General features: G+C 70.7%; 100 protein-coding genes and 2 pseudogenes (2 of these 102 cut by a window edge). 39 read left to right on the top strand and 63 right to left on the bottom strand.

Annotation, left to right across the window (positions count from 1 at the left end; all coding sequences use genetic code 11):
• Positions 1-60, bottom strand: partial view of a helix-turn-helix transcriptional regulator gene (locus OG792_RS11385; RefSeq protein WP_329109334.1) — the start only. The gene continues 939 nt to the left of window position 1, outside the view; the window shows 60 of its 999 coding nt (coding positions 1-60); its start codon is at positions 58-60; the stop codon falls past the left edge of the window.
• A gap of 105 nt (positions 61-165) precedes the next feature.
• On the opposite strand from OG792_RS11385, the gene OG792_RS11380 reads away from it, so the two are divergent.
• Positions 166-891 carry an alpha/beta fold hydrolase gene (locus tag OG792_RS11380; RefSeq protein WP_329109333.1) on the top strand — a complete coding sequence of 242 codons (726 nt, stop codon included), beginning with the start codon at positions 166-168 and terminating at the stop codon, positions 889-891.
• Positions 892-900: 9 nt separating this feature from the next.
• On the opposite strand, the gene OG792_RS11375 is transcribed toward OG792_RS11380, so the two are convergent.
• The 13 genes from OG792_RS11375 to OG792_RS11315 all read right to left on the bottom strand — a co-directional run bounded on the left by OG792_RS11375 (position 901) and on the right by OG792_RS11315 (position 21,639).
• Positions 901-1,404 (bottom strand): shikimate kinase, encoded by a 504-nt coding sequence (locus OG792_RS11375; protein ID WP_329109332.1) that lies wholly within the window; start codon positions 1,402-1,404, stop codon positions 901-903.
• The gene (gene aroC / locus OG792_RS11370) at positions 1,404-2,582 is read right to left on the bottom strand and encodes a chorismate synthase (RefSeq protein WP_329109330.1); all 1,179 of its coding nucleotides are present in this window, start codon (positions 2,580-2,582) and stop codon (positions 1,404-1,406) included. The genes OG792_RS11375 and aroC overlap by 1 nt, the downstream gene beginning before the upstream one ends.
• 553 nt (positions 2,583-3,135) lie before the next feature.
• On the bottom strand, positions 3,136-3,300 hold the full coding sequence (locus OG792_RS11365; RefSeq protein ID WP_329109328.1) for a hypothetical protein: 165 nt from the start codon (positions 3,298-3,300) through the stop codon (positions 3,136-3,138).
• Between the two features lie 76 nt (positions 3,301-3,376).
• The gene (locus OG792_RS11360; protein ID WP_329109327.1) at positions 3,377-9,901 is read right to left on the bottom strand and encodes an RHS repeat-associated core domain-containing protein; all 6,525 of its coding nucleotides are present in this window, start codon (positions 9,899-9,901) and stop codon (positions 3,377-3,379) included.
• A gap of 446 nt (positions 9,902-10,347) precedes the next feature.
• Positions 10,348-11,166, bottom strand: a complete 819-nt coding sequence (locus OG792_RS11355) for a shikimate dehydrogenase (protein WP_442932399.1) — start codon at positions 11,164-11,166, stop codon at positions 10,348-10,350.
• A 6-nt stretch (positions 11,167-11,172) separates the two neighbouring features.
• Positions 11,173-12,375 carry an endolytic transglycosylase MltG gene (gene mltG / locus OG792_RS11350; RefSeq protein WP_329109324.1) on the bottom strand — a complete coding sequence of 401 codons (1,203 nt, stop codon included), beginning with the start codon at positions 12,373-12,375 and terminating at the stop codon, positions 11,173-11,175.
• Complete coding sequence (gene ruvX, locus OG792_RS11345; protein WP_329111206.1) at positions 12,372-12,833, bottom strand: Holliday junction resolvase RuvX; 462 nt, start codon at positions 12,831-12,833, stop codon at positions 12,372-12,374. Before ruvX ends, mltG begins: the two co-directional genes overlap by 4 nt.
• Positions 12,834-12,919: 86 nt before the next feature.
• Positions 12,920-15,604 carry an alanine--tRNA ligase gene (alaS, locus tag OG792_RS11340; RefSeq protein ID WP_329109323.1) on the bottom strand — a complete coding sequence of 895 codons (2,685 nt, stop codon included), beginning with the start codon at positions 15,602-15,604 and terminating at the stop codon, positions 12,920-12,922.
• On the bottom strand, positions 15,601-15,906 hold the full coding sequence (locus OG792_RS11335) for a hypothetical protein (protein ID WP_329109320.1): 306 nt from the start codon (positions 15,904-15,906) through the stop codon (positions 15,601-15,603). The genes alaS and OG792_RS11335 overlap by 4 nt, the downstream gene beginning before the upstream one ends.
• A gap of 42 nt (positions 15,907-15,948) precedes the next feature.
• On the bottom strand, positions 15,949-16,413 hold the full coding sequence (locus tag OG792_RS11330; RefSeq protein ID WP_329109319.1) for a DUF948 domain-containing protein: 465 nt from the start codon (positions 16,411-16,413) through the stop codon (positions 15,949-15,951).
• Positions 16,414-16,558: 145 nt separating this feature from the next.
• Entirely contained in the window at positions 16,559-17,434 is an 876-nt protein-coding gene (locus tag OG792_RS34665; RefSeq protein WP_442932462.1) for a hypothetical protein, read from the bottom strand.
• A gap of 2,423 nt (positions 17,435-19,857) precedes the next feature.
• Positions 19,858-21,354 carry a replication-associated recombination protein A gene (locus OG792_RS11320; RefSeq protein WP_329109316.1) on the bottom strand — a complete coding sequence of 499 codons (1,497 nt, stop codon included), beginning with the start codon at positions 21,352-21,354 and terminating at the stop codon, positions 19,858-19,860.
• 75 nt (positions 21,355-21,429) lie between these two features.
• Entirely contained in the window at positions 21,430-21,639 is a 210-nt protein-coding gene (locus OG792_RS11315; RefSeq protein ID WP_329109315.1) for a hypothetical protein, read from the bottom strand.
• 38 nt (positions 21,640-21,677) lie between these two features.
• On the opposite strand from OG792_RS11315, the pseudogene OG792_RS11310 reads away from it, so the two are divergent.
• Positions 21,678-22,388, top strand: a pseudogene (locus OG792_RS11310) (GNAT family N-acetyltransferase); the annotation flags it as partial.
• Between the two features lie 38 nt (positions 22,389-22,426).
• Here OG792_RS11310 and OG792_RS11305 read toward each other — a convergent pair.
• The 4 genes from OG792_RS11305 to aspS all read right to left on the bottom strand — a co-directional run bounded on the left by OG792_RS11305 (position 22,427) and on the right by aspS (position 27,236).
• The gene (locus OG792_RS11305; RefSeq protein WP_329109313.1) at positions 22,427-23,902 is read right to left on the bottom strand and encodes an MFS transporter; all 1,476 of its coding nucleotides are present in this window, start codon (positions 23,900-23,902) and stop codon (positions 22,427-22,429) included.
• A complete protein-coding gene (locus tag OG792_RS11300; protein ID WP_329109312.1) occupies positions 23,899-24,519 on the bottom strand; it encodes an ArsR/SmtB family transcription factor in 621 nt (206 codons plus the stop codon). Before OG792_RS11300 ends, OG792_RS11305 begins: the two co-directional genes overlap by 4 nt.
• A gap of 82 nt (positions 24,520-24,601) precedes the next feature.
• Positions 24,602-25,423 (bottom strand): SDR family oxidoreductase, encoded by an 822-nt coding sequence (locus OG792_RS11295; protein ID WP_329109310.1) that lies wholly within the window; start codon positions 25,421-25,423, stop codon positions 24,602-24,604.
• Positions 25,424-25,427: 4 nt separating this feature from the next.
• Positions 25,428-27,236: an aspartate--tRNA ligase gene (gene aspS, locus OG792_RS11290; protein WP_329111204.1), complete on the bottom strand. Its 1,809-nt coding sequence runs from the start codon at positions 27,234-27,236 to the stop codon at positions 25,428-25,430.
• 368 nt (positions 27,237-27,604) lie between these two features.
• Between aspS and OG792_RS11285 the strand changes: the two genes are divergently transcribed.
• The 6 genes from OG792_RS11285 to OG792_RS11260 all read left to right on the top strand — a co-directional run bounded on the left by OG792_RS11285 (position 27,605) and on the right by OG792_RS11260 (position 33,540).
• Entirely contained in the window at positions 27,605-29,212 is a 1,608-nt protein-coding gene (locus OG792_RS11285) for an ABC transporter substrate-binding protein (RefSeq protein ID WP_329109309.1), read from the top strand.
• Between the two features lie 96 nt (positions 29,213-29,308).
• Entirely contained in the window at positions 29,309-30,259 is a 951-nt protein-coding gene (locus OG792_RS11280) for an ABC transporter permease (protein WP_329111202.1), read from the top strand.
• The gene (locus OG792_RS11275) at positions 30,256-31,158 is read left to right on the top strand and encodes an ABC transporter permease (RefSeq protein ID WP_329109308.1); all 903 of its coding nucleotides are present in this window, start codon (positions 30,256-30,258) and stop codon (positions 31,156-31,158) included. The genes OG792_RS11280 and OG792_RS11275 overlap by 4 nt, the downstream gene beginning before the upstream one ends.
• Entirely contained in the window at positions 31,155-31,955 is an 801-nt protein-coding gene (locus OG792_RS11270; RefSeq protein WP_329109307.1) for an ABC transporter ATP-binding protein, read from the top strand. The genes OG792_RS11275 and OG792_RS11270 overlap by 4 nt, the downstream gene beginning before the upstream one ends.
• The gene (locus tag OG792_RS11265; RefSeq protein WP_329109306.1) at positions 31,952-32,755 is read left to right on the top strand and encodes an ABC transporter ATP-binding protein; all 804 of its coding nucleotides are present in this window, start codon (positions 31,952-31,954) and stop codon (positions 32,753-32,755) included. The genes OG792_RS11270 and OG792_RS11265 overlap by 4 nt, the downstream gene beginning before the upstream one ends.
• A complete protein-coding gene (locus OG792_RS11260; RefSeq protein WP_329109305.1) occupies positions 32,752-33,540 on the top strand; it encodes a DUF1684 domain-containing protein in 789 nt (262 codons plus the stop codon). Before OG792_RS11265 ends, OG792_RS11260 begins: the two co-directional genes overlap by 4 nt.
• An 89-nt stretch (positions 33,541-33,629) precedes the next feature.
• On the opposite strand, the gene OG792_RS11255 is transcribed toward OG792_RS11260, so the two are convergent.
• Positions 33,630-34,289, bottom strand: a complete 660-nt coding sequence (locus OG792_RS11255) for a hypothetical protein (protein WP_329109304.1) — start codon at positions 34,287-34,289, stop codon at positions 33,630-33,632.
• A 453-nt stretch (positions 34,290-34,742) separates the two neighbouring features.
• On the opposite strand from OG792_RS11255, the gene OG792_RS11250 reads away from it, so the two are divergent.
• The 10 genes from OG792_RS11250 (at position 34,743) to OG792_RS11205 (ending at position 42,650) form a co-directional block, all read left to right on the top strand.
• Positions 34,743-35,435: a hypothetical protein gene (locus tag OG792_RS11250; protein WP_329109302.1), complete on the top strand. Its 693-nt coding sequence runs from the start codon at positions 34,743-34,745 to the stop codon at positions 35,433-35,435.
• A 417-nt stretch (positions 35,436-35,852) separates the two neighbouring features.
• On the top strand, positions 35,853-36,155 hold the full coding sequence (locus OG792_RS11245) for an urease subunit gamma (protein WP_329109300.1): 303 nt from the start codon (positions 35,853-35,855) through the stop codon (positions 36,153-36,155).
• Between the two features lie 41 nt (positions 36,156-36,196).
• Positions 36,197-36,661 (top strand): urease subunit beta, encoded by a 465-nt coding sequence (locus tag OG792_RS11240; RefSeq protein ID WP_329109298.1) that lies wholly within the window; start codon positions 36,197-36,199, stop codon positions 36,659-36,661.
• Positions 36,658-38,367, top strand: a complete 1,710-nt coding sequence (locus tag OG792_RS11235; RefSeq protein ID WP_329109296.1) for an urease subunit alpha — start codon at positions 36,658-36,660, stop codon at positions 38,365-38,367. The genes OG792_RS11240 and OG792_RS11235 overlap by 4 nt, the downstream gene beginning before the upstream one ends.
• A gap of 5 nt (positions 38,368-38,372) precedes the next feature.
• Complete coding sequence (locus OG792_RS11230) at positions 38,373-39,035, top strand: urease accessory protein UreF (protein ID WP_329109294.1); 663 nt, start codon at positions 38,373-38,375, stop codon at positions 39,033-39,035.
• A 28-nt stretch (positions 39,036-39,063) separates the two neighbouring features.
• Positions 39,064-39,774 (top strand): urease accessory protein UreG, encoded by a 711-nt coding sequence (gene ureG, locus OG792_RS11225; protein ID WP_442932398.1) that lies wholly within the window; start codon positions 39,064-39,066, stop codon positions 39,772-39,774.
• A 20-nt stretch (positions 39,775-39,794) separates the two neighbouring features.
• Positions 39,795-40,529, top strand: coding sequence for an urease accessory protein UreD (locus tag OG792_RS11220; RefSeq protein WP_329109293.1), 735 nt, complete (start codon positions 39,795-39,797; stop codon positions 40,527-40,529).
• A gap of 88 nt (positions 40,530-40,617) precedes the next feature.
• On the top strand, positions 40,618-40,929 hold the full coding sequence (locus tag OG792_RS11215) for a DMT family transporter (RefSeq protein ID WP_329109292.1): 312 nt from the start codon (positions 40,618-40,620) through the stop codon (positions 40,927-40,929).
• A gap of 76 nt (positions 40,930-41,005) precedes the next feature.
• Complete coding sequence (locus OG792_RS11210) at positions 41,006-41,683, top strand: DUF998 domain-containing protein (RefSeq protein WP_329109291.1); 678 nt, start codon at positions 41,006-41,008, stop codon at positions 41,681-41,683.
• Positions 41,684-41,810: 127 nt separating this feature from the next.
• Positions 41,811-42,650, top strand: a complete 840-nt coding sequence (locus OG792_RS11205; RefSeq protein ID WP_329109290.1) for an SGNH/GDSL hydrolase family protein — start codon at positions 41,811-41,813, stop codon at positions 42,648-42,650.
• Positions 42,651-42,704: 54 nt separating this feature from the next.
• Here the strand turns inward: OG792_RS11205 and urtE are convergent, their stop codons facing one another.
• From urtE to urtA, 5 genes are read right to left on the bottom strand one after another with little or no spacing between them, the layout of a single operon-like run.
• Positions 42,705-43,394, bottom strand: coding sequence for an urea ABC transporter ATP-binding subunit UrtE (gene urtE, locus OG792_RS11200; protein WP_329111200.1), 690 nt, complete (start codon positions 43,392-43,394; stop codon positions 42,705-42,707).
• A gap of 9 nt (positions 43,395-43,403) precedes the next feature.
• Positions 43,404-44,171: an urea ABC transporter ATP-binding protein UrtD gene (gene urtD / locus OG792_RS11195; protein WP_329109289.1), complete on the bottom strand. Its 768-nt coding sequence runs from the start codon at positions 44,169-44,171 to the stop codon at positions 43,404-43,406.
• Complete coding sequence (urtC, locus tag OG792_RS11190; RefSeq protein WP_329109287.1) at positions 44,168-45,343, bottom strand: urea ABC transporter permease subunit UrtC; 1,176 nt, start codon at positions 45,341-45,343, stop codon at positions 44,168-44,170. Before urtC ends, urtD begins: the two co-directional genes overlap by 4 nt.
• Positions 45,340-46,221 carry an urea ABC transporter permease subunit UrtB gene (urtB, locus tag OG792_RS11185; protein WP_329109285.1) on the bottom strand — a complete coding sequence of 294 codons (882 nt, stop codon included), beginning with the start codon at positions 46,219-46,221 and terminating at the stop codon, positions 45,340-45,342. Before urtB ends, urtC begins: the two co-directional genes overlap by 4 nt.
• Before the next feature lie 28 nt (positions 46,222-46,249).
• Complete coding sequence (gene urtA / locus OG792_RS11180; protein ID WP_329109284.1) at positions 46,250-47,425, bottom strand: urea ABC transporter substrate-binding protein; 1,176 nt, start codon at positions 47,423-47,425, stop codon at positions 46,250-46,252.
• A gap of 231 nt (positions 47,426-47,656) precedes the next feature.
• On the opposite strand from urtA, the gene OG792_RS11175 reads away from it, so the two are divergent.
• Genes OG792_RS11175 through OG792_RS11165 form a run of 3 tightly spaced genes read left to right on the top strand, consistent with a single transcriptional unit; the run spans position 47,657 to position 51,251 of the window.
• Positions 47,657-48,181 (top strand): PadR family transcriptional regulator, encoded by a 525-nt coding sequence (locus tag OG792_RS11175; protein WP_329109283.1) that lies wholly within the window; start codon positions 47,657-47,659, stop codon positions 48,179-48,181.
• On the top strand, positions 48,178-48,900 hold the full coding sequence (locus tag OG792_RS11170) for an ABC transporter ATP-binding protein (protein ID WP_329109282.1): 723 nt from the start codon (positions 48,178-48,180) through the stop codon (positions 48,898-48,900). The genes OG792_RS11175 and OG792_RS11170 overlap by 4 nt, the downstream gene beginning before the upstream one ends.
• On the top strand, positions 48,897-51,251 hold the full coding sequence (locus OG792_RS11165; protein ID WP_329109281.1) for an FtsX-like permease family protein: 2,355 nt from the start codon (positions 48,897-48,899) through the stop codon (positions 51,249-51,251). The genes OG792_RS11170 and OG792_RS11165 overlap by 4 nt, the downstream gene beginning before the upstream one ends.
• 65 nt (positions 51,252-51,316) lie before the next feature.
• Here OG792_RS11165 and OG792_RS11160 read toward each other — a convergent pair whose 3' ends face one another.
• From OG792_RS11160 to OG792_RS11150, 3 genes are all read right to left on the bottom strand, one after another.
• A complete protein-coding gene (locus OG792_RS11160; RefSeq protein WP_329109280.1) occupies positions 51,317-52,261 on the bottom strand; it encodes an acyl-ACP desaturase in 945 nt (314 codons plus the stop codon).
• 96 nt (positions 52,262-52,357) lie between these two features.
• Positions 52,358-53,686: a histidine--tRNA ligase gene (gene hisS, locus OG792_RS11155; protein WP_329109279.1), complete on the bottom strand. Its 1,329-nt coding sequence runs from the start codon at positions 53,684-53,686 to the stop codon at positions 52,358-52,360.
• 65 nt (positions 53,687-53,751) lie between these two features.
• Positions 53,752-54,471 (bottom strand): MBL fold metallo-hydrolase, encoded by a 720-nt coding sequence (locus OG792_RS11150; protein ID WP_329109278.1) that lies wholly within the window; start codon positions 54,469-54,471, stop codon positions 53,752-53,754.
• Between the two features lie 373 nt (positions 54,472-54,844).
• On the opposite strand from OG792_RS11150, the gene OG792_RS11145 reads away from it, so the two are divergent.
• Both OG792_RS11145 and OG792_RS11140 read left to right on the top strand, forming a co-directional pair.
• The gene (locus OG792_RS11145) at positions 54,845-55,744 is read left to right on the top strand and encodes a peptidylprolyl isomerase (RefSeq protein WP_329109277.1); all 900 of its coding nucleotides are present in this window, start codon (positions 54,845-54,847) and stop codon (positions 55,742-55,744) included.
• A gap of 64 nt (positions 55,745-55,808) precedes the next feature.
• On the top strand, positions 55,809-56,648 hold the full coding sequence (locus OG792_RS11140) for a peptidylprolyl isomerase (RefSeq protein WP_329109276.1): 840 nt from the start codon (positions 55,809-55,811) through the stop codon (positions 56,646-56,648).
• Between the two features lie 130 nt (positions 56,649-56,778).
• Here the strand turns inward: OG792_RS11140 and OG792_RS11135 are convergent, their stop codons facing one another.
• The 8 genes from OG792_RS11135 to ruvC form a co-directional block, all read right to left on the bottom strand.
• Positions 56,779-59,535 carry a RelA/SpoT family protein gene (locus OG792_RS11135; protein ID WP_329109274.1) on the bottom strand — a complete coding sequence of 919 codons (2,757 nt, stop codon included), beginning with the start codon at positions 59,533-59,535 and terminating at the stop codon, positions 56,779-56,781.
• Positions 59,536-59,742: 207 nt separating this feature from the next.
• Entirely contained in the window at positions 59,743-60,306 is a 564-nt protein-coding gene (locus OG792_RS11130; RefSeq protein WP_329109273.1) for an adenine phosphoribosyltransferase, read from the bottom strand.
• Between the two features lie 103 nt (positions 60,307-60,409).
• Complete coding sequence (gene secF, locus OG792_RS11125) at positions 60,410-61,639, bottom strand: protein translocase subunit SecF (protein WP_329109271.1); 1,230 nt, start codon at positions 61,637-61,639, stop codon at positions 60,410-60,412.
• A 72-nt stretch (positions 61,640-61,711) separates the two neighbouring features.
• Entirely contained in the window at positions 61,712-63,601 is a 1,890-nt protein-coding gene (gene secD, locus OG792_RS11120) for a protein translocase subunit SecD (RefSeq protein ID WP_329109269.1), read from the bottom strand.
• 158 nt (positions 63,602-63,759) lie between these two features.
• On the bottom strand, positions 63,760-64,092 hold the full coding sequence (gene yajC / locus OG792_RS11115; protein ID WP_329111198.1) for a preprotein translocase subunit YajC: 333 nt from the start codon (positions 64,090-64,092) through the stop codon (positions 63,760-63,762).
• Positions 64,093-64,245: 153 nt separating this feature from the next.
• Positions 64,246-65,304, bottom strand: a complete 1,059-nt coding sequence (ruvB, locus tag OG792_RS11110) for a Holliday junction branch migration DNA helicase RuvB (protein WP_329109267.1) — start codon at positions 65,302-65,304, stop codon at positions 64,246-64,248.
• On the bottom strand, positions 65,301-65,903 hold the full coding sequence (ruvA, locus tag OG792_RS11105) for a Holliday junction branch migration protein RuvA (protein WP_329109266.1): 603 nt from the start codon (positions 65,901-65,903) through the stop codon (positions 65,301-65,303). The genes ruvB and ruvA overlap by 4 nt, the downstream gene beginning before the upstream one ends.
• Positions 65,900-66,481 (bottom strand): crossover junction endodeoxyribonuclease RuvC, encoded by a 582-nt coding sequence (gene ruvC, locus OG792_RS11100; RefSeq protein WP_329109265.1) that lies wholly within the window; start codon positions 66,479-66,481, stop codon positions 65,900-65,902. Before ruvC ends, ruvA begins: the two co-directional genes overlap by 4 nt.
• Before the next feature lie 230 nt (positions 66,482-66,711).
• On the opposite strand from ruvC, the gene OG792_RS11095 reads away from it, so the two are divergent.
• Together OG792_RS11095 and OG792_RS11090 are read left to right on the top strand one after the other, a co-directional pair.
• Positions 66,712-67,494, top strand: coding sequence for a 3-hydroxybutyrate dehydrogenase (locus OG792_RS11095; protein WP_329109264.1), 783 nt, complete (start codon positions 66,712-66,714; stop codon positions 67,492-67,494).
• Between the two features lie 17 nt (positions 67,495-67,511).
• Positions 67,512-69,431 (top strand): helix-turn-helix domain-containing protein, encoded by a 1,920-nt coding sequence (locus OG792_RS11090; protein ID WP_329109263.1) that lies wholly within the window; start codon positions 67,512-67,514, stop codon positions 69,429-69,431.
• A 27-nt stretch (positions 69,432-69,458) separates the two neighbouring features.
• Here the strand turns inward: OG792_RS11090 and OG792_RS11085 are convergent, their stop codons facing one another.
• From OG792_RS11085 to OG792_RS11065, 5 genes are all read right to left on the bottom strand, one after another.
• Positions 69,459-69,986: a TetR/AcrR family transcriptional regulator gene (locus tag OG792_RS11085; protein ID WP_329109261.1), complete on the bottom strand. Its 528-nt coding sequence runs from the start codon at positions 69,984-69,986 to the stop codon at positions 69,459-69,461.
• Positions 69,987-70,074: 88 nt separating this feature from the next.
• A complete protein-coding gene (locus OG792_RS11080; RefSeq protein ID WP_329109260.1) occupies positions 70,075-71,655 on the bottom strand; it encodes an MFS transporter in 1,581 nt (526 codons plus the stop codon).
• 289 nt (positions 71,656-71,944) lie between these two features.
• The gene (locus OG792_RS11075; RefSeq protein WP_329109258.1) at positions 71,945-72,979 is read right to left on the bottom strand and encodes an aminotransferase class V-fold PLP-dependent enzyme; all 1,035 of its coding nucleotides are present in this window, start codon (positions 72,977-72,979) and stop codon (positions 71,945-71,947) included.
• A gap of 80 nt (positions 72,980-73,059) precedes the next feature.
• Positions 73,060-74,250 carry a YncE family protein gene (locus OG792_RS11070; protein ID WP_329109256.1) on the bottom strand — a complete coding sequence of 397 codons (1,191 nt, stop codon included), beginning with the start codon at positions 74,248-74,250 and terminating at the stop codon, positions 73,060-73,062.
• Positions 74,251-74,354: 104 nt separating this feature from the next.
• Complete coding sequence (locus OG792_RS11065) at positions 74,355-75,749, bottom strand: cation:dicarboxylate symporter family transporter (RefSeq protein ID WP_329109255.1); 1,395 nt, start codon at positions 75,747-75,749, stop codon at positions 74,355-74,357.
• 140 nt (positions 75,750-75,889) lie between these two features.
• On the opposite strand from OG792_RS11065, the gene OG792_RS11060 reads away from it, so the two are divergent.
• The 8 genes from OG792_RS11060 (at position 75,890) to OG792_RS11025 (ending at position 84,105) form a co-directional block, all read left to right on the top strand.
• Entirely contained in the window at positions 75,890-77,497 is a 1,608-nt protein-coding gene (locus OG792_RS11060; RefSeq protein WP_329109254.1) for a sensor histidine kinase, read from the top strand.
• A complete protein-coding gene (locus OG792_RS11055; protein ID WP_329109252.1) occupies positions 77,494-78,177 on the top strand; it encodes a response regulator in 684 nt (227 codons plus the stop codon). The genes OG792_RS11060 and OG792_RS11055 overlap by 4 nt, the downstream gene beginning before the upstream one ends.
• A 224-nt stretch (positions 78,178-78,401) precedes the next feature.
• On the top strand, positions 78,402-79,283 hold the full coding sequence (locus OG792_RS11050) for an STAS domain-containing protein (protein ID WP_329109250.1): 882 nt from the start codon (positions 78,402-78,404) through the stop codon (positions 79,281-79,283).
• Positions 79,283-79,732, top strand: a complete 450-nt coding sequence (locus OG792_RS11045) for an STAS domain-containing protein (protein WP_329109248.1) — start codon at positions 79,283-79,285, stop codon at positions 79,730-79,732. Before OG792_RS11050 ends, OG792_RS11045 begins: the two co-directional genes overlap by 1 nt.
• A gap of 32 nt (positions 79,733-79,764) precedes the next feature.
• Complete coding sequence (locus OG792_RS11040) at positions 79,765-80,154, top strand: anti-sigma regulatory factor (protein ID WP_329109246.1); 390 nt, start codon at positions 79,765-79,767, stop codon at positions 80,152-80,154.
• Complete coding sequence (locus OG792_RS11035) at positions 80,136-81,164, top strand: SpoIIE family protein phosphatase (protein WP_329109244.1); 1,029 nt, start codon at positions 80,136-80,138, stop codon at positions 81,162-81,164. The genes OG792_RS11040 and OG792_RS11035 overlap by 19 nt, the downstream gene beginning before the upstream one ends.
• 41 nt (positions 81,165-81,205) lie before the next feature.
• Positions 81,206-82,537, top strand: coding sequence for a sensor histidine kinase (locus OG792_RS11030; RefSeq protein WP_329111196.1), 1,332 nt, complete (start codon positions 81,206-81,208; stop codon positions 82,535-82,537).
• Positions 82,534-84,105, top strand: a complete 1,572-nt coding sequence (locus OG792_RS11025; RefSeq protein WP_329109243.1) for a fused response regulator/phosphatase — start codon at positions 82,534-82,536, stop codon at positions 84,103-84,105. Before OG792_RS11030 ends, OG792_RS11025 begins: the two co-directional genes overlap by 4 nt.
• Positions 84,106-84,230: 125 nt before the next feature.
• Here the strand turns inward: OG792_RS11025 and OG792_RS11020 are convergent, their stop codons facing one another.
• Entirely contained in the window at positions 84,231-84,578 is a 348-nt protein-coding gene (locus OG792_RS11020) for an SgcJ/EcaC family oxidoreductase (RefSeq protein WP_329109241.1), read from the bottom strand.
• A gap of 321 nt (positions 84,579-84,899) precedes the next feature.
• On the opposite strand from OG792_RS11020, the gene OG792_RS11015 reads away from it, so the two are divergent.
• Positions 84,900-86,798, top strand: coding sequence for a LamG-like jellyroll fold domain-containing protein (locus OG792_RS11015; RefSeq protein ID WP_329109240.1), 1,899 nt, complete (start codon positions 84,900-84,902; stop codon positions 86,796-86,798).
• A gap of 123 nt (positions 86,799-86,921) precedes the next feature.
• Here OG792_RS11015 and OG792_RS11010 read toward each other — a convergent pair whose 3' ends face one another.
• The 8 genes from OG792_RS11010 to pgsA all read right to left on the bottom strand — a co-directional run bounded on the left by OG792_RS11010 (position 86,922) and on the right by pgsA (position 93,611).
• Positions 86,922-87,080: a hypothetical protein gene (locus OG792_RS11010; protein ID WP_329109239.1), complete on the bottom strand. Its 159-nt coding sequence runs from the start codon at positions 87,078-87,080 to the stop codon at positions 86,922-86,924.
• A gap of 402 nt (positions 87,081-87,482) precedes the next feature.
• Complete coding sequence (locus OG792_RS11005) at positions 87,483-88,232, bottom strand: YebC/PmpR family DNA-binding transcriptional regulator (RefSeq protein ID WP_329109237.1); 750 nt, start codon at positions 88,230-88,232, stop codon at positions 87,483-87,485.
• A 192-nt stretch (positions 88,233-88,424) separates the two neighbouring features.
• On the bottom strand, positions 88,425-89,030 hold the full coding sequence (gene pdxT, locus OG792_RS11000; RefSeq protein WP_329109236.1) for a pyridoxal 5'-phosphate synthase glutaminase subunit PdxT: 606 nt from the start codon (positions 89,028-89,030) through the stop codon (positions 88,425-88,427).
• Positions 89,031-89,055: 25 nt separating this feature from the next.
• Positions 89,056-89,973: a pyridoxal 5'-phosphate synthase lyase subunit PdxS gene (pdxS, locus tag OG792_RS10995; protein WP_329109235.1), complete on the bottom strand. Its 918-nt coding sequence runs from the start codon at positions 89,971-89,973 to the stop codon at positions 89,056-89,058.
• Between the two features lie 191 nt (positions 89,974-90,164).
• The gene (locus OG792_RS10990) at positions 90,165-90,707 is read right to left on the bottom strand and encodes a hypothetical protein (protein WP_329109234.1); all 543 of its coding nucleotides are present in this window, start codon (positions 90,705-90,707) and stop codon (positions 90,165-90,167) included.
• Between the two features lie 82 nt (positions 90,708-90,789).
• Positions 90,790-91,950, bottom strand: coding sequence for a glycosyltransferase family 4 protein (locus tag OG792_RS10985; protein WP_329109233.1), 1,161 nt, complete (start codon positions 91,948-91,950; stop codon positions 90,790-90,792).
• Between the two features lie 13 nt (positions 91,951-91,963).
• The gene (locus OG792_RS10980) at positions 91,964-92,896 is read right to left on the bottom strand and encodes a phosphatidylinositol mannoside acyltransferase (RefSeq protein ID WP_329109232.1); all 933 of its coding nucleotides are present in this window, start codon (positions 92,894-92,896) and stop codon (positions 91,964-91,966) included.
• Positions 92,897-92,960: 64 nt separating this feature from the next.
• A complete protein-coding gene (gene pgsA / locus OG792_RS10975; protein ID WP_329109231.1) occupies positions 92,961-93,611 on the bottom strand; it encodes a phosphatidylinositol phosphate synthase in 651 nt (216 codons plus the stop codon).
• 327 nt (positions 93,612-93,938) lie between these two features.
• Between pgsA and OG792_RS10970 the strand changes: the two genes are divergently transcribed.
• On the top strand, positions 93,939-96,104 hold the full coding sequence (locus OG792_RS10970) for an elongation factor G-like protein EF-G2 (RefSeq protein WP_329109230.1): 2,166 nt from the start codon (positions 93,939-93,941) through the stop codon (positions 96,102-96,104).
• A gap of 97 nt (positions 96,105-96,201) precedes the next feature.
• On the opposite strand, the gene OG792_RS10965 is transcribed toward OG792_RS10970, so the two are convergent.
• The 7 genes from OG792_RS10965 to thrS all read right to left on the bottom strand — a co-directional run bounded on the left by OG792_RS10965 (position 96,202) and on the right by thrS (position 106,367).
• Positions 96,202-97,437 (bottom strand): DegT/DnrJ/EryC1/StrS family aminotransferase, encoded by a 1,236-nt coding sequence (locus OG792_RS10965; protein ID WP_329109229.1) that lies wholly within the window; start codon positions 97,435-97,437, stop codon positions 96,202-96,204.
• Positions 97,434-99,029, bottom strand: a complete 1,596-nt coding sequence (locus OG792_RS10960) for an MFS transporter (protein ID WP_329109227.1) — start codon at positions 99,027-99,029, stop codon at positions 97,434-97,436. The genes OG792_RS10965 and OG792_RS10960 overlap by 4 nt, the downstream gene beginning before the upstream one ends.
• Before the next feature lie 102 nt (positions 99,030-99,131).
• A complete protein-coding gene (locus tag OG792_RS10955; protein WP_329109226.1) occupies positions 99,132-100,148 on the bottom strand; it encodes a Gfo/Idh/MocA family protein in 1,017 nt (338 codons plus the stop codon).
• A gap of 631 nt (positions 100,149-100,779) precedes the next feature.
• On the bottom strand, positions 100,780-101,790 hold the full coding sequence (locus OG792_RS10950) for an aldo/keto reductase (RefSeq protein ID WP_329109224.1): 1,011 nt from the start codon (positions 101,788-101,790) through the stop codon (positions 100,780-100,782).
• Between the two features lie 153 nt (positions 101,791-101,943).
• Entirely contained in the window at positions 101,944-103,302 is a 1,359-nt protein-coding gene (locus OG792_RS10945; protein ID WP_329104950.1) for an IS4 family transposase, read from the bottom strand.
• A 125-nt stretch (positions 103,303-103,427) separates the two neighbouring features.
• Positions 103,428-103,937: an HIT family protein gene (locus tag OG792_RS10940; RefSeq protein WP_329111195.1), complete on the bottom strand. Its 510-nt coding sequence runs from the start codon at positions 103,935-103,937 to the stop codon at positions 103,428-103,430.
• A gap of 366 nt (positions 103,938-104,303) precedes the next feature.
• Complete coding sequence (gene thrS / locus OG792_RS10935; protein ID WP_329109222.1) at positions 104,304-106,367, bottom strand: threonine--tRNA ligase; 2,064 nt, start codon at positions 106,365-106,367, stop codon at positions 104,304-104,306.
• A gap of 114 nt (positions 106,368-106,481) precedes the next feature.
• On the opposite strand from thrS, the gene OG792_RS10930 reads away from it, so the two are divergent.
• Positions 106,482-107,624, top strand: a complete 1,143-nt coding sequence (locus OG792_RS10930; protein WP_329109221.1) for a class I SAM-dependent methyltransferase — start codon at positions 106,482-106,484, stop codon at positions 107,622-107,624.
• 68 nt (positions 107,625-107,692) lie between these two features.
• Here OG792_RS10930 and OG792_RS10925 read toward each other — a convergent pair whose 3' ends face one another.
• Positions 107,693-108,613 carry an ADP-ribosylglycohydrolase family protein gene (locus tag OG792_RS10925; RefSeq protein WP_329109220.1) on the bottom strand — a complete coding sequence of 307 codons (921 nt, stop codon included), beginning with the start codon at positions 108,611-108,613 and terminating at the stop codon, positions 107,693-107,695.
• A 74-nt stretch (positions 108,614-108,687) separates the two neighbouring features.
• Here OG792_RS10925 and OG792_RS10920 point away from each other — a divergent pair, with 74 nt between their 5' ends.
• Positions 108,688-109,377, top strand: coding sequence for a response regulator transcription factor (locus OG792_RS10920; RefSeq protein ID WP_326559552.1), 690 nt, complete (start codon positions 108,688-108,690; stop codon positions 109,375-109,377).
• A gap of 29 nt (positions 109,378-109,406) precedes the next feature.
• A complete protein-coding gene (locus OG792_RS10915) occupies positions 109,407-110,798 on the top strand; it encodes a HAMP domain-containing sensor histidine kinase (protein ID WP_329111194.1) in 1,392 nt (463 codons plus the stop codon).
• A 439-nt stretch (positions 110,799-111,237) separates the two neighbouring features.
• Here the strand turns inward: OG792_RS10915 and OG792_RS10910 are convergent, their stop codons facing one another.
• Positions 111,238-112,263 carry an adenosine deaminase gene (locus tag OG792_RS10910; RefSeq protein WP_329109219.1) on the bottom strand — a complete coding sequence of 342 codons (1,026 nt, stop codon included), beginning with the start codon at positions 112,261-112,263 and terminating at the stop codon, positions 111,238-111,240.
• Positions 112,260-112,679: pseudogene (locus OG792_RS10905) on the bottom strand (hypothetical protein); the annotation flags it as partial. The gene OG792_RS10910 and the pseudogene OG792_RS10905, both read right to left, overlap by 4 nt.
• Here OG792_RS10905 and OG792_RS10900 point away from each other — a divergent pair.
• Positions 112,680-113,663, top strand: coding sequence for an aldo/keto reductase (locus OG792_RS10900; protein WP_329109217.1), 984 nt, complete (start codon positions 112,680-112,682; stop codon positions 113,661-113,663).
• A gap of 176 nt (positions 113,664-113,839) precedes the next feature.
• Here OG792_RS10900 and OG792_RS10895 read toward each other — a convergent pair whose 3' ends face one another.
• From OG792_RS10895 to OG792_RS10880, 4 genes are all read right to left on the bottom strand, one after another.
• Positions 113,840-114,043: a cold-shock protein gene (locus OG792_RS10895; protein ID WP_013732668.1), complete on the bottom strand. Its 204-nt coding sequence runs from the start codon at positions 114,041-114,043 to the stop codon at positions 113,840-113,842.
• Positions 114,044-114,606: 563 nt separating this feature from the next.
• Complete coding sequence (locus OG792_RS10890) at positions 114,607-114,879, bottom strand: DUF4235 domain-containing protein (RefSeq protein WP_329109212.1); 273 nt, start codon at positions 114,877-114,879, stop codon at positions 114,607-114,609.
• Complete coding sequence (locus OG792_RS10885; RefSeq protein ID WP_329109211.1) at positions 114,876-115,226, bottom strand: DUF3618 domain-containing protein; 351 nt, start codon at positions 115,224-115,226, stop codon at positions 114,876-114,878. The genes OG792_RS10890 and OG792_RS10885 overlap by 4 nt, the downstream gene beginning before the upstream one ends.
• Positions 115,223-115,343, bottom strand: partial view of a phage holin family protein gene (locus tag OG792_RS10880; protein WP_329109210.1) — the final stretch only. It continues 314 nt past the right edge of the window; the window shows 121 of its 435 coding nt (coding positions 315-435); its start codon lies off the right edge, out of view; the stop codon is at positions 115,223-115,225. The genes OG792_RS10885 and OG792_RS10880 overlap by 4 nt, the downstream gene beginning before the upstream one ends.

The following is a 115,343-nucleotide window of genomic DNA, read 5'->3' as shown; positions in this document are numbered from 1 at the left end:
CCGGTGCTGGCTCTGGAGCAGTTCGAGCAGCCCCAGCACCCGGGCGGCGGGATGTGACACGGGCCACCCTCCAATACCGGGCGGATCCTGCCCGGATTCGATCGTACGGTCTCCCGGAGAACGTCAAGCGACGCGGACGACACCGAGCGACAAAGGAGTACGGGGATGAGCACGTTCGTACTGGTTCCGGGGTTCTGGCTGGGCGCATGGGCCTGGCAGGACGTGACCGCCGCGCTGCGGGCGGCCGGGCACGAGGTCCACCCGGTGACCCTGACCGGTCTCGCCGACCGCGCCCACGAGTTGGATGACGAGGTCAGCCTGGAGACCCACACGGTAGACATCGTCGGGCTGATCGAGGCGGCGGACCTGCGGGACGTGGTGCTGGTCGGCCACTCCGGCGGCGGCCTGCCGGTCACCCAGGCCGCAGACCGGATCCCGGACCGGATCGCCCGGGTGGTCTACGTCGACAGCGCCCCGCTACCCGACGGCGTCTCCCAGTTCGACACCAACCCACCCGAGGAACAGGACCACGTCCGCGACCTGGTCCGGGACGGACAGCTACCGCCGCCGGCCTGGGACCCGACCGCCGATCCGGACAACCTGGCCGGGCTGGACGAGCCGGCGTTGGCGCTGCTGCGGGAGCGGTCCACGCCGCAACCGCTGCGCACCGCCACCGACCCGGTCCGGCGTACGGGTGGTCGGGCGGTGCCGACCACGCTGGTGGCCTGCATCTTCCCGGTGGAGGTGGTCCGCACGATGATCGAACAGGGCGTGCCGATGTTCGCCGAGCTGGCCGGGGCGGACATCCACGGGTTGCCGACCGGGCACTGGCCGATGCTCAGCGAGCCGAAACGCCTGGCCGACCTGCTCGACTCGATCGCCGCCGGGTGAGCGAGCCGGCTACGGCTTGAGCAGGTGCAGGATCTCGTCGGCCACCTGCTCCGGCGTACGCCCGTCGGTGATCACCGTGTGCGCGGCGACCTCCAAGTAGAGCGGTCGCCGCTGGTCGAGCAGGTACTTGAGGGTGGCGCGCGGGTTGATCGCGAGCAGCGGTCGACCCGCGCCGAGCCCGACCCGCCGGATCGCGTCGGTCAGCTCCACCGACAGGTAGACCACGGTGTGCCCGGCCAGCGCCGCGCGGGTCGACTCGGCCAGGATCGCACCGCCGCCGAGGGCGAGCACCCCGTCGAACTCACCCAACGCGGCCAGCACGGCGTCGCGTTCGAGCGTACGGAAGCGCTCCTCGCCCTCGTCCACGAAGATCTCCGGGATCAGCCTGCCGGCGGCGGCCTCGATGTCGTGGTCGGTGTCCCGGAAGCCGACGCCGAGCGCGGTGGCGAGCGCCTGCCCGGTGCTGGTCTTGCCGGAGCCGGGCGCCCCGACCAGGATGCAGACCGGGGCCATCAGCGGATCACCAGGTTGTCCAGGTAGCCGGCGAGGTTCCGTTTGATCTCGGCGATCGAGTCGCCACCGAACTTCTCTGTCGCCGCCTCGGCCAGCACCAGCGCCACCATCGCCTCGGCGACCACGGCCGCGGCGGGAACGGCGCACACGTCGGAGCGCTGGTTGATCGCGGTGGCGGGTTCGCCGGTGGTCACGTCGACCGTGGCCAGCGCCCGGTTCAGTGACGAGATCGGCTTCATCGCGGCGCGTACCCGAAGGGGTTCTCCGGTCGTCATGCCACCCTCCAGGCCGCCGGCCCGGTCGGTGACCCGGCGCACCCCGGTCGCGGTCGGCACGATCTCGTCGTGCGCGACCGAGCCGCGAGAGCGGGCCTGGAGCCAGGCGTCGCCGATCTCCACGCCCTTGATCGCCTGGATCGACATCAGCGCGGTGGCGAGCCGGGCGTCGATCTTGCGATCCCACTGCACGTGGCTGCCCAGACCAGGCGGAAGATTGTATGCCAGCACCTCGACGATGCCACCGAGGGTGTCGGCGTCCTTCTTCGCGGCGTCGACCTCGGCCACCATCCGGGCGCTCGCCTCCGGGTCGAGGCAGCGCAGCGGGTCGGCGTCGACCCGCTCGGCGTCCTCCGGAAGGGGCTGAAGGCCGGGCTTGGCCGAGACCGACCCGAGCTCGACCACGTGCGAGACGATCTCGATGCCGAGGCCCTGCCGGAGCAGCGCCTTGGCGACGGTGCCGACGGCGACCCGGGCGGCGGTCTCCCGCGCACTGGCCCGCTCCAGGATCGGGCGGGCGTCGGTGTGGCCGTACTTCTGCATGCCGGCGAGGTCGGCGTGACCGGGGCGGGGGCGGGTCAGCGGGGCGTTGCGCGCCTGGCTGGCCAGCTCCTCCGGGTCGACCGGGTCGGCGGACATCACGGTCTGCCACTTGGGCCACTCGGAGTTGCCCACCCGTACGGCGAACGGGCTGCCCAGGGTGACCCCGTGCCGTACGCCACCGATGATCTCGATCTCGTCCCGCTCGAACGCCATCCGAGCACCCCGACCGTAGCCGAGCCGGCGGCGGGCCAGCTCGGCGATGATCTCCTCGCTGGTCACCTCGATTCCGGCGGGCACCCCTTCGAGGAGCGCGACGAGGGCGGGGCCGTGCGATTCACCCGCGGTCAACCAGCGCAACAAGGCGTGAACCTTCCTTCCGTATGGGTGCCTGCCAGCGGGTTCGTCCTCGTCCCACCCGGACGCCACCCACCTGCCAGTTGCCCAGTCTGGCACGTACGGGTGAACCCGTACGTGCCGCATCGCCCTGTCCTGCCCTACGGACGTCAGCAGGTCTTGGAGCCGCTATTGGTGTTGCGCACGAGAACCGGATTAACGCCGGCGACCAGGTAGTAGGTATGCGTCACATCGACCGTGTGGTCGACAGATTAGGAGAATCCACGGGTACCTACCCCGACCGTTGACCGGTGCCCCGGTCTGCGGGCGGTTCTCAACGCCGTGCGCATGGAAACAACACCATCCGCGACAAACAGGCGGTCGCCCTACCGACTATTGGCCGAACGACGGATCAATCTGGGCACGACCACGCAATACCCACCGCAGCGAGCAACCGAGCCAGCGCAAAGCGGACTTGCCCGGCGGATGATGACCCGCCGGGCAAGCTGTCGAAACGCCGACCAGGGTGGTCGATTACTCGGGCTTTATACGGACGCCCGGACGTGTCGGCGACCCTTGATCAAGGTAGCCGATGCAGTTCACCTCCATCAGCGTCCCGCGTAATGACCGGCCCGGACGGCACGATCGAAATGCCACCATCCCAATGAACAATTTCCATCTCTGCCGATTCCACATCGGCCACATCGGCAAACATCACACTCGCCGGCGCCAGATCGTACGCCATACCACTAGGCTCGAACATGACTCTGAAGGAGGAGCTTCCTTCGGCCGTAATCTTTATCCTCAAACCTCAAACCTCCTCATGATCGATCCCACGCCTCAAGCACCTGCTGGACCAGCTCCACGCGGGGCTTAGCGGTCGGATTGCTGGGAATGCCACGCGCCGCCTCCTTATACATCTCCAGCAGGTCGGCCGCATCTTGCCTTGAGGCCATGGCGCGTAGCTCTGCATCGGATTTACCGGCGTTCCTGGTGACCGAGGGCGTACCAGCGCCCCAGATACGACGACCGACGGTGACTACCGTTTCCCCGCTACTAAGCACTGTACCGGCATTCCAGGTCCCCCAAGGAAAGCGAGAGGGGGCGGCAGCAAGATCGATTGCCGTGCCGTCGGCAGCGACCGAGAAGCGGGCAGCATCGGCAACCTCAGCAGCATCGTCGAGCGCTTTAAGGGCGTACAGACCCTTGCCTGCCTTGCCCGCGTACGGGATCAGGCCGACCGCAGTCCAGACGCAACCGCTGGCGCTACCCTCGATGCACCGCATGGCGTCTGCGGCACCGCTCAATTCGAGCAGGACCTTTCCAAACTGCCGATCGGACTCGGCCCTCATCTCGGAGCAGATGTCGGCGTTGTAGTGGCAGTAGCGGGTCATCATGCCGTTCTTGATCTCCAGGGAACCAAGATTGGCGACTGCGGTGTTGTACTGCATCTCAAGCCACTGGGCGGGAGTCAGGGTTGGCTCGTTGATCGGAATTTCCGGGGTGGGGTCACAGCTCCGAGCGTGCTTGCACCGGCCGTCGGGCTTCTTCGGCGTGGGCTTGTCGCTGGATTTGCGACCACCACCGGGCTTACCGCCGCCGGCCGGTCCGCTGGCTGCCGTCCCCCCGTTGTCGTGGCCGCCCATGCCACAGCTCGCGAAGTCGCAGTCGATCAGACCGGACGGGTCGCTGTAGGTCACCGGGCTGTTGTGGGAGTAGGCGTAGCCGTGCCACTGCTGCGGGTCGGTGAGGTCCTGGATCGGGTCAACGGAGATGAATCGGCCGAGTGCGGGGTCGTACTCGCGGGCGCCGAGGTGCGTCAGGCCGGTGGGGTCGTTGTCGCCGCCGACGAAGCCCTTGGGAGTCGGCCATACGGGTTGGGTGCCGCGTGGTCCGCCGTACGGGGTCTGCCGCCGAACCGTGACAGCTTGGCTGTTGGCGTCAACTGTGGTGTGTTGGGTGCCCTGATGATCGGCGTAGAGCCAGGTCAGGGCGGTGGGCGTACGGGAGGCGACCTGCTTGCCGCCGAAGTCGTAGTAGCGGGTGGCGGTGGCCGTGGTCGCGGTTCCCTCCCGACGAATCTCCTGACCCGGCAGGTAGAGAGTGGTGCCGCCCGAGTCACGGCGGATGAGCCGGGAACCGTCGGCGTCGTAGACGTTGACCTGGCTGTTGGTGGAGTTAGTGGCGAGTCGCCCCTCCGAGTCCCAGGTCAGGGCCTGGGAGTTGGTGCCGGGTGGGCAGGTGTTCGCGGTCGCACCGGTGGGCCGGCAGGTCATGTTGCCGGCGCTGTCGTACGCGTACCTGGTGGTCACCGCCGTCTGGCCCGGTGCCGCCGTCGTGACCGCGGTGGCCGCGTGCGGCCGGGCGACGTTCGCCCCGCCGGTCGGCACCGTGTAGGTGCGGGTGGTGTTGCCGGCGGTGGCGTGCGAGACCTCGGTCAGCCGGTTGCCGACCTTGTCGAAGGTCCAGTCCAGCCAGTACGGCGCCGGCCCACCGAGACTGCCCACCGTCGGCGCGGTGCCGCAGGCGTTGGCGGCGTTCGGCGTCCAGGCCGACGTCAGGCGGCGCAGGACGTCGTAGGTGAAGCACTGGTGGTCGGTCTGCCCCACCTGCGGGGTGTCGGAGATCGCGGTGATGTTGCCGGCGTTGTCGTACCGGTAACCCCGCTGCGACACCGTGCCGGTGGCGGTCTCCGGCTTCACCTTACTGGTCGTGATCCGACGGGTGGTCAGGTCGTATTCCGTGGAGTCCTCGACGTAGACCCCACCGTCGATCTTGCGAGTGGTGATGGTCGGCTCACCGAACACCGTGTACTGCTGACCGGCGACATAGGTCCCGGCATCGGACAGGTTCGTCGTCAGGCTCGTCGGCAGACCCGTGGTGGCGTCGTAGTTCGTGGTGACCTTCTCGGTGGTCAGACCACCGATCGCCGGGTACGTGACCGACGTCGGTGACCCGTCGAAGGCCGAGTAGCCGTAGCCGTACTGCCAGGCCGGGGAGATCAGTCCGGTGCCCTCGACCGCCGGGATGACATACCCGATCCCGGTCGGCTGATAACGGATGCTGAAACCCACCACCCGAGTCACATAGGCATTCGCCGAACCGGCCGGCTCGTACCGGATCGCCTGCGTCTGCTGACCGCGTACCTTCGGCCCACCGTAGACCTGGTCGTACACCCACTCCGCGCGCTTCGTCGCCGCCGAGATCGTAGTGTCGTACAGACCGATCTTCCGACCGATGCTGTCGTACTGGTACACCAGGGTCTTATTAGTGGCATCGGTGGTGCTGGTCAGGTCGTCGTAGTCGTTGTACTGGTTGGTGGTCAGCCCCCGGTCGGGGTCCTTGGCCTGGATCTGGCGGCCCTTGATGTCGAACGTATAGGTCCACTCGTTGCCGTCGGGGTCGGTGACCTTCGTCAGCTGACCCTTACGGTCGTGGGTGTAGGTCGTCGCCTGGTAGGCGCCGTTCACACCCTGCGCCGTGGTGTGCTGGCGCAGTTCGGTGACCCGGCCGTCGGCGTCGGTCAGCGTCGTCGTCGGTACCGCTCCGGCCGGCGGAGTGGCGGTGGTCGCGTTGCCGAGGTACCTGGTGCTGGTCCGCCACTTCTCGACCAGGTTCGTCACCCCGTCGGTGCCGTAGAAGACCTGCTCGGTCGGACGCGACGCGTTGTCGAACACGGTCTTCGTCAGGGCCGGTACCGACCACTCGGGTTCCCACCACAGCGCGCCCGACGGTGTGCCCGGCTCGCTGTGCGGGGCGTAGCTGACGTCCGCGCGACCGGCCTTGTCGTAGAGCGTGTCCGTGACCACCCGGCCGCCGCCGACACCTGCGGCCTGGACCTGCCTGGGCCGAAGGAAGGCGTCGAGGATCTGGTACGACGTCAGATAGTTCCCGGCGGCGTTCAGCGTCTTCGTCACGATGTGCGGGTAGCTGTCCCGAGCCGCCGCGTACTGGTAGCTGTACTCGGTCGAGGGTTTGGTCGGGTTCGTGGCTTTGGACCAGCCGACCTCCCAGACCTTCGACACCCGACCGAGCGGATCGTAGTCGACCTCACTGACCCGGCTGTTCATGTCGGTCGTCTTGACCGGCGCACCCCAGTACGGCTTCGTGTCGACCGAGCCGGTCCACGCCGTTCCACCGTTCGGGTCCGGGGTGCTGGTCGCGGCCCTCGTCAACGGTCCACCCGACGCCGGCGTGTACGTCGTCGTGGTGGTGTGCCCACGCACATCGGTCGAGGTCAGGGTGCGGCCGAAGTTGTCGAACGTCCGCTGCTGACCGGTCAGCCAGACCGTCCCGCCCGCGGGAGTCCAGTCCTTGAGTTCGTCGACGCGGGTGACCGCACCGACCGTCGGGGCGGTGTCCGGGCTGGTCGCACCGTCGTAGTAGTTCCGGGCATCAGACACCATCTCACCGGTGCTGGTTGGCGCCACCCCGCAGGCCAGGGCGGTGGTGGTCACCTGCTTCACCGTCTGGATCAGGTTCTTCACCGTGTTCCGGTTGTACGCGTACGTGATGCACTGCTCGTCACCGGTCACGGCGATGTCGCCGTCGTCCTGGGTCCAGTCCGGCGTGCCGTAGGTGTCGCTGAACTTCGACTCCGACCGGGTGGTCCGCCAGCCGCCCTGCCCGTCGACGCCGAGCGCGGTCGCGTTGTAGCTGACCCGGGTGTTGCTGAACCGGGCGGTGACCGTGTCCCCGTTGATCGTCCGCGACGCCGTCGCCGGTGACATCCACGGCACGTTCACCGTCTTCGACACCGGCTTCGTGTCGACCCCGTTGAACGTCACCTGCTCCCGAACCAGACCGGCGAACTGATCCTCGTCGTACACCGTCTCGCTGCCCACCGACGCCGCGACCGTCACCGTGCGGGTGCCGCCTGCCGGCGCCGTACGGTCCCCGTGCATACCCCGCAGGAACACGGTGCGGGTCAACGTCTGACTCGGCACATCACCCTGACGCACCTCGACCGTGCCGAAGCCCCGGAACTGAGACCACGTCTTGCGGCTCGGCTTGACCAGGCCGTCGTCGTCGGCGTAGTGCCAGGCCGGGCTGCCACCGTAGGTGTAGAACGTGTTCTGGACGGGGGCGCCGTGGTCGGTGCCGTCGACCATCACCTGAAGGTCGGACTCGGAGACCTGCCGCACCACATACTTGTGCCACCACTCGGTGACCTCCGGACCCTCCGGATCCGTCGCGTCCGGCCCGATCACCGGATAACACAGCCTCGTGTTCGTGTGCGCCGCCGACGGAAGATTCCCCGACGCGCAGTCCGGCAGGCTGTACGTGACCTGGATCTTGCCCCCGGTCTCGGTCACGACGTTCGCGATCCGCATCCGGTTGTTCGACGTGTTGTGCACCGACAACACCCGGTTCGGCTTCGACACCGGCTCGAACGTCACCGGCGGCATCGTCACCGGCCCACCCACAAGCCCCGCCTGCGTGATCGAGTTCAGCCACAGGCCCGCGTGGTCGCTGCCGTCACCGACCGCCGGGTACGAATGACCCAACGTCCACGAGTCGACCGGCTGCCACGCCACCGGGGTCACCGTCGTGTCCCACACCCGGGTCGTCACCTTCGACAACCGCTTCGTCGACCAGAACGTCGGCGAGAAATCGTCACAGGACGTCGCGGACGCCGCGCACTCCTGATCCCACGGCACATCCGGCCACCGGGTCGCGTCATGCGTCGCACACGACGACGCACACCGGTCGGCCGACTCGAACAACACCTGCGCCAACGGCGAGACCGACCGGTCACCCACACCCCGGTCCCAGGTGCCGTAGTCGATCCGGGTCAACACACTCGCCCGCGTGTACGACAACGTCTCCGAGGTCGTCATCCGGGTCGCGTACTTGTTCGATTCCTTCTCGTACCAGTACGACATCGTGTTCCCGCGCGGGTCCACCACGTAGTCCAGGTTCCACCGCCACGCCTGCACACAGTCCGAATCAGCGAACGCCGTCGCCCGACACGGCTCGTTCGGGTGGTTGCCGTACACCGGCACCGTGTTCGTCGAGTTCGTCGGCGACCCCTGACCCGGCAGATCATCCAACCCAAAGAAGTACTGCGTACCGTCAGCCGTCGTGACCTTCCAGTGCTCACCGTCCAGGTCGCCGTTGCCCGCACCGGTCAGCTTCTCGATCTTCGAACCGTCCTCGGACCGGGAATGCCAACCCTTCCCCGCCTCGAACACCAGCTCCGAGCCGCCACCGTTCAACGACATCGTCGCGTTGTCCGACCGCCAGCACTGATCCGTGGTCTTCACCAAGTTGTTCGGGGCGCTGCTCTCGGAACCCGCCATGTCCTCACCGCACGTCACGTACCGACGCTCGATGTAACCCGGAGCGAAGTCGAACCCCTCACCGATCCACGATGGCTGGTTGTTCGTCGCGTCCGACATCCCGTCCACCCGCGACGACGAATACGACAACGACAGCGCCGGCGCCGGGCCGCCCACCGCCGGCGGCACCCGCATCGGGTACGACCACGTGAAATCACCCGTCGAACCACCCGACGACCAGGTCGCCGACGGAGACAACGACGTCGCCGCGAAATCACCCTCATCCCCGGAACCACCAGCGGCCAACGCCACCAACGTCCCCGCCGCCGACACCGGCACCCGAGCCGACACCGACGACGACTTCGCATCGTTCACCGATGGCAACGGGGTAGCCGCACAACCCGCCCGCTCCGGAGTCAGCTCCGCACACGCCGGCAACTGCCACAACCGCAGCCGCGACGCCCAGTCACCACCATGCGCGTACCGAAAAGCGTCGTAGCTCACCGACACCTCCGCCGCGCCCGCGACACCCCCGCCTGCCGCGTTCGCCGCCGCCAACGACCGCACCCCGGCCACCCGGACCAGCAGACCGTCCCGCCACAACGGCGACACCTTCGCCCGGTCCAACACCTCGACGGCGACCTCGCCGACCCGGTCACCGGCCGCGCCCGCGGCCGGAGCCACCGACACCGGCGTCGCACCCGCCCGCACCGGCGCCGAAGCGGTGCCAGAACGTTGCACCGACGCCCCGGCAAGCGACACCCTCGCGCTGCCCGCCTTCGGCCACACCGGAGCCGGACGCTCGACGCTCTCCGCCGCCTTCACCGGCCACGCGACACCCTTGGCCGGGGCGCCCACCGCGTCCAGGGGTTCCACCTGACCGGTCAGACGCTGACCGGCTGGGGCGTCCGGCGCGGGCGCGGCCTGCGCCGGTGTCACGGTGAGCATCGAGGAGATCAGGACGCCGCTCAGCACCGCGGCACAGGTTGCCCTGGCACGTCGGCGGGTCGAGCGCCGTCCGGCGGCCAGCAGGGCGGCCACCTTCGGATAGGGATTGCCGTTCACAAGCGCCTCCGATACACGTCGTTTTGCGACGAGGAACAGGTGAGGGGTCGATCGACCCCGAAATGACATGGTGGTTGGGTGCGGCGGGATCCGGGTCGCGCCCGCCGTACGGGCGACCAACAGCCGGGCTAGCTCGTGGACTCAGAGCCGGGGGGTCGCTGCACCGGCCGGAGCGGCGTCGCCTGTGCCGACACCGCGATCGGATAGCACCAGCGCGGTGAGGGTCATCGACGTCAACCAGGCCGACGAAGGTCCTAACAGGACAATTTTGGCGCGCACGGACAGACGACGCTCAGCCACCACGACCCCCGTGATCAATGGACGGTGCGCCGGAACGTTAGATCAACTGCAAGGCTGCTGTAAAGGGTTGACTACAATCAGCAACCACGAAGCGCGCGTATGCGGGCAAGGTGCGCGATCTTGCGGCGGAGAGTCACGTCGTCCGGTCAGCCGGCGCGGGCGGCGAAGAGTGCGGCGCGCATCGCGTCGATCGGCGCGGCCACCCCGGTAAACTGCTCGAACTGGCCGACCGCCTGGGCCAGCAGCAGGTCGAGTCCGGAGACGATCCGGCAGCCGGCGTCCCGGGCGTCGGCGGCCAGCGGCGTCGGCCACGGGTCGTAGAGCGCGTCGAAAAGCACCGTCGACGGCACCCAGGAGACCCGCCCGGCCAGTGCATCCGCGACACCCTTCGGCACCGTGGAGATCACCACGTCGGCGGTGGCGTGTCCGGGCGCCTGCGTCCAGTCGGCCGGCACCAGTGTCAGCCCGAGCCTGCCCGCCACCGGCCGCAGCTCGTCGACCGCCGCCGGCCGCCGGGCGACCACGGTCACCCGGTCCGCCTCAAGCTGGGCAGCCGCGGCCAGCGCCGCCCGCGCGGTGCCGCCCGCGCCCAGTACGGTCACCGTCACCCCGGCCGGGACTCCGGCTGCCCGGAGCACCGCCACCATGCCCCGCACATCGGTGTTGTCCGCGTACCAGGAGCGGTCGCTTCGGCGTACCAGGGTGTTGGCGGCACCGACGGCGGCGGCGACCGGCGAGACCTCCCCGGCCACCGCGAGCCCGACCTCCTTGAGCGGCATGGTCAGCGACAGCCCGGCCCACTCGGCGCCGAGGCCGGCCACCAGATCGGGTAGCTCGGCCTCGGCGCACTCGATCGCGCTGTACGACCAACCGGTCAGGCCGGCCGCCCGGTAACCCGCGTTGTGGATCACGGGCGAGAGGGAGTGCGAGATCGGCTTGCCCAGCACCGCCGCGCGTCGGGGCACGACCACTCAGAGCACGCCGTTCTCTCGGGCTTTCTGCTGGTTACGCAGGTGCTCGGCGTTGGTCTTGGCGAACTCGGAGTGCCCCTCCTTGTCGACCGCCACGAAGAAGTACCAGTCGCCCTTCGGCGGATCCATCGCGCCCTGCAACGCCAGCTTGCCCGGGTTGTCGATCGGGGTCGGGATGAATCCCTTGAGCTTGCGGTTGTACGGATTCTTCGGGTCGTCCAGGTCCCTCGCGGTCATGTCCTTCGACGCCTTGGTCGGCAGGCCCCTGACGTCGAACCAGTAGTTGACCGTCACGTCCATCTCGAAGCACTCGCACGGCACCTCGGAGTTCGGCTTGAACAGCCGGTTGTACGCGACCCGGGCGACCTTGCCGAGATCGTCGGGATTACCCGCCTCGGCCTGCGCGAGCGAGGCCACGATCAGCGCCTCGTACGGGGTGATCCCGCCCAACTTCTCCTGCACCACGTCGGCGAACTTGAGCTGGCCGGCGACGGTGAGGAATCCCTGCACCATTTCCTTCAGGATGCCCTCGGCGGTGGCATTCGGCGGCAGGTCGTACGTCTCCGGGAAGAGGAAACCCTCGATCGACGGGGCGACCTTCTTGCCGTCGCTGCGCTTGAACCAGAAGTCCGGAATCCCGAGCCCGATCGGATCCTTCGCCGCCGCCTCGAACTCCGCGGCCGGGATCTTGGTGGTCTCCTCAAGCTTCTTGTAAACCTGCTTGGCGGTCAGACCCTCGCGGATGGTGACCTTGTTGGTCACCCTGGTCTTCGGGTCCAGCAGCAGAATCAGCGCGGCCTCGCCCGACATCTGCTTGCGCACCTGGTAGAAGCCCGGCTGGATACCGGTGCTCGCCGAATTCTTCTCGGCGGCGGTGACAAACGCCTTGGGGCTCTTGACCACTCCCTGGCTGACCAGGGTGTTGCCGATGTCGGCGAGGAAGTCGCCGTCCTTGATCTCGATCACGACCTGTCCGGTGCCGGCGCCCTCGTAGTCGGGCGCGCCGAACAGGCCCTGGATCCGGTCGCCGGCGTACCAGACGCCACCACCGAGTACGGCGAGCAGGACGAGAGGCAGCAGCAGGGCGAGCACCGTCTTACCCCGGCCGCCCCGGCCCTTGCGCTTCCGGTCGCGTACGCCACCGCGCCGGTGTTGTCCCTTCTCGGTTCGCTCGTCGAACGCGAGCTCCAAGTCGTCGATCATCTGGTCCGCCTCCGCTGCCCGTCTAGCCAGCTCTGCAGGATCTCCACCGCGGCCGCCTGATCGACCACAGCGCGTTGACGCCTTCCCCGGACGCCCCGCTCGGACAGCCTACGGGTAGCCACCACCGTCGACATCCTCTCGTCCGTCAGAGTCACCGGAACGGGGGCAATGACCTCGGCCAACCGGGTCGCGTACGCCTTGGTGTGAATCGCCGCCGGTCCGTGCGTACCGGCCAGTGTCACCGGCAACCCGACCACCACTTCGACACCTCGATGCTGTTCGACGAGGTGCGCCAGTTCCGAGATATCCGACGGAACCGCATTCCCCTCCGTGGTGAGGTCACGGGCCAGGGTGACCAGTGGCGTGGCCAGAATGGCGTCCGGATCGCAGACCGCGACGCCGACCCGCACCTTGCCGACGTCCACACCGAGTCGTACACCGGGCGAGAAATGCCCCATACCGATTGACCTCCCCTCGTTGCATACGGAAGGCAGACCGCCGTGGTTCACGATCTGACCACGACGATCTGCCTCCGGGCAATCCATCACGCCTCGGCGATTGCCTTTTCCACCGCGCCGAGCAGGTTCGGTGCCTGGTCCGCCGGCACGCCGCCACCCTGGGCCAGGTCGGCGTTGCCGCCGCCCCGGCCGGACAGCGCCGCCTTGACCAGGTCACCCGCGGCCAGGCCGCGTCCCTTGGCCGCCGCGTTGAGCGCCACCACCAGCGACGCCTTGCCGCCGGACCGGGCCGCCACCGCGACCACCGCCGGGCGCGCGGCATCGATCCTGCCACGAATCTCCTGGGCCAGCGTGCGTACGTCGTTGCCGGCCGCGCCCTCCGGCGCCTCCACCCCGACGTAGGCGACCCCGTGGATGTCGCGGGCATCGGCCGCGAACGCCGCCGCCCCGCCCAGCACCATCTGCGCCCGGAGCTTCTCCAGCTCCCTCTCCGCGTCCCGCAACTGGGAAACGGTCTGCTCGACCCGGTCGGCGACCTGGTCGCCCGGCACCCGGTAGAGGTCGGCCAGCCGGGACACCAGCAGGTGCTCCTTGGCCAGGAAGCGGAACGCGTCGATGCCGACCAGCGCCTCGACCCGGCGTACGCCGGCACCGATCGACGACTCGGAGAGGATCTTCACCAGGCCGAGCTGTCCGGACCGGGCCACGTGCGTACCGCCGCAGAGTTCACGGGCGTAGTCACCGACCTCGACCACCCGCACCTCCTCGCCGTACTTCTCGCCGAACAGCGCCATCGCACCGAGCCGACGCGCCTCGGCCTGCGAGGTGATGAACGCGTGCACCTCCAGGTCGGCCAGCAGCACCTCGTTGACCTGCTGCTCGACGTCGGCGAGCACGCTCGGCGAAACCCCGGTCGGGGTGTTGAAGTCGAACCGCAGCCGGCCCGGCGCATTCAGCGAACCGGCCTGGGTCGCCGACTCGCCGAGGAAGTGCCGCATGGTCTGGTGCACCAGGTGGGTGGCGGTGTGCGACCGGGAGATCGCCTTACGGCGGGTCACGTCGATCTCGGCCAGACCGGCCTCACCCGTACGCACCTCGCCACGGACCACCCGGGCCCGGTGCACGATCAGGCCGGGGACCGGCTGCTGCACGTCGAGCACCTCGACCTGGCCGCCGCCGACCGTGATCAGCCCCAGGTCGGGCTGCTGGCCACCGCCCTCGGCGTAGAACGGGGTGGTGTCGAGCACCAGCTCGACGGTCTCCCCCTCGCCCGCGACCTCGACCGGCACGCCGGCCCCGCCGAGCAGGGCCCGGACCTTGGACTCGCGACTGACCTCGGTGTAGCCGGTGAAGGTGACCGGTCCGCCGTTGTCCAACACCCCGCGGTACGCGGACAGGTCCACGTGTCCGGTCTTACGCGCCTGCGCATCGGCCTTGGCCCGCGAGCGCTGGTCGGCCATCAGTCGACGGAAGCCGTCCTCGTCGACACTCAGCCCCTGCTCGGCGGCGATCTCCAGGGTCAGGTCGATCGGGAAACCGTACGTGTCGTGCAGCTGGAACGCCCGCTCACCGGTCAACGCCGGCCTACCCGCCGACTTCGACTCCGCGATGGCGGTGTCCAGGATCGTGGTGCCCGCCCGCAGGGTGGACAGGAACGCGTCCTCCTCGGCGTACGCGTACTGCGAGATCCGGTCGAAGTCGCTGGCCAGCTCCGGGTACGACGGCGACATGCAGTCCCGGGCCACCGGCAGCAGCTCGGGCAGCGCCCGCTCCTGCCAGCCGAGCAGCCGGACCGCCCGGATCGCCCGCCGCATGATCCGCCGCAGCACGTAGCCGCGACCCTCGTTCGACGGGGTCACCCCGTCACCGATCAGCATCAACGCGGTCCGCACGTGGTCGGCGACCACCCGCAGCCGTACGTCGTCCGGGTGCGACTGGTTGGCCGCGTGACCCGAGTGGGCGCCGTACCGTTTGCCGGTCAGCTCCGCCGCCCGGTCCAGGATCGGCCGCACCTCGTCGATCTCGTACAGGTTGTCCACGCCCTGGAGGATGGACGCCATCCGCTCCAGGCCCATGCCGGTGTCGATGTTCTTCGCCGGCAGGTCACCCAGGATCGGGAAGTTCTCCTTGTCGGTGCCCGGACCCCGCTCGAACTGCATGAAGACGAGGTTCCAGAACTCCATGTAGCGGTCCTCGTCAACCTCCGGACCGCCCTGCGCGCCGAACTCCGGCCCCCGGTCGTAGAAGATCTCCGAGCACGGCCCGCACGGGCCGGGGATGCCCATGGACCAGAAGTTGTCCTTCTTGCCCCGCCGCACGATCCGTTCCGCCGGCACCCCGATCTGCCGGTGCCACAGGTCGAACGCCTCGTCGTCGTCGAGGTAGACGGTCGGCCAGATCCGCTCCGGGTCCAGCCCGAACCCGCCGTCGGCCTGCGACTTGGTGATCAGGTCCCAGGCCAGCGTGATCGCCCCGGACTTGAAGTAGTCGCCGAACGAGAAGTTCCCGTTCATCTGGAAGAACGTGCCGTGCCGGCTGGTCTTGCCGACCTCGTCGATGTCCGGCGTACGGATGCACTTCTGCACCGACACCGCCCGCGAGTACGGCGCCGACTGCTGCCCCAGGAAGTACGGCACGAACTGCACCATGCCCGCGTTCACGAACAACAGGTTCGGATCGTTGATGGCGGGCAGCGGAGCGGACGGCACCACGGCATGGCCATTCGCCTCGAAATGCGCCAGGTACCGCCGCTTGATCTCCGCCGTTTTCATCGGGAGCCATCCTCCGGGAAAATCTCGTGGTCGCCGATCCGCGGGTCCCCGCGCAGGTCGGCGAATTGGTCGTCGAACGCCACGCCCTCGGCGAAGGCGTTGTGGATCTCCTGCTCGCGCTCGGCCATCCCGGCCCGAACGTCGTCGATGAAGCCGCGCAGCGACTCGACCGCACCACCAGCGGACTCCGACAGCGACGTGGCGATGCCGCCCGGTGTGTAGGACTGCGCAGTCCGGGTCACCTTGCGGACGACCAGCGCCCCGACGGCGAGCCCGATGCCCAGCCAGAGCAATCGCCTCATGGCCTTATCCTCTCTCGCCGCCGCGTTGACGCCGGCACCAGGTCAGCGGTTGTCGCCGCGCTTGGCGGCCCGGCGCTGAGACTTGAGCGTCGCCCGTACCTCACGGTCCTCGTCGGCGTGCCGGCGGGCGGATGCCGCCTTGCGTACGCCGTAGCCGAACGCGGCCACCTTGACCAGCGGGTTCGCCGCGGCGGCGGAGACCACGGTGGCGAGGTTGGCGACGTTGGCCGTGACGTTCTGCGCGTGCCCGGTCATCGTATCGATCTTGGCGAGCTGGATGTTCACCCCGTCCAGCGAGGTGTGCACCTGCGTGAGCGCGACGTTCACGTTCTCGATCGTCGCGTTCGCGTTACCCAACAGCGGCGCCGTACGGTCGTTCAGGTCGTTGATCGCCCGGGTCGCGGCGTCGACCGTGTGTCGCAGCCGCAGAATGGGCACGGCCAGTACGAGCACCAGCATCAGGAACGCCCCCGCCGCGACGAGCGCGGCGATCTGTCCAGGGTTCACCCGTGTTCTCCTCTACCGAACCGTCTCGACAGCGCGGTTACGCCATCCGGGCGCACCGCACCAGCAGCGGGCAAAGCGGCACCGGATACGTAACGCCGCACTCCGTACCAACAGCCAGACCCTACCGTCCGTGACGAAACTCGGCTCACGACGGTGGGGCGGTCAGTTCACTGAGCGGATCGTCGGTGAAGACCGGTTCCGGATCCACACCGGTGAGCGACGGGTCCGTACTCGGCTGCGGCTTGGTCCGTTCGTCGTCGATCGCGTTCCGTACCTTGATCGACACCACCGCGCCGTCGCACGGCGGCGGCTCGGCGCCGGGGGACGCGGGTGCCGCCTCCGGCTCGACCGGCTCGACCGTCGGGCGGCCCTCCAGCGGGCCGGTCGCGCAGCTCGGCGGACGCACCCACAGGTCGAGCGTCAGCTCGTCCCGCCGCCAGCAGGTGTAGTGCCCCTCGACCGGCTGCTCCGGGCAGGGTGTCACCTGCCACGTCCGCCAGCCGTCCTCGGTCAGCGCCTGCTGGTACGCCTGCGCGGTCGGTTCCGCCCCCTGCGCGGATTCCACCGTCCGTTCCCGGAACCGGCACTCGATCAGGCACCACCGGCTGCCGTAGACGTCGTCCTCGACCTGCGTGGCGGCCCACGTCGGCACGGCCAGCCCGTCCAGGGCGCTGAACACCGGGTCGCGGGTCGCGGCCCGGATGCCGAAGAAGAGCGGCAGCGCGCCGAGCACCAGCAACGTGGCCAGGATCAGGGCGGCCACCTTGAGCCGGCGCTTCTCCCGCAGTTGGCGGCGGATCTCGGAACGGGGTTCCCGAATCTCGCCGGTGCCGGTGGGGTCGTCGTGCGGGCGGTCGTCCGGAGCCGGGCCGGCCGGTAGCGCGCCGGTCAGAGCGGCAGGCCGGACACTCGCCGACGCACTCGCCGAGCCGACCGGGGCGACTGCCGCCTTTGCCACGGCCACCGGCTTGGACGCGGACGTGCCGGGCGGAACCGGCCCGCCCTGGTGCGGACCGCCCATCGGATGGGGCCCACCCTGGTTCGGCGCACCCATCGGGATCGGCCCGCTCTGATTCGGGCCACCCATCGGGTGCGGACCACCCTGGTTCGGCGCACCCATCGGGATCGGCCCGCTCTGATTCGGGCCACCCATCGGGTGCGGACCACCCTGGTTCGGGCCACCCATCGGGTGCGGCCCGCCGGGCCGGGGCGCGGCCGTCGGGCTGCCGGGCACGGCCACCGAGGCCGAGGCGGATACCGGCACGGAGGCGGCGCCACGGCCGACCCCGGTGGGGCCGGTGTCCCGCTCCGGCGGACCCGAGGGCGGCATCGGCCCACCGGACGGGGCCGGACCGCCGGGGGCCATCGGGCCCCCAGGAGCCATCGGGCCACCGGCGGGCGGCATCGGGCCGGCACCGGCCGGGCGCGGCGGTGCGCCGGGACCGGACGCCGGGGGGAACGCCGGGGGTACCGGCCGGGCGGCGGCCCGGCCGCCGCGCCGGTCCATCGGCTCCGTGGGTGGCGGGACCGTGGCCGCGCCGCGCGGACCGGCGGGATTGCCGACCGGGGGAACCGGACCATGTGATCCCGGTACGGCGGGGGGTCCCGCCGGAACGGCACGGCCGACGCCACGGCCCTCCGCACCGCCGTCACCCCGGTCCGGTACGGGACCGGACGGCGGGCCGGACGGGAGTCGACCCGGCGGGTAGCCGGGGCCGGGTTGTCCCCGGTCGGGTGCCGGCGGGCCGTCGACCGGGGCGGAGCGGCGGGGACGAAGTTCGGGGCCGACCGGGGGACGGATACCGTCGCGGGCCGGCGGTGCGGGATCGCCGGTCGGGCGTTGTTCACCGGGTCCCCGGGGATCGTGGACCCGTCCGCCCGGTGCCGGTTGACCGGGGGCCGACGGTCCGGCGGGTGCCGGCCCGAAGCGGTCCGGGCCGGACGGGCCACCGGAGACGGACGGGCCACCGGGTGCACCGGCCGGGCCGCCCGGAACCGGTGCGGCACCGCCGGTCGGACCGCCACGGGTGGCTCGGCGTACCCAGTCGACCGGACGGTGGCTGCCGGTCGTCTCCTCCGGTCCGGTGGGCGGGGGCAGCGGGGGCGCGTTCCCCGTCCTCGGCACCCGCGGATCGGAAAGATCGCCGGTCCTGGTCGATCGCGAATCTGTCGGATCACCGGGTCGCGGCCCACGCGGATCGGCCGGATCGCCGAGCCGCGCACCTCGTGGATCAGTCGGGTCGGCGATCCGGGCACCACGCGGGTCGGTCGGGTCGGCAAGCCGGGCACCACGCGGGTCGGTCGGGTCGCCGACCCTCGGTGCCCGCGGGTCGGTGGCATCCCGGGGCGGACCGTACCGGCCGTCCGGCTGCGGCACGCCCGCTCGGCCGGTCGGCTCGCCGCCCGGGGCTCCGGGCCGGCTCGTTGCGGGTCCGCCCGGCACCGGCGGGGTCGCGACGGCGCTGCGCCGTCCGGGCGGGGTGTCCTCGTGCCGGCGGCCCGCAGGCGGCTCCTCGACACGCGGCTCGGTCGGCCGTCGGGCCGGGTCGAGCGCGCCATGCCTGGCCTGCGGATCGCGCTGGTCCGGCGCCGGCGCACCGGCGTGCCGCCCCGGCTGGCCGGGGTCGCTGCCGGGCAGATCCGGCCGTCGGAAGCCCTCGCTCTCGCCCTGGCTCGGCTCCCCGTGCCGACCCGCTGCCGGTGGCATCGCCGGATGGGGGTCCGGCGTCCGCCGGTCGACCGGCGGCCCGGCCCAGGCGCCGGCACCGTCCGGTTCGGCGGCGGCCCGCCGGCCCGGCCGGTCGGTGGCAGGGCGGGAGGTGTCGGGTTCGAAGCTCCGCGAATGCCGGGACGGGCCGGTCTCGTCCTGCGCGCCCCAGGGCTCCGGCTGCACGGGCGGGGCGGGACGCTCGGCGCGGGGCGGCTCGGGACGGGAGGGCTCGGGGCGGGGCGGCTCGGGTGCCGGTCTGGGTTGACCGACCGGGGGAACGACCGCGGCGCGGCGCACCGGGGCGGGCCCGCCGTCAAGAGCCTGGTCGCCGGGCCCCGGACCGCCAGGCCCGAAGTCGGCGCCACCGGCGAGGCCGCGCTCGCCGCCACCGCCGGGGCCGCGGTCGGCACGGCCGGCAGGGCCGAAGTCGGCACCGCCCGCCGGGCCGAAGTCGGGGCGACCAGAAGGCCCGAGGTCGGGGCGACCAGAAGGCCCGAGGTCGGGGCGACCGGCGGGCGCGCCACGTCCGGGCGCGGCTTCGGCGCCGCCGGGACCGAGGTCGGTCTGCTGCCGCTTGGCCGTACGGAGGTCGGCGATCCAGCCGAGTTCCTCGCCGCTGACCTCCGGCTCCTCGACGGGGGTGTCGGACTTGCCCCGTCCCCAGCGGCGTCGCAGGGATCGAGGTTCCCGTTGCTCCTCGGTGCCGTCTTCGGGCAGGTCGGAACCGCGCGATTTCACTGGTGATCCTCCCCGGCAGGCGCGCTGCCGTCTTCGTCCGCCGGCCGCTCCGGCCTGGTGCCGGCGCCGGTCGACGCCGGTGTCGGTGTCGGTGTCGGGGCGGGCGGTGTCGGGGCGGGTGTGCCCCGGACGATGCCGCGTAACAGCGGGAGCCGGGCGGCGACCGCCCGCTCCCCACCGTGTCCGCTCGGCCGGTAGTAGTCGACCCCGACGAGGTCGTCGGGTGCGTACTGCTGGGTGACGACGCCCCGCTGGTCGTCGTGCGGGTAGCGGTAGCCGGTGCCGTGCCCGAGACCACGCGAACCGGAGTAGTGGGCGTCGCGCAGCGCGCGGGGCACCGAGCCGCCACGGCCGGCCCGGATGTCGCCGGTGGCGGCACCGATCGCGGTGGTGACCGCGTTCGACTTGGGCGCGGTGGCCATGTGGATCACCGCTTGGGCCAGGTTGAGTTGGACCTCGGGCAGGCCGACGTACTCGACGGCGTGGGCGGCGGCGGTGGCCACACCCAGCGCGGTCGGGTCGGCCATGCCGATGTCCTCGCTGGCGAAGATGACTATCCGCCGGGCGATGAACCGGGCGTCCTCACCGGCGACCAGCATCCGGGCCAGCCAGTGCAGCGCCGCGTCCACGTCCGAGCCGCGCATGCTCTTGATGAAGGCACTGGCGACGTCGTAGTGGGCGTCGCCGTCGCGGTCGTAGCGGACCGCCGCCACGTCCACCGCCTGCTCGGCGGTGGCAAGATCGATCTCGGTGCCACCCAGGGCCGCGGCCGAGCCGGCCGCCGCTTCGAGCGCGGTCAGTGCCTTGCGTACGTCGCCGCCGGCCAGGCGTACGAGATGGTCCTCGGCGTCCGGTGCGAGGGTGAGCGCCCCGCCCAGCCCGCGCTCGTCGGTCATCGCGCGGCGCAGCAACCCGCGCACCGCCTGCTCGTCCAGCGGTTGCAGGGTGAGCAGTACGCACCGCGACAGCAGCGGCGAGATGACCGAGAAGTACGGATTCTCGGTGGTCGCCGCGAGCAGCGTGACCGTCCGGTCCTCGACGGCGGCGAGCAGCGAGTCCTGCTGGGTCTTGCTGAACCGGTGCACCTCGTCGATGAAGAGTACGGTCGGCCGGCCGCCGGACCGGCGCTCCCGGCGGGCGGTTTCGATCACCGCCCGAACGTCCTTGACCCCGGCGCTCAGCGCCGACATCGCCACGAACCGTCGGTCGGTGGCCCCAGCGACCAGGTGGGCGATGGTGGTCTTGCCACTGCCCGGCGGACCCCAGAGAATCACCGACATCGGTGTCGTACCGGTGACCAGCTGACGCAGCGGCGCTCCCGGCGCCAGCAGGTGGTCCTGACCGATCAGTTCGTCGAGGCTCGCCGGGCGCATCCGGACCGGCAGCGGGGCGTCCGCGCCGGGGGTGGTGAAGCCATCGGCGACGCCCGATATCGTGGGTGCGGAGCGCGCCCCACCGGCACCGGTGAGGGAGAACAGACCGTCGGGCTCCATCACGAAGACATTACCGGCCCGGTGCCGGACGCTCGAAATGCGCCGATCCCGGGCCGGTTCACGTCGGCGAACGGGTCAGCCCCGACCGGGCCGCCGTCCGCGCCAGCGTCCGCCGCCACCGCTGCCGGGTGCGCGGCCGACACCGGCCAGGTAGAGGGCCAGACAGAGCAGACCGGCAAGGCTCAGGGTGCCCGGACTGAACAGGTCCGGCGCGCCGAGATCGGTGTCGAACAGGTCGAGCAGCAACGCAAAGCCGAAAATGCCGGCGGCGATGTAGGCGAACATAATCGGGTCCTCCGAGGGGGTGGGGTGGGTCGACCCTGATGTACCCCGCGACGGCAGCCGTCAATCTCCAGGATGGAACCCGCGCCGCCGGCGCTAGAGTTTCCTCCATGATCACCGAAGCGACGCTGGTCAGAGGGCGTGCCGGCATCCTCGCCGCGGCCGGCGACCACCCGTACGTGCGGCTGAACGCCGGTGCCGGCGGCGAGTTGACCGGCTATCTGCTCGACGGTGCCGTGTTCTGGACCGGGAGCGGCCCGCACGGGGTGACCGGCTGGGCCACCGGCGACCCCGGACCGGCCGCCCGGTTGGCCGGTGAACTGCGTGCCGCCGGCACCCTCGATCTGCGCTGGCTGCACCTGCCCCGGCTGGATGCCGGCATCCCGGCCGGACACCTCGCCGTGACCCACCGCGACGACTGGGACTTCCGCTGGGCGGTCACCCCGCCGCCGGCCCAGCCGGGCGAGGACCGGGTGGTACGACTCACCGGGGCCGACCACGACGCGATCACCGCCCTGGTCGACGACTCGTTCCCGACCAGCACCACCCGCCCCGGCGACCCCCGGGTCCGCCACTGGTACGGCATCCGCTCCGGCAACCGTCTGGTGGCGGCCGGTGCCGACCGCAGTCGGGGCGGCACCGGCTTCCTCGCCGGGATCACGGTCGCGACCGACGCCCGTGGGCAGGGCTTCGGTGCGGCGCTCACCGCGGCGATGACCCGTACGCTGCTGGACGAGGTCGAGGAGGTGACGCTCGGCGTACTGGTCGACAACACGGCCGCGATCCGGCTCTACGAGCGGCTGGGTTTCGCCGGCTCGATTCCGCGTACGTCGGTGGGGTTGGCCCCGCTGCCCGACCCGGGCGCCGACACCCCCGACCGCGCCCCGTCAACGGCCGCCGGCACCGGCGCACCCGTCGACACCGACCCGTCCGGCGCCACCAACCTGTCCGGCGCCACCGACCTGTCCGGCGCCACCGACCTGTCCGACGGCACCAACCTGTCCGACGGCGCCTGTGGGAGCACCGCTGGCGAGCGGCGGGTGGCTCGCCACGCGGGCAGGTAGAGCGGGGCGGCGACGGCCAGCACGACCGCGCCGACCAGCATCGCCGTGCTGACCGAGGTGGCGCCGGCCACGCCGGTCAGCACCACCCCGCCGAGCGCGCCGGCCGGCTGCGAGACCATCGAGTTGAGCGAGATGACGCTGGTCCGGTACGGGCCGTCGACCTGTCGGTGCAGCAGTCCCAGGTGCAGCGGGTTCGACGCGCCGTGCACCAGATAGCAGGCGAGGTACGCGGCGACCACCCCGACCGGCCCGGCCAGCAGCCCCATCCCGACCACCGTGCCGCCCTGCACGATCCGCAGCAGTGCGGCGGCGGGCGCCACCCCGATCCGACGGGACAGCATCGGGGCGAGTCCGGCACCGGCGGCCGAGGCGAGCCAGGCCACCGAGCCGGCGGGGCCGAGCAGCGCCGCCGCCCGCTCCGGGTCACCGAGCACCTCGGAGAGGCGTACCGGCAGCAGCGTCTCGAAGGTGACCATGCCGAAGCCCCAGAAGAGTTCGACGGCGACCAGGGCGACCAGGATCCGGGACCGGCGCAGCAGGCCGAACGCGCCGCCGATCGCGGTCGGCACCCCGCGCAGCGATTCCCGCAACGCGACGACGCCCCGGGCCGAACGTACCTCCGGCAGCAGCACGACCAGGGCGACCAGCGCGACGACCTGGAGCACGAACGCGATCAGCACCGGTACGGTCAGCGCGCTGATCCCGCCGATCGGGCCGAGCGCGACCAGGCCACCACTGATCAGTGCCCCGGCCCCGACCGCCAGGCCGAGCACCGCTCCCCCGCCGCCGAGTCCGCGTTCCAGGTCGGCGTCGGGGTCGGCGGCGAGCACCGCGTCGACGTACCAGGAGTCGAGCGGGCCGCTGTCCAGCGCCCGGAAGATGCCCTGCAACACGAAGACGACGAGGAACAACCCGATCGAGTCGGCAACGGCGAGCAGGGCGATCGAACCGAGACTGAGCAGGCTGGCGGCGACCAGCACCGGTTTGCGGCCGATCGCGTCGGCGAGCCCGCCGGTGGGCAGTTCCAGCAGCAGTACGACCAGCCCCTGCGCCGCCACCACCAGGCCGATCTGCGGCAGGCTGAGCCCCCGTTCCAGCATGAGCAGGGTGAGGACCGGGATCATCAGGCCGACCGGGAACCAGCGCAGCCCGAGCAGAACCAGGTAGCGGCCCCGGGCCTGGCGCAGAGTCAGCGTCGTCACGGCTTCTCCCGGGGGTGTGCGGCGGGCGGGGTGTCGACCCGGGGGAAGGTGTTCAGGTAGAGCAGGACCTGTTCGGTCCGGTCCCCGGCGGGTGACGGGTCGGCCATATAGCGCTTGACCACCGCGATCAGTTCTTCGTTGAGCTGGCCCAGCCGTTCCGGGGTGAGGCTGAGCAGGGAGTCGTTGTAGCCGCCGACCGATCGCCAGGCGGCCGGATAGCGCCGCTTGGCGGCGTTCCAGTTGCGGGCCTGCTCGACGTAGCTGTGCAGGAGGTGGTCGTCGAACCAGTCGGCGGCCGCCCGCGCGTCGGGGTCGTCGTCGAAGTCGCTGCTGAACCAGGTGGTGCTCCGGTGTACGGATCGCCACCAGCGCTCTCGGCCGGTGCCCCGACCGGCCTCCTCGGCCACCAGTCCCACCTCGGCGAGTTGGCGCAGGTGGTAGCTGGTGTTGCCGGTGTTGGTGCCGAGCGCGTTGGCCAGTCCGGTCGCGGTGGCCGGGCCGTCCGTCCGCAACGCGGAGAGCAGCCGGGCACGCACGGGGTGGGCCAGGGCGCGGATCTGTCGGCCGTCGAGCCGGACGTTCGACTCCGGTTCGACGGCTTCCTCGGTTGCGGACATGCTTTGCAGAATAGTTCTGCACAGAATCTCTGCACAATGCCTATGCAAAAGTTTTCTGCAAGGCAGGTGGCGGGAAGCTGTGTCAGACCGCGAGCAGTTCGCGGGCGCCGCGCAGGCGGGTCCGCAGCAGCGCCGCCGCACGCGAGCTGTCCAGGCGTACGTTGTCCGGGCGGGGCTGACCCACCGCCGCGATGGTGGTCACGGCGAGCTTCGCCGGGTCCAGCCCGTACCGCCCGGCGACCAGTCGACCGAGGTCGGCCCGGCTCACCGGGTCCGCACCGGCCACGTTGAGCGGGCCGGCGTAGTCCGAGTCGACCAGCTCCAGCACCGCCGAGGCCAGATCCGTCACATCCACCGGGCAGCGGAACTCGTCGCTGAACAGGCGTACTCCCGGTGCGCCGGTGAGCGCGTCGAGGCAGAGCCGGATCTGCCTGCTCCGCTCGTCGCCGATGATCAGCGACGTACGCACCACCGCCGCCTCCGGCGCGACCAGCCGTACGGCGGTCTCCGCCGCCGCCTTCGCCGCCCCGTACGGGTAGACCGGGGTGGGCGGCTCGTCGTCGGCGTACGGCCTCGGCCGCCCGGCGTGCAGCGCGTCGCTGGACAGGTGCACCAGTCGGGCGCCCGCCTCGGCGGCGGCAGCCGCGACATGACCGGCCCCGTCGGCGCAGACCGCCCAGCCCCCGTAGACGGCGGCGGCATTGATGACGGCCCGTGGGCGTACCCGGGTGACCAGCGCGCGCACGGCGGCCCGGTCGGTGATGTCCAGTGGCCGCCAGTCGACACCGTCGAGGGCACCGGGCGCCCGGTGGTACGTCCCGACGAGCCGGGAGCCAGCGGTCACCGCCCGGCGGCACAACTCGCCGCCGAGGTAACCGCTGGCTCCGACGACCAGCAGGGTCAACGGATCAGACCGGCTCGACCGGTGCGGCCACCCCGGCGGTGCCGGCCTGGGCCGGGGTCGGCGGCTTCGGCTTGGCGTCGATGCCGGCTTCGAGGCGCTGCTGGGCGGTGACCGGGGTCGGCGCCCCGGTGAGCGGGTCGAAGCCGCCACGGGTCTTCGGGAAGGCGATCACCTCGCGGATCGACTCCGCCCCGGCGAGCAGCATGCAGACCCGGTCCCAGCCGAACGCGATGCCGGCGTGCGGCGGCGGCCCGTACTTGAACGCCTCCAGCAGGAAGCCGAACTTGTCGGTCGCCTCCTCGGGGCTGATGCCGAGCAGGTCGAAGACCCGACTCTGTACGTCGCCCCGGTGGATACGGACCGAGCCGCCACCGATCTCGTTGCCGTTGCAGACAATGTCGTACGCGTACGCCAGGGCCCGGTCGGGTGCCTCCTCGAAGCGCCCCTCCCAGTCCGCGTTCGGCGAGGTGAACGGGTGGTGCACGGCGGTCCAGCCGCCGTCGTCCGTGCGCTCGAACATCGGCGCGTCCACCACCCAGCAGAACGCCCAGGCCGACTCGTCGATCAGGTTCACGCGCTTGGCGATCTCGATCCGGGCCGCGCCGAGCAGCTCCTGCGCCTCGCGCTGGTTGGCGGAGGCGGCAAAGAAGACCGCGTCGCCGGGCTTGGCACCGACGGCGTCGGCGAGCCCGCCGAGGTGCGCCTCGGAGAGGTTCTTCGCCACCGGGCCCCGGGCCTCGCCGGTCTCCGCGTCGAGCACCACGTACGCCAGGCCGCGCGCGCCGCGCGACTTGGCCCAGTCCTGCCAGCCGTCGAGTTCCTTGCGGGTCTGTCCGGCACCGCCGGGCATCACCACCGCGCCGACGTAGCCGCCGGCGTCGATCGCCCCGGCGAACACCCGGAACTCGGTGCCGCGCAGGTACTCGGTCAGCTCGGTCAACTCGACGCCGTAGCGCAGGTCGGGCTTGTCGGAGCCGTACCGGCTCATGGCGTCGTGCCAGGTGATGCGCGGGATCGGGGAGCTGATCTCGTGTCCGGCCAGTTCGCGCCAGAGGGTGGTGACGATCGCCTCGCCGAGGTCGATCACGTCGTCCTCGGTGACGAACGACATCTCGATGTCGAGCTGGGTGAACTCCGGCTGCCGGTCGGCACGGAAGTCCTCGTCCCGGTAGCAGCGGGCGATCTGGTAGTAGCGCTCCATCCCGCCGACCATCAGCAGCTGCTTGAACAGCTGCGGGGACTGCGGCAGCGCGTACCAGGAGCCGGGCTGGAGCCGGACGGGGACCAGGAAGTCGCGGGCACCCTCGGGCGTCGACCGGGTCAGGGTCGGCGTCTCGATCTCCAGGAAGTCGCGGTCGTGCAGCACGCCCCGGGCGAGCTGGTTGGCCCGCGAGCGCAGCTTGAGCGCGTTGGCCGGGCCGCTGCGGCGCAGGTCGAGGTAGCGGTAGCGCAGGCGGATGTCGTCGCCGGCGGCCACCTGGTCGTCGACCGGCAGCGGCAGCGGGGCGGCCTCGGAGAGCACGACCAGGTCGGTGGCGGTGACCTCGATCTCGCCGGTGGGCAGCTCGGGGTTGTCGTTGCCCTCGGGGCGGCGGGTCACCTCGCCGGTGACCAGGACACAGAACTCGTTGCGCAGCGCGTGCGCCGATTCCATGCCCTCGCGGAAGACCACCTGCACCACACCGGAGGAGTCGCGCAGGTCGACGAAGATCACGCCGCCGTGGTCGCGTCGGCGGGCCACCCAGCCGGCGAGCTTCACCGTGCTGCCGGCGTGCGTCGCGCGCAGGCTTCCGGCGTCATGGGTACGGATCACGGCAGGGCTCTCCTCAGGTTCCACGATTTGGCTCCTGCATTCTGTCAGGGTGGCCGTGCGGGTCCGGTGCCCTCCCCCGGACAGCTCCGGCCCGCTGCCCCGACCACCCGCCCCACCCTGGCAAAACGTGGCCAAGATTACTCCGATCGGATTGATAGGGAATCCAAGATCGGGAGTAAGGTCCCTGACATGAGCGTCGCGTATCCGTCCCAGTGTGCTGGGCCGATGGCCGGCGTCGCGCCGGTACGCGGCTGTTGTTGTCGCTGACCGTCCCGTCGTCAGCACCCGAACTTTTCCCGGCCGCCGGCTGCCCAGCGCCGCGCACCGGCCGGCGCGTACGGCCTTCCTCCGCTAATCCCTCGCACCCGATGCCGATCCTCGTCGTCGCGGTCCGCCCCACCTGGAGCCAGCACATGTCGTCCAGCCCTTCCGGGGGACGCTCCCCCGCCCGCCACTTCCGCCGCCGACTCGGCCTGCTGACGGCGGGTGCCGCGATCGGCGCCCTGCTGCTCAGCGCCTGCTCGAACTCGGCCGACAGCCCGGCGGGCAGCGCCGGTGGCGCCGACCCGGACGCGACGATCACTATCGGGTCGCTGAACGAGCCGACCACGCTCAACACCGTCAAGGGCGGTAACACCGGGCACGCCCAGGTGCTGCTGCGCAACGTGGTCGAGGGCCTGACCGTGCTGACCGACGACGGCAAGGTCGACCCGCTGCTGGCGAAGTCGTGGGACATCTCGCCGGACGGTACGACGTACACGTTCCACCTCCAGTCCGGGGTGACCTTCTCCGACGGCACCCCGCTGAAGGCGGCCGACGTGGTGGCCGCGCTCAAGCGGGTGACCTCGGACGAGTCGACCAGCGCCCGCAAGAAGGACCTCTCGATCATGAAGACGATCGAGGCGCCGGACGACAACACGGTGACGGTCGCGCTCAGCCAGCGGTCGCAGTCGTTCCTGTTCTACCTGGCCTCGACCGGGGCCGCGGTGACCAAGGCCGGCGCCGGCAACCCGGAGACGACGGTGGTCGGGACCGGGCCGTACACGGTCGGCACCTGGAAGCAGGGCGACTCGATCAACCTGGTCCGCAACGACAAGTACTGGGGAGACGCGGCGAAGAACAAGGAGGTGGTGTACCGCTTCTTCAAGGACACCACCGCCGAGAACAACGCCCTGCTCGCCGGCCAGCTCGACCTGGTGACCCAGGTGACCAGCCCGGACGTGCTCGCCCAGTTCGAGAACCGGCCCGAGTTCACCATCGTCGAGGGCACCTCGACCACCAAGGAACTGTTCAACTTCAACGACTCGGTGGCCCCGTTCGACAACGTCGACGTACGCAAGGCGATCCGGCAGGCAACCGACCGCAAGGCGCTGCTGACCGCCGTCTGGGCCGAACGCGGTCAGATCCTCGGCTCGATGGTCCCGCCGACCGACCCCTGGTACGAGGACCTGACCAGCATCGACGACCACAACGTCGAGGGCGCCAAGGCGCTGCTGGCCAGGGCCGGCTTCGCGGGCGGGCTGTCGTTCACCGTCGACTACGTGCCGTCGGACTCGATCAACATCGTGGCGCAGGGGCTGAAGAGCCAGCTCGCCCAGGCCGGCATCACCATCACGCTGAACCCGATCGACGACGCCACCTGGACCGACAAGGTCTACAAGAACCACAACTTCCAGGCCACGATCATGACCCACGTCAACCAGCGTGACCTGGTCTGGTACGGCAACCCGGACTTCTACTGGCAGTACAAGAACCCGCAGGTCCAGGAGTGGGTGAAGCAGTCCGAGACGGCCGCCACCCCGGCCGAGCAGACCGAGCTGTTGAAGAAGGTCGCCCGGCAGATCTCCGAGGACGCGGCGAGCGACTGGCTCTACCTCGACCCGGCAATCAAGATCGCGTCCAGCGCGGTCAGCGGCTACCAGAAGAACCTCACCACGGACAGCTTCTATGTCGCCCCGATCAGCAAGCAGCGCTGATTCCCCCGTCAGCGCGCCCTGGCCGGCCGGTACCCGCTCCCCCGGGTCACCGGCCGGCCCTCGGTCGCTGAAGCGTTCACACGGACGGCGGTGACGATGCTCGGCTACCTGCTGCGCCGGCTCGGCTGGCTGGTCGGCTCGCTGTTCCTGGCCGGCTCGGCGGTCTTCTTCCTGCTCCGGGTGCTGCCCGGCGATCCGGCCGTGACCCTGCTCGCGGTCGGCTCGCCACCGGAGCAGATCGAGGCGATCCGCCACCAGCTCGGCACCGACCGCCCCCTGCTCACCCAGTACGGCGACTGGTTCGGCGGGCTGTTCACCGGCAACCTCGGCGACAGCCTGTTCACCCGTACGCCGGTGCTGGAACAGATCGTCGGACGGTTGCCGGTGACGCTGCCGCTGGCGCTGAGCGCCTTCGTGGCCTCGATCCTGATCGCCGTACCGGTGGGGGTGTTCGCGGCCCTGCGCCGCCGCAACGCCGCCGGGGTGGTCGTCTCGGGCCTGGCGCAGCTCGGCATCGCGTTGCCGATCTTCTGGGTCGGCATCGTGATTGTCTGGCTGGTCGCCGTGCAGTGGCGCTGGCTGCCGCCCGGCGGCTTCCCGCGCGACGGCTGGCAGGATCCGGGCGCGGCGGTGCAGTCGTTGGTGCTGCCGGTGGTGACGCTGACCATCGCCCAGGCGTCACTGCTGGTCCGGTACGTCCGCTCGGCCACCCTCGACGTGCTCAACCAGGACTACATCCGGACCGCCCGCTCGCTCGGTTACAGCCTGCCGGGGGCGTTGTGGCGGCACGGGCTGCGCAACGGCGCCGCCCCGGTGGTGAACGTGCTCGGGGTGCTGCTCGCCGGTTCGCTGATCGGCACGGTGGTGATCGAGAGCGTCTTCGCGCTGCCGGGGCTGGGCAGCCTGCTGCTGACCAGTGTCAAGGCCCGGGACCTGCCGGTGGTGCAGGGCGCGGTCTTCCTGATGACCGGAACCGTGCTGCTGCTCGGTCTCGCCGTGGACCTGATCCAGCGGCTCATCGACCCCCGACTGCGAGGTCAGGCGTGACCGTACCGTTGTTGGAACCGACCGTCGCTCGGCCGGAAGCCCCGGTCGTCGCCGGTCGTCGCGCGCGCCGGGGTTGGTCGCCGTCGCTGGTCGCCGGGGCCGTGCTGCTCGGCCTGATCCTGGCGCTCGCCCTGGTCAGCCTCTTCTGGACACCGTACGCGCTGGACCAGGCCACCCCCGGCGGTCGGCTCGCCGGCCCGTCGGCGGACCACTGGGCCGGCACCGACCGGCTCGGTCGGGACCAGTTCACCCAGCTCATGCTCGGCGCCCGAACCGCCGTCTGGGTCGGTACGGCAGCGGTCGCGGTGGCGTTCGCGCTGGGCCTGCCGCTCGGCCTGCTCGCCGCCTCCGGTGGCCGGATCGCCGACGACGCGGTGATCGGCGTGGTCGACATCCTGATCGCCTTCCCGACCCTGCTGCTGGCGATGCTGCTGGTCACCGTCTACGGCGCGTCGACCCTGGTGGCGATCATCGCGATCGGGGTGGGAGTCTGTGCCGAGGTGGCCCGGCTGACCCGGATCTCGGCCAGCCGGATCTTCACCCAGGACTACGTGCTCGCGGCCAGAACCTCCGGCACCGGGCCGATCATGATCCTGGTCCGGCACGTGCTGCCGAACATCTGGCACACCCTGCTGGTCCAGGCCACCCTGGCGTTCGGCATCGCGGTCATCGCCGAGGCGTCACTGTCGTACCTCGGTCTCGGCACCCCGCCGCCGGCACCGTCATGGGGTCGGATGCTCCAGGAGGCTCAGCCGACGGTGAGCGTCGCACCCTGGAACGTGCTGCTGCCCGGCATCGCGGTCGCGATCGCGGTGATCGGCGTCAACCTGCTCGGCGACGGCCTGCGCGAAACCCTCGACCCGCAACTGCGCCGCAGCCGACGGGCGGTGAAACCATGACCACGATCCTCGCCGCCGAGCAGCTCACCGTGACTCTCGACGACCGCACCCTGGTCAAGAACCTGAACGTCGAACTCGCCGCCCGCGACCGGGTCGGCCTGATCGGCGAGTCAGGGTCCGGCAAGTCGCTGACCGCGCTCGCCCTGCTCGGCCTGCTGCCGGAGGGCATGCGGGTCAGCGGCACAATCACCGTCGATGGCCGCGACCTGATCGCCGCACCGGACCGCGACTGGCGACGCGTACGCGGAAACACCGTCAGCATGGTCTTCCAGGAACCGCTGACCGCGCTCGACCCACTGATGCCGATCGGCCGACAGATAGCCGGCCCGCTGCGGTTGCACCGGGGCCTGAACCGGACCGACGCACAGGCTCGGGCGGTCGAGTGGGTAACCCGCGTCGGGCTGCCGGACCCGAAGCAACTGGTCCGGGCCCTGCCGCACGAGATCTCCGGCGGTCAGCGGCAACGGGTCGCGCTGGCGATGGCCCTGGCCTGCCGGCCGAGGGTGCTGATCGCCGACGAGCCGACCACCGCGCTGGACGTGACCGTGCAGGCGCAGATCCTCAGCCTGCTCGACGAACTGATCGAGGAGACCTCGGTGGCGCTGCTGTTCATCAGCCACGACCTGCCGGTGGTGGCGAAACTGGCACAGCGGCTGATCGTGATGCGCGACGGTCGGGTGGAGGAAACCGGCGCCACCGACGACGTCCTGCGCCGCCCCCGGTCGGCGTACGCCCGGCAGTTGGTCACCAGTGCGGCGTCAGTGACCCGCCTGGCGGTTGGGACGGTTGAACAATGAGCACCGAACTGCTCGCCGGTCGGGCGTTGACCCGCCAGTACCCACATCGTCCCCGGCCCGCGCTGGATCAGGTTGATGTCACGATCGACAGTGGAGTCAGCCTCGGGATCGTCGGTGAGTCCGGGGCGGGCAAGAGCACGCTGCTGCGGCTGTTGCTCGGGGTCGACCGGCCGTCGTCGGGATCGGTGGTGTTCGGCGGAGAGCCGTTGGGGAAGGTGCCTCGGCGGGAGTTCCGGAGCCAGGTGCAGGTGGTCTTCCAGGATCCGCGCTCGTCGCTGAACCCCCGGATGTCGGTCGGTGCGATCGTCGCGGAGCCGTTGCGGTCGCTGAAAATCGGCAAGGACCGGGCGGAACGGGCTGATCGGGTGGCCGAGGTGCTGACCGCGGTGGGCCTGCACCCCGACGACGGGCGCCGGTACCCGCACGAGTTCTCCGGCGGTCAACGGCAGCGCATCGCCATCGCCCGCGCGCTTGCCCCGTCCCCCCGACTGCTGCTCGCCGACGAGCCGGTCAGCGCCCTCGACGTTTCCGTACGTCTCCAGATCGTGGACCTGCTGCGGGAGCTGGTCGACACGCTGGGGCTGACGCTGGTGCTGGTGTCGCACGATCTGGCGATCGTCAGCCAACTCTGCCAGCGGGTGCTGGTGATGCGGCACGGCCGAGTGGTCGAGTCCGGCCCGACCGCGACCGTGCTGGAACGGCCGACCCAGGACTACACCCGTGCGCTACTGGCCGCGATCCCGCAACTCCCCACCGACCTGGGCGCGTTGTCAGATGAACGAAACGAGGAGACGACATGAGCGTCGAGACCGAGCTGACCAGCGACAACTTCGCCGACGAGTGGCGCAAGTGGCACGACCAGCGGGAAACGAAGGTCTCTTCCCCCGGCGGTGACCTGACCCTGACCGGCACCAACTGGATCTCCGATGAGACGGTCATCGAGGGTGTGCCGGGGCGCTGGTCGGTCGAGAACGGTGTCGTGCGGGTCAGCGACGCGGCCGGTCTCACCGTCGACGGCGAGCCGGTGACCGAGGCGGTGCTGCGCGACGGGCAGTGGCTCGCCGTGGGCGACGTCGCGCTGGTCATCATCCGCCGGGGGAACGACACCGCCGTACGGACCTACGACCCGAACTCGGAGGGCGTACGGAGCTTCGCCGGCATCGACGCGTTCGCGCCTGATCCGGCCTGGGTGGTGACCGCCGAATTCCGCCCGGCGAAGGTGAACACCACCGAGCACATCGTGCACACCAACTCGGGCCGTGAGGTCGACTACCGGGTGATCGGTACGTTCTCGTTCGCCGTGGACGGTCACGAGGTGGAGATGGTGGGGCTGGACACCGGTCACGTGGGCGAGGCGCACCTGACCTTCCGCGACGCGACGAGCGGGAAGCAGTCGTACGCGGCTTCGCGCTTCCTGTTCGTACCGCTGCCGACGGCGGCCGGTCCGGTGACCCTGGACTTCAACCGGGTGGAGTTGCCCCCGTGCGCCTTCTCCGACGCCTTCATCTGCCCCCTCCCGCCCCGCCAGAACATCCTCCCCTTCCCCGTCGAGGCCGGCGAACAACAGGTACGCGACCAGGCGTGAGTGGCGGATCCGGATCTGAACGGCTCGACCGACCGCTCAGATCCGGATCATGGATAGCGACCACTCGGTCGCTCGACCGGGTGCGCCGGTCAAAGGGGAATGTTCCAGGCCTGGAGCGCAATGGTCACCGCCCCGTTGCCGGCGATGCCGGTAACCTCCACCGCCACCATACGCCAGTCGTCGCCACGTTCGAGAGCTGACTGACGCGAGGTTCGAATGCAGAAGATCGCGCCGTCTCGGACCGGTATGGTCGCGGTCCCCAACGGCGCGGACAGAATCTTCTTGTTGCACTCCTGCGGGGTCATTCCCGGGAGGACTGAGGCGCTGCCTCCGACGCCGTCGCCCAGGCTGAAGGAAGAGGTATCACCTCCGCAGCGTTGGGTGAATCTGAGATCGTGTCCGGTCTGGGGAACGTTGGCCTGGGGCAGGTCGAGGTCGGCATACATCGAGAAGTCACAGGCCGCCGTCAGGGTGAGTTCCTCGTGCTCGTACCGCACCCCGTACACCGTGTTCTCGTCCAACTTGGGCGCTTGTCCGGACGCCGTCGGCCTGACCGACTCCACAGCCGTAACGGTTGGAGCCGGCGCCCCCCGATTCGTCACGGACGGCGCTGGCGGCGGTCCCGGCTGGCCGGTCACCGGCTCGGTCGGGACCCGACCGGCAAGCGCGATGTCCCTCGCATCGTTCGCCTGGTCGATCGCCCGCCAGGCGACCAGTGCCGAGCCGAGTGCCACCAGCAGTGCCAGCACGGACACCGTGATCGCGAACAGGCTGCCCGGTGTGCGCTTACGACCCGAGGATTGATGCTCCTGGTACGGCGGTCCGACCAGCGGCGGCTGGCCGGTTGGACCGGGCCCACCGGGAAAGGTCGACGCGGACGGACCCGACTCCGACGCGGACGGCGGGCCGATGACCAGTGGACCGGTCGGTTGACCGGTCGACGCAGTTGGTGGCGGGCCGGCGGGTGACGGCGGGGGTGAGGGAAGGTTGGGGTTAGGGTCTGGCGCGGTCACCGCGCGCACCTCCTTGTTTGGCATGATGGCCCCGGCGGCATGCACCATTGTGGAGGCCGACTCGTATTCTCCACAGAGCTTTCTTCTCGCCGTTGTCGTCAATCTGTCAGTGATCGAGCAACGTGATCATCGGATGGAACTCCATGATCACAGACCCAAAGTTCCCGAAGCCGAGCTATCAGGTGACCTGTGTCCGAGACCGAAAACCGTACCCCAACCACGGACAACGACGGCGTGCGAGAGCGTCGCGGCTCAAAGCGACGCGAGATAGTGACCATATCGCTCACCGCGATCGGAGTGATCATCGGCGTGCTGGCCTGGCAACTTCCACAATCGGGACCGTCGGGTTCCCCACCCGGCGGCGCGGTCTCGCCGCCCGCGTCGACGGCCACTGGCACCGGCACACCCCCGACCCCCCCGGGACCGACCACCGGGCCACCGGCGATCACCCACTTCGACGGCCTGGAATTGCTGACCGGCAACGCCAACCTCGTCGACCTGCCACGAGGGCTGGAGAATCAGCCTGGGTACGAGCACCGAATCGTCATTCAGTGTCCCAGCAACCGGCCCAGCGACAAGACCCGAGAGGTCGGTTACCAACTCAGTGGCAGATACCTGGACCTGTCCACGACAGTCCGCCCCCACTTCCCCACGGGCCGCGCTGACGCTCGGGTGGAAGTGATAGCCCTGGCCGTGACCAAGAATCGCGACCAGACCCTCACCTCGGTGACGAAGGGGCAGGTCGTGGTGGCGAATGGCGCCACCGCGCCCTTGACCGCGGCGGTCGACGGCGCCGATCAGTTGACGATTCAGGTGAAATGCGAATGGCCCGAGGGCGTCGTCATTCTCACCGACGCCGGCCTTAGCCGGGCGCCCGCCTGACCCGTACCGACCCTGTCTCGGGTGCGCCGGCAGGGGTTCCGGCGTGGGATTCGATCACCGTCAGCGAACGCCGAACCGGTGACGGTGATCGTCTTCACCCGCTGGCGGCCGCACTCGGCAGGGCCGCCGCCGCTTCCTCACCGCGCATCCGGGCACCGTCGGCGCGAGCGGAGCCAGCACGGTCATGCCGACCGTACGGGCCGGTGCCGGCCGTTCACGCTCCGCAACAGACAGCCCATCCCATCCTCCGTGTTCGCGACCCCGTGACGGCGCAAAGCTGCGTACATTGGCGAGGCTACCGGGAGTGACCGAGCTACATGGCCTTCGAACAGTGGTCGCGGTAGCGAGGCGTAACACCTGCGCAACCTGCGACTGGCACGATCCACATTGTTCGCTCCCCTGTCCGGAGGTACTGCGTTGTTCCTCACCCGACACGAGCAGGACCGGTTGCTCATCCACGTCGCCGCCGACGTCGCCTGGCGTCGGCGCGAGCGCGGGCTACGGCTGAACCACCCGGAAGCGACGGCGGTGATCACCGCGTTCCTCCTGGAGGGGGCGCGCGATGGTCGCAGCGTTTCTGACCTGATGGACGCCGGCCGGCGGGTGCTCGGCCGCGAGGACGTACTCGACGGCGTGCCCGAGATGTTGCCCGAGGTGCAGGTCGAGGCGACTTTCCCGGACGGTACGAAGCTGGTGACCGTACACGACCCGATCTCGTAGGCCAGGAGCCCCGCAGCGGCTCCGTTGGGAAGGTGGACCACATGATCCCGGGCGAGGTGTTTCCTGGTGCGGGCGACATAGAGATCAACGCCGGACGACCCGTGCTGACCCTGCCGGTCGCCAACACGGGTGACCGGCCGGTGCAGGTCGGCTCGCACTACCACTTCGCCGAGGCGAATCCCGCACTGGAGTTCGACCGATCCGCCGCCTGGGGACACCGTCTCGCCGTACCGGCCGGCACCGCTGTCCGCTTCGAACCCGGCATCAACCGCGAGGTAGACCTGATCCCCCTGGCCGGCGCCCGCATAGTCCCCGGCCTCCGCGCCGCCTCCGCCGGCCCCCTCGACCCCGTCGACCCCCTCGACCCAGTCGTTGATCATGAAGTTAGCGCAGAATTCGGGCCCAAAAACCGCGCTAACTTCATGATCAACGGGGCGAGCGAGGCAGGCGGCGGCGGGGCGGGCGGCGGGGGCGGCGGGACAGCAGGCGGGGAGGGGGCGTTGTGAGCAGGTTGGATCGGCGGCGGTATGCCTCGCTGTACGGGCCCACCACGGGGGACCGGATCAGGCTCGCGGATACGAATCTGCTCGTTGAGATCGAGCGGGATTACTGCGGGTACGGGGACGAGGCAGTCTTCGGCGGCGGCAAGGTGATCCGGGAGTCGATGGGGCAGTCGATGGCCACCCGGGCCGAGGGTGCGCCGGACACGGTCATCACGGGTGTGGTGGTGCTGGATCACTGGGGCGTCGTGAAGGCGGATGTCGGGATCCGGGATGGGCGGATCGTCGCGCTCGGGAAGGCCGGTAACCCGGACACAATGGACGGTGTGCACCCTGATCTGGTGATCGGGCCGGGTACGGAGATCATCGCCGGCAACGGGAAGATCCTGACCGCCGGTGGCATCGACAGTCACGTACACCTGATCTGTCCGCAGATTCTGGAGACGGCGCTGGCCAGCGGGATCACCACGATCATGGGTGGTGGCACCGGCCCGGCCGAGGGGACCAAGGCGACCACCGTCACGCCGAACGCCTGGTACCTGGCCCGGATGTTGGCCTCGATCGACCCGTGGCCGGTGAACGTACTGCTGCTGGGCAAGGGCAACACGGTCCGCGAAGAGTCGATGTGGGAGCAGTTGCGCGGCGGCGTGGGCGGCTTCAAGCTGCACGAGGACTGGGGCACCACGCCGGCCGCCATCGACGCCTGTCTGCGGGTCGCCGACGCGTCCGGGGTGCAGGTGGCGATCCACACCGACACCCTGAACGAGGCGGGTTTTGTCGCCGACACGCTGCGCGCGATCGGCGGCCGGTCGATCCATGCCTATCACACCGAAGGGGCCGGCGGCGGGCACGCGCCGGACATCATCACCGTCGCCGCCGAACCGAACGTGCTGCCGTCGTCGACGAACCCGACCCGGCCGTACACGCGTAACACGCTGGACGAACACCTCGACATGCTGATGGTGTGCCATCACCTGAATCCGACCGTTCCGGAGGACCTGGCGTTCGCGGAGAGTCGGATCCGGCCGAGCACGATGGCGGCCGAGGACGTGCTGCACGACCTCGGGGCGATCTCGATGATCGGGTCGGACGCGCAGGCGATGGGCCGGGCCGGCGAGGTCATCCTGCGTACCTGGCAGACCGCGCACGTGATGAAGGCCAGGCGCGGCTCGCTGCCCGGTGACGGGGCCGCGGACAACCAGCGGGCCCGACGGTACGTGGCCAAGTACACGATCTGCCCCGCCATCGCGCACGGTATCGAGTCCGAGGTCGGCTCGGTCGAGTCGGGCAAGCTCGCCGACCTGGTGCTCTGGGATCCGGTGTTCTTCGGCGTACGCCCACACCTGGTGATCAAGGGCGGCATGATCGCGTGGGCGCAGATGGGTGACGCCAACGCCTCGATCCCGACCCCGCAACCGGTGCTGCCCCGCCCGATGTTCGGCGCGTACGGCACCGTGCCGGCACAGACCAGCCTGGCGTTTGTCGCGCCGGCCGCGATCGAGGACAACCTCGCCGAGCGGATCGGGTTGGGTCGACGGCTCGCCCCGGTGGCCGATGTCCGGTCGCGCGGCAAGGCGGACATGCCGCTCAACGACGCGCTGCCCCGGATCGAGGTGGAGCCGGACACCTTCACCGTCCGGATCGACGGCGACGTGATCGAGCCCGAACCGGCGATGGAGTTGCCCATGGCCCAGCGCTACTTTCTCTTCTAGCCACCATGTCGTCCCTGGCCACGCTGCTGGTGCTCGCCGACGGGCGGCTGCCCGCAGGCTCGCACGCCCACTCCGGTGGGCTGGAGTCGGCGGTCGCCACCGGACGGTTGCGGGACCTGGCCGGGCTGGCCGAGTTCCTGCGCGGTCGGCTCGCCACCACGGGCCGGGTCGGCGCGGCGTTCGCGGCATCGGCCTGCGCCGGCCGGGTGCCGGCCGGTGACCTGGACGACGGCCTGGACGCGCGTACGCCCTCACCCGCGCTGCGGCGCACGTCCAGGGCCCAGGGCAGGGCACTGGTACGCGCCGGACGGGCGATCTTCGGCCCGGTGGCGGTGCCGGTCGGGGCGTCCCCGACCGGTCTGCATCAGCCGGTGGCTCTCGGCCTGGTGGCGGCCGCCGCCGGGCTGGGCCCGACCGAGGCGGCGGTGGCCAGCGCGTACGGGTCGGTCAGTGGTCCGGCCAGTGCCGCCGTACGGCTGCTCGGTCTTGATCCGTACGCGGTCCATGCTCTGCTCGCCGGCCTGGCCGGCGAGTGCGACCGGTTGGCGGCTGACGCGGCCGACCGGGTCGGTGATCCGGTCGACAACCTGCCCGCCGACTCCGCTGTCCTGCTGGAGATCGGCGCCGAACTGCACGCGAGCCAGGAGGTGCGTCTCTTTGCATCCTGATAGTTCTCACCCGGTCGGGACGCCGCACGTGCACGATCCGGACGAGCCGCCGCACACCCATCCCGATCCGGGAGTGGATCCGCATCCACCGCTGGCCGACGGTGGTCGGGCGGTGCGGATCGGGATCGGCGGGCCGGTCGGTTCCGGCAAGACCGCGCTGGTCGCGGCGTTGTGTCGGACGTTGTCGGCGGAGCTGCGGCTGGCGGTGGTGACCAACGACATCTATACCACCGAGGACGCGGACTTCCTGCTCCGGCACGGGGTGCTGCCGGCCGAGCGGATCCGGGCGGTGGAGACCGGTTGCTGCCCGCACACCGCTATCCGGGACGACATCTCGGCCAACCTCGACGCGGTCGAGGAGTTGGAGGCGACGCTCGGGCCGCTGGACCTGGTGCTGGTGGAGAGCGGCGGGGACAACCTGACGGCGACGTTCAGCAAGGGGCTGATCGACCAGCAGATCTTCGTGGTCGACGTGGCCGGCGGCGACAAGGTTCCGCGCAAGGGCGGGCCGGGTGTGACCGGCGCCGACCTGCTCGTGATCAACAAGACGGATCTGGCGCCGCTGGTCGGGGCGGACCTGTCGGTGATGGCGCGGGACGCGGCGGCCCGCCGGGGCGACCTGCCGACGGTGTTCCTCTCCCTGGTCCAGGACCGGGCGGCGACACCCGTCGCGGACTGGGTACGCGCCCTCGTCGCCAACCCGGAGCGGCGCGGCGTACGGCAGCCGGCTCCGTACTGATGCGGGCGGTTGCCCGGATCGTGGCAGGGGTGGACGGCTCGGGCAGAACCAGGCTGACCGAGCTGCGCGGGGAGGCCCCGCTGCTGCTGCGGCGTACCGTGCCCGACGGCGAACCGGGTGAGGTGCAGGTGCACCTGGTCGGCGGCGCGGCCGGACCGCTGGGCGGGGACCGGTTGCGGATCGAGATCGAGGTCGGTGCCGGGGCGCTGCTGTGCGTACGGACGGTGGCGGCGTCGCTGGCGTTGCCGGGGGCGACCGGCGGGCAGTCCCGGCTGGACGTGGCCGCCCGGGTCGGCGCGGGCGGGCGGCTGCGCTGGCTGCCCGAGCCGCTGATCGGGGCGGCCCGCTGTGATCACCTGTCCCGTTCGATGGTGACGCTGGCGGACGGCGCGGCCCTGGTCTGGCGCGAGGAACTGGTCTGTGGGCGGCACGGCGAGCGGGTCGGTGACGTACGGATCGACACCAGCGTCTGGTACGCCGGCCGTACGCTGCTGCGCAACGCCCTGGCGGTGGGGCAGGGTTCGCCGGGCTGGGCGGGGTCGGCCGTGCTCGGCGGTGCGTCGGTCGTCGGGACACTGCTGCGGGTCGAGCCGGAGTGGGCGGTGAGCGGGGTGCCGGCGGCGGCGCCGGTCGGGGCGTACGCGGCTCGGATGCCGTTGGCCGGCGGGCCGGGGGTGCAGGTCAGCGCGGCCGGCACCGACCTCGCCGTGATCCGTCGCGCCCTGCACGAGCAGGCGATGTCGGCGCAGCGGTGAATCGGGGGGCTTCCCGTCGGCGGGTACGCGAACGCGCATAGGGTTCGCGTTCGAGGCCGGAACCGGGGGGACGCGGATGATGTGGATCTTGTTGGGCATCGCGATCCTCAGTGAGGTGACCGCGACGATCGCGCTGCGGATCTCCGAGGGGTTCTCGAAGCTGGTGCCGTCGATCATCGTCGTGGTCGGCTACGTCATCGCGTTCGCGCTGCTCGCCGAGGTGCTCAAGCGCGGCATGCCGGTCGGTGTGGCGTACGGGGTCTGGTCGGCGATCGGGGTGGCCCTGGTCGCGGTGATCGGCGCCGCGTTCCTCGGTGACAGCCTCACCTGGATCCAGGTCGGCGGACTGGTGCTGGTGATCGCCGGAGTCGCGGCACTGGAGCTGGGCGCGCGTCACTGATGGTGCCTACCGGTGGGGCTCGCCGACCGTCCGCAATCGCCGGACCTGCACCGATGCTCCGCAGTACGGTGACCGAATGCGACCGGTGCCGTGGTGGGCCCTACTCTCCGCCATCGGTGCCCCGTTCTTTCTGATCGGCGGTTGGACCGCCGGGGCGGCGCGCCAACCCGATCACTACGACCCGGTGTTCGACACCATCAGCGTGCTGGCCGGGCCCGGCGCGACCGACCCGTGGATCATGCAGCTCGGCCTGGCCGCCGCCGGGGCGTGTTACCTGGTCACCGCGGCCGGGTTGGTGGTGGTCGGGGTGCTGGGCCGGATCCTGCTCTCCCTCGGCGGGATCGCCACCGGCCTGGTGGCCCTGTTTCCGCAGCCGGAGAACGGCGGGTCGGGTGAGCACGCCTTCGTCGCCGGGACCGCCTTCGTCGCGCTCGCCCTCTGGCCGGTGGCGTCCGCGGTGGCGCTGCGCAACCGGTTCTGGCCGACCTGGGCCGACCCCGGATCGCCGGGCTCCCGCCGCCCCTGGGTGGTACGCCGACCGGCGGCGATCCTCGCCAGCCTGATCCCGATCGGGCTCTGCGTCTGGTTCGGCGTGGAGATGTTCAGCCGTGGTCCGTGGATCGGGCTGACCGAGCGGTTCGCCGCCGGGACCGAGTCGATCTGGCCGTTGGTGGTGGCGATCAGCGCCCGGCTCGCCCCGACGCGACTGCCGTCCGGCGACGGCGCGGCGGCCGAGCCCAGCCGGGTGGACTGAGCTGCCGGATCACCACCCGGGCGGGCCCTCACGGGTGCCGCCAGCACATTGTGTACAACGATCTCGGTCTATATGCTCGCGGCACCCGTATCCGCCACCACCAGGCAACCGTGATCCGGAGGCCCCCATGTCCCTGTCCCGACGCACCCTGTCCCTGCTCACCGCCCTCGCCGTACTGGTCGGCTCGGTCGTCGTCGGCGCCGTCCCCGCCGCCGCCGACCCCGGCCCCCCGCCGGCCTCGATGTCCAGTCTCGGCGATTCGATCACCCGCGGCTTCAACGCCTGCGGCTGGTACGTCGACTGCACCTCGCGCTCGTTCAGCACCGGCGACGACTCGTCGGTGAACTCCCACTACCTGCGCCTGCGGGCCACCAACCCGGCCATCAACGGACGCAACTACAACGAGTCCGCGACCGGGGCCGACTCCTCGGACCTGCTCGGTCAGGCCAACAGCGCGGTCGCCCGTGGCGTCCAGTACGTCACCGTGCTGATCGGCGCCAACGACATCTGCACCGGCTCCGAGTCGACCATGACGCCGGTCGGCACCTACCGGGCGAACGTCGACGCGGCGCTCAACCGGCTGAAGTCGGGTCTGCCCGGTGCGCGGGTGTTCGTGATCAGCGTGCCGGACATCCAGCGGCTCTGGTCGGTCGGCCGGGGCAGTGCGAGTGCCCGTACGGCCTGGTCGCTGTTTGGCATCTGCCAGTCGATGTTGGCCAACCCGACCTCGAACGCCCAGGCCGACGTGGACCGGCGCAGTCGGGTACGGCAGCGCGTGGTCGACTACAACACCCAGCTCGCCCAGGCGTGTGCCGCGTACGGGGGCAACTGCACGTTCGACAACAACGTGGTGTTCAACTATCCGTTCGCGTTGAACCAGATCTCCGGCTGGGACTACTTCCACCCGAACGCCGCCGGTCAGCAGGTGCTGGCCAACGTCACGTACGCCGCCGGCTTCGGCTGGTAGCACGTTGCGGATCGGGGCGGCCGTCCCGTACGGCGCGACCGCCCCGATCCGCCGCTAGACGGCGAGCAGCCGGTGCACGGACTCGTCCCGGAGGTCTGCGCGCTCGCCCGCACGGGCCACCTCGCCGGCGTCGAGGATGACGAACCGGTCGGCGATCCGCAGGGCCAGTTCGAGGTACTGCTCGACCAGCAGGATCGCCAGTCCCAACTCGTTGTGCAGCCGCTCGATGGCGGCCTCGATCTCCAGGATGATCGACGGTTGGATGCCCTCGGTCGGCTCGTCCAGCAGCAGCATCTTCGGGCGGGTGACCAGGGCCCGCGCGATCGCGAGTTGCTGTTGCTGCCCGCCGGAGAGGAAACCGGCCCGGCGGCGCAGCAGCGGTGGCAGGGCCGGGAAGAGGTCCAGTGCCTCGTCCACCGCGCTCTTGTCGCCGCCCTTGGGCGACGCCTCCAGCGCCACCTGGAGGTTCTCCCAGACGGTGAGCTGGGGGAAGGTCTCGTGCCCCTGCGGCACGTAGCCGAGGCCGAGGCGTACCCGCTCGTGGGTCTTGAGCCGGGTGATGTCCCGGTCGCCGAACTCGATCTTGCCGTTCTTCGCCGGCAGCACCCCCATGATCGCCTTGAGCAGGGTGGTCTTGCCGACCCCGTTGCGCCCCATCACGCAGACCAGCGAGCCGCCGGGCGCCCACAGGTCCACCCCGAACAGGGCCTGCGCCCGACCGTACGCGACGTCCAGTCCCGACACCCGCAGCAACTAACCCGCCTCCTTGATCAGCTCGGTGCTCTCCTTACGGGTACGGCCGAGGTAGACCTCCTGCACCCGGGGATCGGCCTGCACCTGCGCCACCGTCCCCTCGCAGAGCAGCCGGCCCTCGTGCAGCACGCTGACGGTGCTGGCGAACCGGCGCAGGAACTCCATGTCGTGCTCGATCACGATCACGGTGTGTTCCCGGGCCACCTCCTGCAACAGCTCCCCGGTACGTTCCCGTTCCGGCCGGCTCATCCCGGCCACCGGCTCGTCCAGCAGCAGCAGGCTCGGCCGCTGGACGACCAGCATGCCGATCTCCAGCCACTGCCGTTGGCCGTGCGAGAGCACGCCGGCCGGCCGGTGCGCGAGATCGGCCAGCCCGGTCGTCTCCAGGGCCGCGGCGACCTCGTCGGAGGTGCCCCGGCGGCGGCGCAGCAGGGCGCCGAGTGGGCGCCGGAAGCTGGCCGCGAGGTCGAGGTTCTCCAGCACCGACAGTTCCTCGAAGACAACCGAGGTCTGGAAGGTGCGCCCGACCCCGAGCCGGACGATCCGGTGCTCGCGCCGGCCGACGAGTTCGGTGCCGTCGAAGGTGACCGAGCCGGACGCCGGCCTGGTCAGCCCGGTGATCACATCGATCAGGGTGGTCTTGCCGGCGCCGTTGGGCCCGATCAGGAAACGCAGCTCACCGGCGGCGACGGTGAAGTCGAGATCGGTGATGGCCCGGAAGCCGGAGAAGGTGACGTTCAGCCCGCGTACCCGGAGCAGTTCGGTCATCTCGCCACCTCGCTCGGTTCGGGCGCCGAGGCGGGCGGCGTGGTCGCCACCGGCGGGTCCGCGGCCCCCGCCGGCTGGTCGTCCGCCACCGGAGATCGGGTACGCCTCCGTCGGTTCACCGCCGCCCGCCCGTCGGCGAGCAGTCCGGCGAGTCCGCGCGGGGCCCAGATCATCACCGCGATGAACATGGCGCCCTGTAGGTAGATCCAGTTGTCGGCCGACTCCTCGCTGAAGACGGTCTTGGCGTAGTTCACCAGCAGCGCCCCGCCGACCGCCCCGGCCAGCGAGTAGCGACCGCCGATGGCCACCCCGACGAGCAGTTCGAGGGAGGCGACGATGCCCAGGTTGGCCGGGCTGAGCAGACCGACCATGGGCACGAACAGGGCGCCGGCGAGCCCGGCCATGCCGGCCGAGATGGCGAACGTGATGGTCTTGACCACGGCCGGGTCGTAGCCGAGGAAACGTACCCGGTCCTCGCCGTCGCGGATCGCGACCAGCAGTTTGCCGAACCGGCTGTGGCTCAGTTGCCAGGCGACCAGGAACGTCACCCCGAGCACCAGCACCACCACCAGGTAGAGCAGCCGTTTGTCGGCCGGGTCGTAGAGGTCGAGGCCGAAGAAGAACTGGAAGTTGGTCAGCCCGTTGGTGCCACCGGTCAGGCCCTGTTGACCGACCAGCAGGATGACGAACGCCGCCGCCAGGGCCTGGGACAGTACGGCGAAGTAGGCGCCCCGGACCCGCTGGCGGAAGACCAGCAGGCCGAGCAGGACCGCCACGGTCACCGGCAGCAGCACCGCCATGGCGATCGCGAAGACCGGGTTGGCGAACGGCCGCCAGATCGCCGGCAGGCTCTCCACCCCGCTCCAGATCATGAAGTCGGGCAGCCCGCCCGGCCCGGCCTCGCGCAGTTTGAGGTGCATGCCCATGGCGTAGCCGCCGAGGCCGAAGAAGACGCCCTGGCCGAGGGTGAGCATGCCGCCGCGCCCCCAGGCCAGGGCGATGCCGACGGCGACGATGGCGAAGCAGAGGTACTTGCCGAGCAGGTCCAGCCGGAACGGCGAGAGCAGGTTCGGCGCGGCCAGGAACAGCAGGGCCACCACGAGGAAGAGCAGCGGTCCGCCGAGCCGGCCCCGCCACCCGTTGCCGGTGCCGGGGACCGTCGGGGCGCTCATGCCAGCCCCCTGGTCCGGACCACGAACATGCCCTGCGGCCGGAACTGGAGAAAGGCGATGATCACCGCGAACAGCACCACCTTGGCGAAGCTGGCGCCGTTGTCGACCCAGAACTCGACGAAGCTGTTCAGAATGCCGAGCGCGAACGCGGCGATCACCGCCCCGCGCAGTTGGCCGAGCCCGCCGGCCACCACCACCAGGAACGCGTCCACGATGTAGTTGGTGCCCAGGGTCGGGCCGACCGGGCCGATCAGCGTCAGCGCCACCCCGGCGACCCCGGCCAGGCCCGAGCCGATGAAGAAGGTGAGCTGGTCGACCCGTCCGGTGGCGACGCCGCTGACCTCGGCGAGCTGCCGGTTCTGCATCACCGCGCGCATCCGCCGGCCGTGTCGCAGCCGGGTCAGGTAGGCCCAGATGCCGACCACGCAGGCGGCGGCGAGCAGCATGATGAAGATCCGGTTGTACGGCAGCCGTACGCCGCCGAGGTCCAGTCCGCCGGTGAGCCAGCCGGGTGCGCGTACCTGGACGTTGGGGGCGCCGAAGATGTCCCGGGCCACCTGTTGCAGGACCAGGCTGACGCCCCAGGTGAGCAGCAGGGTATCCAGTGGGCGGCCGTAGAAGTGCCGGATGGCCAGCCGTTCGAGGACCAGCCCGAGCAGCCCGCCGACCAGGAACGCGACCGGGATGGCGGCCGGCACCGCCTGTGCCCCGAACACCGGTTGCAGCAGGTACGCGGTGTACGCGCCGGCCATGATGAACTCGCCGTGGGCCATGTTGATGACGCCCATCTGGCCGAACGTGAAGGTCAGCCCGAGCGCGATCAGCAGCAGCACCGCGCCGATGCTGGCGCCGATGACCAGTTGGTTGAGTGTCGCCACCGGTGACTCCTCCTCCCGTCGCCGCCGGTCAGGACAGCCCGCTGGCCCAGGGATAGCCCTTGAGGTACGGGTCTGGCTTGATCGGCTTGCCGGAGTTCCAGACCTCCTTGATCTGCCCGTCCGGCTGGACCAGCCCGATCCTGGCGGTCTTGAAGACGTGCTGGTTCTCGCCGTCGATGGTGACGGTGCCCTCGGGCGCGTCGAGGGTGATGCCGCCGGCCGCCGCCTTGACCGCCGCGACGTCGACACTGCCGGCCTTCTTGACCGCCTCGGCCCAGAGGTGGACGGCGTTGTAGCCGGCCTCCATCGGGTCGGAGGTGACCTTCGCGGCGCCGTACTTGGCCTTGAACGCCTTGACGAAGGTGTCGTTACGGGCGCCGGTGGTGGTCTGGTAGTAGTTCCAGGCGACCAGGTGACCGGCGACGTTGTCCGCGCCGATGCCGACGACCTCCTCCTCGGCGACGCTGACCGAGACCGTGGGCATGGTCTGCGCGGTGATGCCGGCGCTGCGCAGCTGCTTGAAGAAGGCGACGTTGCTGTCCCCGTTGAGGGTGTTGAAAACGGCGTCCGGCTTGGCCTGCTGGAGCTTGTTGACCACGGTGCTGTACTCGGTGTGGCCGAGCGGGGTGTACTCCTCGCCGAGGATCTCCATCCCGTTCGCGGCCGCGTACGCCTTGATGATCTTGTTTGCGGTGCGCGGGAAGACGTAGTCGCTGCCGACCAGGAAGATTTTCTTCTTGCCCTGTTCGGCGAGGTAGTCCAGGCCGGGCACGATCTGCTGGTTGGTGGTCGCCCCGGTGTAGAAGATGTACGGGGAGCTTTCGAGCCCCTCGTACTGCACCGGGTACCAGAGCAGCGCCTTGTTGCGCTCGAACACCGGCAGCATCGCCTTGCGACTGGCCGAGGTCCAGCCGCCGAAGACGGTGGCGACCTTGTCCTGCGAGATCAGCTTCTGCGCCTTCTCGGCAAAGGTGGGCCAGTCCGAGGCGCCGTCCTCGACCACCGGCTCGATCTTCTTGCCGAGTACGCCCCCGGCCGCGTTGATCTCCTCGATCGCGAGCAGCTCCGCGTCCCGTACGGTCACCTCGCTGATCGCCATCGTGCCGCTGAGCGAGTGCAGGATGCCGACCTTGATGGTGGCCGAGTCACCGGCCGAGCTGCCGGGATCCTCGACACAGCCCGCGGTCAGTAGAAATGTCGACAATATACAAAGAGCGGCTAGCCGGTCGCGCAACCCTCGTGCCATCCGGGTCCCCTTCGAGTCGGTGTCGGAGTGCCGCCACCGTAGGAACCAGGGATTTCATGAATCTGAGTACATCGATGTCGTAAATGTTAACGACTGCTCACTTCCACCAAAAGCAGCGGGTGAGCACAAGCATCACCCCAGGTCAGACGCTATACATGCCAGGTATACACGTGGTGTAGAGTGCTCCGCATGTCAATCGGGCAGACCTTCCTCGGGCTCCTGGAGTCCCGCCCCCGCCACGGCTACGACCTCAAGCGGGCCTACGACGAACGGTTCGGACACGGCCGTCCGCTGCACTACGGCCAGGTCTACTCGACCCTGGCCCGGCTACTGAAAAGCGGCCTGGTCGAGGTCGACGGCGTCGAACCGGGCGAGGGCCCCGAACGCAAGCGGTACGCGGTCACCGCGTCCGGCGTGACCGACGTGCAGACCTGGCTGGCCAGCCCGGAGAAGCCCGACCTGTACCTGCAAAGCACCCTCTACACCAAGGTCCTGCTCGCCCTGCTGACCGAACGCAACGCGGCCGAGATCCTCGACGTGCAGCGGGCCGAACACCTGCGCCTGATGCGCGAACTCACCCAGCGCAAACTCGGCGGCGACCTGTCCGACCAGCTCATCTGCGACCACGCCCTGTTCCACCTGGAAGCCGACCTGCGCTGGCTGGAGCTGACCACCGCCCGCCTCGACCAACTCGCCGCGACGGTGCGCACATGACCGCCGGAACAGGCCCCGACCGGCGGGCCGCCGACCCCACCGAGCCACTGCTGGTCGGCCTCGACCTGCACAAGACGTACGGGCCGACGCCGGCCCTGGACGGAGCGTCGATCACCGTACGGGCCGGCGAGACGGTGGCCGTGATGGGTGCGTCCGGATCCGGCAAGTCCACCCTGCTGCACTGCCTGGCCGGGATCGTCCGCCCCGACTCCGGGCAGGTCCGCTACCGGGACCGGGAGCTGTCCGCGATGTCCGACGGCGAGCGCAGCGCGCTGCGCCGGGGCGAGTTCGGCTTCGTCTTCCAGTTCGGCCAACTGGTGCCCGAGCTGACCTGCCTGGAAAACGTGGCCCTGCCGCTGCGCCTGGACGGGGTCCGGCGCCGCGAGGCCGAACGGCGGGCGACGCAGTGGTTGGAGCGGCTTGAGGTGACCGACGTGGCCGGCAAGCGGCCGGGTGAGATCTCCGGCGGCCAGGGCCAGCGGGTGGCGGTCGGCCGGGCACTGGTCACCGCACCCCGGGTGATCTTCGCCGACGAGCCGACCGGTGCGCTGGACTCGCTCAACGGCGAACGGGTGATGCGGCTGCTCAGCGAGGCCGCCAAGCAGACCGGCGCGGCGGTGGTGCTGGTCACCCACGAGCCCCGGGTGGCCGCGTACTCCGATCGCGAGGTGGTGGTCCGCGACGGCCGTACCCGTGATCTCGACCCGGTGGCGCGGTGAGCCGCGACCGGCGGTCCGGGCCGGGCCGCTGGCGCGACGACCTGCTGCTCGGCGCCCGGCTGGTCTTCGCCGGCGGCCGGGACGGGCTGCTCCGGACCGTGCTGGCCGCGATCGGCGTCGGCCTGGGCGTGGCGCTGCTGCTGATCGCCGTCTCCATCCCCACCATGCTCGGCGACCGGTCCGCGCGCGGCGAGGCCCGCGGCGACCAGCAGTACGACGTCGAGCTGACCACCCCGGCGGCCGACACCCTGCTCGTCGGCCAGTTCAACACCACCTTCGGTGAGCGCTCGATCCGGGGCCGGATCCTGCGCCCGGAGGGCCCCGACGCCCCGGTACCGCCCGGTCTGGACAGGCTGCCCGGCCCGGACGAGATCGTCGTCTCGCCCGCCCTGGCCGACCTGCTCGCCGCACCGGAGGGCGCGCTGCTGCGACCCCGGCTCGACTACCGGTCCGTCGGCACCATCGGCGACCACGGCCTGACCGGCCCCCGCGAGTACGCCTTCTACCTGGGCAGCGACCGGATCAGCACGGACCAGTCCGGGGTCGGCCGGATCGACCACTTCGGCGACCCGAGCACCAACGAAGGGCTCGACCCGGTCCTGCTGCTGCTCGTGTTGATCATCCTGGTGGTGCTGCTGCTGCCGATCGCCGTCTTCATCGGCACCGCCGTACGCTTCGGCGGCGAACACCGGGACCGCCGGTTGGCGGCGCTGCGGCTGGTCGGCGCCGACCGACCCATGGCCACCCGGATCGCCGCCGGGGAGTCCCTGGTCAGCGCCCTGCTCGGGCTCGCCGCCGGTGCGCTGTTCTTCCTCCTCGGGCGGCAGTTCGTCGGGCTGTTCGCACTACAGGAGATCAGCGTCTTCCCGGCCGACGTCCGCCCGGACCCGGCGCTGGCCGTACTGATCCTGCTCGGGGTGCCGGTCACGGCGGTGGGGGTCGCGCTGCTCGCCCTGCGCCGGGTGGTGATCGAACCGCTCGGCGTGGTCCGCCGGGCCACCGGCACCCGGCGCCGGCTCTGGTGGCGACCGATCATGCCGGTCGCCGGTGCCGTCCTGCTGCTCCCGCTGCTCGGCTCGGTCAGCCGGACCGGAGAGCCGGCCGGTACGGCCCGCATCGCCATCGGCGTCGTCCTGCTGCTCGGCGGCGTGACCACCGTGCTGCCCTGGCTGGTCGAAACGGTCGTCCGCCGGCTGCGCGGCGGCGGCGTCGCCTGGCAACTCGCCACCCGGCGGTTGCAACTCGACAGCGCCGCCTCCGCCCGCATGGTCAACGGCGTGGCGGTCGCCGTCGCCGGTGGCATCGCGTTGCAGATGTTGTTCAGCGGCATCGCCCCCGCCTACAGCACGAGGTCCGGCCAGGACCCCGCCCGAGCCGACATGTACGGCGACATCGCCCTGGCCGACACCGACGGCGGCGGCGCGGCCACCATCGCACAACGGCTGCGCGACACCACCGGGGTCCGATCGGTGACCGTGGTGGCGCAGACCTACCTGATGCCCGCCGGAGGGGCCGCCGACGCGGACGGGAACCGGCCGGGTTGGCCGCTGCTGGTCGGCGACTGCGCCGCCCTGGCCGAACTGGCCACCCTCGACCACTGTGCCGACGGCGACACGTTCGCCGTACCGGGCGAGGGAATCGCGGGGCCACTGCCGGCGGGCGGCCAACGGGTCGAGGTCGGCTCCCCGTACGACGGGGTGGTCGGTCGGCCGTGGACGGTGCCGGCCGGGATCCGGGCGGCGACGAGCCGACCCTCCCCGGAGGGCAACCACCGCAGCGGTGTCCTGGCCACCCCCGGCGCGGTGGACCCCGACTCCCTGCGGGACTCGCTGACGCTGGTCTACCTGGGGCTGGACCCGGCGGTGCCGGGCGCGGTCGAACACGTACGCAACGCCTCGGCGGGCATCAGCCCGCTGATGAACATCTGGCCGCTGCGGGCCACCACCGAGGACAGCAGCTTCCGGGACATCCGCCGGGGCCTGTTCGCCGGGGTGGTGGCGGTACTGCTGCTGATCGGCGCGAGCCTGCTGGTCACCACGCTGGAGCAGTTGCGGGAGCGGCGCCGACTGCTCGCCGTACTGGTCGCGTTCGGCACCCGGCGCGCCACCATGAGCTGGTCGGTGCTGCTCCAGACGGCGATCCCGGTGCTGCTCGGGCTGGCCCTGGCCGCCGTGCTCGGCACCGGCCTCGGCGCGGTGCTGCAACGGATGGTGCAACGGCCGGTACGGCTGGACTGGCCGAGCCTGCTCCAACTCTGCGGCGTGGCCGCCGGGGTGGTGCTGCTGGTGACCGTACTGAGCCTGCCGGTGCTGTGGCGGCTGATGCGCCCGGACGGACTGCGTACCGAGTAACGGCGACGTACGGGCCCCTTTCCGCTCCGGAGAGGGGCCCTTGCTCGGTCAGCGGGCGGGTACGGTCAGCGGGCGAGGCGGGCGGCTCGGGCGTCGCGCTTCTCCTCGAACCGGGACGCCGCCTTGTCCAACTCGTCGAGTTGCACGCCGAGCTCCTCGCGGGCCGCCTCACCGTCGGCGTCCAGCCCGGTGACGTTCCAGACGTCCCACTGGCGCAGCACCGGAACCAGCACGTCGTCCCGGTGCTGGCGCAGGTCGTAGATGCCGGCCAGGGCGATCGCCACCGACTTGCGGGCGAAGCCGTCGATGCCGTTGCCGGGCATCTGGAAGTTGGCGGACACGTCGGCCACCGCCCGCATCGCCTGGCTCGGGGCCAGCTCGAAGGCGGCGGCGAGCAGGTTGCGGTAGAAGATCATGTGCAGGTTCTCGTCGGCCGCCACCCGGGCGAGCAGCTGCTCGCAGAGCGGGTCGCCGGTGACCCGGCCGGTGTTGCGGTGCGAGATCCGGGTGGCGAGTTCCTGGAACGACACGTACGCCAGCGAGTGCAGCACCTCGTCCGGGTGGTCGTTGCTGAACCCGGCGGACATGTGCACCATCCTGGCCCGCTCCAGCGCCACCGGGTCGACCGCCCTGGTGACGGTCAGGTAGTCGCGGATCGCCACGCCGTGCCGGCCCTCCTCGGCCGTCCACCGGTGCACCCAGGTCCCCCAGGCGCCGTCGCGCCCGAACAGCTTCGCGATCTCGTGGTGGTACGACGGCAGGTTGTCCTCGGTGAGCAGGTTGACCACCAGCGCGGTCCGGGCCACCTCGGGCAGCTTGAAGTCCTCCGGGGACCACGCCTCACCGCCCAGCAGGCCGTCGAAGGTACGCCCGTCGCTCCACGGCACGTACTCGTGCGGGAACCACTCCTTGGCCACCGCGAGGTGCCGGTCGAGGTTCTGGGCGACGACGGATTCCAGCTCGGTCAGCAACGCGGTCTGGCTGAGCGTACGGGTGATGGCGGCAGTCACGGGCTCTCCCTACGGTAGCGTAAGTTACGCTACCGTAGGTCAAGCCGGACCGCAGCGCCAGTCCGCCCGCTCAGCCGGTGCGAACCCACCGCCGACTCAGCTCACCAGGGGACGCAGGTCCTCCACCGGCGGGGTCCAGTCGGCCGCGGCGGCCGCCGCCTGCTCGCCGGAACGGATGTCCTTCACCTCGTCCACCGCCCCGTCGGCACCCGGGAACCACACGTACGGGATCCCGCGCCGCTCGGCGTACCGGATCTGCTTGCCGTACTTCGCCGCCGACGGGGAGACCTCGGTGGCGATACCGCGCCGACGCAGCGCCGCCGCGATCCGGTCACTGGACGGCCGGTCCTCCTCCGCCGACAGCGCCACCAGCACACAGGTCGGCACCGACCGGGACACGGTCAGCTCACCCGCACCGAAGAGCAGGCCGAGCAGCCGGGTCAGACCGATCGAGATGCCCACACCGGGGAACGTGGTGGAGCCGGCGGTGGCCAGGTTGTCGTACCGGCCACCGGAGCAGATCGAGCCGAACCGCTCGTAGCCGCGCAACTGCGTCTCGTAGACCGTACCGGTGTAGTAGTCCAGGCCACGCGCGATGCGCAGGTCGGCGACGCAGAGACCGGGCGAGTGCGCCGCCGCCGTCTCCACCACCGCGACCAACTCGACCAGGCCCTCTTCGAGCAGCGGGTGCTCCACCCCGAGGGCCCGGACCGCGTCCGCGAACGAGGCGTCCGGTCCGCTGATCTCGGCCAGGGCGAGACACGCCTTGGCCTGCGCCTCGGTCGCCCCGGCGGTCTCGGTCAGCAGCGCGGCCACCCGGTCCGGCCCGATCTTGTCGAGCTTGTCCACCGCACGCAGCGCGGCGGCCGGGTCGGTCAAACCGACCCCCAGGTAGAAGCCCTCGCTGACCTTCCGGTTGTTCACCTGGATCACGAACGGCGGGATCGGCAGGCCGCCGAGCGCGTCGCCGATGACCAGGGGGAGTTCGGCCTCGTAGTGCGCCGGCAGGGTGTCCCGGTCGACGATGTCGATGTCGGCCTGGACGAACTCGCGGTAGCGCCCCTCCTGCGGGCGCTCGCCCCGCCACACCTTCTGGATCTGGTAGCGGCGGAACGGGAACTGCAACTTGCCGGCGTTCTCCAACACGTAGCGGGCGAACGGCACGGTCAGGTCGAAGTGCAGGCCGAGTGCGTCGTCGCCGCCCGACCCGCCCGGATCCTCCTGCAACCGGCGCAGCAGGTAGACCTCCTTGGAGGTCTCCCCCTTGCGCAGCAACTGGTCCAGCGGCTCGACCGACCGGGTCTCCAGCGGCGCGAAGCCGTACAGCTCGAAGGTGTTGCGGATGCGGTCGATCACGTACTGCTCGATCATCCGCTGCGGCGGGGCCCACTCGGGAAAGCCGGAGATGGGCGTGGGCTTGCTCATGATGCTCCTTGAACTCCCGCGCGACGCGCGCGGGCGGGATCTGGGTGACGCGAGGCGCGGACCTACTACCAGCCCCGCTGGGAACCGGCCGGTCGCGCTTGGTCGGCCGAGGCGACCTGACGCAGGTACGGGTTGCTCGCGCGCTCGCGGCCGATGGTGGTCTCGGGTCCGTGGCCGGGCAGGACGACGGTGTCGTCGGCGAGCGGGAGGATCTTGTCCCGCAGGCTGGTCAGCATGGCTGGCATGCTGCCTCCCGGCAGGTCGGTACGACCGATCGAACCGGCGAACAGGACGTCCCCGGAGAGGCAGAGCTGGTCCGCCTCCCACAGTGAGCCGGCCCCCGGCAACCGGAACAGCACCGACCCGCCGGTATGGCCCGGTGCGTGGTCGACGGTGATCTCCAACCCGGCGAGGCTCATGCTCGCGCCGTCGGTCAGCTCGGCGACGTCCTCCGGCTCGGCGTACGGCAGCCGGCCGCCGAAGAGCTGGTTCAGGTCGGCGGAGAGCCCCTTGCTCGGGTCGGCCAGCAGTTCCCGGTCGGCCGGGTGCACGTAAGCGGTGATCCCACGGGCGCCGCAGACCGGTGCGACGGAGAAGGTGTGGTCGAGATGGCCGTGGGTCAGCAGGACGGCGGCCGGCTGCAACCGGTGCTCGTGCAGGAGCGCGTCGAGGCGGTCGATCACTCCGATTCCCGGGTCGACCACAACACACTGCTCTCCCGGCGCGGTCGCGACCACGTAGCAGTTGGTGCCGAAGGCGTCCGCGGGAAACCCGGCGACGAACACGTCCGCTCCCCTTCCCGTCGACGTTGGCGTCTCCCGCAGCCTATCCGCCGGGCGGTTCGGGTGCCGCGCCGCACACACCGCCGGCGGGTCCGTGGGCGACGTTCTCGGCTGTCGCCGGAACGGACACCGGCGACGTACGACGCACGCGGCTGGCGGTCGAGTCGATCGGCGTGGGGGATATATCCGATAGAACGGTCTGGAACCGCGTCGGTGGACGGTCCGCAGGCACAGATTTACGTAGCGGCCACCTCGTACACCACATTCTCAGCCGATAGCCGTACACTCTGGCGGGCGTGTGGCGTGGCGCACTTGACGCCCGACGGCGAGAACGTGGCCGTCCGCCACGACCAGGGTAGAGGGAAAAGGAGCGCGGGTGGCTTCCAGCAGGGACCGGCAGCGCAAGTTGGCGCGTGCCAAGCTCGACCGGCAGATGGCTCGGCGAGCCGCCTCCGCCCGGCGTCGGCGACAGATCCAGGCCGGGGTCGGCGCCGCGCTGGCGCTGGCGCTGATCGTACTCGGGTCGGTCTGGGCACTCGGCGGGTTCGACCGTGAGCCGAGCCCGGCCGCGGCGCCGGAGATCTGCGCCTGGACCCCGCAGGACGCGGCGTCGAACAGCAGCCTCAAGGACGTCGGTATGCCGTCGACCACCGGGCTGCCCACCACCGGCACCCGCCCGATGACCATCACCACCAACCAGGGCAGCCCGGTCACGGTCGATCTCGACCTGGCCAACGCGCCCTGCGCCGGGGCGAGCTTCGCCCACCTGGCCGGCCGGTCGTTCTACGACAACACCACCTGCCACGAGATCACCGCCGACGGCGCGCTGCGCTGCGGCGACCCGAGCGGCACCGGTACGGGCGGCCCCACCTACACCTTCACCAGTGAGAACGTGCCGTCGGCACCGGCACCGGAACCGACCCCGTCGGCCAGCCCGGCAGCGGGCCAGCCGCCGCTCTACCCGGCCGGCACCGTCGCCCTGATCGGCAGCGCGCCCGGCGCCAACGGCAGCCAGTTCCTGATCTTCCTCAAGGACTTCAACCCGACCGCGCCGACCTACCCGATCGTCGGGAAGGTCAGCGCCGGACTCGACGTGATCCAGAAGATCGGCACCACCGAACTGGTGGACAATGGCAGTGGCGAGAAGGTCAAGCCGAAGACCGACGTGGTGATCCAGAGCCTGACCGTCGGCGAGCCCGCCACCGACGCACCGCCCGCCGCCCCGCCGGCGACAACGACGCCGACCGCCACCCCGACGGCGGCCGGGCAGTCCTGAAGCAGAGCCCAGACAGCAGCCGCGGACGCAGCACCGCAGCGTTGATAGTCCAGGAGGAGTCACCGTGACGTCCACGAGAGAGCGGCAGCGCGCCGCGGCGCGGGCACGGCTCGAACGGGAGATGGCCCAGCGGGCCACCGCTGCCCGCAAGCGCCGCCAGCTGCAAACGATCGTCGCCGCCGGGGTGGGTCTGCTACTGGTCGTCGCCGGCACCGTGTGGCTGGTCGCCAGCCTCGGCGACGACGACAAGGCCACCGACGCGGCCCCGGTCGGAGCCGGCTCGACCCAGTGCACCTGGACCGACATCCCGGCCGAGCAGCGGACGCCGACGACCAAGGACGTCGGGCTGCCGCCGACCTCGGCGCCGAACGTCGGCTCGCAGACGATGACCATCGACACCGGGCTCGGGCCGATCACCGCCAAGCTCGACCTGTCCAAGGTGCCGTGCACCGCGGCCAGCTTCACCCACCTGGCGGAGAAGAAGTTCTTCGACAACACCAAGTGCCACCGGCTGGTCACCGAGGGCCTTCAGGTGCTCCAGTGCGGCGACCCGAGCGCCGCCGGCGCCGGCTGGCGGGACAGCGACGGCACCGGCGGCCCGAGCTACCGGATGGCCGAGGAGAACCTGCCGACCGAGCAGCGTCCGCCGTACCCGGCGGGGGTCATCGCGATGGCCAACTCCGGCCAGCCCGGCTCCAGCGGCAGCCAGTTCTTCATCGTCTACGGTGACTCGCAGCTCGACGCCACGTACACCGTGCTCGGCACGGTCACCGGCGGGATGGACCTGGTCAAGGAGGTCGGCGCGGCCGGCGACGACGGCGCCTTCGCCCAGCAGGCCGGCGGCGGCCACCCGAAGAAGGAAGTTCTGATCAAGGCACTGACGATGAGCGCCGTGGCCGGCTGAGGTTCCGCCACCAGCGCCACCGGCACGAGAAGGGGCGGCCCGCTACGGCGGGCCGCCCCTTCGTTCGTCTTACCGTTGCCTTCGTTCGTCCGTTGCCCGGAGCCGGTTGCCTGGAGCCGGTGGTAGCGGGTCAGGCGCCGGAGGTGACCCGGTAGGCGTCGAAGACGCCGTCGACCTTGCGGACCGCCGCCAGCAGGTGGCCCAGGTGCTTCGGGTCGGCCATCTCGAAGCTGAACCGGCTCACCGCCACCCGGTCGCGGGTGGTGGTGACCGTCGCGGAGAGGATGTTCACCCGCTCCTCGGAGAGCACCCGGGTCACGTCGGCGAGCAGCTTGTGCCGGTCCAGCGCCTCGACCTGGATCGCCACCAGGAAGGTGGACGCCGAGGTGAGCTTCCAGCTCACCTCCACGATCCGCTCGCCCTGCACCCGGAGATCCTCGGCGTTGGCGCAGTCGTCGCGGTGCACGCTCACCCCGCCGGAGCGGGTGACGAAGCCGAACACCGAGTCCGGCGGCACCGGGGTGCAGCAGCGGGCGAGCTTGATCCAGACGTCGCTGACCCCACGAACCACCACTCCGGGGTCGTGGCTGGAGGTACGGCTGCGCGGCGGGCGGGTGGCGACGGCGGTCTCGGCGATGTCCTCCGCCGCGCCCTCCTCGCCGCCGTAGCCGGCCATCAGCCGCTGGACCACCGACTGGGCGGAGACCTGGCTGTCGCCGACCGCCGCGTAGAGCGACGCGACGTCGGCCAGGTGCAGGTCCCGGGCGATCGCCATCAGGTTGTCGGAGCTGAGCATCCGCTGCAACGGCATGCCCTGCTTGCGCATCTGCTTGACGATCGCGTCCTTGCCGGCCTCGATCGCCTCCTCGCGGCGCTCCTTGTTGAAGTACTGCCGGATCTTCGTCCGCGCCCGGGGGCTCTTGACGAAACCGAGCCAGTCCTGGGTGGGGCCGGCGGTGTCGGACTTCGAGGTGAAGATCTCGATCACGTCGCCGTTGGAGAGCGTCGACTCCAGCGGCACCAGCTTGCCGTTGACCCGGGCGCCGATGCACTTGTGCCCGACCTCGGTGTGCACCGCGTACGCGAAGTCGACCGGGGTCGAGCCGGTCGGCAGCGGGATCACGTCGCCCTTGGGCGTGAAGACGTACACCTCCTGGCTGGACAGGTCGAAGCGGAGCGCGTCGAGGAACTCGCTCGGGTCGCTCGCCTCCCGCTGCCAGTCCAGCAGTTGCCGCAGCCAGGTCATCTCGTCGATGTTGGCCGGTGGGCCGACGACGGTGGCGCCCTTCTGCTCCTTGTACTTCCAGTGCGCGGCGATGCCGAACTCGGCGGTGCGGTGCATCGCGTACGTCCGGATCTGCATCTCCACCGGCTTGCCGCTGGGCCCGATCACGGTGGTGTGCAGGGACTGGTACATGTTGAACTTCGGCATCGCGATGTAGTCCTTGAACCGGCCCGGTACGGGCTGCCAGTTCGCGTGGATCACACCGAGCGCCGCATAGCAGTCGCGCACCGTCTCGACCAGGATCCGCACCCCGACCAGGTCGTAGATGTCGTTGAAGTCCCGACCCCGGACGATCATCTTCTGGTAGATCGAGTAGAGGTGCTTGGGCCGCCCGGTCGTCTCCGCCTTGATCTTGGCGGCCTTGAGGTCGACCTGCACCTTCTGCGTCACCTGGCGCAGCAGCGCCTCCCGCTGCGGCTGGTGCTCGCCGATCAGCCGGTTGATCTCCTCGAACCGCTTGGGGAACAGGGTGCCGAAGGCGAGATCCTCAAGCTCCCACTTGATCGTGTTCATACCCAGGCGGTGGGCCAGCGGAGCCAGGATCTCCAGCGTCTCCTTGGCCTTCTGCTCCTGCTTCGCGCGGGGCAGGAAGGTCAGCGTACGCATGTTGTGCAGCCGGTCGGCCAGCTTGATCACCAGGACCCGGGGGTCCTTGGCCATCGCGACGACCATCTTCCGGATCGTCTCGGCCTTGGCCGCGTCACCCAGCTTGACCTTGTCCAGCTTGGTGACCCCGTCGACCAGCAGGGCGACCTCGGCCCCGAAGTCGATCCGCATCTGGTCCAGGCCGTAGTTGGTGTCCTCGATGGTGTCGTGCAGCAGCGCGGCGACCAGCGTGGTGGTGTCCATGCCGAGGTTGGCCAGGATGGTGGCCACCGCCAGCGGGTGGGTGATGTACGGGTCACCGGACTTGCGGTACTGCCCCGAGTGCCAGCGGGCGGCCATGTCGAAGGCGCGCTGCAACATCCGGGGGTCCATCTTGGGGTGGGCGGCCCGGTGGGTGGCGATCAGCGGTTCGAGCACCTCGCTCACCTGCGGCGTCTGCCAGGGTGCGTTGAACCGGGCCAGCCGGGCCCGCACCCGCCGCCCGGTCGGCGCGCTGGCCAGACCGAAGCTGGACGTGGCCGCGCCGGGTTCGTCGGTCGTGACGAGTCGACCGGCCACGCCGATCGGCACCACGACGCCACCCGCGGGGACGGGCGGGACCGGCGGGGCGAGAACGTCGACCGGGGCGACCGACGGGGCGACCGCGATCGGAACGACGGCGGCGGGATCGTCACCGGCCACCACCGCGATCGGGCCGACCGGCGCCGCTACGACCGCACCGCCGTTACCACCGCTTCCGTTGGCGGCGCCGCCGCCATTGCTGCCGTTGTCGGCGTGACCGGCTCCCGCGCTGCCGACCGCGGCCGGGTTGGGGTCACCGGAGTCGGGATCACCGTTTCGGGCGGCCGCACCGGCCGCCACACCATCGGCCGACCCGACGTCACCGGACTCACCGGTGGGGGCGACGGAACTGGTACCGGCGGTCGCGGTCGGGACCGGCCCGCCGACGGACCCGGCCACCTGGGTGACACCGTCGGCGTCGCTGGTCGATTGCACCGTGCCCTCCGCCGGAGGGGCGACATCGTGGGACACCGGCCTCCTCACACCTCGCTTGGGACGAGCCGACCGTAACCGGTCGACCTGGTCCTGTGCCAGCCCGGTAGAACGGCCTCCACCTGGTCAGCGAAAGGCAATGCTACCCGTCCGGACTGCCGGATGCCGCTCCCCCGCACGCACCGGATCGATCCCCGATGACAAGCTCTACTAAACGGTCAGAAGTGCATGGACGGGACGGGGAGCCAGCCGCTCCCGGCCCCCGAGGAAAGAGAGTTCCAACAGTACGGACAGCCCCGCCACGGTCCCGCCGGCCCGCTCGACCAGACTCAGCGTCGCCTCCGCCGTACCGCCGGTGGCGAGCACGTCGTCCACCACCAGTACCCGGTGACCGGCCGTGAAGGCATCCTGGTGCACCTCAAGGGTGGCCTCGCCGTACTCCAGGGCGTAGGAGGCGGCGTACGCCGCACGGGGCAGCTTGCCGGCCTTGCGCACCGGCACCACCCCCCGGCCGGTGGCGTACGCGATCGCGGCGGCGAGCACGAAGCCGCGCGCCTCGATGCCGGCCACCACGTCGAACGAGTCCCGCCCGTGGTACTCGATGATCCCGTCGATCACGCCACGGAACACGTCACCGTCGGCGAAGAGCGGCATCAGGTCCTTGAACACCACTCCGGGCCGGGGAAAGTCCGGTACGTCCAGCACCCGGCTGGCCACCAGTTCCGCCGTGGCCGGGCCGCTGTCGCCGCGTACCCCGGTCTGGGTCTCCGTCATGCTGCCCCTCTCACCGGACATCCGCGCCCACGCCATACGAAAGGCGCCCGGCACGCCGTTGTAGCCAGCATGCCGGACGCCTCCGTCGTCTGTTCCGCCAGGGTCAGCGGCGCTTGGCCCCACTCGGCCGGCTACCGCCGCCGCCACCCGGTCGACCACCGCGGGCACCGGAGGACCGCTTGCCTGTGGGACGGGCACCGACCTTCGGGGCGGCGCCGGCCAGCGCCGCCGCCTCCTCGTCGGTCGGCCCGGCCGGTACGGTGTCGTCGCCGACCGGCTCCTCACCGGTACGGGCAGCCGGCCGGCGGGCAGCGGTGGCCGGGCGTGCGCCACCGGTGGTGGAACGCCGGGCCAGGACCCGCTTGGTGTGCGTCTGGATCCGCGGCTCGTAGTCCTTGAGCAGGCTCAGCACCGGGGTCGCGAAGAAGATCGAGGAGTAGACCGCGATACCCATACCGAGGAACAGCACCAGACCGAGGTCCTCCAGGGTGCCCGCGCCGAGCAGGCCGGCACCGATGAAGAGCAGGCCACCGACCGGCAGCAACGCCACCAGACCGGTGTTGATCGACCGCATCAGGGTCTGGTTGATGGCCAGGTTGGCCGCTTCGCCGTAGGTCTGGGTGCTGCTCGCGGTGATGCCGCGGGTGTTCTCCTGGACCTTGTCGAAGACCACCACGACGTCGTAGAGCGCGAAGCCGAGGATGGTGAGGAAGCCGACGATGGTCGAGGGGGTCACCTCGAAGCCGACCAGGGCGTAGATGCCGGCGGTCAGCGCCAGGTTGAGGAAGAGCGACGAGACGGCGGCGACCGCCATCCGCCACTCGAACCGCAGGATCAGGTAGATCATGACCAGGACGACGAAGACCACCAGACCGAGCAGGGCTCGCTCGGTGACCTGGTCGCCCCAGGCCGCGCTCACCTGGTTGATGCTGATCTGGTCCCCGGCGATGCCGAACTTGCCGGCCAGGTCGGCCTGCACGTCGTTGGACTGCTGGGTGTTCAGCTCGGTGGTGCGCAGCTCGTAGAAGGAGCCGCCGACGCCGTTGACCGTCTGGGTGGAGACGACGTGTGCCGGCTCGTCGCCGCCGAGGCTGCTCAGCGCCGCGTCGACCTGCTCCTCGGCGTGGTCGATAGTGCCGACGCTGGCGGGCACCTGGAAGGAGTTGCCGCCGGAGAACTCGATGCCGAGCTTGAACCCGGGGGTCCAGATGCTGACGAGCGCGACCAGCACCAGCCCGAGGGCGATGCCGATCCAGAGCCGGCGACGTCCGATGATGTTGAGACCGGCCTCGCCCTGGTAGAGCCGGGTGGCCAGACCGCTACGGCGGCTCATGCCGCTACCTCGCTTTGCTCTGCGACGGCCGAGTGGGCCGGGGCGCTGCCCTGGATGACTGGCTCGCTCATGCTAGGCCTCCTTGGCGCGCGGGTTGCGCGGCTCGGTCGGCTCGGCCTCGGCCCTGTGCAGCACCCGTCCGAGCCCACTGACCCGGGGCGACAGGAACGCCTTGGTGTTGGCGAACATCGTCATGATCGGGTGCCGGAAGAGGAAGACGACGACCAGGTCGAGGATCGTGGCCAGGCCGAGCGCGAAGGCGAAACCCTTCACCGTGCCGACCGAGACCACGTAGAGCACGACCGCCGCCAGGATCGAGATGGCGTTGGCCGAGATGATCGTCCGCCGGGCCCGGGCCCAGGCGCGGGGCACCGCGCTGCGCGGGCTGCGTCCCTCGCGGATCTCGTCCTTGAGACGTTCGAAATAGATCACGAACGAGTCGGCGGCGACACCCAGGGAGACGATGAATCCGGCGATGCCGGCGAGGGTCAGCGTGAAGCCGATCTGCCGGCCGAGCACGATCAGCGCACCGAAGACCAGCAGCGCCGAGAGGCCCAGGCTGAGGATGATGACCGTGCCGAGGAGGCGGTAGTAGAAGAACGAGTAGATGGCGACCAGCAGCAGGCCCACCCCGGCGGCCAGCAGACCGGCCTTGAGGTGGCTGGAGCCCAGCGTCGCGGAAACCGACTCCTGCTCCTGCGGCTCGAACGTCACCGGCAGCGCGCCGAAGCGGAGCTGGCCGGCGAGCGTGTTGGCGTCCTTGCTGGTGAAGTTACCGGTGATCTGCGAGTCGCCGGTGAGCACGCCCTGGATCTCGGGCGACGAGACGATCGTGTTGTCGAGCACCACGGCGACCCGGCACTTGCCGTCCGGGCCGAGCGCGCCCTGGTCGCAGGCGCCGCCCTCGTTGTTGAACGCCTCGCGGGTCAGGTTGGTCCACTTCTTCTGCCCGTCGCCGGTGAAGTCGAGGCTGACCACCCACTGGCTGTTCTGGTCCAGCACGCCGCTGGCGTCGCTGACGTCGGTGCCCAGCACCTTCGCCACGTCGAGCAGGTTCTTCACCGGGCCCTCACAGGCCACGACCTGCTGGTCCACGGCGCTGATCGAGGCCGCCGGGCGCTGTTCGAGCAGCTCGCAGGTGATCGTCGGTACGTTGAACTGCATCGCCGCGGGCAGCGCGGCAACCTCGCGGCCGGTCAGCGTGCCGAACGGCTTGAGCGTTTCGAGCAGGGTCGGGTCGGTGGTCAGGTCGGCCGGCGCCTGGAGTGCGCTCGCTGCCTGCCAGGCCGCCGCGCCCACCTTCTGCTGGACCGCGGCCCGCGCCTGCTCCACGCTCTGCGGCACCGGGGCCGCCGAAGCCGAGGCGCTCGGGGTCGCGGGTGCGCCGGTGGCGGCACTCGGCGTGGGGGTCGGTGCCATCCCGCCCTGCCCACCGGCGGACGGCGTGGCGCTGGGCGCACCCGCAGCCGGGGCGCTCGGGGTCGCGCCGACCGACGGGGTTGCCGCCGGGGCCGACGGATCCGGGGTCGCGGCCGGCGGCGGCTGGGCAGCGCTGGGCGCCCCACCGTCGGTCGCCTTGATCACCTTGCGGAACCGCAGTTCGGCCGCCTCGCCGACCTCGCTGAGGTCGCGGCTCTGGCCGGGCAGCGAGATGACGATGTTGCGGTTGCCCTCGGTCACCACCTCGGCCTCGGAGACGCCCTGGGCGTTGACCCGGTTCTCGATGATCTGCCGGGCCTCCTCCAGGTTCTCGGCCGTGGGGGGCTGGTTGTTGAGGCTCGTCGCCTCAAGCGTCATCCGGGTGCCACCGACGAGGTCGAGACCCAGCTTCGGCTCCAACCGGTCGCGGAAGCTCCCGCTAGCACCGCCGGCGAAGAAGACTAAGAGGTAGAGGACGACAAAGATGCCCCCGAGTACGGCTAGCTGCCGCCCGGGGTGCATCTGTCCCTGAGGTGGTGCCACGGCTGTCCTGTCTCCCTGCACGGTTCGGCCGCTGGTGGTGGGCGGCGATGGGCGCGCCGGCATGCCCGGCGACATGCGTACCTCTCCGGCGTGGGGTCACGCCGGTACAGCTATCAACTATCTTCGATCGATAACCTGCCCCGCACACCGGGGGTGGGTTACTCCTTCGCTTCGACCTCGTCCGAGATCGTCTCAAGCTTCGGAGCCTGGTTCAGTACCCGGGCCACCGCAGGGCGCGCGTACTTGTTGTGCACCCCGGGGGCCACTTCGAGGGTGACTGTCTCGTCGTCGACCGAGGCGACGGTGCCGTGGAGGCCGCCAATGGTGACCACCTCGTCGCCGGGGCCGATCGAGGACTGCATCTGCTCAGCCTCGCGACGGCGCTTCTGCTGCGGCCGGATCATCATGAAATACATGACACCGAAGAGCAGGACAATCATCAGGATCGGCGTGAAGCTGCCGGCTCCACCGCCGCTTGCTGCCGCTTCCAAAACCACGATATGACCTTCCCATTGGCCCCGTCGCGACGTGGTACGTCACGGCGAAAGCGAAATCTCCTGTCTCTACAGACAGATCGCGGCGAAGTCTAGTCGGTGAGTCTGTGTACGCCGAATGCGGCACGGATCACAAACAGATCACGGCAGTTACGACTCAGCAGCGAACAGATCGGGCGCCGCGCTCGGACTGGCACCAAATGTACCATTCGGCGGCGTACGTCCCAGATGGTGCCAGGCGGCCTCGGTGGCGACCCGCCCACGCGGCGTACGGGCCAGCAGTCCGGCCCGGACCAGGAACGGCTCGCACACCTCCTCCACCGTGTCCGGCTGCTCCCCCACCGCCACGGCCAGCGTGGACAGGCCGACCGGGCCACCCCGGAACGAGTCGATCAGGGCGCTGAGCACCGCCCGGTCGAGCCGGTCCAGACCGAGCGCGTCGACGTCGTACACCTTGAGGGCCGCGCGGGCCGTCTCCAGGGTGACCACGCCCTCGGCCCGGACCTCGGCGAAGTCCCGCACCCGGCGCAGCAGCCGGTTGGCGATCCGGGGCGTGCCCCGCGACCGGCCGGCGATCTCGACCGCCCCCTCCTCGGTGATCGGAACCCCGAGGATGCGCGCCGACCGGTGCAGCAGCGCCTCCAGGTCGGCCGCGCTGTAGAAGTCGAGATGCGCCACGAAGCCGAACCGGTCGCGCATCGGACCGGTCAGCAGCCCGGACCGGGTGGTCGCGCCGACCAGCGTGAACGGCTCCACGTCGATCGGGATCGCGGTCGCACCGGGGCCCTTGCCGACGATCACGTCGACCCGGAAGTCCTCCATCGCGCTGTAGAGCAGTTCCTCGGCCGGCTTGGCGATCCGGTGGATCTCGTCGATGAAGAAGACGTCGCCCTCGGCCAGACTGGTCAGGATCGCGGCCAGGTCCCCGGACCGCTCGATCGCCGGCCCGCTGGTGACCCGGATGCCGGTGCCGAGCTCGGCCGCGACGATGTTGGCCAGGGTGGTCTTTCCCAGCCCCGGCGGGCCGGAGAGCAGGATGTGGTCGGGCGGGCTGCCCCGACCCATCGCGCCCTTCAACAGCAGGTCGAGCTGGTCGCGTACGCGATGCTGGGCGATGAAGTCGGACAGCCGCTTCGGTCGGACGCTGACCTCGGCGTCCCGTTCGGCGTCGTCCGCGTACGCCGAGACCAGGTCCCCGGAATCGGTCATCGGGTCTTACCGAGCAGCCGGATCGCCTGCTTGAGCAGGACCGGCACCGGCGGCGTGGGGCCATCGATGGTCTCCGCCACGGTGGCCACCGCCTGGTCGGCCTGGGCGACGCTCCAGCCGAGCCCGACCAGCGCCTGGCGGATCTGGTCCGGCCACGCCCCGCCGAGCACGCCGCCCGCGCCGTCCGACCCGATCGCCACCGGACCGATCTTGTCCCGCAGTTCGAGCACCAGCCGCTCGGCGCCCTTCTTGCCGATCCCCGGCACCCGGACCAGGGTGGCGGTGTCGGAGTTGGCGATCGCCTTGCGGACCACGTCCGGTGAGTGCACCGCCAGCACCGCCTGGGCCAGCCGGGGTCCGACCCCGCTGGCCGTCTGGAGCAGCTCGAACAGGTGCTTCTCGTCGTCGTCGGCGAAACCGTAGAGGGTGAGCGAGTCCTCCCGGACCACCAGCGTGGTGGCCAGCCGGGCCTCGCTACCCAGCCGGAGCCCGGCCAGGGTGCCCGGCGCGCAGTGCACGGCCAGCCCGACCCCACCGACCTCGATCACCGCAGTGTCGGGCCCGAGCCCGGCCACCACGCCCCGCACACTGGCGATCATCTTGTTCCTCCACGTCGGGCGGCAGCCGCCCCGGTACGTCCCGGTGCGGCGACCGCCGCGGCCCGCCGGGCGGCGGCCTCCGTGGCCTCGGCCAGCCGGGCCCGGTTCCCGCCCCGCCACACATGACAGATGGCCAGCGCCAACGCGTCCGCCGCGTCCGCCGGCTTCGGTGGCGCGGCCAACCGGAGCAGCCGGGTGACCATCGTGGTGACCTGGTCCTTGTCGGCCCGACCGGACCCGGTCACCGCCGCCTTCACCTCGCTCGGCGTGTACGTCTGCACCGGCAGCCCGGCCCGCGCCCCGGCCAGTACGGCGACCGCGCTGGCCTGGGCGGTGCCCATCACGGTCCGGGTGTTGGACTGGCTGAACACCCGTTCGACGGCAACGCTCTCCGGCTGGTGCTCGGCGACCAGCTCGGTCAGCGCCCGGTCCAGGTGCAGCAGCCGCAGCGACAGGTCGGCGGCCGAATCGGTGCGGACCACGGTGTACGCGACCAGCGTGCACGGCCGGCCGGGAACACCCTCGACCACACCAACTCCGCACCGGGTCAGCCCCGGGTCGACGCCCAGCACCCGCACGCCGCCCCCTCCCCTGGCCCCGTCGCCGGTCGGCGAGGAGACCGCCGCACCCGGCAGTACACGTGTTCGACACCCTACTGGCGGCCGTACGACCGCGATACGCCGACACGCCCACCCTCTCACCCGGTGGGCGGCGACCGGGCGGGCCACCGGAGCCACATAGCTTTTCCGGCGAGTATGTGTGCGCTGCCCATGTGCGCCCGCGCGTCGGGGTCGTAGCTTCTTGCGCCATGACGGCAGAAAGCGTGGCGGATCCCCACGTCGTACGGCTCGACCTGTCGGGGCGCAACGCGCTGGTCACCGGTGGTGGGAGCGGCATCGGCCGGGCCTGTGCGGTCCGGCTCGCGGCGGCCGGCGCGCAGGTGACCGTGGTCGATCGGAACGCCGAGGCGGCCAAGGAGGTGGCGGCCGAGATCGGTGGGCACGCGGTGGCGGCCGACCTGTCCGACCCGGCGGCGACCGCCGCGCTGGACGCACGCGTCGACATCGTGGTCAACAACGCCGGCCTGCAACACGTCGCGCCGATCGAGGACTTTCCGCCCGAGCGGTTCGCGTACATCCACCGGGTGATGGTGGAGGCGCCGTTCCTGATCGTCCAGCGCGCCCTGCCCCGGATGTACGAGCGCGGCTGGGGTCGAGTGATCAACATCTCGTCCGTGCACGGGTTGCGCGCCTCGCCGTACAAGTCGGCGTACGTGTCGGCCAAGCACGCCCTGGAGGGGCTCTCGAAGGTGGTCGCGCTGGAGGGGGCGGCGCACGGGGTCACCGCCAACTGCATCAACCCGGCGTACGTGCGTACTCCGCTGGTCGAGGGGCAGATCGCGGCACAGGCGGCGACCCACGGCATCCCGGAGAGCGAGGTGGTCGAGAGGATCATGCTGGCTCGGGCGGCGATCAAGCGCCTGATCGAGCCGGAGGAGGTCGCCGAGCTGATGGCGTACCTCTGCTCCCCCGCGGCGTCGTTCATCACCGGCGCCGCGATCGCGGTCGACGGGGGTTGGACAGCAAACTGAAGATCTCCACCCGCACAATGGGTCCCATGTCGTCGCCGATCGAGTTCCTGGAGCTGCTGGCCCGTGAGGCCGCGGCGGTGGAGTTCGAGGGGCCGCTGGTGGCCGCCCGCGCCGCCGGCCTGCCGGCCGAGCGGCTGGCCGAGCTGGAACAGGCGAAGGTGGTCGCGCTGCGGGTCCGCGCCCTGCTGGAACGTCGCCGCCAACGCGAGGTCGAACTCTCCGGCCTGTACGACACCGCCAGCGACCTCGCCGGCCTGCGCGACCTGGACGCGGTGCTGCACGCGATCGTGCACCGGGCCCGGCACCTGCTCGGCACCGACGTGGCGTACATGACGCTCAACGACGAGCCGCACGGTGACACGTACATGCGGGTGACCGACGGTTCCGTGTCGGCCCGGTTCCAGCGACTGCGGCTGCCGATGGGGGCCGGACTCGGTGGTCTGGTGGCCCAGAGCGGCACCCCGTACGCGACCGCGAACTATCCCGAGGACGCCCGCTTCCACCACACCGGCGAAATCGACGCCGGGGTGGGCGAGGAGGGGCTGGTCGCGATCCTGGGCGTACCGCTGCGGCTCGGCGCGAGCGTGATCGGGGTGCTCTACGCGGCGAACCGGTCCGCCCGCCCGTTCGCCCGTGAGGAGGTGGCCCTGCTGGTCTCGCTCGCCGCGCACGCGGCGGTGGCGATCGACACCGCCCGGCTGCTCGCCGAGACGCAGGCCGCGCTCGCCGAACTCTCCGCCGCGAACGGCACCATCCGGGCGCACAGCGCCTCGGTCGAGCGGGCCGCCGCCGCGCACGACCGGATGACCGCGCTGGTGCTGCGCGGCGGCGGGGTGGAGGACGTGGCGTCGGCGGTGACCGAGGTGCTCGGCGGCGCACTGCTCGCGCTCGACGCCGACGGCCGACTGCTGGCCCGGGTCGGCACGATCGCCGAGCCGGAGCGGGCGGTGCTGGTCGAGGCCGTGGTCGCCTCCCGGACCGAGGGACGCAGCGTCCGTCGGGGACCCCTGTGGTACGCCGCCGTCGTCGCCGGTACGGAGAACCTCGGCGCCCTGGTGCTGCACCCGGACGACGAACTCGTCAACGCCGACCAGCGGATCCTGGAGCGGGCCGCCCTGGTGACCGCGCTGCTGCTGCTGTTCCGCCGGACGGTCGCCGAGGCCGAGGGACGGGTCCGGGGCGAGTTGCTCGACGACCTGATCGCCCGCCCGGTACGCGACGCGGAGGCGCTGCGCAGCCGGGCCCGCCGGCTCGGGGTGGAACTGGACGCGCCGCACGTGCTGGTGGCGGTCGGCGACGACGTGATCGCGGCGACCGGTTCGGCCCGGCAGCGGGTGGTGTCGTGGGCGACCACGTACGCCTCGACCCGGGGTGGGCTGGCCGCGGCCCGCGACGGCCGGGTGGTGCTGATGGTGCCCGGTCAGGATGCCGGTGCGGCGGCGCGGGCGGTGGTCCGGGACCTGTCCCGGGTCACCGGTCGGCCGGTGACCGCCGGATCCAGCGGCCCGTCGCGCGGGCCGGCGTCGCTGGGCACCGCGTTCCGGGAGGCGGACCGCTGCCTGACCGCGCTCTGGGCGCTGGGGCGGGCCGGCGAGGGGGCCAGCACCGCCGAACTCGGCTTCGTCGGGCTGCTGCTCGGGGCGGTCAGCGAGGACGGCGACCGGGACGTGGCCCGGTTCCTGGCCGACACCGTCGGCCCGGTCGTCGACTACGACGCCCGGCGCGGTACGGCGCTGGTGAAGACGCTGGAGGCGTACTTCGGGGTGGGTGGCAGCCTGGCCCGCGCGGCCGAGCAGTTGCACGTACACGTGAACACGGTGACCCAGCGGCTGGAGCGGGTCGGGCAACTGCTCGGCCCGGACTGGCAGAAGCCGGAGCGGGCGCTGGAGGTACAGCTCGCCCTGCGCCTGCACCGCCTCCGTACGCCCACCGCCTGACGCCCGTATGCCCGGCCCTGCCCCTCGTCAGGTGGCGATGCCGGAGAACAGGGCGTCGACCACCCGCTCGGGCAGGTTGTCGGCGTCGAGTTTCGGATGCCAGCGCAGCAGCCGCTGGAGCAGCACCGGCGCGGTCAGTACGGCCAGGGTCAGCTCGATGTCGACGTCGGGTCGCAGCTCCCCGCGCTCGATGCCCCGCAGCAGCACGTCCCGCATCACCTGCCGGCGGGGTTCGAGCAACTCCTGGTAGAGCCGGTGCATGGCGGCGTCGCGCTGGATGGTCGGCATCATGCACGGGAAGATCGATGCCGCCCGCGCGTCCGAGTTGCGGCCCACCTGACTGAGCAGGATCACCAGGTCCTCGCGTACGGTCGCGCCGTTCGGCATCGTCGGCGGCCCCTTCAGGGTCCGCAGCGTGTCGACGACCAGGGCGTCCTTGCCCGACCAGCGACGGTAGATGGCGGCCTTGCCGACGCCCGCACGGGCGGCGATCGCCTCGATGGACAGCGCTTCGAGGGTGGTGCCCTCGGCGAGCAGGTCCAGGGTGGCTTCCACGATCGCCTCGTCGACGCGGGTGCTCCGCGGTCGCCCGGGCGACCGCGGAGCATCAGCGGTGGTGGTCATGTCCGTCATTGTTTCCGACTTATGATGTAGCTGCCAGTTCCGGCGTGCTCGTCTGTTCCGGCTGGACGTGCGCGTGGGTCGCCGCACGTCCCGGCATCCAGCGCAGGACCACCAGGATGCCGATGACCGCGACGATCGCCGACAGCCCGGCGGCCCAGTGCATCGCCGAGACGAACGCGTCGTTGGCCGCGTCGATCACGCCCTGTCCGGCCGGGCCGAGTTGGGCCGCGGCGGCGTACGCGCCGGAGATCGACTCGCTCACCGCCTCCTGGGCCGGGCCCGGCAGCGCGTCGGTGGCGGGTGCTATCTGGTCCCGGTAGACCCCGGACAGCACCGAACCGAGGACCGCGACGCCGAGTGCGCCACCGATCTGCCGGACGGTGTTGCTGACCGCGGAGCCGACCCCGGCCTTCTCCCGGGGCAGCGACGACATGACCGACTCGGTGGCCGGCGCCATGATGTTGGCCATCCCGACGCCCTGGACGAAGAACGACACGACGAGCACCCAGATCGGCGTCTCGGCCCCGATGAAGACGAACGCGGCGAGCGCGAGGGCGGTCAGCAGCAGGCCGACGGCGGAGACGGCCTTGGCGCCGTACCGCTTGACCATCGCGGCGCTGCGCGGGGCGAAGATCAGCTGGGCGGCCGCGAACGGCAGGAACAGCACACCGGTACGCAGCGGCGAGTAGTCCCGGACCAGTTGCAGGTAGAACGAGCTGAAGAACATCACGCCCATGGCGGCGAAGAAGGTCAGCCCGACCACCGCGACCGGCGCGGCGAAGCGGGGCATCTTGAACAGCCGGACGTCCAGCGACGGGAACTCGACCCGCAGCTCGTAGAGCACGAACGCGGCCAATACGGCCAGCCCACCGACGATCGACACCCAGACCAGCGGCCGGTCGAAGCCGTGCTCGCCGCCGTCGATGACGCCGTAGGTCAACGCCACCAGGCCGACCACCGAGAGCAGCACGCCGACGATGTCGATCCGGCTCGGTCGCGGGTCGCGCGACTCGGGCACCAGCACAAACGCGGCCACCAGGCCGACCAGCACCACCGGTACGTTGATCAGGAAGACCGAGCCCCACCAGAAGTGCTCCAGCAGCAGCCCGCCCAGGATCGGGCCGATCGCCACGGCGAGGCCGACCGCCCCGGCCCAGACGCCGATCGCGCGGGCCCGTTCACGCGGGTCGAAGACGTTGGAGATGATCGACAGGGTGGCCGGCATGATCGCCGCTCCGCCGAGGCCCATCAGGGCCCGTGCCCCGATCAACTGGCCGGGGCTCTGCGCGTACGCGGACAGCAGCGACGAGGCCCCGAACATGGCCAGCCCGAGCAGCAGGAAGCGCTTGCGCCCGAGCCGGTCGCCGAGCACCCCGAAGGTGAACAGCAGTCCGGCGAAGACCAGCGTGTAGGAGTTGATCGCCCATTCCAGGTCGCCCTGGCTGGCACCGAGGCCGTGCACCGGGTCGGACAACGTACGCAGGGCGACGTTGAGGATCGTGTTGTCCAGGACCACCACGAGCAGGCTGATCACCAGCACGCCGAGGATCACCCACCGCCTCGGGTGCCCCGTGTTCTCGAACGGTTGCGGGTTCTCCATAAAACGCCCCTACCCCCCGGTACCCCGTACCCTCAAAAACGATACGGAACAGACTCGTAACGAAAAGAACCTAGCCCCCAAATTCCAATACGACCCCGTACCGTTTCGAAAAGTGACCCACCTCACCCCCGCCCCCCTCCTCGCGATCTAGGGCATATACGTGCTGTTGGAGATCCACAAGCACGTATATGCCCTAGATCGACGAGGAGAGGGGTGGGGCAGGGGGTGGGGGGGCAGGGGGCGGGGGGCAGGGGGGTGGGGGGTGGGGTAGGGGGGAGGGGGGGTGGGGTCAGGTGAGGGCGGTTAGGGCTTGGGTTATGTCGGTGGGGGTGGTGTAGAGGTGGAAGGAGGCGCGGAGGTGGCCGGCGCGGACGGCGGCGCGGATACCGGCGGCGGCCAGGCGTTGTTGGGCGTCGGGGACGTCGACGGTGACGATGGCGCTGTTGCCGGGGGGCTGGCCCAGGCCGGTGAGGAAGCTGTTGGCCAGGTTCACGTTGTGGGCGTGGATCGCCGGCAGGCCGATCTCGGCGATCAGTTCCAGCGCGGGTGCCGCCCCGACGAAGCTGAACCAGGCCGGGGACAGGTCGAACCGGCGGGCGTCGGCGGCCAACCGCAGCGGCGGGCCGTAGTAGGAGCCGTGCGGGTCGTCACCGGCGTACCAGCCGGCGGCGAGCGGGGTGAGCCGGTCCCGCAACGCCGGGGCGAGGTAACCGAACGCGGCGCCGCGGGGCGCCATCAACCACTTGTACGCCCCGACCACCACCGCGTCGGCCAGTCCCGCGTCGAACGGCAGCCAACCGCAGCCCTGGGTCGCGTCCACCACCACCAGCGCGCCGTGGTCACGGGCCGCCGCCACCACCGCCTCGTACTCGGCGACCGCGCCGGTGGCGGACTGGACCAGGCTGAACGCGACCAGATCGGTGGACGCGTCGATCGACTCGACCAGCCGCGCCGCCGGTACGGTGCGCACCCGTACGCCCCGATCGCCGTGCACCAGCCAGGGAAAAAGGTTCGAGGTGAACTCCTCCTCCGGCGCCAGTACGGTGGTGCCGGCCGGTAGCGCGGCGGCGATCGGGGCGAGCAACTGGGACACCCCGGCACCCACGCAGACGTCGGCGACCGGCACCCCGACCAGTCGGGCGAACGCGGTACGGGACCGGTCGGTGGCGGCGTTCCAGCCCTCCCACGACGTACGGCCGACCTGCCACTCGCCCAGCGCCTGCTGCAACGCGTCCCAGGCCGGTCGCGGCGGCAGCCCGTAGCTCGCGGTGTTGAGCCAGCCCGGCTCCGGATTCCACAACTCCTGTGCCTGCGCAAGATCCATATGCCCAGGGTAGGTGGCCGGACCGGGCACCGTGGAGCACGCCGGGGCTCGTTCGGTGGCGGGGCGTCCGCCGACCCGGCTCAGCGGATGTTGGCGGTGTGGCCGAGGGAGTAGCGGCCGGGCTGGGGCCAGATGGTGAGCCCGTGCGGGCCGGAGCCGACCGGGATCCGGGCCAGCAGCCGACCGTCCGCGGTGCTCATCGCGTACACCTCGTCGTGGTAGCGGCCGGAGAGCCAGAGCACCCGGCCGTCGGCGGAGAGCCCGCCCATGTCGGGGCTGCCCCCGCCGGGAATCCGCCAGAGTCCGGCCGGGGTGAGCGTGGCCAGGTCGATCAGGCTCACGGTGCCGTCGTCCCGGTTGGTGACGTACGCGAGAGTGCCGTCCCGGCTGAAGTAGATGCCGTGCGCGCCCTTGCCGGTGGGGATGAAACCGGTCCGTTGGGTGGCCGCGCCGTCGAAGACGTAGACGCCGGCGGCCATCATGTCCGCGACCAGGAAGTGCCGCCCGTCCGGGGTGAGCCGGGTGTCCTGCGGCATCCCGTCGGCGACCACGTCCAGGTCGAACTGGCGCAGTTTGGTGCGGGTGACCGAGTCGACGACCAGCATCCGGTTGCCGAACTCGCAGCTCACCAGCATGGTCCGGCCGTCGACCGAGTAGTCCAGGTGGTTGATTCCGGCGCACTCCGGGAAGCTGACCGAGCCGGTCCGCCGCCAGGTGGTGACGTCGTAGAAGTCGAGTCGCCGGTAGAACTCGGCGACCACTATCCCCTGCTTGCCGTCCGGGGTGAAGTACAGGTTGTAGACGTCCTGCACGTCGATCAGCTTGCCCGGCTTGCCGGTGCGCGGGTCGATCGGCACCAGGCCGCCCGACGGCACCCGGCTGGACGCGACGTAGAGCGTACGCAGGTCGTAGGAGGGGACGACGTGCTGCGGTTCCGGTCCGCCGGGGAACTTGTCCACCACCCTGTACGTGTCCGGGTCGATCACCCACACGTCGTCGCTGCCGGTGTTGGGGACGTAGACGAGGGGCTTGTCGCCGCGTACCGCCTCGCTCAACTGGTCGGCGCCGGCGGCGGCGTACACGTTGGTGGTGGAGGTGTAGGGCGGCATCCCGGCGATCAGCTCCAGGGCCGGGGTGGCCTGCGGCTCGGCCTGCTGGCCGGGGGCACCGGACGCCGGGCCGGAGCGCTGCGGCGGCTGCTCCGTGCAGGCGGTGAGCGCGATCGACAGGGCCACCGCCAGCCCGGCGAGGATTCTCTGCCCTCTGGTCACGAACCGACTTTACCGATGAAACCTCGTAACTTGCGCTCTACACATAATTCGGGCCACCCGCCCGTGGCACGGAGCGGGTGGCCCGAGGAGCGGATCGGGGATGGTCAGCCGCGGGCCGCCGCGGGTTCCTTCGTGGTGCCGCCCGCGTCGGCCGGGGACTCGTCGTCCCCCGGCCCGTGCTCGTCGTCCGCCGGGCCGTGCTCGTCGACCATGGTCGACTCGTCGAAGGGTCGCTCGCCGGAGAGCACCGCCCGCGCCTGCTCCCGGTCGAACTCACGGGTCCAGGTGCCGATCAGTACGGTGGCCACCGCGTTGCCGGCGAAGTTGGTCAGCGCGCGGGCCTCGGACATGAACCGGTCGATGCCGACGATCAGGCCCACCCCGTCGACCAGGTCCGGCCGGTGGCTCTGCAACCCGCCGGCCAGGGTGGCGAGCCCCGCGCCGGTGATGCCGGCCGCGCCCTTGGACGCGATCACCATGAAGACCAGCAGCGAGATCTGCTCACCGACGGCGAGCGGCTTGCCCAGCGCCTCGGCCACGAAGAGCGAGGCCATGGTCAGGTAGATCGCGGTGCCGTCGAGGTTGAACGAGTAGCCGGTCGGCACGGTGATGCCGACCACCGGCTTGCTCACCCCGAAGTGCTCCATCTTGGCGATCAGCCGGGGCAGCGCCGACTCGGAGGAGGAGGTGGAGAGGATCAGCAGGAACTCCCGGCCCAGGTAGCGCAGCAGGGAGAAGATCGAGATGCCGGCGATCAGGCGGAGCAGCAGGCCCAGGATCACGATGACGAAGATCAGACAGGTGGCGTAGAAGCCGATCATGATCTGGGCCAGGCTCTTGAGCGCGTCCATCCCGGTCGCGCCGACCACGGCGGCGATCGCGCCGAACGCGCCGAACGGCGCCAGCCACATCACCATCGTCAGAATCTTGAAGACCAGCCGCTGGATCACGCCGACGGCGTGCAGCACCGGCTCGCCCCGGCGGCCCATCGCCTGCACGGCGAAGCCGACCAGGAGCGCGACCAGCAGGGTCTGCAACACCTCGCCCTCGGTCAGTGCCGACAGCAGCGAGGTCGGGATGATGCCGAGCAGGAAGTCGACCGTACCCTCGCTCTCGCCGCTGACCTGGGCCTGGCCGGCGGCGGCCTGGGCGGCGCCGAGGTGCAGGCCCGAGCCGGGGTGCACGATGTTGCCGACGACGAGTCCGATGGCGAGCGCCACGGTCGACATGACCAGGAAGTAGCCGAGCGCCAGGCCGCCGACCTTGCCGACCTTGGCGGCCTGCCGGACCGAGCCGACGCCGAGCACGATGGTGCAGAAGATGATCGGGCTGATCATCATCTTGATCAGCGCGACGAAGCCGGTACCGATCGGCTTCAGCTCCCGGGCCGCCTCCGGGGCGGCGAAGCCGAGGACGATGCCGGCGACGACGGCGACGATGACGGCGAGATACAGATAGTGGGTGCGGTCCCGTCGTGGCCGGGCGGTGGGGGTGTCCATGCCCGAGACTGTGGCCTGGATCTCACGTACGCACAGCCTTGCGTTCATTGTGTTCACCGGGCAGACCCCCACCCGAAACAACAAACTGATCTCCGGCGTCGTCAAGCGCCAGAGCCGTCACACAGGGAACACTGATGCGCATGTCCAGACGACGATGGAGCATCGCGGGCCAACTCTTCGCCTTGCAGGTCCTGGTCGTCACCCTGCTGGTGGTGGCCGGCATGGCCGGGGCGGTGCTGCTCGCCCGCGCCGACGTACGCGACGCCGCGAAGGAGGAGGTGCTCGCGGTGGCGGAGGCCGTCGCCCGCTCCCCCGACGTGGCGACCGCGCTGGGCTCCCCCGACCCGGCCGCCACGCTCCAGCCGTACGCCGAATCGACCCGCCGGGCCACCGGGACCGACTTCATAGTGGTGATGGCACCCGACCGCACCCGCTACTCGCACCCCAACCCGGCCCAGATCGGTCACCCGTTCGTCGGCGAGATCGAACCCGCGCTCCTCGGCCGGGCGTTCACCACGATCAACATCGGCACCCTCGGCGAGTCCGTCCGGGCGGTGGTGCCGGTACGCGGCGAGGGCGGCGCCGTCGTCGGACTGGTCTCGGTCGGCATCACCACCGAGGCGATCAACCGCAAGCTGTTCTCCCAGGCACCCGCCCTGCTGGGCGCCACCGCCGCCGCGCTCGCCCTCGCCGCCGCCGGCTCCTGGCTGCTCAGCCGCCGCCTGCGCCGGCAGACCCACGGCCTCGGCCCGGCCCAGATCACCCGGATGTACGAGTACTACGACGCGGTCCTGCACTCGGTCCGGGAGGGCCTGGTGGTGCTCACCCCGGACCGGCGGGTGGCCCTGATCAACGACGAGGCGCGGCGCCTGCTCGGGCTGACCGGGGCCGACCCGGTGCAGGACCAGCCGGTGGCCGAGCTCGGCTTCCCGCCGGCCGTCGCCGACCTGATCCTCTCCGGCCGCCCCGCACACGACGAGCCGATGCTCGCCGGTGACCGGGTCCTGGTGGCCAACCAGCGGGCCACCACCTTCGGCGGCCGGGCGGTCGGCACCGTACTGACCCTGCGTGACCACACCGAGTTGCGCACCCTGGCCAGCGAACTCGACTCGGTACGCGGACTCAGCGAGGCCCTGCAAGCCCAAGCGCACGAGTCGGCGAACCGACTGCACACCGTACTGACGCTGGTGGAGTTGGGGCGTACCGACGAGGCGGTGCAGCTCGCCACCGCCGAACTGACCCTCGCCCAGCAGCTCACCGACCGGGTGGTCGGCTCGGTCACCGAACCCGCGCTGGCCGCGCTGCTGCTCGGCAAGTCCGCCCAGGCCGGCGAACGGGGCGTGGACCTGGTGGTCGACCCCGACTCCCGGCTCGACGGGCACCCGCTGCCCATCGGCGACCTGCTCACCGTGGTCGGCAACCTGCTCGACAACGCCCTGGAGGCGGTCGGCGGCACCGAGCCGCCCCGGCAGGTCCGGGTCTTCGTCGGCGCGACCGACCAGGAGGTGACGGTCCGGGTCGCCGACAGCGGACCGGGACTCGATCCGGCGCAGGTCACCGACGCGTTCCGACGCGGCTGGTCGACCAAGAGCGCCGGCCGGGGACTCGGCCTGGCCCTGGTCGGGCAGGTGGTGTCACGCTACGACGGCAAGGTCGACGTGAGCCGTCCCGCCGCAGGTGGCACGCTGTTCAGCGTCCGGCTGCCGATACCGGCCCGGCTACCGATCCCCCGGGAGTCCCCGACGTGACCGCCATCCGGGTGCTGGTCGTGGAGGACGAGCCCCTGCTCGCCGACGCACACCGCGCCTACACCGAACGGGTGCCGGGCTTCACCGTGGTCGGGGTCGCGCACACCGCCCGGGAGGCGATGGCGGCCCTGCGCGTCGACGGTGGCGGCGGGGTGGACCTCGTACTGCTGGATTTTCGCCTGCCCGACCTGCACGGCCTGGACGTCTGCCGGGCGCTGCGGGCGGTCGGCAGCAGCACCGACGTGCTGGCCGTGACCTCGGCCCGGGACCTGACCATGGTCCGCGCCGCGGTCGCCCTCGGGGTGACCCACTACCTGCTCAAGCCATTCACCTTCGCCGCGTTCCGCGACAAGCTGGAACGGTACGCCGAGTACCGCCGCCAGGCCCTCGCCGACGGCGCGGTGGTGGCCCAGCACGAGGTCGACCGGATGTTCGCCACGTTGCGCGGCGCCGACGCCGACACCCTGCCCAAGGGGCTCGGGACCGAGACCCTGGACGCGGTGCTGGCCGTGCTGCGTACCGAGCCGGGGCTGTCCGCCAGCGAGGTGTCGACCCGGACCGGTACGTCGCGGGTGACCGCCCGCCGCTACCTCGAACACCTGGTCGGCACCGGCCGGGTCAGCCGCACCTCCCGCTACGGCACCCCCGGCCGCCCCGAGGTGGAGTACCGGCCGACCTGACAACGGTCACCCGGCCACGACGATCCGGCCGCCGACGGCTGCGGACCGGTATCACATGCCCATCCGGACCGTCCGTCGCGACCGCCGAGCGGTCGATTCGGAAAGGTCAACATTCGCAGGCCACCGCCGGTCGTCGACCCCGCTGCCGCCGCTACCCCCGGTGATACAGTCCACCGGCCTGACCGGCCATTGGTCGAGCATGGCTGGCAACTGGGGAGGGAAGCATGGGAATCACGGCGAACGAGAGCAGTCGTTTCGCAGCGTTGCTGAGCGAACACGCAGAGCACCTGGTGACCAAGTGGACGGAGATCGCCGCCGCGTCGATGCGCGGCCGGACGACCGAGGCGGAACTGCGCCAGGAGGTGCAGGAACTGCACCGCGTACTGATCGCTGCCCTGGGCGACGGCCCGTTCGACCTGACCACCGACAGTGCCGCCGGACTGCGGGCCACGCTCGCCGACCTGTCCCGGATCCGGGCCCGGCAGGGCTTCACCGCCACCGAGACCGCGATCAGCGTCTTCGCCCTCAAGGACGCGCTGATCGGCATCCTGAACGTACGCGACGCCGACCGGGAACTGCTCGCCGACTTCGTGGCCGGCTCGACCGTGGTCGACCAGCTGGGCCTCTACACCTTCGAGCGGTACACCAAATCCCGTGAGGAACTCATCGCCGACCAGGCCGAACAGCTCCTGGAGCTGTCCACTCCGGTGGTGAAACTCTGGGACGGCGTGGTGGCCGTACCGCTGGTCGGCACGCTGGACTCGGCGCGCGCGCAGGTGGTCATGGAGCGCCTGTTGCAGACCCTGGTCGACACCGGCTCGCCGTACGCGATCATCGACATCACCGGCGTACCGGCGGTCGACACCCAGGTGGCCCAGCACATCCTCAAGACCGTGGTCGCCGCCCGGCTGATGGGCGCGGAGTGCATCATCTCCGGCATCCGCCCGCAGATCGCGCAGACCATCGTGGCGCTGGGCATCGAGTTCGGCGACATCGCCACCAAGTCGAGCCTCGCCGACGCCCTCCGGCACGCGCTGCGGATGATCGACGCGTCCCGGCGGGCACACGGCCCGGCGGCCCCGGTCACCGGCCACCGAGGCGCCTGATGGACCGGGTACCGGTACTCAAGATCGGTGACCTGCTACTGGTCTCGATCCAGGTCGACATGGAGGACCAGACCGCGCTCGCGCTCCAGGAGGACCTGGCCGACCGGATAGTGGCGACCGGCTGCCACGGGGTGATCATCGACATCACCGCGATGGACATCGTCGACTCGTTCGTCGGCCGGATGCTCTCCTCGATCGCCGGGATCGCCCGGGTGCTCGACGCGGAGACCGTGGTGGTCGGCATGCGCCCCGCCGTGGCGATCACCCTGGTCGAACTGGGCCTGTCGCTCGATGGCATCCGGACCGCGCTGAACGTCGAACGCGGCATGGAACTACTCGCCCGCGCCCGCGCCGACGAGGCGTCGTACGTCGTCGACCCGTACCCGGCGGAGGTCTGGGCGCTGCCCACCGGGCTCGATCTCGACCCACCGACAACGACCACGCCGTGACCGGCGGCCTCGACCCGGACACACCCCGGGTCGTGACGATCAGCTCGGACGGCGACGTTGTCCGGGTACGTCAACTCGTCCGCACCGCCGCCGTCACGGTCAAACTGTCCCTGGTGGACCAGACCAAACTCGTCACCGCCGCCAGTGAACTCGCCCGCAACACCCTCGTCTACGGCGGCGGGGGCAACGCCGAGGTCGGTCTCGTGGACAGTGGCCGACGCAAGGGCGTACGGATCGTCTTCTCCGACGACGGACCCGGCATCCCCAACCTGGACCTGGCCCTGACCGACGGTTACACCTCCGGCGGCGGCCTCGGCCTGGGCCTCGGCGGGGCCCGGCGACTGGTCGACGAGTTCGCCATCGACACCGGCGCCGGCCGGGGAACCACCGTCACCATCACCAAATGGGCCCGGTCGACATGACCGGCGAGGACCGACTGACCGACGACGGGGTGTGGTTCCGGGTCGAGGAGCCGGGTACGGTCGGCGCCACCCGCCGGGCCACCGAACAGCTCGGCGCGCGGGTCGGCCTGGACAGGGTCCGGATCGACGCGCTCGCGATAGTGGTGACCGAACTGGCCACCAACCTGGTCAAGCACGCCGTCGACGGGCAACTCCTGATCCGCCCGGCCCGGTCCGGGAAGATCGCCGGAGTCGAACTCGTCGCGGTGGACTCCGGACCCGGCATGGCCGACGTGACGTCGTCGTCGCGCGACGGGCACTCGACCGCCGGTTCGCTGGGCATCGGCCTGGGCGCGATCCTGCGGCAGTCGACCTGGGTCGACGTGTTCTCGATGCCCGGCCGGGGCACGGTGACGGTCGCCCAGGTGTGGCCGGCGGGGCAACCCGAACCGGTCTGGACCGCCGGGGTGAGCCGGCCGATGACCGGCGAACTGTCCTGCGGTGACGGCTTCGCCGTACGGATCGTCGACGGTCGGCGGCAGGTGTTGGTCTGCGACGGTCTGGGTCACGGGCCGCTCGCGGCGGCGGCGGCGAGCGCGGCCGTACACGCCTTCCACACCGCCCCGGCCGGTCCACCGTCGGCCGTGGTGGAGCACCTGCACGGCTCGATCTCGCACACCCGAGGGGCCGCCGCGGCGGTCGCCGAACTCGTGCCGGACGCCAACCTGCTCCGGTACGCCGGACTCGGCAACATCGCCGGGTTCGTGGTCGACGGCGACGAACGCCGCGGACTGGTCTCCCTGCCCGGGATCGTCGGCCACCAGCGCCGTTCGATACGCGAGTTCGAGTATCCGCTACCGGACCACGCGAACCTGGTCATGCACAGCGACGGCGTGACCGACCGGTGGCGGCTGACGGACTATCCCGGCCTGCAACGCCGCTCCCCACAGGTGATCGCCGCGACGCTGCTGCGGGACGCGGGCGTACGGCGCGACGATGCCTGCGTACTGGTCGCCCGGACCCGGCCGTGACCGAGGCGACCGGTACGGACACGGGCACGCCGCTGTTGCGGATGGCGCTGCGTACCGAGTCGGACGTGTTCGTGGTCCGGCAACGGGGCCGGGAGGTGGCCGCCGCCGTCGGTTTCGAACACCAGGACCAGGTACGTCTCGCCACCGCGCTCAGCGAGGTCGGCCGCCACCTGCTGGTCGCCGTCCGTACGCCGTCACGGGCCGAGGTGCTCTTCTCGGTGCGGGTCGGCGAGGAGGCGGTGCTGCTGATCGAGGTCAGCACCCGCGCCACGCCCGACACGTCCCAGCAGCGGCTGTCCGGGGCGCTGGCCGTGGCCCGACTGGTCGACACCTTCGCGGTCCGGGAGGACGGCACGGCGACGGTGATCCGGATGTCCCGCCGCATTCCCGCCTCGGCCGGTCCGCTCACCCCCGCCCAACTGGAGCGGGTACGCGACAAGCTCGGCGCCTCGGTGGCCCGTACGCCACTGGAGGAGATGGCCGAGCAGAACGAGGAACTGCTCGCCGCCCTGGAGCAGGCGCGGGCCCAGCGCGACGAACTCGCCCGGCTCAACGAGGAACTCAGCGAGACGAACCAGGGTGTGCTGGCGCTCTACACGCAGCTCTCCGAGGAACTCGACGAGACGAACCGGGGCGTTGTCGCCCTGCACGCCGAGTTGGAGGACCGGTCGGTGCAGTTGCGGTCGGCGAGCGAGGCGAAGACCCGCTTCCTGGCCAACGCCAGCCACGAGCTGCGGGCGCCGGTGACGGCGGTGATCGGGCTGTCCCGGCTGCTGCTCGACCCGGCCTCCGATCCGCTCACCGACGAGCAGCGGCAACAGATCGAACTGGTCCGGGGTTCGGCCGTGGACCTGCTATCGCTGGTCAACGACCTGCTGGACCTGGCCAAGGCGGAGTCCGGCACGATCGAGCCGACCTGGACCGACATCGAACTGCGGGCCCTGTTCGGCCAGCTTCGCGGTACGGCCAGGGCGCTGGCGCCCCGCCCCGAGGTCGAGCTGATAGTGGTCGAGCCCGAGGCGTCGGCGACGATCCGTTCCGACGAGGCCCTGCTGACCCAGGTGCTGCGTAACCTGCTGCACAACGGGCTCAAGTTCACCGAACGCGGCGAGGTGCGGATGACCGCGGACCACGACGGGCGGACCTGGACGCTGCGGGTCAGCGACACCGGCATCGGCATCGCCCCCGAACTCCAGGAGCGGATCTTCGAGGAGTTCTACCAGGTGCCGGGCAGGTCACCGGGCGGCACCGGGCTCGGCCTGCCGTACGCCCGCCGGCTCGCCACCCTGCTCGGCGGCACCCTCGACGTCGAGAGCCGCCCCGGTGCCGGCAGCGCCTTCACCGTCCGGCTGCCCGTACGACCGATGCGATGAGCACGACCGACCAGGTGCCGTCGGACGCCACGATCCTGGTGGTGGACGACCGGGCCGCGAAGCGTTACCTGTTGGTGAGCTGGCTGTCCCGGGCCGGCTTCACGGTGATCGAGGCGAACAGCGGCGGGGCGGCGCTGGAGCTGATGGAACACCGGGACGTCGACCTGCTCGTGCTGGACGTGCGGCTGGGCGACATGACCGGCTTCGAGGTCAGCGAACGGATCAAGGCCGATCCGCGCTGGTCGTCCCGGCCGGTGATCCACGTTTCGGCGCACGCGGTCGACGTGGCCGACCGGATCCAGGGGCTGAGCCGGGGCGCGGACGCGTACCTGGTCGAGCCGATCGAGCCGGACGAGCTGGTCGCGACCACGCACGCCGCGCTGCGCTACTACCGGGCCCGGCGCCGGGCCGAGCTGCTCGCCGCCCGGCTCGCCCGGCTCGCCGACACCACCCTCGCGGTCAACTCGGCCCCCACCCTGGTCCAGTTGCTCACCGCCGCCGTGGCCGGGGCCGCCGAGATCTTCGGTACGGGCGCCGTCGTCGCCGCCCAGAACACCGACGGCGAACGGCTGATCGCCACCACCACCGAGCCCGGCACACCGGTGACGATCAGGTCGTGGCCGCTCGACCCGACGCCGGTCCCGCTCGGCGTGGCGCTGCGCACCGAATCGCCGACCGCCTGGCCGCTGCTCACCGCGGCCGATGAGCGGATCGCGGTGGCCACCGCCCGGCTGCGCGACGACCGGCCGGGGGTGCAGATCGCCGTGCCGGACTCGGCCCTGGCCGCCGAGTCCATGGTGCTCAGTCAGCTCGTACAGGCACTCGCCGCGGCGGTCGAGGCGCAACGCTCCTACGACCAGGAGCACCGGATCGCGGTGACGCTGCAACGCAGCCTGCTGCCCCGTACGCTGCCCCGGATCGACGGGCTGGATCTGGCGGTCCGTTACGAGCCGGCGAGCGCGCACACCGAGGTCGGCGGCGACTTCTACGAGCTCGCGATGATCGACGGCCGACTGTTGGTCGCGATCGGCGACGTCGCCGGCCACTCACTGCACGCGGCGACCGTCATGGCCGAGCTCCGGCACGCCATCCGGGCGTACGCGGTGGAGGGGCATCCGCCGGGCGCGATAGTGGCCCGGGTCGACAAACTCCTGCGTACGCTCCTGCCGGGCGAGTTCGCCACGCTCTGCGTACTGACCCTCGAACCGGACACCGGCCGGATCCGCCTGGCCAGCGCCGGCCACCTCCCGGCACTCCTGATCACCCCCGACGGCTCCCCCACCTTCATCGAGCACCAGGCCACCCTGCTCGGCGTACGCGCCACCCGCCCCGACGACCTGGAACTCGACCTGCCCCCCGGCGCCACCCTGGTCCTCTACACCGACGGCCTGATCGAACGCCGCAACATCGACATCGACCAACGAATGCAGGCCCTAGCCACCGCCGCATCCCCAGTGGACAACAACCTCGACACCTTCTGTGGCCGCCTCCTAACCACCCTAGCCCCACCAGAAATCACCGACGACATAGCCGTAGTAGCCCTCCGCCGCACCCCCTCCCCCCGTTGATCATGAAGTTAGCGACATGATCCGGGCCCTGAATCCGCGCTAACTTCATGGTCAACGCGCGGTTTCGGGGGTGAGGTCGCCGGTGTTTTGGCAGGCGGTTGGGAGCCATTGGCCGTCTTGCTTGGTCATGACGAACAGGGGGTGCCCTCCTCCGGGCCGGTTGGGGTCTGGTAGAGCTGGCGGGCCTTGACGGCGGCGACGTCGGGGCGCAGGAACAGCACGTGTACGACCTCGAAGGTGACCGTCGAGTCCTTCATCCCGCCGGGGAGCACCCGGTGGGTGAACGTCGAGATCTCGTCGCGGCCGATCAGGAGCTTGCCCCCGCCCGTCGTCCAGATCGCGTCGGCCCGGAACAGGCCAACGAACTCGTCGGGCAGCTCGTTGTTCTGGGAGTGCTCGATCGTGGCGACCACCCGCCTGATCGCCTCGATCTCGGTCTCGTACGCCCGCTCGTTGATGTCTGTCGCTTCCATGCCGAGCACCCTCACACCTCAAACCGACTTGAGGTCAACGTGATCCCGGAGGGGAGCTGCGGCTGGGCCGCTCCCCTCCGCATGATCCGGGAGAGTTCGGCTCGCTGGAGCCGGCCGAACTCTCGGGGATCATGGAGGCACACCCGGCGCAGCCGTTGGGTTGTTGCGAGTTCACCCAGCGCGGCGGGGCCGCCCGGCAGGCTCTGTAGCTGCGGATACTTCACTTTGCGTTCGGCTGGCGTTGCCCGCGCTGGTGATCATCGTTCCGAGCTGTCGCTCCTAATGTGCCCGATCCCTTTCGGCAGATCAGGAGCCATGAGCATGCAGCAACCCGTCGACAATTCCCTTCCGCCCGTTTCGGGCGCCGCCAGCCGCCGTACGTTCCTGCGGGGTGCCGGTCTGGTCGGTGCGGGCGCGGCGGCGGCCGGTGTGCTCGGCGTCGCCGCGCAGCCCGCCCTCGCCGCCGACCCGGCCGCCACCACCGCCGGCAGCGGCAGGGTCGACCCGGAGAACCCTCGGTTCACCATCGCCGTCATCCCGGACACGCAGTACCTTTTCGACGGCGACCGGGGCGACCCGGCCCCGCTGACCGCGAGCCTGCGCTACATCCTCGACCACCGCGAGGAGCACAACATCGTCTTCGCCGCGCACCTCGGGGACGTGGTAGAGAACGCCGCCGCGGCCGAGCTGACCGCGGCCGGCAAGGTCTTCGAGATCTTCGACAAGCGCAGGATGCCGTACAGCGTGCTCGCCGGCAACCACGACATCGACTCGCGTACGGATGACCAGCGTGGGCCGAGCGCCTACCTCGACGTGTTCCCGCCGTCGCGGTTCGCGCCGCTGTCCACCTACGGCGGCTCGACGCCCGACGGCTACAACACCTACCATCTCGTACGCGCCGCCGGCATGGAGTGGCTCGTCTTCGCGCTCGACTGGCGGGCTTCCGCCGGCACGATCGCCTGGGCGAAGCAGGTCCTCGCCGCTCACCCCCGTACCCCGGCGATCCTCACCACCCACGAGGTCGCGTCGGCCGACGCGGCCGGCAAGGCCACGTTGTCGGCCTACGGCCAGTCGCTCTGGAACAACCTGGTCAAGGACAGTGACCAGATTTTCCTGACGCTCAACGGGCACTACTGGCCGTCGGGGCGGACCGTCCTCACCAATGCCGCCGGGCACGACGTGCACGTGCACGTCACCGACTACCAGGATCGCTATTACGGCGGCAGCGCGATGATCCGGCTCTACCACTTCGACCTGGCCCGGAACACCATCGACGTGGAAACGTTGTCGCCGTGGATTCTCGGCAAGGTCGCCGAGCGGCGCAACCCGCTGGAGCAGAGCGAGATCGAGCTGACCGGCCCGGTGGACCGGTTCAGCCTCGCGGTCGACTTCGAGGAGCGGTTCGCCGGCTTCGCCCCGGTGCCGGTCCCGCCGGTCCGGCCGGTGAAGGAGATGCTGGTCAAGGGCACCGTCGGTTACTGGCGGTTCGACCAGTCGGCGACCGACGGGGCGACCGTCCCGGACGGATACCGGGTCAACGACCTCTCCGGCAACGGCAACGACCTGACCCGGGTCACCCTCGCCGGCAGTGACGCCACCGCGCTGCGCTGGTCGGCCGAGCACCACCCGGCACAGCCGACCCGCTCCAGTTTGCGGTTCACCGGCGCCAAGAAGCCGGCCCGAGGCGCCTACCTGCGTACGGCCGACGCCGCGCCGATGAACACGATGACCCTCACCGGCGGCTACACGATCGAGGCGTTCGTCAAGCTGCCCACCGACGCCAAGTCGACCAACCACGCGTGGATGAGTGTGGTGAGCCGGTTCGGTGCGGGCGCGGATGCCGGCAAGACCGGTGGCGACCCGGCCGAACCCCTGGCGACGCTGTCACTGTCGGACGGGATGGCTTTGCAGTGGGCGGTCTTCCCGACCAACCAGAACGACATCTCCACCAACTGGGGCCACGAGATGCGTACCGGCGAGTGGTTCCATGTGGCGGTGGTCAACGACGGCCAGCACACCACGCTGTACGTCGACGGCGCCCCGCTGCTGCGCAACCCGAGCACCCCGGCGATCGGCCTGGCCACCTCGGGTGAGCCGTGGTTCTTCGGCGCGTACCACTACGACCGGCTGATCGAGCAGGGCTTCTACGGCTGGCTCGGCGACGTACGCATCGTCGACCACGCCCTGCCCGTCACCCGCTTCATGAACAACATCGGCTGAGCCTCACCACGGCCCGAAACGCGGATTGTCGGGTCGAGCCCCCATTTCCCGCTCGGCCCGACAATCGACACGACCGGCGTCGACCAATCTATTGGCTGATCCACTATGCACTAGCCGTAAGCGTCATTTCCGGAAGATAGTAATCAAGGCCACCAACGCGGCCAACACAGCCGCAAGATCCTTCATGATGGGAGAGAGCAGCCGCAGGTACTCCAGCCGCCGGTCGCGCGGGTCTGGAGGTGCGGCGCCCTCCCCCTCCGAGTCCGGATCTACTGTTGGCATGTGTACTCCTCTTCCAAGCGTGGCCCATTCTTCTCAGCCCAAGTCGGAGCCACCCCGCCAGGGCTGAGGAACATGCAGCTGTCGCCACTCCGGCACCGCCGACCAGGCGTACTATGCCAAGAACTCGCCTCGCTGGGAAGACCCCAGAAACGATGGGAATTGTAGAGTACGAATTGCAAAGTAGTAATTGCAGAGTACGGCGGCCGCTTAACGACTCATTACCAGCGGAACACGAGGATCCAACCTTGCGAGCCATATGCGAAAACAGCCCCCAGGTGATCCTGGGGGCTGTTTCGTGCGCGACCTTACCGGTCACTGATCCAGCTGGGCTAGCCGATCGAAGTGGAAGCCACCTTCGTCCGCCACCTGCAACAGAAATGCCAGCGCGAGTTGCCTACGCCTTCAGTCGACGGCGGCCATGACGTCGTCGGAGATGTCGAAGTTGCCGTAGACGTTCTGCACGTCGTCGGAGTCCTCCAGCGCGTCAATCAGCTTGAAGATCTTCCGCGCGCCGTCCTCGTCCAGCGGGATGGTGACGCTCGGGACCAGCGACGACTCGGCCGACTCGTACTCCATACCCGCATCCTGAAGCGCGGTGCGGACGGCGACCAGGTCGGTCGGCTCGGAGATGACCTCGAACGCCTCGCCCAGGTCGTTGACCTCTTCGGCGCCGGCGTCGAGGACCGCGATCAGCACGTCGTCCTCGGTCAGGCCGGTCTTCGGCACGATCACCACGCCCTTGCGGGTGAACATGTACGACACCGAGCCGGCGTCGGCGAGCGAGCCGCCGTTGCGGGTCAGCGCGGTACGTACCTCGGTCGCGGCCCGGTTGCGGTTGTCGGTGAGGCACTCGATCAGGAGCGCGACGCCGTTGGGGCCGTAGCCCTCGTACATCACCGTCTGCCAGTCGGCGCCGCCGGCCTCCAGACCGGATCCGCGCTTGACCGCACGGTCGATGTTGTCGTTCGGGACCGAGCTCTTCTTCGCCTTCTGGATGGCGTCGTAGAGGGTCGGGTTGCCGGTCGGGTCACCGCCGCCGGTCCGCGCCGCGACCTCGACGTTCTTGATCAACTTCGCGAACATCTTGCCGCGCTTGGCGTCGATGACCGCCTTCTTGTGCTTGGTCGTCGCCCACTTTGAGTGGCCGGACATCTGTTACCTCCGTCGCTAACCCACGCGTCAACAGTCGACTGCCCGCTCATCTTCCCGGCGATCTCGCCGATTTCGCGACAATCAGCCCGGGTGAAGATCCGCTGTCGGCTCTGGGCGGTAGGCGATTTGAGCAGACTGCCCGGCCGAACCCGGCAATCCTACCGGCGCCACCCGCCCGGCCGTCACACCCCGTCAGGTGGTGGCGTCCCGGACCAGGTCCACGAAGTACTGGTGCACCCGCAGGTCCCCGGTCAGCTCCGGGTGGAACGCGGTGGCGAGCAGGTTGCCCTGCCGTACCGCGACGATCCGACCGGCCGCCGGACCCTCGGTCACCCGACCCAGCACCCGTACCCCGTCGCCGACCCGCTCCACCCAGGGAGCCCGGATGAACACGGCGTCGAACCGGGGGCCGGGCACATCGGCGATCTCCACCGGGGCCTCGAACGAGTCGACCTGCCGACCGAACGCGTTGCGTCGGACGGTCATCTCGATGCCGTCGAAGCCGCGCTGGTCGGGACGCCCGTCGAGCACCTCGGTCGCCAGCATGATCATGCCGGCGCAGGAGCCGTACACCGGCATGCCGTCGGCGATCCGCTTGCGGATCGGGTCCAGCAGCTCGAACTCCGCCACCAGCTTGCTCATGGTGGTCGACTCACCGCCCGGAATCACCAGGGCGTCGACGTCGTCCAGTTCCGACGGCCGGCGGATCGGCCGGGCGATCGCGTCGTCGGTGCTGGCCAGGGCCAGCAGGTGCTCGCGTACGTCACCCTGCAACGCGAGCACGCCGATGGTGCTCATGCGCCGCCCCCGATGGCTACCGGGTTCACCAGCCACGCTCGGCAAGGCGGTGCGGCTGCGGGATCTCGTCGACGTTGATGCCGACCATCGCCTCGCCCAGCCCACGGGAGACCTTGGCCAGCACGTCCGGGTCGTCGTGGAAGGTGGTCGCCTTGACGATCGCGGCGGCCCGCTGCTCCGGGTTGCCGGACTTGAAGATGCCCGACCCGACGAAGACCCCCTGGGCGCCGAGCTGCATCATCATCGCGGCGTCCGCCGGGGTCGCGATGCCTCCGGCGGTGAAGAGTACGACCGGCAGCTTCCCGGTCTCGGCCACCTCACGGACCAGCTCGTACGGTGCCTGGAGCTCCTTCGCCGCGACGTAGAGCTCGTCCGGGGCGAGCGAGCCGAGACGGCGGATCTCGCCCAGGATCTTGCGCATGTGGGTGGTGGCGTTGGAGACGTCGCCGGTGCCGGCCTCGCCCTTGGAGCGGATCATGGCCGCGCCCTCGGTGATCCGGCGCAGCGCCTCGCCCAGGTTGGTCGCCCCGCAGACGAACGGCACGGTGAACGCCCACTTGTCGATGTGGTTGGCGTAGTCGGCCGGGGTCAGCACCTCGGACTCGTCCACGTAGTCGACGCCGAGCGCCTGGAGCACCTGGGCCTCGACGAAGTGGCCGATCCGGGCCTTGGCCATCACCGGGATCGAGACCGCGTTGATGATGCTGTCGATCATGTCCGGGTCGCTCATCCGGGAGACGCCGCCCTGGGCCCGGATGTCGGCCGGCACCCGCTCCAACGCCATCACCGCGACCGCACCGGCATCCTCGGCGATCTTCGCCTGCTCGGCGGTGACCACGTCCATGATCACGCCACCCTTGAGCATCTCGGCCATCCCGCGCTTGACTCGGGCACTGCCGACAACAGGGGTGGTGGACTCGGGCTGCACGGCGGAATCGGACACGACTCAGTCACTCCTCGGGGCCAGGTTTCACATACCGGGCCCAAGGCTACGCCCGCCCCACCGCCCTTCCGACAGCCAATCAACCCACCCGTGGCCTGCCCTGTGGTCGACCTCACCCGCCCACCGCCCCGCCCGAGCCAGCTCCGGTAGAGCAACGAGTGGCAATGACGGAGCGAACAACCACTCTTTCTCTACCGGAGTGCGGATCTCGGGGTGGGGGTGGGAGGGAAAGGAGGGGAAGGAGGAGAGGGCAGGGGGTGGAGGGTGGGATCGTCTACGTCGAAGTAGGTGGGGCGGGGGTGTTTGCGGGTCATGCGGAGCAGTCGTACGACGGGGCGGCGGCGGGCGGACAGCGCGTCGCGTACGAGATCGGTGTGCACCTGGCGGGCCAGGCCGAGCCGGCGGCTGGCCGCGATCACCGACTCGGCGGCCGGGTCGTCCGCGGACAGCGGGGTGAGTCGGAGCTGGCGGGTGAGGTCGTTCTCGGCCGCCTCCCGCTCCTCGGGGCCGGCGTCGAGCGCGATCCGGGCCGCCGCGTACAGCTCCACCGCGAAGTGTTCCTCGGCCAGCACAGCCGCGGCGGCGGCCCGGCGCAGCAGGTGTGCGTCCAGGGACCTGGCGGCCGAGGCGGCCCGGATGTGCAGCCGGTCGACCCGACCGACGGTCCAGGACAGGTAGACCGCGATCAGGCCGACCACGGCGACAGCACCCACCAACCACCACATGTGCGGCATCGTCGTGCGGCTCCTCATCCCGTCCGGCCGGAGGCGTGGGTACGCCGCCGGCACCTGCCTGCGAGCCGACCGCCGGACCGGCTCAGCGTGGGCCCACCCACTCCTGGTCGATCACCCGTCCGTCGGTGGCCTCGATCGCAGCTGCGTATACCTCCAGAACCCGGCGGGCAACCATCGGCCAGTCGAACGTCGCCACGACCTCTCGCGCGCACGCCGACAGGGCGGCCCGGCGAGCCGGGTCGTCGAGCAGCTCGACGAGCGTACGACGCAGCGCCTGCGCGTCCCCGGTGGGGAAGAGCTGGCCGGCCCGGCCGCCGTCGAGCACCCGACGGAACGCGTCCAGGTCGCTGGCGACGATGGCGGCACCGGCGGCCATCGCCTCGGTGAGGATCATGCCGAACGACTCACCGCCCGTGTTCGGCGCGACGTAAACATGCACACTGCGCAGCATGCGCGCTTTGTCCGCCTCGGAGACCAGGCCGAGGAAGGTGACCCGGTCGCGCAGGTCCGGCGGCACGTCCTCCATCAGCTCGGCCGGCTCACCCGGACCGGCGACCAGCAGGCGCAGGCCGGGACGTTCGGCGGCGAGCGCCATGAACGCCTCCCGGAGCAAGGCGAACCCCTTGCGCGGCTCGGTGAACCGGCCCAGGAAGCCGATTGTGCCGCCACTGCCCGGCGCGCACTCCCCCGGCCAGCCGGGCAGCGCCTCCGCGTCGGCGAACTTCGCCACCGCCACCCCGTTGGGGATCTCCACCGCGCCGCCGTCGAGGTGCTCCACCTGCACCTTGCGGGCCAACGCGCTGACCGCGATCCGGGCGGTGACCCGCTCCAGCACGATCTGGAGCATGTTCTGCGCGGCGGCCAGCGCCCGGGACCGGGTCATCGCGGTGTGGAAGGTCGCCACCACCGGCCCGCGCGCCGACATCACGGCCAGCAGCGACAGGCTCAGCGCCAACGGCTCGTGCACGTGCAGTACGTCGAAGTCGCCCCGGGCGATCCAGCGGCGTACCCGGGCGGTGGAAACCGGGCCGAAGGTGATCCGGGCCACCGACCCGTTGTACGGGAACGGCACCGACCGACCGGCCGACACGACGTACGGCGGCAGCGGCGAGTCCTCGTCCGCCGGGGCCAGCACGCTCACCTCGTGTCCGAGACCGATCAGGGCCTCGGCCAGGTCCATGATGTGGTTCTGCACCCCGCCCGGCACGTCGAAGGAGTACGGGCACACGATGCCGATCCGCACTGCGCCCTCCCCCTCAGGCCGGCCCGGGCGCGGCTGGTGTCACGGGGTCCGTCTGCGCCCGATCGTCCCCGGTCAGCCACATCCGCTGCAACATGTGCCAGTCTTCCGGATGCTGGGCGATACCGGCCGCGAGATGGTCGGCAATGTCCTGGGTGAGCACCCGTACCCGCTCGCTGAGGGTGCCGCTGGCCGGGTCCGGCAGCTCCAGCGGGCCGACCAGCTCGGCGAGCGCCTTGTCCGGTTCGTACCACATCGAGGCGACGTAGAGCGGGGCACCCGTACTGAGGGCGAGCAGGGCCGGACCGGCCGGCATCCGGGTACGGGCCCCGAAGAAGCGGACCTCGATCCCCCGACGGGTCAGGTCCCGGTCGGCGAGCAACGGCACCACGTGCCCCTGACGGATCCGCTCGGCGAGTACGTCGAACGGCGGCTGCTGCCCGCCGCTGAGCGGGATGATCTCCATGCCGAGCCCCTGCCGGAACTCCAGGAACCGGGTGTACATCGCCTCCGGCTTGAGCCGTTCGGCGACCGTGGTGATCGGCCAGCCCATCGCCGCCACCCACGCCCCGGCCGCGTCCCAGTTGCCGCCGTGCGGCAGCGCGATCACCGCGCCCCGGCCGGCGGCCACGTCGGCGGCCAGCATCTCGGTTCCGACCAGCTCGAACGTGGCGAGCCGCTGGGCGTGCGACAGCGACGGCAGCCGGAACAGATCCAGCCAGTAGCGCCCGTACGACCGCAGTGCGCGCCGGACGAGCTGGTCGAACTCGGCCGACGGCAGGTCCGGGCCAACCACCTGGCGCAGGTTGCCCGCCAGCCGCTTGACCCCGGGGCCGCCCCGCCGGAACGCCCGGTCGGCGCCGAGCCGGAACACCGCGGCGGCCAGCGGCTTCGGCACCGCGCGGGTGATCCGCCAGCCGGCCAGATAGCCCAGCTCGACCAGATTCACCCGACCACACCGTTCCCGATGCTCGGGTCGACGGTGAACCCCACCGGTCGGTCGGTCATCCGGCTCACCGGTCCGCGCCCGACTCGGTCGGCCGGGGCTGTCGGGCCTGCTCGGCGGCCTGGCGGTAGACGTGGGTCATCCGCTGTCCGACGGTGAAGACCGACACGGCGGCGAGCAGCCAGAGCGCGACGGTCAGCGCGTGGTCGATCCCGGCACCCTGGAGGATGCCGCCGATCCCGACGATGATCAGGCGCTCGGTACGCTCGGCGACGCCCACGTTCGCGGTCATCCCGAGCCCTTCGGCCCGCGCCTTGACGTAGGAGACGACGCCGCCGGCGACCAGGCAGACCAGCGCGCCGGCCACCCCCCACCGATCGCCCTCGCTGGCCAGCCAGAAGGCGACCGCGCCGAAGACGGCGCCGTCGGCCACCCGGTCCATGCTCGAATCGAGGAAGGCGCCGAACTTGGTCGAGCCACCCGACATCCGCGCCATCGTCCCGTCGAGCAGGTCGGTGAGCGCGAAGAAGGTGACGATGATGGCACCGGTGACGAGGTGACCGCGGGCGCCGAAGCCGAGGGCCCCGATCAACACCCCGACGGTGCCCGTCACCGTTACCGCATTGGGGGTCACGCCGCGGCGCAGCAGCGCGCGGGCGACCGGTTCGATGACGCGGGTCAGACCCGCTCGGGCAGATACTTGGAAGATCTTCGCCATGGCGGTCCCACGATATCTGTCGCCGCACCGATGGTGGCAAGCCCGGTGGTGTCACCTGCCGCCACGGGGTTGTGTACCGTCCGCCGCGGGTGTGGGATCGGGTCAGGGAACGTGAGCTGGGTCACGCAACGAAACTACATGTTCCCGGCATCCGGCAGGCTATCCCAGGATATCGCCGCGAAGCGCCCGGCCCGCTTCCCGTCGGGACGCCGCCGCCGGGGCGGTGCACCCGGTCGCCAGCGCGGCGGTGACCCAACCACCGGCATGTCGTCGCAGGCCAGCGGCGTGTCGTCAGCGACCGACCACCGGTAGAGGGAGGTGCGCCCGATGGCGCAGAAGAGTCAGGACAGGGACGGCACCGGCCCGGCACCAATGGCGGACGAACCCGACCGGATCCGCAACGTGGTCCTCGTCGGCCACTCCGGTGCCGGCAAGACCACCCTGGTCGAGGCGCTGCTCGCGGCGACCGGCACGATCGGGCGGGCCGGGAGCGTCACCGAGGGCAACACCGTCTGCGACCACGACCCCGCCGCCGTACGCCAGCAGCGCTCGGTCACCCTCGCCTGCGCCCCGCTCCTGCACGACGGGATCAAGGTCAACCTGCTGGACAGCCCCGGCTACGCCGACTTCGTCGGTGAACTGCGGGCCGGGCTGCGCGCCGCCGACGCGGCCCTGTTCGTCGTCTCCGCCGCCGGTGGCATGGACGCGGCCACCGTCAACCTCTGGGAGGAGTGCGCCACGGTCGGCATGCCCCGCGCCGTCGCGATCTCCCGACTGGATCACCCGCGGGCCGACTACGACGAGGCCGTGGCCCTCTGCCAGCGGCTCTTCGGCGACAACGTGGTCCCGCTCTACCTGCCGATGCTCGGCGACGACGGCGTGTCGACGGCCGGGCTGCTCGGCCTGATCACCCGCCGGGTCTTCGACTACAGCGCCGGTCTGCCGGCGGACGTACGCGACCCCGAACCGCAGCACCTGCCGGCCATCGACGAGTCCCGGGACGAGTTGATCGAGGGGATCATCGCGGAGAGCGAAGACGAGACCCTGATGGACCGGTACCTCGACGGTGAGGAGATCGGCGTCGACGTACTCGTCGATGATCTGGAAACCGCGGTCGCGCGCGGACACCTCTACCCGGTGGTGCCGGTCTGCGCCGGGACCGGCGTCGGGCTCGACGCCCTGCTGGAGGTGCTGACGGCGGCCTTCCCGTCGCCGCTGGAGCACGACCTGCCGGTGGTGACCGGCGTGGACGGCTCGCCCCGGCCGCCGATGCGCTGCGAGCCGGACGGCCCGCTGGTCGCCGAGGTGGTCAAGACCACCGTCGACCGGCACGTCGGGCGGGTGTCCCTGGTCCGGGTCTTCTCCGGCACGCTCCGCCCCGACCGGGCCGTCCACGTCTCCGGGCACGGGCTGGCCGAACGCGGCCACCCCGACCACGACGCCGACGAACGGGTCACGCACGTCTACACCCCGCTGGGCGGGACGCTGCGCGAGGTGTCCGCCTGCGTCGCCGGGGACATCTGCGCGATCACCGAGTCGGGCAGCGCGGAGACCGGCGACACCCTCTCCGCCACGGACGACCCGCTGCTGGTCGAGCCGTGGGAGATGCCCGAACCGCTGCTGCCGGTGGCGATCGCGGCGACGACCCGCAGCGACGAGGACGCCCTGGCCGGGAACCTGGCCCGGCTGACCGCCGGGGACCCGACCCTGCGGCTGGACCGCAACCCGGAGACCCACCAGCTGGTTCTCTGGTGCACGGGTGAGGCGCACGCCGAGGTCGTCCTGGACCGGTTGCGCGCCGGCGGCGTCGAACTGGAAACCGAACCGGTACGCGTGGCGCTGCGCGAAACCTTCGTCGCGGGCGCGACCGGACACGGCAAGCACGTCAAGCAGTCCGACGGCCACGACCAGTACGCGGTCTGCGACGTCGAGGTGGAGCCGCTGCCCCGCGGTTCCGGCTTCGAGTTCGTCGACCGGGTGGTCGGCGGCGCCGTGCCGCACACCTACGTCCCGTCGGTGGAGCAGGGCGTACGCGCCCAGCTCGAACGCGGCCTGTTCGCCGGCTATCCGGTGGTGGACGTACGGGTGACCCTGGTCGACGGCAAGGCGCACAGCGTCGACTCCTCCGACGCCGCCTTCCAGACCGCCGGTGCGCTGGCCCTGCGGGACGCGGCCGAACAGGCCGAACTGACCCTGTTGGAGCCGGTCGACGAGGTGGTCATCCGGGTGCCGGACTCGTCGGTCGGCGCGGTGCGCAGCGACCTGTCCGGTCGGCGCGGCCGGGTGCTGGGCACCGAGGCGGACCCGGAAACCATGGACCGGACCCTGGTACGGGCCGAGGTGCCCGCCACCGAACTGCTCCGGTACGCGGTCGAGCTGCGCTCGCTCACCTCCGGCTCGGGCACCTTCTCCCGTTCCTTCGCCCGCCACGAGCCGATGCCGGCCCACCTGGTCGACCAGGTCCGCAAGGAGCAGGCCGCCGCCGGCTCCTGAACCGACCCGCCGATCCTGCGTCGGTACCGTGCCTGCCCGGGCTCCCATCCGGGTCCGGCGGGCACGGTACCGACGAGATCACCGTGGGGTCACCCGGTCAGGCGGTGAGCCCACGGGCCACCTTGGCGACAGCCAGCCCCACCGAGTCCGCGTCCCGCTCGGTCATGTCCTCGTTCAGCCAGAAGACGATCAACCGGCTGAGCGCCGCCTCGGCGGCCGGGCAGAGACCGGGTGCGTACGACACCGGCTCGTGGAACGGCTCGACGAACGGGTAGCTGGACGAACCGAACGTCTTCTGATCCCGCAGCGCGCTCATGGACAGGTAGATCGGATCGTTGTGGAAGCCGGGCATGGTCGGGATCCCCTCCTCGGCCAGCGCCGAGGCGAACCGGTGGATGTCGCCGTTGTCCACCTCGAACGGGTAGGTCCAGTAGGAAGCCTCGCAGCCCTCGATCGGCACGAATGCCGAGACACCGGGTACGTCCGCGAAATGCGAGTTGGCCCGGATGGCGAAGTCGCGCCGCCGCCGCACGACGCTGTCCAACGTACGCAACTGGGGAATGCCGACGGCCGCCTGTAGTTCGGTCATCCGGTAGTTCATTCCGAATCCGTCGTAGGAGCGGGAACCGTATCGGGTACGGATCCAGCCCTTGTCCCGGAACAGCAGCATCCGCTCCGCCAACTCGGGATCGTCGGTGATCGCCATTCCACCGTCGCCGGTGGTCAGGTGCTTCGACTGCTGGAGACTGAACGCCCCGACATGGCCGAACATGCCGACGTACCGGCCGTCGAGCCTGGTCGCGTGCGCCTGGCTGCAATCCTCGATCAGGGCGATGCCGTGCCGGTCGGCGATCTCCCGGATGAGCCGGACGTCGCTCGCGCCGCCGAAGAGGTGCACGACGACGATCGCGACCGTACGGTCGGTGATCTTCGACTCGATCGACGCCGGATCCATGGCGTAGCTCGAATCCACGTCGGCGAAAACGGGAACGCAGCCGGCCGCGAGGATCGGGACGATCGTGCCGGCGTCCGTGATCGGGGCGGTGATCACCTCGGATCCGGGCTCCGGGTCGTACGCGGCCAGCGCCACGTGCACCGCCGCCGTGCCGGACGAGACCGAGATGGCGTGCCGGGCACCGTAGAACTCCGCGTACTCGGTCTCGAAGCGCCCGACGTACCGGCCACCCATGCCGAACAGGTCACCGGACCTGACGGCGTCGGTGACGAGTTCGACACACTCCTCGGTGAAGGGCTGCCGGGCCGGAAATGGATCCGTACGCAATGGGGTCCCGCCGTCGATGGCGAGCAGTTCCCGGGCACTGGACACGTTCATTGTGCGGCTTCTCCCGTTGTCGGTCTGTCGTGTGTTGGCGGGCTGTCTTGGGTTGGCGGGCTGTCTTGGGTTGGCGGGCTGTCTTGGGTTGGCGGGCTGTTCCGGGGCGGCGGGTGGCGGAGGAACAGGATGCCGAGCAGGGCGGTGGCGCCGGCGACGACGACCACTGCCCACCCGACCGCGTGCAGACTCAGGACGTAGGCGTGCCGGGCGGCGTCGACCGCTGCCGGCAATCCGCTGTTGATCGCGCCGATGAGTCCGTCACGCGACTGCGACCGTGCCTCGGCCGGGAGGTCTTCCGGCAGGACCAGCCGGGACCGGTAGACCACGGTGGAGATGCTGCCCAGGACGGCGACCCCGAACGCGAACCCGAACTCGGTGCCGGTCTCGGCTATCCCGCCGGCCGATCCCGCCCGGCCGGTCGGCAGGGAGCCGAGGATGAGGGTCGTACCCAGGGCCACGACCGGGCTGTTGCCGAAGGTCGCGATCGCGAGCCCGACGATCACGGCGGTCGGGTCGTCGCCCGGCGCCGGCGTGGTGAACATCCAGGCTCCGAACGCCGCCACGGTCATGCCCGCGACGACGATGGTGGCCGGGCCGAACACCCGAGCAAGGTACGGCGTGGCCGCGATCGCGACGATGGAGCTGGCCGCCGCGGGCAGCATGGCGACCGCGGCGTCCAACGCGCTCATCCCGGCCACGAGTTGCAGGTACTGGGCCGTGAAGAACATCAGGGAACTGACCACGGTGACCATGATCATGATGAGGGTGATCGCGGCGAACGCCCGGTTCGTGAACAGCGAGACGTCGAGCAGTGGATCGTCGAGGCGACGTTGCCGCCGAACGAACCACACCCCGAACGCGGCACCGACGAGCATCGGTACGACGGAATGCGGGTCCGGACCGGCGTTCGCAAGTTCCTTGAGCCCGTAGACGGTCGGCAGGATCGCGCCGAGCGAGAGCCCGACGCTCACCAGGTCGATCCGGCCCGCCCCGGGCTGCGAACTCTCGGCAATGGTGAACGGACCCAGCACGAGCAGTACGACCATCGCCGGCACCCCGAGCAGGAAGACCGAGCCCCACCAGAAGTGCCCGATCAGCAGGCCCCCCAGGATCGGCCCGACCAGCGCGCCACCCATGAAACACATCTGCCAGACGCTGACCGCCACCGCCCGCTCGCGGGGGACGCGGAACATCCCGGAGATCAACCCGAGCGTCGCCGGCGCGAGCGTCGCCCCGGCGATCCCCAGTACGCCCCGCGCGACGATCAACATCAGCGGATCCACCGAGAACGCCGCCACGACCGACGCCGCGCCGAAGACCGTCGCGCCGATCATGAGCAGCCGGCGGCGGCCGATCCGGTCACCGAGGGTCCCCGCACTGATCATGAATCCGACCAGCATGAAGCCGTAGACGTCGGTGATCCAGAGCTGTTGCACCGCGCTCGCCCCCAGATCGAGGGCGATGTCCGGCAGCGCGAGCAGCAGTACGAACACGTCGACCGAGGTCACGAACGCGACGAGACTCAGCACCCCGAGTCCGAGCCATTCGCGCCCGGTGGCTCTCGGTACGGAAACCGGTGACGGACGCACGGATTCACTCCTCGGCGATGCGGCGGAAGATGACGCCGAACGGGGCTCGAACGGGGCTCGAACGGTCGGCGGCGGAACCGTCGACCGCGTGGGTCGGTGCCGCTACGGCGTCGGCAGCAGGGCGGTCACCGGGGCGATCGCCCTCGTCCGAGCCGACTCGTACGCGGCGAGGATGATGCCGAGCACGGCGATGCCCTCGACGTGACCGTGCAGCGGGGGCGTACCGGCCAGGAGGCTTTCGGCGAAGTGGCGGATCTCGCCGCCGTACTCGTCCGAGGGTCCGAACTCGAACGCACCGTCCTCTCCACCGCGCAGGCGGTACCAGAGCGTCGAGCCGTCGCTGTGCAGCGATCCCTTCGCGCCGACGACGGAGAAGCGCTCGGTCGTCGCGGTCGGCGTGTACGCCCAACTCGTCGTGATCGTGCCGACGACGCCGTTGGCGAACCGTACGAGCACCTGCGCGGAGTCCTCGCCCTCCATGAAGGTGAGGCGGTGCGTGCTGAGCATCGCCACGACCTCGACCGGCTCCGCCGCGGCAAGGTGCATGAGCAGGTAGCTCGGGTGGTATCCGGTGTCGATGAGTTCGCCGCCGCCACTGGTCTCCGCGGTCGCGCGCCAGCCCATGTTGGCCGGGTCGAAGTCGTTGTAGAAGCTGTCGGTCGTACGCACCTCGTAGACCGTGCCGAGCAGCCCGCTGTCCAGCAGTTCACGCGCCTTGGCCACCGGTGCGGAGAAGAGCTGGTTGTGTGCGCACATGAGGGTGACGCCGGCCCGCTCCACGGCCTCCGTGACCGCCTGTGCCTCCTCGTGGCTGAGGCAGAGCGGTTTCTCGCACAGGATGTGCTTGCCGGCCTCGGCCGCCGCGACAATCGCCTCCCGGTGCAGGTGGTGCGGCAGGCAGATGTCGACCGCGTCGATGTCGGCCCGCGCGAGCATCTCCCGGTAGTCGGTGTAGACCTGCGCGCCGGCGGGTTCGGCACGACGCCGCGCGTGCTCGGGAACCACGTCGGCGACGGCCACCAGACGGGTGATGCCGGGGTTGGCGAGATAGCCGTCGACGTGTACTCCGGCGATACTGCCGGCGCCGATCAGCCCGACCTTGATGGGACCTTGCGTCATGCTGGGAACCCTTTCTCGACGGCCGGACGAATGCCCGGCGGGTTTACCGCGCTGACCGGGCGTTTCCACGGACGGAACCGGCGACGGTGCCTCCGGCGCTGTCCCGCGTGAGCCCGAACCCGGGTCCGACGGACGGCGGACTCCGGTACCTGATGCCGAGGGCGGCCACCTGCATACCGCCAACGGACGTCGATGGGATTGCGGTCTTCTCCACCCGTCGTCGGGCGTGGCCAACTCACCGGGAAAGTGGCGAAGGAGAGCCGGTGAGATAACGTTATCTATAGATCTTAGAAAGTTTCGACCGCGTGTCAAGACCGTCAAGGTCCGGTGCCCGGACGCTCGAAAGGACCGGCACGGAACGGGCGGACCGGTCCATGATCGAGCCCAGCGACGCCGCAGAGTTCAACAACCAGCGGCACCAGCGCGACCGGCAAGGATGCCGGGACGCCGCCCGCGAAGCCGGGCGCGCCACCGTTCCGCATCGCCGTTCCGCATCGCCGTCTCAGAATCCGGTACGGAGCACGAACACAGCGGCAAGATTTAGGATAACGTTATTTCACTCCGGTGAGTGGCGCCTCTGCCCGATCGGGGAGGTAACCTACCCCGCTGCGACCGGGCAGTGGCGCCGTACTCAGTTCCGCTCGGACGGATCCCGCAGGTCAGCCAGCAGACGTTCCACCTCGGCCAGTTGCGCCGCGGTGAGCGCCCCGTACGCCAGCGCGCCCGCGTTCTCCTCCAACTGCGCCACGGTGCGGCAGCCGGGGATCGGCACCGTACGGGGGCTGCGCGCCCAGAGGTAGCCGAGCGCGCCCTGGGCCAGGGTGCGCCCATCCACGGTCAGCGCCTCCCGGACCTCGGCGACCCGCCTCAGCCACTCCGGTGCCGGGCGGCCGTCGCGGAACCAGTCCAGCCACTCCGGCGCGATGCCGCGTACGTCGTCCGGGCCGAGCACAGTCTCGGCGGTATACTTGCCGGTCAGCAGCCCCATCCCGAGCGGTCCCCGGTTGATGCTGGCCAGGTCGTGCTTCTCGCAGACCGCGAGCACCTCCGGCGAGTCCTGCAACACGGAGAAGGAGTGCTGGATGGCGGTGGTGTGGCGGCCGCCGAGCGCCCACGCCTCGGCCCGGTCGGCGAAGTCGGTGCTCCACCCGTACCATCGGATTTTGCCCTCGGCGACGAGGTCTTCGAGGGTGCCGAGCAGCGGCTCGGCGAGCTCGATGGCCAGGTCGTTGAGGTGCAGTTGGTAGAGGTCGATCCGGTCGGTGCCGAGTCGGCGCAGCGACGCCTCGGCCGCGCGGCGCAGGTGTGCCGGCGACCAGTCCGGCCCGGTGGCCTGCTTGGTCTGCTCGTCGAAGGTGTTGCCCCACTTGGTGGCGATGACCGCCTCGTCCCGCCGCCCGGCCAGGGCCCGCCCGAGCACCCGCTCACTGTGCCCGGCCCCGTAGGTGTCGGCGGTGTCGAAAAAGGTCACCCCGAGTTCGAGCGCCCGTCGTACGACCCGCGCCGACTCCTCGTCATCAACCCTGCCCCACCCCAGCGGCTGCTCCCCCGCGTACCAGGGCCCCCCAATAGCCCAACACCCCACCCCCAACCCGCCAACCCGAACCCCACCACGCCCCAGCACCCGCCCATCCACCGTCATGCCCCCCACCCTCCCACCCCTTCCCCCCGCGATCTAGGGCGAATACGTGTGAATGGAGATCAACAAGCACGTATTCGCCCTAGATCGCCGAGGAGGGGGCGGGGCACGCGGGGGGGAAGGGGGAGGGAGGGGGTTAGGGCCAATGCCGCTTAGTTAGGGGGGTGGGTCGGTTGTCAATCCTGTGGTGTGCAGGATGTTGACGGTGATGGTGTGGTGGTAGTTGGTGCGGTCGATGGTGCCTTTGGCGCGGTGTTTGGAGATGGCGCGTTTGACTACTCGTGGGCTTGTTCGGGCGCGTCGTTTCGGGAGGAGGTGGGTCAGGACCGCGCGGCCGATCACTCCGACGAGGTCGATGGTGGTGTCGGCGATGACCCCGGTGGCCAGGATGATCTGGTCCCGGGCGGCGTGGACCGCCACGGTGAAGCTGGCCTGGTCCGGGCTGGTCGGTTGGTTGGCGGTGGCGTCGGCCATAGCCAGCCGCACCGTTTGGTAGACGGTCAGCAGGGCGTGGACTTCCTGACTCACCCCGTTCGGGGTCCGGGCCCGTAGGACCCGTCCGCCGAGCAGGGTGGACTTCAACTCCAGGTACGTCGTCTCGATTTCCCAGCGTTGGTGGTAGAGCGTGACCAGGTCCAGAGCGGGGAATCGGTGGTGATCGGTGAGGGTGGTGATCAGCCGGTACCGGCCGACATGGTGTTTCCCGTCGAGGTGCACCAGGATCTCGGCGTCGACGACCCGGACCGTCATCGCGCCGATGACCGATAGCCAGGACCCGTCGTGGTGGCGGCGGATCACCGGTAGCCGCCGGTCGTCTTTGTCCCGCACGAGCAGGTCGACGCCGGTGCCGGCGAACTGTTCGATCATCGTGCGGGCGGCGAAGCCCCGGTCGGCCAGTAGGAGCATGCCCGGGTGCAGACAGCCCAGCAGACGCCCGGCGCAGGCGAGTTCACCGGTGGTGAGTGGGGTGAACACCGCGTCGATCAGTGTGCGGGTGCCGCAGGCCACGACCGCGACCAGCCGCACCATGGGATATCCGGACCCGCCGTGGGTGCCGGCCTGACGCGGGTAGACCGCCAGATTCGCCGTGCTGTCGGGCACGAACATGCTGGTGCCGTCGATCGCGCAGACCAGCAGACCCCGCCACCGCTGGGCCCCGGCGGGTGGACCCGCCAACAGCCGAAACAACGCCGCCAGGGGCTTGTCCCCGACCCGACGGCGGGCCTGGGACAGGGCTGAGGAAGTCGGCATCGCCACCGCCAACCCGTCCAGGCCGGCGACGAGCCGGGCCCATACCTGCTGGTAGCCCAACTCGGTGAACAGCCCCGCCGCGAGCAGCAGATATACCACCACTCGCGAAGGCACATCCCGCACCCGAGCCTGCACCGACCGGGTATCGGCCAGGACCGCGTCGACCATCTCGAACGGCACGTGCTGCGTCAACTCACCCAGATGACCCGGCGCGAACCGCCCCGAAGCCACCGCGATCGTCCGGGTGATGGCAAACTGTTCCAACGGCGGGGCTCCCGGTCCAGAGGCTGTCTTGGAGTGACAAACCTCTATACCGGAGCCCCGTCGTTCCTTCTGCCACGACACGCCCTTGACAAGCAGACCCAAGCCTTAACTACGCGGCATTGGGGTTAGGGCCAGGTGGTGGTTAGGAGGTTGCGGGTGTCGGTGAGGAGTTGGGGGAGGACTTTGGTACGGCCGATGACGGGCATGAAGTTGGCGTCGCCGCCCCAGCGGGGTACCACGTGCTGGTGCAGGTGGGCGGCGATGCCGGCACCGGCCACGCCACCCTGGTTCATCCCGATGTTGAAGCCGTGCGCGCTGCTGACCTTGCGGATCACCCGCATCGCGGTCTGCGTCTGGGCGGCCAGTTCAGCCGTCTCCTCCGCGTCCAGCTCGGTGTAGTCGGCCACGTGCCGGTACGGGCAGACGAGCAGGTGCCCCGGGTTGTACGGATAGAGGTTCAGCACCACGAACACCCGCTTGCCCCGGGCGACCACCAGGCTGTCGTCGCCCTCCTTGCCCGGTGCCAGGCAGAACGGGCAGCCGGACGGTTTCTCGTAACCCTCGGCCGGCTGGTCCTGCCCGGAGATGTACGTCATCCGGTGCGGGGTCCAGAGCCGATCCAACCCGTCCGACATCTCGGATTCCGTGTGCCGCGCCGCCCCTGTCACACCGACGATCCTACGGTCAGCCGCACGGAACCCATCCGCCCGTACCTGCCGCGCAGGCACGCGGGGTCGCTCCACGGGCCCAGGCTCACGTGCACACCGCCCGGCACCCGAGGATGAACCGCACCGCAACGCCCACCCCCGCAGCAACTCCCACCGCAAGCAGCCTCCCACGCCACCCCCACCCCCTCCCGGAACGGCCACACCAGAGCGTTGATCATGAAGTTAACGCCCTTTTTGATCTTCTCCAATGGCGCTAACTTCATGATCAACGAACGGAGCGGGCGGGGGCGGGGGGCCAGGGGGGCGGGGGGGGGAGGAGCGGAGCGGGGTGGGTCAGGCGGGGGGTTGGGTGGACGGGTTGGGGGGTTCCGCGGCTGGGCCGGAGTTGGAGCGGGAGCGGACCACGTCGACGACGTGGGCGACGGCCTCGGCCAGTGGGATGCCGTTGCGCTGCGAGCCGTCGCGGTAGCGGAACGAGACCGAACCCGCCTCGACGTCGGAGTCGCCGGCGATCGCCATGAACGGGACCTTCTGCTGCTGGGCGGTCCGGATCTTCTTCTGCATCCGGTCGTCGGAGCTGTCCACCTCGGCCCGGATCCCCTGGTCGCGCAGCGCCTCGACGAACTCGGCCAGGTAGCCGGCGTGCTCCTCGCGGATCGGGATGCCGACCACCTGCACCGGCGCCAGCCAGGCCGGGAACGCCCCGGCGTAGTGCTCGGTGAGCACCCCGAAGAACCGCTCGATCGAGCCGAAGAGGGCCCGGTGGATCATGACCGGACGCTGCCGGCTGCCGTCGGACGCCTGGAATTCGAGGCCGAACCGTTCCGGCAGGTTGAAGTCGACCTGGATGGTGGACATCTGCCAGGTACGGCCGATCGCGTCCTTCACCTGGACCGAGATCTTCGGGCCGTAGAACGCCGCGCCGCCCGGGTCCGGCACCAGGTCGAGCCCGGACTCCTCGGCCGCCGAACGCAGCGCCTCGGTGGCCTTCTCCCAGTTCTCGTCGGTGCCGACCGACTTCTCCGGGTTGCGCGTTGACAGCTCCAGGTAGAAGTCGTCCAGGCCGTAGTCGCGCAGCAGGTCCAGCACGAAGCGCAGCAGCGACTTCAGCTCGCCGGCCATCTGCTCGTTCGTACAGTAGATGTGCGCATCGTCCTGGGTCATGCCGCGTACCCGGGTCAGGCCGTGCACCACGCCGGACTTCTCGAACCGGTAGACCGAGCCGAACTCGAACAGCCGCAGCGGCAGCTCCCGGTAGGAGCGACCCCGGGCCCGGTAGATCAGGTTGTGGAACGGGCAGTTCATCGGCTTGAGGTAGTAGTCGGCGCCCTCGACCGACATGGGCGGGTACATGCCGTCGGCGTACCACTGGAGGTGGCCGGAGGTCTCGAACAGGTGGCCCTTGGTGATGTGCGGGGTGTTGACGAACTCGTACCCGGCCCGCTCGTGCCGCTGCCGGGAGTAGTTCTCCATCTCCCGCCGGATGATGCCGCCCTTGGGGTGGAAGACCGCCAGGCCCGAGCCGATCTCGTCGGGGAAGCTGAACAGGTCGAGGTCCGAGCCGAGCTTGCGGTGGTCGCGCCGAGCGGCCTCTTCGAGCAACTTCAGGTACGCCTTGAGCGCGTCCCGGGTCGGCCAGGCGGTGCCGTACACCCGCTGGAGTTGCGGGTTCTTCTCCGACCCGCGCCAGTACGCGGCGGCGGAGCGCATCAGCTTGAAGGCGCCGATCAGCCGGGTGCTGGGCAGGTGCGGTCCCCGACACAGGTCGGACCAGCAGACCTTGTCGGTGCCGGCGTCGATGTTGTCGTAGATGGTGAGCTCACCGGCGCCGACCTCCATCACCTCGCCCGCGTCCAGCCCCGAGCCGCCGGCCGAGTCGCCGGCCCCCTTGACCTCGATCAGCTCCAGCTTGTACGGCTCGTCGGCCAGCTCGGTACGGGCCTCGTCCAGGCTGTCGAAGCGGCGGCGCCGGAACCGCTGCCCGGCCTTGACGATCTCCTGCATCCGCTTTTCGAGCTTGTCGAGGTCTTCGGGCTGGAACGGCTTCGACACGTCGAAGTCGTAGTAGAAGCCGTTCTCGATCGGCGGGCCGATGCCGAGCTTCGCCTCCGGGAAGATGTCCTGGACGGCCTGGGCCAGCACGTGCGCGGTGGAGTGGCGCAGCACGTTGAGCCCGTCCGGTGAGTCCAGGCTGACCGGCTCGACCTCGGTGTCGACGTCGGGCGCCCAGTCGAGGTCACGCAGTTGGCCGGTGCCGTCGCCGGTCACCTCCCGGACGACCACTATCGCCTTCGGGCCGGCCGCGGGCAGTCCCGCCGCGGCCACCGCGTCGGCCGCCGTGGTCCCGGCCGCGACGACGACCGGGTCAGCCACGACAGGGGTACGGGATGCGGACACGGTGAACTCCTTCAATTAAGACATAACGGGCATCGCCCGTGGATCGGCCCTCCGATGCTATCGGTCCTGCTTTTACGCCTCCCAGCGACGCGACTGCGGCGTTAGATTGGCGCGGTGGCACCAGCGGACTTGGTCAGCGCACTCCAGCGCAGGTACGAGACATTCTTCGCCGCCCAACCGGCAATGCCGTTTGCGGTAGCGGACGCCGGCGCGCCGGCTCACCTATTCGGCACCGGTGACCCGAAGTTCACCATCACCATCAGCGACCCCCGTGGCGCGAAGGCACTGGCCGGGCTGGACCAGTTCGGCGTCGCGGTCGCGTACCTCCAGGGCTGGCTCGACGTCGAGGGTGACCTCGCGGCGGCGCTGCGGATGCGCGACTTCTTCACCGACTTCCACCCGATCGCCTGGATGGGTCGGTTCCTGCCGGCACTCGTCCGGGGCCGCCGGGAGGACGACCGGCGCTCGATCTCCCACCACTACGACGAGGATTCCGCGTTCTTTCTCAGCTTCCTCGACACCCGGCACCGCTGTTACACGGAGGGCGTCTTCGCCTCCGACGACGAGCCGCTCGAAGACGCGATGACCCGGAAGATGGACCTCGCGCTGGAGGCGATCGGGGTCGGTCCCGGCGACCACGTGCTGGAGGTCGGCGGCGGCTGGGGCGCGTTCTCCGAACACGCCGCCCGGCGCGGGGTGAACGTCACCACCACGACCCTGGCCCGCGAGTCCGAGCGCTACCTGGTCGAGTTGTTCGACCGCGAGCGGCTGCCGGTGCGGGTGGTCCGCGAGCACATCTTCAACTACTCCCCCCACCAGCGCTTCGACGCGATCGTCAACATGGGCGTCACCGAGCACCTGCCCGACTACCGCACCACCCTGCGCAAGTACGCCGAGCTGCTCAAACCCGGCGGTCGGGTCTACCTGGACGCGCTGGCGATGCGGCGCAAGCACGCCGCGTCGACCTTCCTGAAGCGCTACGTCTACCCCGGCGCGTCGGCCCCGCTGCTGCTGCACCAGTACCTGCGGCACGTCGCCCGGTCGCCGTTCGAACTGCTCAGCGTCACCGACGACCGGCACAACTACTACCTGACCTGCCGGGAGTGGGCGCGCCGGCTGGACGACGCCCGGGACGAGATCGTGACCAACTGGGGCGAGCCGCTCTACCGCCGATTCCGGCTCTTCCTCTGGGGCTCGGCCGCCGGCTTCGACACCGGCCTGGTGCAGGCGTACCGCTGGGTCCTCCGCCTGCCCTGACGCGGCGGGCCGGACGGCCGGGCGCGGGGCGGCCCAGGCGGGCAGCGGGCAGCGGGCAGCGGGTCGGGTCAGGGCAGCCAGGTCGGGAGGGGTTCGCGGGCGGCGAGCCAGTCGGTCGGGACACCGCCCGGACCACCGACCCCGGTGTACGCGGCGACGATGCCGCCGACGATCGCCGCCGTGGTGTCCACGTCGCCACCGGCCTCGACACAGGCCCGGATGGCGGCCGGATAGTCGTCCAACCATCGGGCGGCCACCCACAGGGTGAACGGCACGGTGTCCTGGGCGGTGACCTGGCTGCCGTTGCCCAGCTCGTGCGCACCCTCGGCGGTCGACCGATGACCAACGGTGATCGCCCGGTGGATCCCCCGCCCGACCTGACCGGCGGGATCAACCGCGCCGGCCACCGCGGCGAGGAACCGGGCCGGCTCGGGTCGATGCCCGGAGAGCCGGGCCCGGACGGCCAGTACGGCGGCCACCGCCACCGCCACCGCACCGGCGATCCCCTCCGGGTGGGCGTGGGTCACCTCCGCCGACGCGGCGGCCTGGGCGGCGGCCCGGGTGGTCGAGTCACCGAAGTACGCCCCGAGTGGGGCGACCCGCATCGCCGCGCCGTTGCCGCAGGAACCCTGCCCGTCGAACGCGGACGCCGACGCGACCGGCCACGGCGTGCCGGTTCGGATCAGGCGCAGGATGCGAACCGCGCCCGGGCCGTAGCCCCGGTAGGGCTCGCACCGGGTCGCCAGGGCCAGCGCCAACCCGTCCCGGTCGACCGCGCCCCGCTCGGCCAGGTGCGCCACGATCCCGCAGGCCATCTCGGTGTCGTCGGTCCACTCCCAGACCGGCGGGGGCGCCTGACCGGCCAGCAGGTCAGCGGGTTTGTTCCCGGGAACGAAGTACTGCGCGCCGAGGGCGTCGCCCACCGACAGACCGGCCAAACTGTCACGAGCCAGGGCAAGTCGCGCGTCATCGACAAGTACGAAGGACATGGTACGGGGAGCATGCCGGCAAAAGGCACGTGGGCGCAATCCGCCGCACTTGCCAGGGGCAGTACGGTCTTCACGTGGCCACGGTGCTCCTGGTCGAGGATGACCACGTCGTGCGCGGCGCGATGCTGCGCTCCCTGGCCGATCGTGGGCACGCGGTGCACGCGGTCGGCACGGCTCTCGACGCCCTGCGCCGGGTCGCCGCCGAAACTCCCGATCTGGTGGTGCTGGATCTCGGACTACCCGACCTTGACGGGGCCGACGCGTTACGGATGCTGCGCGGCATCACCGACGTGCCGATCATCATCGCCACCGCCCGCGACGACGAGCAGTCGGTGGTCCGGCTGCTCCGGGCCGGGGCGGACGACTACATGGTCAAGCCGTTCACCGGCGCGCACCTGGACGCCCGGATCACCACCGTGCTGCGCCGGGCCGGCCGGGCCAGCCGTACGGTGGCACCTGCCGTACACGAGGTCGGCGGCCTGCGGGTCGACGTCGGTGAGCGCAGCGCGCTGCTCGACGGCGTACCGCTCGCACTGACCCGCAAGGAATTCGACGTGCTGGCCTATCTCGCCGCGCGACCGGGCCGGGTAGTGTCCCGCCGGGAACTGTTGGAGGAGGTATGGCGGCAACCGTCGGTCGGCGAGGATCAGACAATCGACGTGCATCTGTATTGGCTTCGTCGCAAACTGGGCGAGTCCGCAGCGAAACCCCGCTACCTGCGCACCGTGCGGGGGGTCGGGTTCCGGTTGGTGGCACCGGACTGAGGTTGGCGCTGGCCTACCTCGGGGCCGGCATGACCTCGATCGTCGCCCTCGCCTTCCTCATCCCGCTCGGAATCTCGCTCCAGCAGGAGGCGCGGGAGCACGCGCTCGCCGACGCCGGGCGGCACGCCGCCGTGGTGGTCGGCGCACTGGCCGCCGGGGCGGACGCGACCATGCTGACCCAGGTGATCGGCCAGTTCGCCGACGGTCCGACCGACCGGCCGGTGGTGCACGGGCTGGAGACCGGCGGCACCCCGCGCGCCAGCGAGGACGACGTCGACCGGGCCCGCGCCAGCGGTGAGCTGGTGATCGCCGACGTGGACGGCGGGGTGGTCCGGCTGGAGCCGGCGTCGCTCGGCGACCGGGTCGCGGTGGTCGAGGTGTTCATCCCCGACTCGGCACTCCAGCCGGGGGCCGGTGGTCGCTGGCTCACCCTGATCGCCATCGCGATCGGGCTGGTCGTGGTCTCGGTGATCGTGGTGGACCGGCTCGCCGGCCGGGCGGTCGCGTCCGCCCGTGGACTGGTCCAGGCCGCGCTCGCGGTCGGCGACGGCGATCTCGACCTGCGGATCGAGCCGAGCGGTCCACGGGAGCTGGCCGAGGCCGGGTACGCGTTCAACCGGATGGCGGACCGCCTGGTCACCTCCCGTACCGACGAACGTGAACTGGTCGCCGACCTGTCGCACCGGTTGCGTACGCCGCTGACCGTGCTGCGGCTCGACGCCGACGCGCTCGACTCCGACGACACCAGCGTCGGTTCGTTCAGCGAGGCGGAACTCGACCGACGCCGGACGATCCGGCGGATCCGGCAGGCGATCGTCACCCTGGAGGGTGAGATCGACGTGCTGATCAACACCACCCGCAAGACGGTCGTGCAGGAGACCGAACCGGGCATGTGCGACGTCAGCGAGGTGGTCCGGGACCGGATGGTGTTCTGGGCGGCGCTCGCCGGGGACCAGAACCGGCCGCACCGGATCAGCGGCGCCCAGTTGCGCATCCCCGTACCGGTGCCGAGGGCCGAGTTGGCGGCGGCGCTCGACGCGGTGCTCGGCAACGTGTTCCGCTACACCCCGCAGGGCACGGCGTTCGAGGTCGCGGTGTCCCGGCGGGACGGTTACATAGCGGTTCGGGTCGACGACGCCGGGCCGGGTATCGCCAACCCGGATCGGGCCCTGCGCCGGGGCACGAGTGACCGGGGTTCGACCGGTCTGGGGCTGGACATCGCCCGCCGGGTGGCGCTCCAGGCGAACGGCTCGGTCAGCATCGACCGGGCCCGGCTCGGCGGGGCCAGCGTGGTGATGCTGCTCGCCGATCCGGAGGCGACGCCGCGTCAGGTCAGCCGGTTCGGGCTGGTCGGCCGGTTGGCCCGGGAGCGCGACGGCAAGGGCCGTCGCCAGCCAAAATCCGGCGGTACGGAGAGCTGACTGCGGGGCGTGTCCCCACCGTTGCGACCGACGGCGGTCCGCCGCCACCGCTGACCGTCCACACAGGTTTCCGGGCCCCGACACACCACTGTGGTGTGTCGGGGCCCGTTGCTTACCGGAAATCAGTAAGAAATCTTCAAGTTCAGCTTAGGTCTGGATTAACCGCGCGGCACACCGTGCTCGGCACTGGCAGGATTGGCACCGATCCCACCAGTTCCGCCGGACTATCACTTCCCACGCGGTCCGGCGGGAATTCGTGCGCGCGGCGGGACTTGGTCCCCCACACCCCGTCCCGTCGCGCGCGCCAGCTCGGCGACGCCACGGCGCCGTCCGACCGCCCCCTCGGTCGGCCCGGCACCGTGGCGTTCGCCCACGTACGCTGGCCCGGCGCGGCCGCCCGCAGCACCCCGCGCCGGGCCAGCCCCATTTCTGCTCGCGATCAGGATCCGTTGGTGGCGAGGTAGTCGTCGATCTCGGCGCTGAACCGCCGCTGCTCCGGTGCGGGCAGGAAGGACGCGGTGACCGCGTTGCGGGCCAGGGCGGCCACCCCGTCCGGGCCGAGGTCGAGCAGGTTGGCCGCGACCGCGTACTCCTGCTCCAGGGTGGTGCCGAACATCGGCGGGTCATCGGAGTTGATGGTGACCAGCACCCCGGCGGCGACCAGTGCGGGCAGCGGGTGCGCCTCGATCGCCGGGACCGCGCGGGTCCGTACGTTCGACGTCGGGCAGACCTCCAGCGCGATCTGCCGCTGCGCCAGGTACTCCAGCAGTTGCGGATCCCGGACGGCCGAGATGCCGTGCCCGATCCGTTCCGCGCCCAGTTCGCGCAACGCGTCCCAGATCGTCTCCGGGCCGGTGGTCTCCCCGGCGTGCGGCACCGAACGCAGGCCGGCCGCCCGCGCCTGGTCGAAGTACGGCTTGAACTGCGGCCGGGGCACCCCGATCTCCGGCCCGCCGAGTCCGAAACTGACCAGCCCCTCCGGGCGCTCCTCCAGGGCGATCCGCAGCGTCTCCTCGGCGGCCGGCAGTCCGGCCTCACCGGGGATGTCGAAGCACCAGCGCAGTTCGATGCCGAGTTCGGCGCCGGCGGCCTTGCGGGCGTCCTCGATCGCCTCGCAGAACGCCGGCGCCGGGATCCCGCGCCGGACGTGCGAGTACGGGGTGATGGTCAGCTCGGCGTACCGGACCTCCTGGCGGGCCAGTTCGCGGGCCACCTCGAAGGTCAGGATCCGGACGTCGTCGGGGTCCCGGATCAGGTCCACCACGCTCAGGTAGACCTCGATGAAGTGGGCGAAGTCGCGGAAGGCGAAGTAGTCGGCGAGGGCGGCCGGGTCGGCGGGCACCGGGGTACGCCCCTCGTGCCGGGCGGCCAGTTCGGCCACGATCCGCGGTGACGCGGAACCGACGTGGTGCACGTGCAGTTCCACCTTGGGCAGTCCGGCGATGAAGGCCGACAGGTCGGTCACGAGTTTTTCCTCACTACGGGTGGTGCGCCGGCCACGGCATGTGCGCCGGTCCGGGCGACGAAGAAGTGGCGACGGAACGGGAAGTACACCAGGCCGTCCCGGATCGGGTACGCCTCGGTCAGCCGCTCGTCGAGCGCGACCCGGAAGTCGGCCCAGGCGGTGGTGTCGCCGCCGAGGCCGGACCGGACCGGTCGCAGCGCGGTCCCCTCCATCCAGCTCAACACCGGATTGTCGACCTGGTCACGGGCGGGTAGCAGGTGCACGTAGGTAGTTTCCCAGGCGTCCACCGCGCACCCGGCGCCGGTCAGCAGGGTGGCGTAGCCGACCGCGTCGGCTTCCAAACCGTACGTACGTTTTGTTTGGAGGATAGGGGCAGGCCGGCATCCCGTCGGCCCCGGGGGTCTAGGCTCCGGTGCGTGGAAAAGCGCAGCTTCCCCCGATTGGGGCGTGAGGTCGGTGTGGTCGGGCTCGGGGCCTGGCAACTCGGCGCGGACTGGGGCACGGTCGGCGAGGACGAGGCCCTCGACATCCTGGCCACGGCGGTCGAATCGGGGGTCACCTTCCTCGACACCGCCGACGTGTACGGCGACGGACGCAGCGAGCAGCTGATCGGACGGTTCCTGCGGGAGCGCCCGAACGCCGGGCTGACCGTGGCGACCAAGATGGGCCGGCGGGTGCCGCAGGTCCCCGAGTCCTACACCCTGGACAACTTCCGGGCCTGGACCGACCGGTCCCGGACCAACCTCGGGGTGGACCGGCTCGACCTGGTCCAGTTGCACTGCCCGCCCACGTCGGTCTTTGGCGACGATCGGGTCTACGACGCCCTCGACACCCTGGTCGCGCAGGAGCGGATCGCCGCGTACGGGGTGAGCGTGGAGACCTGCGAGGAGGCCCTGGCGGCGATCGCCCGACCGGGCATCGTCAGCGTCCAGATCATCCTCAACGCGTTCCGGCTCAAGCCGCTGGAGCGGGTGCTGCCCGCGGCGGTCGACGCCGGAGTCGGCATCATCGCCCGCGTACCGCTCGCCAGCGGCCTGCTCTCCGGCCGGTACGACGAGCACACCACGTTCGGCGCCGACGACCACCGCAACTACAACCGACAGGGCCAGGCGTTCGACGTCGGCGAGACCTTCTCCGGGGTCGACTTCAGCGTCGGCCTGGCGGCCGTGGGGCGGCTGCGCCCACTGGTGCCGGCGGGAGCGACGATGGCCCAGTTCGCGCTCCGGTGGGTGATCGACCAGCCGGGCGTCACCGTGGTCATCCCCGGTGCCCGCAACCCCGGTCAGGCTCGCGGCAACGTGGCCGCGGCCGATCTGGCACCGCTGCCGGCGGACACGCTGGCCAGCGTCAACGCCGTCTACGACGAGCTGATCCGGCCCCAGGTACACAACCGCTGGTAGATGCCCTCCCGTGGCGCCGGGGCTACCCGGCGCCACGGCGCACCCGGACCGGCACCCGGCCCCGGCCTGCCCGGTCCGAAAACGCGTCGAGCCCCGTGACCACTGCTGGCCACGGGGCTCGACGTCGATCCGTGCTGGATCAATTACAGGGCCGGCGGCGGCCGGCCGTCACTGAATCAGAGTGGGCGGACCTGCTCAGCCTGCGGGCCCTTCTGGCCCTGAGCGATCTCGAACTCCACTCGCTGGTTCTCCTCCAGCGTGCGGTAGCCGCTGGACTGGATCGCCGAGAAGTGGACGAACACGTCAGCACCCCCGCCGTCGACGGTGATGAAGCCGAAGCCCTTGTCTGCGTTGAACCACTTCACGGTTCCCTGCGCCATGTGTATCTCCTTCTAAACTGGCGGCCGAGCACGCCGTGCGGCCGGTTGGCCGTTTTCGAGCAGCGGCGCCTGAGCGGCCCCCACGAAGGGAGACATCTCCACCCCGCTGTCTCTAACAGCGGGGAACAGCAAACCACGTACGCAAAAACTTCGCACAGCCTACCCGACGATATTCTCCGACATGTGACCTGAACGCCCGTGACTTGCTCGCCCGGCGATCGATCGCGGACCCGTCCTCGGGCGACGATCGCCCGGTCAGGGGCCCTTTCCAGCCGTACATCGCGGGTACGCCGGGAGTCCATGATGCTCGGCCGCGCGGGCCGACGGGACACCTTCACGCATCGTCGTACCCGCTTATGGTTACCGGCGGTGGCGATAGGGACCCATGCCGGATACCGAGAGCGATCGAGTGGCGAACAAAGGACCACTTCGGCACCTTTGCCAGGAGTTCGCATAGCGTTTGCGAGTGCCGCCGGCGACGACGAGTCGGTCCACCATCCGGGTGCCGGTCACGACGACCGGTTACGGTCACCGCGGCGGTCACGACTACCGACCGGTGACGGTTACTGCGGCCAGCGGCCGGTCATCCGGCGTACGCCGACCGCACTGCCCCGGTCCACGGCGGCCCGGACGACGGCGAAGATCGCCCCCTGCAACGCCGCGGCGGCCAGGATCTCGCCCCAGCCCCGGTCCTCGTCGATCGCACTGGGCGCCTCGCCATCGCCCGCGGTCACCTTCCAGACCTGCCGGAACAGGGCCCCGGCCAGCACTCCGGCGCCCATGCCGAGCAGCAGGCCGACCGGTTTGTAGGCGGCCCGGCCGAGCCCCGTGCTCACCGCCGCCCCCGGCGCAGCACCAGGTACGCGACCGCCGCCGCCAGCGCCGCCACGGCGAGCGCACCGGCGGCCCACGGTACCGGCTGGCGCTGGACCGCCCGGTTCGCCTCCGACACCGACGAGCGGACCTCCTCGGCCCGCTCCCCCGCCTGGGTCCGGGCCTGCCCGGTGACGTGGGCGGCCTGGTCGCGCAGCCGGCCGGTGACCTGGGCGGCCGAACCCTTGATCCGCGCCTTCACGTCCGCCTTGGCGGCCAGCGCCTGGACTGTTTCGGCCAGCTCAGCACGGGTTTGCCGGATTTCATCCCGCAACGCTTCGTGGTCACCGTGGCCATTACTCAATGTCATGGCTGTCCCCTGTCCTTGACCGCTGCGGTGACCGTGTCGACGTCGGCGCGCATGCTGCGCACCGCCGCGCTCGGCATCGGGGGTACCGCCCGGCTCACCTGGCTCTTGCCGATGAAG

It is taken from the genome of Micromonospora sp. NBC_01699 (genome assembly GCF_036250065.1).
GTDB lineage: Bacteria > Actinomycetota > Actinomycetes > Mycobacteriales > Micromonosporaceae > Micromonospora_G.
The sequence above is the reverse complement of the archived record's forward strand: the minus strand, read 5'-3'. Positions and strand labels throughout refer to the sequence as shown.

Excerpts from the sequence above, each read along its gene's own strand:
- OG792_RS11380 (WP_329109333.1), top strand. The coding sequence starts at position 166 with ATGAGCACGTTCGTACTGGTTCCGGGGTTCTGGCTGGGCGCATGGGCC.
- OG792_RS11375 (WP_329109332.1), bottom strand. The coding sequence starts at position 1,404 with ATGGCCCCGGTCTGCATCCTGGTCGGGGCGCCCGGCTCCGGCAAGACC.
- OG792_RS11365 (WP_329109328.1), bottom strand. The coding sequence starts at position 3,300 with ATGGCGTACGATCTGGCGCCGGCGAGTGTGATGTTTGCCGATGTGGCC.
- mltG (WP_329109324.1), bottom strand. The coding sequence starts at position 12,375 with ATGATCGACGACTTGGAGCTCGCGTTCGACGAGCGAACCGAGAAGGGA.
- ruvX (WP_329111206.1), bottom strand. The coding sequence starts at position 12,833 with ATGGGGCATTTCTCGCCCGGTGTACGACTCGGTGTGGACGTCGGCAAG.
- alaS (WP_329109323.1), bottom strand. The coding sequence starts at position 15,604 with ATGAAAACGGCGGAGATCAAGCGGCGGTACCTGGCGCATTTCGAGGCG.
- OG792_RS11335 (WP_329109320.1), bottom strand. The coding sequence starts at position 15,906 with ATGAGGCGATTGCTCTGGCTGGGCATCGGGCTCGCCGTCGGGGCGCTG.
- OG792_RS34665 (WP_442932462.1), bottom strand. The coding sequence starts at position 17,434 with ATGGGCGGTCCGCACCAGGGCGGGCCGGTTCCGCCCGGCACGTCCGCG.
- OG792_RS11320 (WP_329109316.1), bottom strand. The coding sequence starts at position 21,354 with ATGGAGCCCGACGGTCTGTTCTCCCTCACCGGTGCCGGTGGGGCGCGC.
- OG792_RS11315 (WP_329109315.1), bottom strand. The coding sequence starts at position 21,639 with ATGTTCGCCTACATCGCCGCCGGCATTTTCGGCTTTGCGTTGCTGCTC.
- OG792_RS11300 (WP_329109312.1), bottom strand. The coding sequence starts at position 24,519 with ATGTCCGCAACCGAGGAAGCCGTCGAACCGGAGTCGAACGTCCGGCTC.
- OG792_RS11285 (WP_329109309.1), top strand. The coding sequence starts at position 27,605 with ATGCCGATCCTCGTCGTCGCGGTCCGCCCCACCTGGAGCCAGCACATG.
- OG792_RS11280 (WP_329111202.1), top strand. The coding sequence starts at position 29,309 with ATGCTCGGCTACCTGCTGCGCCGGCTCGGCTGGCTGGTCGGCTCGCTG.
- OG792_RS11270 (WP_329109307.1), top strand. The coding sequence starts at position 31,155 with ATGACCACGATCCTCGCCGCCGAGCAGCTCACCGTGACTCTCGACGAC.
- OG792_RS11265 (WP_329109306.1), top strand. The coding sequence starts at position 31,952 with ATGAGCACCGAACTGCTCGCCGGTCGGGCGTTGACCCGCCAGTACCCA.
- OG792_RS11260 (WP_329109305.1), top strand. The coding sequence starts at position 32,752 with ATGAGCGTCGAGACCGAGCTGACCAGCGACAACTTCGCCGACGAGTGG.
- OG792_RS11240 (WP_329109298.1), top strand. The coding sequence starts at position 36,197 with ATGATCCCGGGCGAGGTGTTTCCTGGTGCGGGCGACATAGAGATCAAC.
- OG792_RS11230 (WP_329109294.1), top strand. The coding sequence starts at position 38,373 with ATGTCGTCCCTGGCCACGCTGCTGGTGCTCGCCGACGGGCGGCTGCCC.
- OG792_RS11210 (WP_329109291.1), top strand. The coding sequence starts at position 41,006 with ATGCGACCGGTGCCGTGGTGGGCCCTACTCTCCGCCATCGGTGCCCCG.
- OG792_RS11205 (WP_329109290.1), top strand. The coding sequence starts at position 41,811 with ATGTCCCTGTCCCGACGCACCCTGTCCCTGCTCACCGCCCTCGCCGTA.
- urtD (WP_329109289.1), bottom strand. The coding sequence starts at position 44,171 with ATGACCGAACTGCTCCGGGTACGCGGGCTGAACGTCACCTTCTCCGGC.
- urtC (WP_329109287.1), bottom strand. The coding sequence starts at position 45,343 with ATGAGCGCCCCGACGGTCCCCGGCACCGGCAACGGGTGGCGGGGCCGG.
- OG792_RS11175 (WP_329109283.1), top strand. The coding sequence starts at position 47,657 with ATGTCAATCGGGCAGACCTTCCTCGGGCTCCTGGAGTCCCGCCCCCGC.
- OG792_RS11170 (WP_329109282.1), top strand. The coding sequence starts at position 48,178 with ATGACCGCCGGAACAGGCCCCGACCGGCGGGCCGCCGACCCCACCGAG.
- hisS (WP_329109279.1), bottom strand. The coding sequence starts at position 53,686 with ATGAGCAAGCCCACGCCCATCTCCGGCTTTCCCGAGTGGGCCCCGCCG.
- OG792_RS11130 (WP_329109273.1), bottom strand. The coding sequence starts at position 60,306 with ATGACGGAGACCCAGACCGGGGTACGCGGCGACAGCGGCCCGGCCACG.
- secF (WP_329109271.1), bottom strand. The coding sequence starts at position 61,639 with ATGAGCCGCCGTAGCGGTCTGGCCACCCGGCTCTACCAGGGCGAGGCC.
- ruvB (WP_329109267.1), bottom strand. The coding sequence starts at position 65,304 with ATGACCGATTCCGGGGACCTGGTCTCGGCGTACGCGGACGACGCCGAA.
- ruvA (WP_329109266.1), bottom strand. The coding sequence starts at position 65,903 with ATGATCGCCAGTGTGCGGGGCGTGGTGGCCGGGCTCGGGCCCGACACT.
- OG792_RS11095 (WP_329109264.1), top strand. The coding sequence starts at position 66,712 with ATGACGGCAGAAAGCGTGGCGGATCCCCACGTCGTACGGCTCGACCTG.
- OG792_RS11090 (WP_329109263.1), top strand. The coding sequence starts at position 67,512 with ATGGGTCCCATGTCGTCGCCGATCGAGTTCCTGGAGCTGCTGGCCCGT.
- OG792_RS11080 (WP_329109260.1), bottom strand. The coding sequence starts at position 71,655 with ATGGAGAACCCGCAACCGTTCGAGAACACGGGGCACCCGAGGCGGTGG.
- OG792_RS11075 (WP_329109258.1), bottom strand. The coding sequence starts at position 72,979 with ATGGATCTTGCGCAGGCACAGGAGTTGTGGAATCCGGAGCCGGGCTGG.
- OG792_RS11065 (WP_329109255.1), bottom strand. The coding sequence starts at position 75,749 with ATGGACACCCCCACCGCCCGGCCACGACGGGACCGCACCCACTATCTG.
- OG792_RS11060 (WP_329109254.1), top strand. The coding sequence starts at position 75,890 with ATGTCCAGACGACGATGGAGCATCGCGGGCCAACTCTTCGCCTTGCAG.
- OG792_RS11050 (WP_329109250.1), top strand. The coding sequence starts at position 78,402 with ATGGGAATCACGGCGAACGAGAGCAGTCGTTTCGCAGCGTTGCTGAGC.
- OG792_RS11045 (WP_329109248.1), top strand. The coding sequence starts at position 79,283 with ATGGACCGGGTACCGGTACTCAAGATCGGTGACCTGCTACTGGTCTCG.
- OG792_RS11035 (WP_329109244.1), top strand. The coding sequence starts at position 80,136 with ATGGGCCCGGTCGACATGACCGGCGAGGACCGACTGACCGACGACGGG.
- OG792_RS11030 (WP_329111196.1), top strand. The coding sequence starts at position 81,206 with ATGGCGCTGCGTACCGAGTCGGACGTGTTCGTGGTCCGGCAACGGGGC.
- OG792_RS11025 (WP_329109243.1), top strand. The coding sequence starts at position 82,534 with ATGAGCACGACCGACCAGGTGCCGTCGGACGCCACGATCCTGGTGGTG.
- OG792_RS11020 (WP_329109241.1), bottom strand. The coding sequence starts at position 84,578 with ATGGAAGCGACAGACATCAACGAGCGGGCGTACGAGACCGAGATCGAG.
- OG792_RS11015 (WP_329109240.1), top strand. The coding sequence starts at position 84,900 with ATGCAGCAACCCGTCGACAATTCCCTTCCGCCCGTTTCGGGCGCCGCC.
- OG792_RS11010 (WP_329109239.1), bottom strand. The coding sequence starts at position 87,080 with ATGCCAACAGTAGATCCGGACTCGGAGGGGGAGGGCGCCGCACCTCCA.
- OG792_RS11005 (WP_329109237.1), bottom strand. The coding sequence starts at position 88,232 with ATGTCCGGCCACTCAAAGTGGGCGACGACCAAGCACAAGAAGGCGGTC.
- pdxT (WP_329109236.1), bottom strand. The coding sequence starts at position 89,030 with ATGAGCACCATCGGCGTGCTCGCGTTGCAGGGTGACGTACGCGAGCAC.
- OG792_RS10990 (WP_329109234.1), bottom strand. The coding sequence starts at position 90,707 with ATGCCGCACATGTGGTGGTTGGTGGGTGCTGTCGCCGTGGTCGGCCTG.
- pgsA (WP_329109231.1), bottom strand. The coding sequence starts at position 93,611 with ATGGCGAAGATCTTCCAAGTATCTGCCCGAGCGGGTCTGACCCGCGTC.
- OG792_RS10970 (WP_329109230.1), top strand. The coding sequence starts at position 93,939 with ATGGCGCAGAAGAGTCAGGACAGGGACGGCACCGGCCCGGCACCAATG.
- OG792_RS10965 (WP_329109229.1), bottom strand. The coding sequence starts at position 97,437 with ATGAACGTGTCCAGTGCCCGGGAACTGCTCGCCATCGACGGCGGGACC.
- OG792_RS10955 (WP_329109226.1), bottom strand. The coding sequence starts at position 100,148 with ATGACGCAAGGTCCCATCAAGGTCGGGCTGATCGGCGCCGGCAGTATC.
- OG792_RS10950 (WP_329109224.1), bottom strand. The coding sequence starts at position 101,790 with ATGACGGTGGATGGGCGGGTGCTGGGGCGTGGTGGGGTTCGGGTTGGC.
- OG792_RS10940 (WP_329111195.1), bottom strand. The coding sequence starts at position 103,937 with ATGTCGGACGGGTTGGATCGGCTCTGGACCCCGCACCGGATGACGTAC.
- OG792_RS10925 (WP_329109220.1), bottom strand. The coding sequence starts at position 108,613 with ATGTCCTTCGTACTTGTCGATGACGCGCGACTTGCCCTGGCTCGTGAC.
- OG792_RS10915 (WP_329111194.1), top strand. The coding sequence starts at position 109,407 with ATGACCTCGATCGTCGCCCTCGCCTTCCTCATCCCGCTCGGAATCTCG.
- OG792_RS10895 (WP_013732668.1), bottom strand. The coding sequence starts at position 114,043 with ATGGCGCAGGGAACCGTGAAGTGGTTCAACGCAGACAAGGGCTTCGGC.
- OG792_RS10885 (WP_329109211.1), bottom strand. The coding sequence starts at position 115,226 with ATGACATTGAGTAATGGCCACGGTGACCACGAAGCGTTGCGGGATGAA.